The following is a 96,718-nucleotide window of genomic DNA, read 5'->3' as shown; positions in this document are numbered from 1 at the left end:
GGGGGTGTGGGGGGAATCCGTACGGGGAACGGGAAGCGCGCGTCAGCCCTTGAACGCGGCGAAGGCCTTGGTGAAGGCGTACTCGTCCTGCAGGACGGAGCTGCAAGTGGCGGAGGCGGAGTTCTGCGCGCCGCCCGGGCACTGCTTGTCGCGCGTGGCGGACCACATGGACAGCCGGCCGAGGCCCTTGGAGCGGGCGAACTTCACCAGCTGGTCCGCGTCGTCGGTCTTGAAGACCTCACCGGCCACGTCGTTGACGCCGATCATCGGGGTGACCGCGACGGCCTTCCACGCGGCCCGGTCGCTCAGCCCGAGCACGCCCTTGACCTGGGCCTGCGTCGCCGTGGCGGCGTCGATCGCGTACTGCCCCATGTCGCCGTTGAAGGACGAGCCGTAGTCCATGGCCATGACGTTGACCGTGGAGACGGACACGCCGTTCTTCTTGGCGTTCTCGACGAGGTTGACGCCGTCCTGGGTGAGGCCCGTGGGCATCACCGGGAGCGTGAAGGAGACGTCGAGGCCGGGGTGCTTCTTCTGCAGCAGCGCGACGGCCTGGGCGCGGCGCGTGTTGGCGGCCGTGTCGGGCAGTGCGCCGCCCTCGATGTCGAAGTCGACCTTGGTGAGCTTGTACGCGTCCACGACCTTGCCGTACGCGGCGGCGAGGTCGCCGGCGGAGGAGCAGGCGAGTCCGAGTTCGGACCCGGCGGCGCCGCCGAAGGAGACGCGCACGTCGCCGCCCGCCTCGCGCAGCCGGTCTATCTGCTGGGCGACGGGGTTGCTGCCGAGGTCGCTGACGCCGCCCCACTTGGGGGTGCAGCCGCCGCCGGAGGTGACGAAGGCGAGGGTGAATTCCTTGACGCCCGTCTTCCGGGCAGTGGCCAGGAGGTCGTACGAGGGGTGGAGGAGGGTGTCGACGTACGGGGCGAACGCGGGCTTCGCGCCGCCGGGTGCGGGGGTGCCCTGGGTCGGCCCGGGGCGGGAGGGGCTCGGCGCGGGGCTGGTCGGCCGCGGAGCGGGGGTCTTGTCCGCGGAGCACTTCTCGCCGTTGATCCGGCAGTTCGCCGGGGCCGCGCCGGCCGCGGCGCCGGTGGCCACGAAGCCGACGGTCACGGACGCGCCCGGGGCGATCGTCCTGTTCCAGCTCTCCGGCTCGACGGTGACGCTGCGGCCGCTGACGGTGTGCTTGCCGTTCCACAGGGACGTGATCTTCGCGCCCTCCGGGAGGTCGAACGTCAGCTTCCAGCCGGGCAGTTCCTTGCCGGTGCCGTTGGTGAGGACGTACTGGCCGGTGTAGCCGCCGGACCAGGAGCCGGTGGTGGAGAAGTCCGCGCCGACCGGCGTGGCCTGTGCCGTGCCGGTGAGGGTGAACGCGGCGCCCGTCGCGAGCGCCGCGGCGACCCCGATGCCGGCGAGCCGCGCCGTGCGGCCGACTCGCCGGCGGTGTGCGTTGGATCCCATCGCGTGCCTGCCTGTTCTCACTTCGGGGGGTGGGTACGGTCGGCACGCTAGCGAGCCCGAACCCGGCAAATCGCCCAACCTCGGCTCGGGGACACCTTCTTATGGCGGGCTTAAGGAACGCATCGGCGGGCGTTAATGCCGGGCCCGGCCGCGCCGCACCCGGCGGCGTGCGCGGCGCCGCGGCCCGTCCCCTCCGTCCAGGGCGAGCCACACCCGCACCTCCGTGCCGCCGAGCACCGACCGCCCGATCCGCACGTCGCCGCCCGTGGACTCCGCGACCCGGCGCACGATGTCCAGGCCGAGCCCGGTCGAGCCGGGGCCTCCGTCGCCGTGGCCGCGGCGCAGGGCGGCGTCGGGGTCCGCGATGCCGGGGCCCGCGTCGGAGACGAGGACGATGACGGCGTCCTCGCTGCGGTGCACGTCGACGGCGAAGGCGGTGCCTTCCGGGGTGTGCCGGAAGACGTTGCCGAGCATCGCGTCGAGCGCGGCGACGAGTTCGGGGCGGGCGACGGGGACGCGTACGGTCGTGTCGACGCCCGCGAGCCCGGCCGCGCGCCCCTCGTCCTCGGCGAGCGCGGACCAGAAGTCCATCCGGTCGCGGATCACTTCGCAGGCGTCGCAGCCGAGCGGGGGCCGCTCCTTCCGCTCGCCCTGTTCGCGGGCGGCGCGGATGAGCTGGTCGACCTCGCGTTCCAGCTGGGCGACGGCGGCGCGGGTCTGGTCGGCGGCGGGGCCCTCGCCGAGGGACGCGGCGTTGAGGCGGAGGACGGTGAGGGGGGTGCGGAGCCGGTGCGAGAGGTCGGCGGCGAGCTCGCGTTCGGCGGCGAGGAGCTGCACGATCTTGTCGGCCATGGAGTTGAACGCCACGGCCGCGGCCCGCAGTTCGGCCGGGCCACCCTCGCGGACGCGCACGCCCAGCTTCCCCTCCCCCAGCTCGGCGGCGGCCCGTGCGAGGCGTTCCGCCGGGCGTACGAGGCGCAGGCCGAGGCGGTCGGCGAGGGCGACGGAGCCGACGACGAGGCCGAGGCCCACGGCGGTGAGGATCGCCCAGGACGTGGTGACGCCGTTGCCGACCGCTCGGTGCGGGACGTAGACCTCGACGACCGCGAACTCGCCGGTGCTCAGGGCGGTCGGCTGGAGCAGGGCGTAGCCGCCGGGTACGGAGGTGACGGCGGAGCGGCCGCGGCGGGCGGTCTCCACGTCGCGCGGCTCGGCCCGGCTGCGGCCGATGTCGTAGGCCTGGCGCGCCGGCACCGGGTGCGCGTCGTGCGTGCCGGTGCCCGTTCCCCGGTGCGCGGCCTCGTCGCCGGGTACGTGGACGGCCATCCGTTCCTCGCCACCGGCCTGCGAGCTGGCGACGGCGCGTTCCAGCTGGTCGCGGTCGGTGGTGATGGCGAGGGCCGGCCGGATCTGGGCCGCCTGCCGTTCGGCGTCGGCGAAGGCGCGGTCGCGGGCCAGTTCCTTGACGACCAGTCCGAGGGGCACGGCGAAGGCCAGGACCACCATGACGGTGACGGCCAGCGACACTCTGACGAGCGCCCACCTCATGCCTGTTCCGCCGGGGGCTGTTCCAGCTTCACCCCGACTCCGCGGACGGTGTGGAGGTAGCGCGGGCTGGCGGCCGTCTCGCCGAGTTTGCGGCGCAGCCAGGACAGGTGCACGTCGATGGTCTGGTCGTCGCCGTAGGACTGCTGCCAGACCTCGGCGAGGAGCTCCTTGCGCGGGACGACGACGCCCGGGCGGCCGGCCAGGTAGGCGAGCAGGTCGAACTCACGCCGGGTCAGGTCCAGGGCGGTCCCGTCGAGTTCCGCGAGCCTGCGCAGCGGGTCGACGGCCAGGCCGCCGACGCGCAGTGCCCCGGACGGCGCCGGGTCGCCCGCCGCGGCGCCGCCCCTGCCCGTGCGGCGCAGGACGGCGGCCATGCGCGCGGTCAGGTGTGCCACGGAGAAGGGCTTGACGAGGTAGTCGTCGGCGCCGTCGGTGAGCAGCCGGATGATCTCCGCTTCGTCGTCGCGCGCGGTGGCGACGATGACCGGCACGTCGGTGATGCCGCGCAGCATCTTCAGGGCCTGCGCCCCGTCGAGGTCCGGCAGGCCGAGGTCGAGGATGACCAGGTCGAAGCCGACCTGCGCGACTTCGCGCAACGCTTCCAGGGCGGTTCCGACGCTGCGTACGGTGTGCGCGGCCTCGGTCAGCTCCCGGATGAGGGCGGAGCGCACGAACGGATCGTCCTCGACTACGAGCAGTCTTGCCATGGCCCGCACCGTACGCCATACGGGTGAGGCACTATGAGCCAGGTGAGGCGAGGAATCATGCAGGCCCTGGCGTGGGTGCTGGCGACGGCGGCGGCCATGGCGGTGTCCTGGTACGGGGTGCGGACGGTGCTGACGGGCACGGCCTACGAGCCGCCGCGCGCGCTGCCGATCTCCGGCACGACGCCGCCGCCCGGGCCGGCTGCGAGCGACCCGGCCCGCACGCCGCGCACGGCGGAACAACCGGCCTCTCCCTCACCGTCCCGCAGCAGCGCCGCGCCCGTGCCGGACGCGTCACCGCGGCCCGGCTCCCCGCCTTCGTCGCCGTCGCCGTCGCCGTCGGGCGGCAACGGAGAGGTGAAGAGCTTCCCCGTCCGGGGCGGGCGGGCGGTCTTCGACCTGGGTGAGTCCTCGGCGGCGCTCGTCTCGGCGACGCCGGACGAGGGCTGGCAGATGCGCGTGTGGAAGCAGAGCGCGTGGATCCGGGTGGACTTCATGGCCGGCACGAGGACGACGTCCCTGTTCGTCACCTGGAACGGCCACCCGCCGCAGGTCCAGACGGTGGAGAACTGACCACACCCGGGCAGAGGCATCAGACCTCGGGGAGGAACGCGGGATCGATCCCGATCGAGGCGACGCCTTCGCGTACGGCGTGGACGAACTGCCTGCTGGCCGCGACGAGGTCCTCCCACGCGACGGGCGCGGACCACACGCCGGGCGCGAAGAGGAACCCCACGCTCCAGCCGCCTTCGGAGCGCGCGATCCGCACGAGCCCCGGGTCCGCGCTCACCGAGTCGAGCGCGAAGTCCCGGGCCCCCGCGTCCGGGCTCCGGAGCCGGAGCGCCAGGGAGTGCGCGAGTTCGGCGACGGGGAACCGCTCCTCGGTCCACAGGGCATCGTCGCCGTCCCAGCAGGTCAGCTCCGCCTCGATGTCGGCGAGCAGCATGGCCGGGTGGATCTCCTGCGGTGCGAGCCCGCGGCGCGGGAGGTCCGGTGCCGCGAAGTCCCGGCACGTGAGTCGCAGCGTCACGGCTTGCCGCCGTCCTTCGCCCACAGGGAGCGCACGTGGCCGAGGTGGCGGGCCATGCACTTCTCGGCGCCCTTGGCGTCGCCCGCGAGCATCAGGTCCAGGAGTTCGAGGTGTTCCTCGGCGGAGGGGATGAGGTCGCCGCGCTCGTCGAGCGCGGTCAGCCCGTACAGGCGCGAGCGCTTGCGCAGGTCGCCGACCGTCTCGACGAGGCGTTCGTTGCCGGAGAGGGCCAGCAGCGTGAGGTGGAACTGCCGGTCGGCTTCCAGATAGCCGATGAGGTCGTGGTCGCGGGCGGCGCGCACGATCTCCTCGGCGACCGGGCGGAGCGCTTCGAGGTCCTCGCGGGCCGCGGCGCGGGTGATCCGGCCGGTCATGGGGACCTCGATGAGCGTGCGGATCTCGGTGTACTGGTCGAGGTCGCGCTCGTTGACCTCGGTGACCCGGAAGCCCTTGTTGCGGACCGGCTCGACCAGGCCCTCGCGGGCGAGGTCGAGCATGGCCTCGCGCACCGGGGTCGCGGAGATGCCGAAGTCCTCCGCGAGCTGCGGGGCGGAGTAGACCTCGCCGGGGCGGAGTTCGCCGGAGATGAGGGCGGCGCGCAGGGCGTGGGCGACCTGGTCGCGCAGCCGCTCGGTGGCGGTGATGAGGTTGCGCTGTTTGAGGTGGCCCATGATGTCCCTTTCGTGCCCCGATGGACTGGACCACCAAGCGTACAATGTCACATCTTGCTCAGGGTGCCAGGGTATAGGTGCGACTGGAGGTGTAGAAGTCCAGTACGGCGCGGCCCTGTTCGCGGGGTCCGTGGCCGGAGGCCTTGGTCCCGCCGAACGGCACGTGGAAGTCGGCGCCGGTGGACGGCCCGTTGACGCGGATCATGCCGGTGTCGAGGTCGTCGAGCCCTTGCAGCACCGCTTCCAGCCCGGCGGTGTGGACGGACGTGACCAGCCCGTACGGGACCGCGTTGCTGATCCGTACGGCGTGCTGCAGGTCGTCCGCGGGCAGCAGCGCGGCGACGGGCGCGAACACCTCCTCGGTGAGCAGCGGGTGGCCGTCGGGAACCTTCTCGGCGACCGTGGGGGCCGCGTACCAGCCGGGGCCGTCCGCGGCGCTGCCCGCGGCGAGGACGGGGGCGCCGGTCAGCGCTCGGTCGAAGCGGTCGCGGGCCCGGCCCGAGATGAGGGGGCCGCACACGGTCGCGGGGTCGGCCGGGTCGCCCACGGGCAGGGCGCGCAGCACCTCCGCGAGGGCTTCGCGGAGCGGGCCGAGGGCGGTGCCGACGGCGATGACGCGGCTGGTGGCGGTGCACTTCTGCCCCGCGTAGCCGGCGAGGGCGGCGGCGATGTGGGCGGCGGCCCGCCCGATGTCGGCGTCGGGCAGGACGATCGCCGCGTTCAGGCCTCCCGTCTCGGCCTGGACGGGGACGCCGCGCGCGGTGGCGGCCCGGGCGACGGCGTCACCGGCCGCGGTGGAGCCGGTGAAGGAGACGACGTCGGCGGCCGAGACGACGGCGCCGCCTTCCGTCGCGCCACCGGGCACGACCGTGAACACGCCGTCCGGCAGCGCCGCCTGGACGAGCTCGGCCAGGCGGAGGGCGCAGGCGGTGGCCTCGGGCGCCGGTTTGAGGACGACCGTGTTGCCCACCGCCAGGGCGGGCGCGGCCTTCCAGGACGGGATGGCGAAGGGGAAGTTCCAGGGCGTGATCAGGCCGGCGACGCCGTGCGGGCGGCGGCGGGTGAGCAGCAGCCCGGCTCCGGCGGCCGTCTCGTGGACCGTGCCGGCCGCCTCGTAGGGGGCCTGGGCGTAGTACCGCCAGATCGCGGCCGTGCGCGCGACCTCGGCCCGTGCCTCGGCGAGGGGTTTGCCCGTCTCGCGCACGGCGAGGGCGGCGAGTTCACCGGCGGCGGACTCGACGGACGAGGCGATGGCCCCGAGGGCCGAGGAGCGGGCGGCGGCGCCGGCGCGGGCCCAGCCTGGCTGGGCGGCGCGGGCCCGTTCGACGGCCTCGGCGGCGGCCGGGGCGCCGGGCGCGGCGATCTCGGTGACGACGTCGGAGGGGTCGGCCGGGTTGACGGAGACGAGGGGGGTGGCGGGGGCGGCGGTCACAGGAGGAAACCTCCGGGGAAGGGGTCGTCCGGGTCGAGGAAGTACTGGGCGGTGCCGGTGATCCAGGCGCGTCCGGTGACGGCGGGCACGACCGCCGGCACGCCGGCGACCTGCGTCTCCCCCACCAGGCGGCCGGTGAACCGGGTGCCGATGAAGGACTCGTTGACGAAGTCGCGCTCCAGCGGGAGCGCGCCGCGGGCGTGCAGCTGGGCCATCCGGGCGGAGGTGCCGGTGCCGCAGGGCGACCGGTCGAACCAGCCGGGGTGGATGGCCATGGCGTGCCGGGAGTGGTGCGCGTCCGAGCCGGGGGCGGCGAGGTAGACGTGTTTGAGGCCGCTGATCCCGGGGTGCTCGGGGTGGACGGGCCGGTCGGGCGAAGCGTTGATCGCGTCCATGAGAGCGAGCCCGGCGGCGAGCAGGTCGCCCTTGCGCTCGCGGTCGAAGGGCAGTCCCAGGGCGTCGAGTTCGGCGAAGGCGTAGAAGTTGCCGCCGAAGGCGAGGTCGTAGGTGACCGTCCCGTACCCCGGCACGTCCGCCTTGCGGTCGAGGCCGAGGCAGAAGGAGGGCACGTTGGTGAGCGTGACGGACTTGGCGGCGCCGTCCTCGACCTGCACGTCGACGGTGATCAGGCCGGCGGGGGTGTCGAGGCGCACGGTGGTGACGGGCTCGCTGACCGGCACCATGCCGGTTTCGACGAGCACGGTCGCGACTCCGATGGTGCCGTGCCCGCACATGGGCAGCACCCCGGAGACCTCGATGTAGAGGACGCCGTAGTCCGCGTCCGGCCGGGTGGGCGGCTGGAGGATCGCGCCGCTCATGGAGGCGTGCCCGCGCGGCTCGTACATCAGGAGCGTGCGGAGGTGGTCCATGTGCTCGATGAAGTGGAGCCGGCGCTCGGCCATGGTGGCGCCGGGGATCACGCCGACGCCACCGGTGATGACGCGCGTGGGCATGCCCTCGGTGTGCGAGTCGACGGCATGGAAGATGTGACGGGTTCGCACGGACGTCCTTCCGCTGTCGGTACGGGGTCAGTGGTGGCCGTCGGCGACGGCCTTCTCCGTGGCGGCGCGCACCGCGGCCTCCGCCTCGCCCGTGAGCGGCAGGCGCGGCGGGCGGGTGGGGCCGCCGTGCTGTCCGGTGAGGTCCATGGAGAGCTTGATGGCCTGCACGAACTCCGTCCTGGAGTCCCAGCGCAGCAGGGGGTGCAGCGAGCGGTAGAGCGGCAGTGCCGTCTGCAGGTCACCGGCGACGGCGGCGCGGTAGAGCGCCGCGCAGGTGGCGGGGAAGGCGTTGGGGTAGCCGGCGATCCAGCCGGCGGCGCCCGCGGTGGCGAGCTCCAGGAGGACGTCGTCGGCGCCGACCAGCAGGTCGAGGTCGGGGGCGAGTTCGGCGATCTCGTAGGCGCGCCGGACGTCGCCGGTGAACTCCTTGACGGCCACGATGCTGCCGTCGGCGTGGAGCCGGGCGAGCAGGCCGGGGGTCAGGTCGACCTTGGTGTCGATGGGGTTGTTGTAGGCGACGACGGGTATCCCGGCGCGGGCGACGTCCGCGTAGTGGGCGCGCACGGCCTCCTCGCCGGCGCGGTAGGCGTTGGGCGGGAGCAGCAGGACGGAGCCGCAGCCGGCCTCGGCGGCCTGGTCGGCCCAGCGGCGGGCCTCGGCGCTGCCGTAGGCGGCGACGCCGGGCATCACCCGGGCCGGATCGCCGGCGGCCTCGACGGCGGTGCGCACGACCCGGGCGCGCTCGATCGGAGTGAGGGTCTGGTACTCGCCGAGGGAGCCGTTGGGGACGACGCCGTCGCAGCCGTTGTCCAGGAGGTGGCGGACGTGTGCGGCGTAGGCGTCGTGGTCGACGGTGAGGTCCTCGCGCAGCGGGAGCGCGGTGGCGACCATCACGCCGCGCCAGGGGCGGTCGGTGGTCCAGGAGGCGGTGGTCATGCCGGAAACCCTTCTATGACGTGCTGTGGCGTAGGGCGGATGCGGGACGGGTGGGAGTGCGGTTTACGTGGTGCCGGGTTCCTCCGGACCGGTGGCCAGGGTTCCCAGGGGTACGGGCACGGCGAGCGGTCGGCGCTCGGCGGACGGCGGTACGGTCCCCTGCGCCGTACCGGACGCCGCCAGGCAGGCCACCGCCGCGCCGCACATGCGGCCCTGGCACCAGCCCATGCCGGCCCGGGTGAGGAGCTTGACGGTGCGGGCGTCGCGGGCGCCGAGTTCGCCGGCGGCCTCGCGGATGCCGCCGGCGGTCACCTCCTCGCAGCGGCAGACCTCGGTGTCGTCGGGGAGCCAGGAGGTCCAGCCGGGGCCGGGTGCGTGGGCGGCGGCCATGGCGTCGGCGAAGGCACGCATGCGGTCGCGGCGGCGGGCCAGGTCCCGGGCGCGCCGGCTGCGGGTGAGGGCGGGGAGTCCGCGCAGCCGGGCGGCCACCGCGATGGCCGCCAGTTCACCCTCGGTGCGGGCGAGTTGCCAGCCGCCGGTTCCGCCGGTCTCGCCCGCGGCCCACAGGCCGGGCACCGAGGTCTCCTGGAGGGCGTCGAGGGCGAGGGCGTGCGTGCCGTCGGGGGTGTGGCGGGTCGCGCAGCCCAGGCCGGTGGCCAGTTCGATCTGGGGCACGAGTCCGTGGCCGACGGCCAGCGCGTCGCAGGCGATGCGGCGGCCCGTGCCCGGCACGGGCCGCCAGGCGCGGTCGAGCCGGGAGACGGTGACGGCTTCGACGCGGTCGGTGCCGTGCACTTCGGTGACGGCGCTGCGGGTGCGCAGCGGCGTGCGGTGGCGCAGCAGTGCGGAGCCGTGGACGGCTGCTTCGAGGAGCTTGTGGGGGCTGGTGGCGAGGGCGCGCGGGCTGCGGGCGTAGCCGAGGTAGCCGGAGGCCTCGACCACGGCGGGGACGCGGGCGCCCGCGGCGGCGAGGGAGGAGGCGACGGCGAGCAGGAGCGGACCGCTGCCCGCGACGACGATCCGCCGCCCGGGCAGCACGAGCCCGGCCTTGAGCATGGCCTGGGCGCCGCCGGCGCCCACGACGCCGGGCAGGGTCCAGCCGGGGAAGGGGAGTTGCCGCTCGTACGCGCCGGTCGCGAGGAGGACGGCACGGGCCCGGACCCGGGCCGGGGTGCCGCTTGCGGCGTCGGGTCCGGTGAGGGCGTGCACGGTCCACGTGCCGTCGTCGTCCTGCCGGGTGACGGTCCAGACGTGGTGGTGGGCGAGGTGGGCGGCCTCGCTCTCCTCGAAGCGGCGGCGGAGTGCGGTGAACTCGGCCCAGTCGTGGTGCAGGGCCTGCGGGCGCGCGGCGCCCAGGCCCGGGGCCGGGTGGCGGAAGTACTGGCCGCCGGTCCGCGGGGCGGCGTCCAGGAGGGCGACGGACAGGCCGAGTGTGCGGGCGGTGACGGCTCCGGCGAGGCCGGCGGGGCCCGCGCCGATCACGGCGAGGTCGTACGGCTCGGACGGCGCGGACGCCACATGCTGTTGAGACCCCTCGTACGGTTCACAGGCCTCGTATGGTTCACAGGCCTCGCACCGTTCACGGGCCTCGTACGGTTCAGACGGCGAGCCCGGCATGGCCGTGTCCCTCCTGAGTGGTGATCGCGTCGCCGGGCCGCGCGGGGACGAGGCAGGCCCGCCGGTTGGGCTCCCCGTTGACCGTGGCGAGGCAGTCGTAGCACTGCCCGATGCCGCAGAAGGCGCCGCGCGGGCGGCCGCCGTTCCGGGTGGTGCGCCAGGCGAGGATGCCCGCGCCCCACAGGGCGGCGGCGACGGACTGGCCGGGCAGGGCGGTGACCGGGCGGCCGTCGAAGGTGATCTCGAAGGGCGGTCCGGGGTCCGCGCCGACGAGGTCGGCGGGGGTGCGGTCACGCGCCACGGCGGGACTCCTTCCGGCTGGGGTGCTGGCTCGGGGGGACTGCGGGCGCCCGGCGCCCGGGGCGCGGTGACGGCGCCGGCCGGACCGGCGGGCGCTCACGCCGGCCCGAAGCGGTCGGGCCTGAAGGGTGCCGGGGACACGGGAGGTTCCCTGCCCGCCAGGATCGCTGCGATCAGCGCCCCCGTCCCCGGGGCGAGCCCGATGCCCGCGCCTTCGTGGCCGCAGGCGTGCAGCAGTCCGGGGACGCGGGGGTCGGGGCCGATGGCGGGCAGGTGGTCGGGCAGGTACGGGCGGAAGCCGGCGTACGTGCGGATGGCCCGTACCCGGGCCAGGACCGGGAAGAGCGCGGTGGCCTGTGCGGCGAGGCGGCGGAGCGCCTCGACGGACAGCGTGCGGTCGAAGTCGACCCGTTCGCGGCTGGCGCCGATGAGGACCGGCCCCGCCGGGGTGCCCTCGACCACCGCGGAGGTCTGCAGCGCGGCGGATCCGCTGGCCACGTCGGCGACGTAGTCGGCCGCGTAGACCTTGTGCCGGACCACGCGCGGCAGGGGTTCGGTGACGAGCACGAAGCCGCGGCGGGGCAGCACGGGCAGGTGGGCGCCGGCGAGCCGGGCCACGTCGCCACCCCAGGTGCCTGCGGCATTGACGACGTGCGGGGCGTGCAGGTCGCCCGCGGCCGTGCGGACGCCCCGCACCTCGCCGTGCGCGCCGGTGAGGACGGCGGTGACCTCTTCGCCGGTGCGCACCCGGGCGCCCGAGGCGCGCAGCAGGTGGGCGGCGGCGAGGGCGGGCTGGACCTGGGCGTCCTGCGGGTAGTGGAAGCCGCCGCCGAGGCCGGGTGCCAGGTGCGGCTCCAGTTCGTGCAGCCGGCCGGCGGGTATCTCCTCGGCGGTGACGCCCGCCTCGGCCTGGGCGGCGGCGAACTTCCGCAGCGCGGCCATGCCGGCGGCGTCGGAGGCGACGACGAGGCCGCCCTTGGCCTCGTACTCGATCCGGGCGGGGAGCTCCCGGGCCAGCTCCTGCCACAACCGGGTGGAGAGCAGGGCCAGTTCGAGCTCGGGGCCGGGTTCCTTGTCGGAGACCAGGAGGTTGCCTTCGCCGGCGCCCGTGGTCCCGCCGGCGACGGGGCCGCGGTCGAGCACGGTGACGGTGAGGCCGGAGCGGGCGGCGTAGTAGGCGCAGGCGGCGCCGACCACTCCCGCTCCGACGACGATGACGTCGGAGACGTCGCTGACGTCCGGGGGGTTGCTCAGGGGCACGTCAGTAATATTTCACATTGCACTGCACCTGCCAAGAGCTGGTCCGGACCTGACCGCCCCCCATTCCCCTTCAGCCGGCGAGGAGTTCGCCCATCCACGCCTCGACCGCGTCGGGCGTGCGCGGCAGCGCGTGCGACATCAGCCGCGCCCCGTCGGCGGTGATGACCAGGTCGTCCTCGATGCGCACGCCGATGCCGCGGAGTTCGGCCGGCAGCGTCTCGTCGTCGGCCTGAAGGTAAAGCCCGGGCTCGACGGTGAGCACCTGCCCTTCCTCCAGGACGCCGTCGAGGTAGGCGTCCGCGCGCGCCTGGGCGCAGTCGTGGACGTCCAGGCCGAGCATGTGGCCGCTGCTGCACAGCGTGTACCGGCGGTGGAAGTCGCCTTCGGCGTGCTGGAGCACGCCCCATTCGGCGAGGCCCTCGGCGATGACACGCATCCCGGCCCGGTGGAAGTCGCGGAAGCTCGCGCCGGGCTTGAGGGCGGCCATGCCCGCCTCCTGGGCGGCGAGCACGAGCTCGTAGACCTGACGCTGGACGGGTGAGAAGCGGCCCGAGAGCGGCAGGGTGCGGGTGAGGTCGGCGGTGTAGAGGGAGTCGGTCTCCACGCCGGCGTCCAGAAGCAGGAGTTCGCTGCGGTCGAGACGGCCTTCGTTGCGTATCCAGTGCAGGTAGCAGGCGTGGGCGCCCGAGGCGGCGATGGTCTCGTAGCCCGTGCCGTTGCCCTCCGCCCGGGCGCGCAGGCCGAAGACGCCCTCGATCCACCGCTCGCCGCGAGGATGGGCGAGCGCGCGCGGCAGCGCCCGTACGACGTCCTCGAAGCCGGCGACGGTGTGGTCCACGGCCAGTTGCAGCTGGCCGACCTCCCAGGCGTCCTTGACCAGCCGCAGTTCGCTGAGGGCGGCGGCGAGCCCGGCGTCGCGGGAGGCGTCGCGGCCCGGGGGCAGCTGGCCGTAGGCGTCCAGGTGCGCGCAGCGGATGCCGGTCATGCGCTCGGCTTCGCCGAGGTCGGGGCGGGGGCCGACCCAGAACTCGCCGTAGCGGCGGTCGCGGTAGAGCTCCGTGCCGTTGCGGGCCGAGCGCGGCCGCGCGTACAGCACCGCCTCGTGCCCGTGCGGGCCGTCGGGCTCCAGGACCAGCACGTGGCCGGCCTGTTCCTCGCCGGTGAGCCCGGTCAGCCAGGCGTACGCGCTGTGCGGCCGGAAGCGGTAGTCGCAGTCGTTGGAGCGCACGGCGAGCTCACCGGCGGGCACGATCAGGCGCTCGCCGGGGAAGCGCGCCGAGAGCTTCGCCCTGCGTGCCGCCGCGAGGTCCGCGACGGGCAGCCGGATGTCGCCGGGCAGCGGGGCCGGCGCCCAGTTGCCGGCCATGAAGGCCCCGAACTCCCCCGAGACGGGCAGGTCGTGACTTGCTGTGCGGATCGCGCCGGCTTCTGCTTCCTTCATGTGAATTCCTCCTCGGACACGGGCGGGTAACGGATCCATCGCCGGTTGAAGGGAAGGTGACTGACATCTTGTCAGTGCAATTTCACATTACTATGTTACGGGTCACATTTCAGCCCTGGGCGGCCGCCTGCCTCGACGGCTGCCCGGCCGTTCACGGAGTGACCACTGATGAACAAGCGCACGGGTACCACCCTGGCCGCCGTCACGGCGGCCGCCATCGCCCTCGGATCGGCCGGCTGTTCCGGCGATCAGCAGCCGGCGGGCGGGAAGAATCCCGCCGCCGTCCACGAGGGCGAGGCGATCGGCGGCACTCCGCAGAAGGGCGGCACCCTCACCGTGCTGTCCAACCAGGACTTCACCCACCTCGACCCGGCCCGCAGCTGGGTGATGAACGACATGGACTTCGGCACCCGGCTGCTCTACCGCACCCTGGTGACGTACAAGGCCGCACCCGGCAAACAGGGCAGTCAGCTCACCCCCGACCTCGCCACCGACCTCGGCACGCCCTCCGCCGACGCCAGGACCTGGACGTTCCACCTCAAGCCGGGGGTGAAGTACGAGGACGGCTCGCCCGTCACCGCGCAGGACGTCAAGTACAACGTCGAGCGGTCCTTCTCCCCCGACCTGCCCGGCGGCGCCGACTACGCCGCCCGCTACCTCGCCGGCGCCGAGGGCTACCGCGGCCCGGCCGAGGGCAAGCACCTGGACTCGGTCCGGACGCCCGACGACCGCACCATCGTCTTCGCCTTGCGCAAACCGTTCGCCGAGTTCCCGTACGCCACGGTCATGCCCACCTTCGCACCCGTCCCCCAGGCGCAGGACAAGGGCCCCCAGTACGACAACCGGCCGTTCTCCTCCGGCCCCTACAAGATCGAGTCCTACGCCCGGGGCAAGAAGCTCGTCCTCGTCCGCAACGAGCACTGGAGCCCGGCGACGGACGACGTCCGCAAGGCGTACCCGGACCGGCTCGTCGTCGTGATGGGCCTGAAGGCCAACCAGATCGACGACCGGCTGACGGCGAGCCGGGGCGCGGACGCCTCCGCCGTCTCCTGGGGCGCCCTGCGCCCCGAGAGCGGCGCCAAGGTGCTGCCCGACGCGGAGGTCAGGAAGCGGCTGATCGCCGAGTCCACCAACTGCACCGACATGGTGCAGATGCACACCGGCCGCGCCCCCTTCGACGACGTCCGCGTCCGCCGGGCCGTGCAGTACGCCCTCGACCGCGACGCCGTCCTGACCGCCTCCGGCGGCCCCGCCTTCAACGACCTGTCGACCGCGTACATGCCCGCCTCCCTCTTCGGCGGCAAGCAGCCCGACACCCTCGGGATCCCCGTCACGGGCGACGCGGAGAAGGCCAAGCAGCTCCTCAGGGAAGCGGGTAAACCGGACGGGCTGGCGACCAGAATGACGGTCTCGACCGGCGACAAGGGGAGGGCCGAGGCGATACAGCAGTCCCTCGCCGAGGCCGGCATCAAGGTCACCATCGAGACGGTCGACCCGTCCGCGTTCTACGCCACCATCGGCGACACCGGCAACCGCACCGACCTGGTGTACACCGGCTGGTGCCCCGACTACCCCTCCGGCTCCACCTTCCTGCCCTTCGTCTTCGACGGCCGCTTCATCAAGGAGAAGGGCAACTCCGGCAACCACTCCCTCTTCCGCGACGACGCCACGATGAAGCGGATGGACGAGATCGCGGCCATGACCGACACCGGCGAGGCCGCCAGGGCCTGGCAGCAGCTGGACGGCGAGATCCTCGCCAAGGCGCCCGCCGTGCCGGTGCTGGTCCGGCGCTGGCCGCTGGTCCTCGGCAGCAACATCGCCGGGGCCTACGGGCACACGTCCTTCGGCGGCCAGCTCGACTACGCCACGGCAGGCCTCAAGGACCCCGCGAAGAGCCGGGACTGAGGCCGCCGTGACCACCGCCCCCGCAGCCGCCCCCGCAGAGACCCCCTCCGGCAGCGGCCCCTGGCGGCTCGCCCGCGCCGAGCTGCGCCGCCGCACCTCCGTCAAGGTCTCCCTCGCCGTCGTCGCGCTGTTCCTGCTCATGGCGGCGGGCGCCCCGCTGCTGAGCTCGCTCGGCGGCCACGCGCCCGACGCGTTCGACAAGACCGCCGTCGACCCCTACCTCGGCGGCCGGCCCCTCGGCCCGCTCGGCGGCGTCTCCCCCCGCCACTGGCTCGGCGTCGAACCCGTCACCGGCCGCGACCTCTTCGCCCGCGTCGTGCACGGCGCACAGGTCTCCCTGCTCATCGCCCTGACCGCCACCGCGATCGTCGTCGCCGTCGGCACGGCCGCCGGCATCGCCGCGGGCTACTTCGGCGGCCGCACCGACGCCGTGCTCTCCCGCCTCATGGACCTCACCATGTCCTTCCCCTCCCTCATCTTCATGATCGCCATGCTGTCGGTGGCCAGAGACGTCAACCGCATCGTGCTGATGACCGCCGTCATCGGCCTCTTCGGCTGGCCCGGCATCGCCCGCGTCGTCCGCGGCCAGACGCTCTCGCTCAAGCACCGCGAGTACGTCGACGCCGCCCGCCTCGCCGGCGCCGGGCCCTGGCGCGTCCTCACCCGCGCGGTCCTGCCCGGCGTCACCGGGCCCGTCATCGCGTACACCACCCTGCTCGTCCCCGGCATGATCGCCACCGAGGCGGCCCTGAGCTACCTGGGCGTCGGCGTCCGCCCGCCCACCCCCTCCTGGGGCCAGATGATCGCCGAGAGCGTCGCCTTCTACGACACCGACCCCATGTACTTCGTCATCCCGAGCACCTGCCTGTTCCTCACCGTGCTCGCCTTCACCCTGCTCGGCGACGCGCTGCGCGACGTCCTCGACCCGAGGAGCGCCCGCGCATGATCCCCTATCTGGGCCGCCGGCTCCTCGCCGTCGCCAGCGTCCTCGTCGCCGTCGCCGCCGTCACCTTCACCATCTTCTACGTGCTCCCCTCCGATCCCGCGGCCGCCGCCTGCGGCAAGTCGTGCAGCGTGGAACGGCTCGCGGCGATCCGCGCCCACATGGGCCTGGACCAGCCGCTGTGGCGGCAGTTCGCCGACTTCGTCACCGGCATCTTCACCGGCCGGACCATGGGCAGCGGCCGCTACGCCCTGCACTGCGCCTTCCCCTGCCTCGGCTACTCCTACGAGAACTCCGAGGCCGTCTGGGACCTGCTCATGGACCGGCTGCCGGTCTCCGCCTCGCTGGCGCTGGGCGCGGCCGTGCTGTGGCTGGTCCTCGGCCTGGGCGCGGGGGTCACCGCCGCCCTGCGCAAGGACACCCTCACCGACCGCGCCCTGATGACCGGCGCCGTCGCCGCGGCCTCGCTGCCGGTCTACTTCACGTCGATGATGCTGATCTACGGGCTCGTCCGGACTGCCGGCCTGCTGGCCTACCCGCAGTACGTGCCCCTCACCGGCGATCCCGTGCGCTGGGCGTCCAACCTGCTCCTGCCCTGGCTCGCGCTGGCCGTGCTCTACGCCGCCATGTACGCGCGCCAGAGCCGCAGTTCGATGATCGAGACAATGGCGGAGCCGTACATCCGCACCGCCCGCGCCAAGGGCCTGCCGCGCCGCACCGTCGTCGTCAAGCACGGGCTGCGGGCGGGCATGACCCCGGTCCTCACCCTCTTCGGCATGGACCTGGGCGGGCTGCTCGCGGGCGCGGTCATCACCGAGTCCATCTTCGGCCTGCCGGGCATCGGCCGCCTCTTCTACGGCGCCCTGTCCACCGGAGACCAGCCGGTCATCCTCGGCGTCACGCTGCTGGCGGCCGCCTTCATCGTCGTCGCCAACCTGGCCGTCGACCTGCTCTACGCCGTCGTCGACCCGCGAGTGAGGTACTGATGGCCGGCACCCCGGAGAAACTTCCCCTGTTGTCCGTCGAGGACCTCACCGTCACCTTCACCACCGCCCGCGGCCCCGTCCGCGCGGTGGACTCCCTGTCCTTCGCGGTGCGCCGCGGGCGGACGCTCGGCATCGTCGGCGAGTCCGGCTCCGGCAAGTCCGTCACCTCCCTGGCCGTGATGGGCCTGCACACCGGCGCCCGGGTCACCGGTTCCGTCCGGCTCGACGGGCGCGAGCTGACCGGCCTGCCCGAGCGCGAGCTGAACCGGCTCCGCGGCCGCCGCATGGCGATGATCTTCCAGGACCCGCTGTCGGCCCTCCACCCGTACTACACGGTGGGCGAGCAGATCGCCGAGCACCATCGTGTCCACTTCGGCTCCGGCCGCCGGGCGGCCCGCAAAAGAGCTGTCGGCATGCTGGGCGAGGTCGGCATCCCGGACCCCGCACGGCGCGCGGGCGAGTACCCGCACCAGTTCTCCGGCGGCATGCGCCAGCGCGTGATGATCGCCATGGCGCTCGCCTGCGAACCCGAGCTGCTCATCGCCGACGAACCGACCACCGCCCTCGACGTCACCGTCCAGGCCCAGATCCTGGAGCTGATCGCCCGCCTGCAGGAGCAGCGCGGACTCGCCGTCGTCATGATCACCCACGACCTCGGCGTCGTCGCGCGCGTGGCCCACGAGGTCCTGGTGATGTACGGCGGCAGGGCGGCCGAACAGGCCCCGGTGGACGCCCTGTTCGCCGCGCCGGCCCACCCCTACACCCGCGGCCTGCTCGACTCGCTCCCGCGCCTCGACGACGGCGACGACGCGCCCCTGCGGGCCATCCCCGGCAGCCCTCCCTCGCTGCTGGACCCGGCGCCGGGGTGCGCGTTCGCGCCGCGCTGCCCGCGCGCGGCGGCCGCGGCACCGGCCGAGCGCGCGCGCTGCGAGGGGACCAGGCCCGAACTGCGCGCCGCCGAGGAGCACCTGGTCGCCTGTCATCTGTCCCCGCACGCCGCCGCCCACACCCGGGGAGGCCCCCGATGACCGCCGCCGCTCCCCTGCTCTCCGTGCGGGACCTGAGGATGACCTTTCCCGGCCGGCGGGGGCACTCCGCCCCCGTCCGGGCCGTCGACGGCGTCTCCTTCGACCTGGCGGCGGGCGAGACCCTGGGCCTGGTGGGCGAGTCCGGCTGCGGCAAGTCCACGACCGGCCGCGCGATCGTACGGCTGCTGGAGCCCACCGCCGGGTCGGTCGTCTACGACGGGCGGGACATCAGCCGCCTGCGGCAGCGCGCGCTCAAGCCGCTGCGGCAAGAGCTGCAGATGGTCTTCCAGGACCCGCACTCCTCCCTCAACCCGCGCTGGACCGCGGCCCGGATCATCGCCGACCCGCTGCTGGCGCAGGGCCGTGCGGCGGCCGGCGCCCGGAGGCGGGCGGCGGAGCTGATGGAGCTGGTCGGGCTCCTCCCCCAGCACCTGGACCGCTATCCGCACGAGTTCTCCGGCGGGCAGGCGCAGCGCATCGGCATCGCGCGGGCCCTGGCCACCGGCCCCCGTCTGATCGTCGCGGACGAGCCGGTCTCGGCGCTCGACGTCTCCGTGCAGGCGCAGATCGTCAATCTGATGGAGCGGCTGCAGCGGGAGCTCGGTCCGGCCTTCCTCTTCATCGCCCACGACCTGTCGGTGGTGAAGCGGGTGTGTGACCGGGTGGCGGTGATGTATCTCGGGCGGATCGTCGAAGTCGGCGCCAAGGAGCGGGTGTACGCGGCGCCGGCCCATCCGTACACGCGGGCGCTGCTCTCCGCCGTGCCGCTGCCGGACCCGGCGGCCGAGCGGGTGCGAGAGCGGATCACCCTGCTCGGCGACCCTCCCAACCCGGCCGCTCCCCCGCCCGGCTGCACGTTCCATCCTCGCTGCCCCAAGGCCCGGGAGATCTGCCGGGCCGAGGCGCCGCTGCTGCGGATCGCGGCGCCGGGCGAGGCGCGGCAGGTCGCGTGCCACTTCCCGGAGTCCTCCGGCTGACACTTTGGACAACCCTTGGTGTCTGAGGGGTTGTCAGTGCCATTTCACATTACTACGTTACACATGACATGGCGCAGACAACCGGCTTCCCGTCTCCCTTCCGCCGGACGGGAGTTGAAGCCCACGCGCGCCGGCACCGTGTGCGTGCGCCGTCCCTCGCGTCCGCACGACCCGTACCTCCCACACATCTCACACCTCCCACAACAGGAGTCCATCGGTGTCTCGCTCCAGAACCCCGCGCAGATCCCTGCGCGCAGCCCTCCTCACCGCGTCCATAGCCACGGCGCTCTGCGCCACCGCCGCCGCGCAGCCCGGGTTCGCGGCCTCTCCCCCACCGGCGGCCCCGTCCGCGGCACCCGCGACCACACCCGCACCCGCCGCGCACCGGGACACCCCCACGCCGAACCCCTTCGACGAGGTCACCCGGTTCGCCGAGGCCCCGAAGCCGGCCGCGCAGTCCCCCTCCGCGCCGGGCGGGCTCACCGACGGGCGGGTGCCCGGCCCGCCGCGCACGGACCAGCCCAAGGACGGCAAGGACCAGGGCAAGGGCAAAGGCAAGGCGAGCTCCGCCGCTCCGCACGCCACCCTCGGCGGCAGCACCGTCCCGTGCACGCTCGACGGCGTCACGGGGCTCTCCCCCGAGCAGTTCGCCGACTTCCTCGCCGACCAGGCCGTCACCGCCGACGGCTGCCTGCGCTCCATCCTGTGGACCTGGGACCCGCGGCTGGTCCCGGTCATGTCGCGCGAGCACGTGCAGGCCGTCTCCCGCCGCATCGAGGGCCTCGCCGCCGCGCACGACGGCAAGAACGGCAGCCACCTGCTGGAGATGTTCACCTACCTCCACGCGGTCGCCTACCAGGACTTCTCGCACACCGAGATCGACATCACCGACGCGCCGACCGTCGAGGCCATGCGCCGCGCCGTGTACGCCTTCGGCACCGCCGACCGCACCTTCGACGTCACCCGCACCAACGCCGAGTCCCTGCGCGAGGCCCTCTACGCCGCCAGTGCCCCGGGGCTGCGCCAGCACCAACTGCCGCTGATGAAGCGCGTCCTGGCCACGATGGACGCCGCGCACCCGGCGACCGCCAAGGACACGTCATGGGCCGGTGCGGCGCTGGCCGCGCTCTCCCTCGGCTACCTCGGCGTCTACCCCGGCAACCACGACAGCGCCTTCCACGCCGCCGTGGCCGCGGACTCCGGCTACCGCGCGGCCCTCAAGGACTTCGCCGGCTACGCCCACCTCAAGGACACGGCCAACGCCTGGGTGGCGCGCGACGGCGTCGGCGAGTACGGCCGGCTCGGCCAGGTCGACGCGCTGAAGGGCGAGATCACGGCCGGCCTCGGCGACGTGCTGTCCACGGTCGTCCGCACCTTCGGCGAGGGCAGCGCGCCCTGGGGCAAGGCCGTCAGCTGGCTCAACGAGTTCGGCGCGTGCGGTCAGTACGGCGTGTGCAAGGCGGACATCGAGCGCCGCCTCTTCCCGAACGCCTACACGTACGACAAGGGCGGCATCAAGGTCCGCACCGCCCTGCCCCGGGCCACGGTCGACCGGCTCTACTACGCGAGCAAGCAGGTCAAGGCCCAGTTCCACCGCGTCCTCGGCACCGAGGAGCCGCTCGCGGGCGACACCAACACGACGCTGAACATCGTGCTGTACGCCTCGCGGTCCGACTACGAGATCTACCACCCGCTGCTGACGGGCATGGGCACCAGCAACGGCGGCATCTACATCGAGAAGGGCGCCACCTTCTACACGTACGAACGGCGCGTCCCGCAGGACTCCTCGCTGACGCTGGAGGAGCTGTTCCGCCACGAGTACACCCACTACCTCAACGGCCGCTGGGCGGTGCCCGGCCTCTTCGGCGAGGGCCCCTGGTACCAGGGCGACCGCACCACCGCGATGGACGAGGGCACGGCGGAGTTCTTCGACGGCGCCACCCGCGGCGACGGCATCAAGGTCCGCAAGTCGCTGGTGCAGGGCATCATCAACGACACCGCCGGCGGCAAGCCGCGCATGACCGTCGACCAGTTCCTGCACGCCGAGTACGACCGGGACGGCTTCCGCTTCTACTCCTACGCCGGGACCTTCTTCGAGTTCCTGTGGACCGAGCACCCCTCGCTGCTCAGGGAGATGTACGGGTACCTCCGCGCCGACGACGTGGCCGGCTTCGACGCCTGGCGCAACCGCCTCGGCCGGGACGCCGGCCTGCAGCGCGCGTACGACTCCTTCCTCGACCAGCAGATCGCCCACGTCGGCGACCTGTACGTGCCGGAGACCGCGTTCACCCCCGTGGACCGGCTCGACGCCGGGCACCCCGCCACCGTGCGCGCCTCCTTCAAGGCCACGACCGGCATCCAGCCCGACTGCCGCGCGAGCGGCTCCCCCGACCGCCCCCGGTTCGTCTGCACGGGCCGCATCACCGCCAACCTCAGCGACCCGGGCAACTCCGACCTGGTCTTCAAGGACATGTCCGGGACCGTCGACTACTTCATCCTCGACCGCGCGAAGAAGGGCATCAACAACTTCGCCGACATGAACTGCGACTTCGGGAAGGTCGACCTCTGGAGCGACCGGCCCGCGGGCACGGCGGACTACGCCTGCGAGGGACCGCTGAGGGGCTGACCGTCCACCGGCCGCGGGGTGTGCGGCCCCGCGGCCACGGGGCTCCGGCCCTGCCCCGGGGGGGGAGGGAGCAGGCCGGGGCCCCGTGCCTACTCCATCTCCTTCCCGGCCACCGGCCGGTAGGTGCACACCTGCACGCCCGCCCCGCTGGTCACCGTGGAGACCAGTTCGAGCGTGCGCTGCGCACCGTCGCCGGGGAAGATCGACTTACCGCCGCCGAGGAGCACCGGCATGATCATGAGCCGGAGCTCGTCGACCAGGCCCTCCCGCACCAGGGCCCGCACGAGCGAGGGACTGCCCATCACCAGCAGGTCCCCGCCCTCGGCCTCGCGCAGCTGCCGGATGCGGGAGACGGCCTCGCCGCCGGGGATGCGGGTGGTGTTGTCCCACGTCAGGTCCTCGTCGCTCAGCGTCCGGGACACCACGTACTTCGGCAGGGCGTTCATCCGGTCGGCGAACGGGTCCCCGGCCCGCTCGGGCCACGCCGCGGCCATCGTCTGCCACGTGCGACGCCCGAACAGCAGCGCCTCCGCCTTGGTCAGCGCGTCGGCGAAGGCACCGCCCACCACCTCCGGGTCGAAGAACGGGTGTGACCAGCCGCCGTGGGCGAAACCGCCGTCGGTGTCCTCCTCGGGCCCGCCCGGCGCCTGCACGACGCCGTCCAGACTCATGAACTCGCTCACCACGATGCGCACAGAAGGCTCCCCTTGACTTCGGCACTGCCGGACCACCAGGCGCCGGGCAGCAGGTATCGGCGTCGCAGCACGTGATCGCGCCGCGTGCAGGAAGCATCGCACCGACCACTGACAACGCCCCCGGCGACAGGCGCCACGCTTCCGGCCGGCGCAGCGGGGAAGGCATCCAACCCTCTGCACACGAGATCCCTGCAGGAGGACGGCTGTGGCAACGGACCGGCACGCCCATGCGATGACGCACACCGGCGCCGACGCGGTACGGCACTACGAGAAGGCGCTGGACGATCTCCTCTTCTTCCGCGAAGAGGTGACCACAGAGGCCCGGGCCGTCCTCGACGCCGCGCCCCGCTCCCCCATGGGAAACGTCCTCATGGCGTACCTCGGGCTGCTGGGCACGGAGGAGAAGGACGCGGCAAGGGCAGCGAAGTCGTTCCGGGAGTTCCGCCGGACCGTGCCCGACGCGGACCTGACGCCCCGGGAGCGCATGCACGCCGAGGCGGCGGCCGCGTGGCTCGGCGGCGACATCCACCGGGCCGGCGGCGTGCTCGCCGAGCTCGCCGTGACGCATCCGAAGGATGCGCTCGCCCTCGCCGTGGGACACCAGACCGACTTCCTCACCGGCAACGCCGTACTGCTGCGCGACCGCATCGGCGGCGCGCTGACCGCCTGGGACGCGGACGACCCCCAGTACGGCCTGCTGCAGGGCATGTACGCCTTCGGCCTCGAAGAAGCCGGCCACTACGGCCTCGCCGAGCGCGTGGCGCTGGAGGCCGTGGAGCGCAACGCGCGCGACGTGTGGGGCATCCACGCCGTCGCGCACGCCTACGAGATGCAGGGGCGGTACGAGGACGGCATCCGCTTCCTCGAAGCCCGCACGGACGACTGGTCCGACGGCAACTACCTCAGCGTCCACAACTCGTGGCACTACGCCCTGTACGTCCTGGAGACGGGGCGCACGGACGCGGTCCTGGCCGTCTACGACGCCGCCGTGCACAACGAGGACTCGGGCGGCGCGGCGATGGAACTGCTCGACGCGGCGTCCCTGCTCTGGCGGCTCCACCTCGCCGGGGCCGGCACCGGCGACCGCTGGCCCGCCCTCGCCGACGCCTGGGAGCGGCGGCGGGACGGCGCCTACTACGCCTTCAACGACGTCCACGCCGTCATGGCCTACGTCGGGGCGGGTCGCGTCGCCGACGCCGAACGGCTCGTCCGCGACCGGGAGGAGTGGCTCCGGACCACCGGGGCGGGCACGCCCCCGGGCCTCTCCAACGTGGGGATGACGGCCGAGATCGGCGTGCCCGTCTCCCGGGCCCTCATCGCGTACGGGCAGCAGCGGTACGACGAGGCGGTGGACCTTCTCCTGCCTCTCCGGCACCGGCTCCACACCTTCGGCGGCAGCCACGCCCAGCGGGACGCCCTCCAGAAGACCCTGGTGGAGGCCGCCCTGCACGCGGGCCGCCTCGACCTGGCCCGCACGCTGCTGAGCGAACGCGTCAGCCTGCGCCCGCAGTGCCCCTACGACCGGGAGGCCCGCGCCCGCCTCGCCGGCCGGACGGCCGCTGCCGCCGTTGCCGCTGCCGCTTCTGCTTCTGTTTCCGTCAAGCCCTAGGAGCCGCGCACGCGGTCGAGGACCTTGATGCCGAGCTCCAGGGCCCGGTCCGGCGTCGGCACGGACTGCTGCAGGTCGATGAAGCAGCTGTCGGCGCCGGAGCCCCGCACGCCCCCGAGGACCGCCGCGATGTCCTCGCAGGAGGCGTCCGGGGCCGGGTTGTGACGGATGTGCTGCTGCAGCGCGTCCGGGTCACGGCCGGCCTCCTCCGCGGCGCGCCGGGCCGTCTCCCACAGCGCGGCGTGGCTCTCCGGAGGCAGGGTGATGCCGACCCAGCCGTCGGCGCGGCGGCCGACGCGGCGCATGGCGGCCGGGGTGAAGCCGCCCAGGAGGACGGGCGGGCCGGGCCGCTGGACGGGGTGCAGGCCGACGTACGAGCGCGGAATGGTCCAGTGGGGCCCCTCGTGACCGAAGGTCTCCTCGGCCCAGATGCCGTGGAGGATGTCGAGGATCTCGTCCAGCCGGGCGCCTCTCTTGCTGAAGTCGGCGTTGACGGCGGTGTACTCGTCCCGCATCCACCCGATGCCCAGCCCGGCGTCCAGCCGGCCGCCGCTGACCTGGTCGAGCGAGGTGAGCGTCCGGGCGAGCAGCAGCGGCGGGTACCAGGGCGCGTTGAGCGTACTGGTGCCGAGCCGCACGCGGCTCGTCGCCGAGGCGGCGACGGTCAGGACGGTGAGCGGGTCCAGGAAGGTCGTGAAGCCGGGCGGGTAGGGGTTGTCGGGGGTGTGCCCCGGATAGAGGTCGCTGGGCGCGACGGGAGTCAGTGCACGGTCCCCGACCCACAACGAGTCGAACCCGGCGGCTTCGGCGTCCCGCGCGAACCCGGCGATCAGCTCGGCCCGAGCATGGCCACCGTACTGAGGAAGAGCGATCCCAATCTTCATACCCTCATCCTGACCAGCACGGTCCGTGAAACCAAGGCCCAAGACCGCCACCCAGGCCGCAGCGCGTGTCGCGAAGCCCTCGGCGTAGAAGCACACGCCATGCCGGTACCCGGCGATCACCGGAGCCGGACGGCTTGTCAGACCCCGGCAGTAGCTTGGGCACATGAGCACCCGGATCGAAGCCGAGATCGAATACGTACACGGCGACGCGACCCGGCCGCGCGGCCCCGGTCTACGACCACAACCCGGCGCAGACGTCCACGGCCAGGCGTGAACGAGGCCCGTCAGGTATCCCAGGGAAGGCGCACGGCCTCGATCATCGCGTCGTCGAGCAGCGCTTCGATCAGCTCGGCCGGGCCCGAGACCTTGGTGCCCCACAGGTCCTGGTCCGTGAACGTCACCCATGACCGGTCCTGCGGCCAGAGGTTGGACGCCGTCGACGCGAAGTCCGGGTGGTCGTAGAGGCTCCACGCATCACCGAGCCGCCCTCTCAGCACCCGGTGGTCGTCAATGTCGCACTCGCGGGTGAGCAGCGGGTTGTAGAAGGCGAAGCACACCGTGTCCATCCCTGCCGGGCTGTGCTCGACGAGCAACTCGATCAGCCGGTTCCACGTAGGCCGGTCGAGGGCTCCTTCGGTCGGCGGCTTGATGCCCACGGGCCAGCTGCCGTCCGGCAAGCGCCCGTCCGGTGAGCTGCGGTACGAGGGGAGGTATCCGTCCCGGACCACCGGCCCGCTCGTGCGCCGGGCGAGTTCCGACCAGCGGAGGCGGCGGTAGCCCGGCCCCGGGTGCTCGGCGTGCCCCACGCCACCGCCGGTCGCCACGCCGTCGATCTGGAGGAAGCTCAGGTCGTGGCCGTCGACGACGATGGGGCTCCTGCCTCCGCGGGCTTCCTCGCCGATGCGGCGGAGTTCGTCGTGGGACAGGCTGCCGGCACCGAGCTCGTGCTCGTACATGGCGTTCAGCACCCAGGCGCCGTCGGGAAGGCCCGGCGTGTGAAAGCCGGTCACCCCGTGCGCGTCGCCGGTCAGCTCGATCAGCCAGGAGGCTTCGCTCGACGGTGCGATCGGCCAGAGTGCGGATATCTCGGACATGCAAGAGATCTTGCCATCCGGTGCCACCACGGCCCGAACGGGGCGGCCGGGCCGCACTCCGTAGGAGCCGTCCCCGGCTCCGCGCAGGCCCTTACGCCGCTCCGGCCGCTGCCGTCCGGCGGGACAGCCCCGGCCTTGCGACCTGCCGTCGTCGGTCGTGGACGCCGGGCTCACGCACCCGGAGTGGCGGGTGCGCTCCCGGTTCATCGATGCCCCGCCTCCCGTCACGCCCGAGCAGTGGACGCGCCTCGTCCTCGCCGAACAGGACCCCCGGCGGCGCTGGATCCTCGCGACGTACGCGGTGGACCGCCGTGAAGAGCTCACCGGCCCCGCCTACGAGCAGCTCGCCGCGGACCCCGCCGCGCGGACCCGCGCAGAGGCCGCCCGCCTCACCGGGCTGCCCGCCCGCCTGCTGACGGCCCTGGCCGCGGACCCAGAGCCCGGCGTACGGGCCTCGGCCTGCCGGCCCGCCTGGCCGCACCTGGACGGCGCCGCCCGGCAGAAGCTGCTGGCCGACGCGGACCCCGCGGTCCGCACCGCGGCCCGGCTGCGGCATCACGAGGAACACCCCCTGTCCCGGGCCGTCTTCGAGACCGAAGGCCTTGAGGCCAAGGCGCTGGAGGGCTGCCGCCTCGAACGCGACTTCGCCGAGGGCCTGGCCCGCCGTGGCCGCGCGGACCAGCGCCGCGAGCTCGCGGGCAACCCCCGTCTGGACCCGGACCTGATCGCTCTCCTGGCCGGCGATCCTGATGCCGGCGTCCGGTACCGGGTGTCCGTCCGGCCCGACCTCACCGAGGCACAGCGGGCGGACATCCGCATCGAGCCCGATCCGGGCGCCCGCACATACGCCTTCGACTGGGTGGTGGCCCTCCACGACGACCCCGGCGCGATGCGCCGCCTGGCGGCCTCGTCCCACCCGTTCATACGCAGGAGCGTGGCCCGCGCCAGGCGGCTCCCCAAGGACGTGGTGGAGGTGCTCGCCCGGGACGAGGACCGCGTCGTGCAGCTCTTCCTCGCGGAGTCCTGCGACGACGCGCCCGCCGACATGCTGCTGCGCGTGTGGCGGTGGTGGACCGGCAGCCTCACGCACCCCGACCGGCCGCGCAGCCACCCCAACTTCCCCCGCAACGGCCTCCTCCGCCACGCCGGCGACCCGGATCCGCGGATGCGCCGGCTCGCGCTCGACGACCCCGCGTCGACCGCCGGACTCGTGGAACGGTTCAGCCGGGACGCGGACGGCGAAGCGCGGCTGCGGGCCGCGCAGGACCCGCGCCTGACCGCGGCGTCCGCGGTGCTGCTGCTCGACGACCCGGAGGCGCTGGTGCGCCGGGCGGCGGCCCTGCACCCCCGCCTGCCCGCGCGGGTCCTGGCCCGGCTCCTGCGCGACGAGGCGGCCGAGACCGCGGCCGCGCATCCGTCACTGCCGGCCGGGGTCATGCGGGACATGCTCCGGCGCCTGGCCTCGTGAGCGGCCCGGCCTGCCGGTGACCGGCCACCCGGCCACCCGGCCACCCGGCCACCCGGCCGCCCCCGGCCGGCCGCCCCCGGCCGGCCCGGTTACGAAACTCCGTTGCCCCTCCCCTGCCGACGTCCTACGGTCCTGATCATGCTGCCGCCGGTGGAGACAGACGAACAGTGGGACGCGGTCGTACCGGACGAGTCGGTGATGCGGCCCGAGGTGGAGGCTCTCTGCGGGCGCCTCGGCCTGGCCGGGGCGCCGCTGGTCCGGTTCACGGAGGGGACGCAGCCGGTCTACGCGGTGGGCGACGAGCACGTCCTCAAGCTGTTCCCCGGATCCGCCGCCCGGGACGGCATCGCCGAAGGCCGGGTGCTGTCGCACCTGCAGGGCCGGCTGCCCGTCGCGACACCGCGGGTGCGCGAGTCCGGTCCGTACGAGAACGGCTGGCGATATGTCCTGATGTCCCGGCTGCCCGGCGAGAGCCTGGCCGGCGCCTGGGGCCGCATACCGCGGGCCGGCCGTGAGCGGCTCGTCGCCCGGATCGGCGAGGCGCTCGCCGAGCTCCACTCCCTCGATCCGGGCCCCCTCGAAGACGTGCTCGGCCCCGGGGACTGGGGCGCCTTCCTGGACCGCCGGCGCGCGGCCGCCGTGGACCAGCAGCGCGCGCACGGGCTGGCGGAGGCCTGGCTGGAGCAGATCCCGGAGTTCCTGGACTCGGTGCCGCTGCCACGCGCGCCGCGGCGTTCCCTGCTGCACACCGAGGTCATGCGGCAGCACTTCCTCGTCGACCCCGACGGCCGGCGCCTGACCGGCCTCTTCGACTTCGAGCCGGCCATGATCGGTGACCGCGCCTACGACTTCGTCGGGGTCGGCCTGTTCGTCACGCGAGGCGATCCGGAGCTGCTGGCCCGGCTGGCCGGGGCGTACGGCCGCACGTTCCCACCGGCCGAACTGCTGGCGTACACCCTGCTGCACGTGTACAGCAATCTCCCCTGGTACCTGCGGGAGCTGCCCGTGCCCGCCGAGGGCACGCTGTCCTCGCTGGCCGAGGCCTGGTTCGGCACCGGCACGGCCTGACGCCCCGCCGCCGTGCTGTGCGGCGGGGCGCTCGGGCCTGCCCGCGTCAGGCTCCTCCGTGGAACGTCAGCAGCCGGAGGTCCAGGTGTGGGAGCCGCCCCTGTCGTTCGCGTTCTTGTTGTAGCCGACCTCCTGGCCGGGAGCCAGGCAGAGGGTGACGCCGCCCGTCAGCTCGCGGCCGTCGTAGATCTTGACGTGGTCCTTGACGCCCGGCCCGGAGACGCCGTGGTTCGCCCAGGACGAGTCCTGGTTGTTCATGTTGCCCTCCCACCAGTGGTCGTCGCCGCTGTGCTCGATCTTCATGCCGTCGAAGTTCGCGTGCGTCCAGACGCAGAAGTAGCCGCTGCGGCACTGCGCCGCCTGGGCGTCGGCCGAAGTGGTCAGGACGGCGCCGGTGGAGATCAGGGCGGCGGCGAGGAGGGCGGTCAGGCGCTTCATGGTCGTGGGTCTCCCGTCGGTGGTGGGGTGTCGAGCAGGGTGGTTGCTGCGGCGAGGGCGTGTGCGCGCAGCCGCCGCCAGTCGGCGATCTCCGCGCGGTGCCGGTCGCGGACCTCGGCGAGGCTGCGGTGGGTGCGGTCGGCCTCGGGTTCGAGGTTGTTGACGATCACGGACGTCCTGAACCAGCGGGGCTGGTCGCCGTAGAGACGCTGCTGGGCGGCGGCCAGGCAGCCGTCCGTGTGGGCGCGTACGACGTGGCCGGTGGGCAGGGTGACGGACAGCTCCGCCGGCCCCGTGCCGAAGAGCGCGCCGGAGACCCGCTGCTGTTCGTCGGCCGGCGGCGGGCTCTGCCCCGGGCGGGGCGGAGTGAGGCCCTGCCGGGTGAGGCAGGCGTCGGTGAGGCGCCCGGTGGCCGCCTTGATCACTTCGTCCGGGGCGGCGGCGGGGCGGGGTTGCGTGGTCGTGCAGCCGGTCAGGACGAGTCCGGCGACGAGCGAGGCGGCGGCCGGGAACCGGGCCGCCGGCGTGCGGAGGCGCATCACTGGTGCCGTCAGGACTCGTCGTCCAGGCGGTTCAGTTGTTGCGGGACTGCGGGGAGTTGGCGCATGGGGGTGGTCTCCGGGTGACGGTGATCGATCCGGGCACGGTCACCCTCTCCACCGTTTGCTCAGTCATGCACTCCATGCGCCGTATCACCCGAAAAGGCGACTATAGGGACTCGATTGGACAGCGCGGGCCGCGACCGCCGAGGACGCCTTCACGTCGCGGCCGCTTTCACGTCGCGGCCCCACCCGACCGGCGCCGCTCAGCACTCGACGAGCAGCTCCCGCAGCCCCCGGATGACGAAGCCCGGTTTCCACTCCGGCTCCGCCACGAGCCGGAGCCCGGGCACCCGGCGCAGCAACTCGCCGAAGGAGGCGAGGAGCTCCAGGCGGGCGAGCGGCGCGCCCAGGCAGTAGTGGATGCCCGCGCCGAGGCTGAGGTGGGGGTTGTCGGTACGGGTGACGTCCAGACGGTCCGGCGCGGGGAAGCGGGCGGGGTCACGGTTGGCGGAGCCGAAGAGCAGGGCCACTTCGCTGCCGCGCGGGATGACGGTGCCGGCGATCTCGATGTCGTCGAGCACCCACCGTTCGAAGAGCTGCAACAGGGTGTCGTAGCGCATGAGTTCCTCGATCGCGCCCGGCAGCAGCCCGGGGTCGGCTCGCAGGGCGGCGAGCTGGCCGGGGTGGCGGAAGAGCGCCCACCAGCCGTTGCCCGTGGTGTTGACGGTGGCCTCGTGGCCCGCGTTGAGCAACAGGACGCAGGTGGAGACCATTTCCTGCTCGGTGAGCCGCTCCCCTTCGTCGTGCGCCAGGACGAGCGCGCTGATCAGGTCGTCTCCGGGCCGGGCCCGGCGGTCGGCGATCAGCTCCCGCAGGTAGGCGGAGAAGTCGAGGGAGGCGCGCACCGCGTTTCGCGCCGACTCCTCGTCCGGGTTGAGCTCGTACATCCCGCAGATCGCGGCCGACCAGGGCCGCAGCAGTCTCCGGTCGGCCGCCGGGATGCCCAGCATCTCCGCGATGACGGCCACCGGCAGCGGCTCGGCGACCGCGCCGATCAGGTCGCCGCCGCCGGCGGCGAGCAGGTCGTCCACCAGCTCGCGCGCGAGCCGCGCCACGACGGGCGCCAGGTTCTCCACGGTGCGGGGAGTGAACGCCTTCGACACCAGGCGCCGGATGCGGGTGTGGTCCGGGGGTTCGAGGTCCAGCAGGCCGTGGCCGTTGAGGACGTAGAACGGCTCGTGGGCCGCGGGCGGTGCGGTGCGCCCGAACTCCTCGTGGGAGAAGCGGTGGAGGTACGTGCGCCCGAGCCGCCGGTCGCGCAGCAGCGTCCGCACGTCCTCGTGGTGCGGAACCAGCCACTGGCGGCTCGGCCCGTACCAGTGCACGCGCCCGGCGGCCCGCAGCCGGGCGTATCCCGGGTACGGGTCGGCGACGAACTGGGGGGACCACGGGTCGAAGCCGGCGTTCGCATCCATGTGCGGATGCTAGCGGCGAGGATGGGGCCCGGTCCGCCGTACGTCAGGGGCAGCCCGCGGAGATCTGCCGGAAGTTCGCGTAGTGGTCGCCGGTGTACCAGACGGTGTGCTCGGTCGTGTCGCGCACGAGCCGTTCCGCGTCCCGGTGCTGCCCCGCGGGGCGCGGGTTGACGTCGTACTCGCGGTATCGGCCGGCTGCCGGGAGGGCGCGGCTGAGGTTGCGGTAGGCGTTGCTGCCGCGGATGACGAGGCCCGTACCGGCGGGGTAGTCGGTGGGGCGTTCCGCCTGCGGCCAGGCGAGCCCCTTCCAGATCCCGCACGCGTTCTTGACCTGGGGCGGGAACCGCTCGACCGGCCACGGCGGATCATGGACGTCGGCCTGCCGCGGCACCGCGTGCGCGAGGGCCGTGGGGACGGGGGCCGGGGGAGCGGACGCGAGGAGGCCGAGGGCCGGCAGGATCAGGGCGCCGGCGGCCGTGCGCCACGGGTCACGGAGTGCGATCACACAGGAGTCAACGGAGCCGGAGACCCGGGGGTGCAAGGGATCACCCTGCCGGCCGCCTCCCTTGGGCCGTGTGGTGGACGACGTCTTCCCGAAGCGAACAGGTCGCGGGAGCGCACCGGAATAGACCCGGGAGCCCCGGGGTTCGGCACAGGCACGGCGACACCGCCGGCACCTCACCAGACCTCGGAGGAAGCTCCATGAAAATCGGCATCATCGGCGCCGGGAACATCGGCGGCAACCTCACCCGCCGGCTCACGGCCCTGGGACACGACGTGTCCGTGGCCAACTCTCGCGGTCCGCACACCCTCGCCGAGCTCGCCGCGGAGACGGGCGCGACCCCCGTCACCGCCGCCGAAGCGGCGCGGGGCGCGGAGGTCGTCGTGGTGACCGTCCCGCTGAAGGCGGTCCCCGACCTGCCGTCCGGCCTCTTCGCCGAGGCCGCGCCGGGCGCCGCCGTCATCGACACCGGCAACTACTACCCGAAGGAGCGCGACGGGCGGATCGCCGCCATCGAGGCCGGCCTGCCGGAGAGCCGCTGGACCGAGCAGCACCTCGGCCATCCGGTCGTCAAGGCGTTCAACGGCACCTACGCGCAGGACATCCTCGAACGGCCGCTGCCCGCCGGTCACCCGAAGCGGATCGCCGTACCGGTGGCCGGTGACGACGAGGCGGCCAAGGAGACCGTCCGCCGTCTCATCGACGAGCTCGGCTTCGACACGGTCGACGCCGGCGGCATCGACGAGTCCTGGCGCCAGCAGCCCGCCACTCCCGTCTACGGCCTCCGGGCGGGCGCCGAGGCGGTTGCCAAGGCTCTCGCCGAGGCGTCGCGGGAGCGGCCCGCGGCGTTCACGGCGTAACAGGACGGGCGGCGCTGACGGCACAGGACGGGCGGCGCTGACAGCCCGCCCGCCCCGGTCCACCCGGTCAGCCGCGCCCGTCCGGCATCAGCTCGCTCAGCAGGTGCCGGCAGGCCGCCGCTTCCTCGTGGCGGGGGAAGCGGGCGGTCACGGCGTACTGCCCGCGCTCGTAAAGGCCGGTCTCCCACATGCCGTCGTGCAGCCGGAGGAAGTGGAAGTCCGGCAGGGGCTCGGCCGGCTCGTGGACGCCTTCGATGCGGTAGAGGCGGTCGTGGACCCCGGCTGCGCGCAGGGCCTCGTACGCCGCCTGCCGGTCGCACGCCGGATCCGTCACGTCCATGCTCCGATCGCTTCGGCCGCTCAACCGCTTCGGCCGCTCGGTCACTTCGGCCGCTCGGTCACTTCGCCAGGGTGTCGGCGCGCTTGAGGTAGCCCTTGTCGACCAGCCATCCCACGCTGAGCTTGGGCTTCGGCGCGTCGGGGACCAGCGCCGGGTCGAGCAGGATCTGCTGCCCGCCGCCGGGCTGCTCGAACCACGCGGCGATGCCACCCTGCCAGACCGTGAAGGGCTTGGCGACGGTGTACACGTGGTAGTTGCACGGGTACTTGTCGTCGATGGTCTGCAGGCTGTCCGGCGGCAGGGCGCGCTGCGAGTAGCGGGCCCCGGCCGGGGCGAGGAAGCTGCCGCCCTCGTGGCCGAAGCGGTCCAGCTTCTGTCCCGCCTTGAGGGTGGTCTTGTTCTTGTCGAGCTTCCCGCCCCGTGTGGCGAAGCCGTCGTTCGGCGGGTAGTTCCAGTTGGGCTTTCCCGTCCAGTACTTGCTGAGGAACTTGTCGGGCTTGAGGCCGCCGGTCCTGTCGTAGCCGCTGAGGAGGGGGCCGACGGGCTTCTGCGCCGGTCCGGGAAGGGTGTTGGCGGCGGGGCCGAGCTGGGGGTTCTTCGGGTCCAGCGACCCGGTGCACAGTTTCGCCCGGAGGTCGGCGGCCTTCGTGGCGCCGGCGGTCTGCGGGGCCGCGGCGGGTATTCGCTCCCGGTCGTCGCCCTGCGCCTGCGGCGCGGCGTAGGCCGGGCCGGCCAGCAGTGTGCCGGCCAGCGCGGTTCCGGAGAGAGCCGCCAGAAGACGCCTTCTGTCGCTCATTCAGTTTCCCCTCCTCGTACGGGACTCGTGGCGCTCATGAGGCACACCGGTACCGGCAGCCTCACCGCTCGCTCATGCTGTCCCGGATCGCGAGGGGGGAGGGAGACCAAGATCAGCCATGTGGAACCCGGGCCGCCGCCTCGCGCCGGTGGTCACGGCGCGAGGCGGGGGCCCGGGGTTCTCGCTTACTCCTGCGACTCCACGGCCGTGGCGCTGCGACCGCCTGCCGAAGCCATGCCGAGCCAGGTGTGGGGGTTGCCCTGCCAGCACCAGCCGAGCTTGGGGGCCTTCCGGCTGATCCAGAGCGCGGGGACCCGGCGGTCGCCGGAGCGCGAACCGCCGAGGGAGAAGCACTTGTTCTTCACGAGGATCCCGGGGAAGAGGGTGATGAGCGCGATGCCCTCCTCGATGGTGAGGAGGGTGCGCCCCCGCCCCGCGACGGCGTCCATGGCCTCATGGGGCACTGCGCCGCAGAACTCCTCACCACGCTCGATGTCGAACAGCAGGTACGGGACGGCGCCGACGCCGGCTACGGAGTCAGCCGCGGTTTCGGCTTCGGCGTCCTGATCGCGCGGAAGCCCGGTTTCCCGGGTGGCGACGAAGCGTTCGAGGGCGCCGGGCTCGAAGGAGCGGTCGACGAACCCGGGGCGGTTTCCGCCGTGGAGGACGGTGCGCGGCATCGTCTCCTCGATGGGCACCAGGTTCCGGGGGACGACCAGCAGGAAGGGCACTCGGCCGCCCTCGGGGCCGCACGACTCCCGGCCACCGGCCGCTGCCGCGGCGTCGGCGTGCGCCACGGCACGGGCACGCAGAGGAGCGGTCAGGGCGGCGAACTCCTTGGGAGCCAGGCCCGCCAGGGCCGGGTAGCCGAGACCGGTGAGGGTACGGACCTGGCGGTCGAACTCGGCTCCGGCATCGAATGCCGTCTCGGTCGTGGTCGTGGTCGCCGTCATGGTCGCGTTCGTGGCCATTGCCGTTGCCTCTGTCACTGGCACCTTTGCTTTCACTGTCACCGATGATCTCCCCTCAGGGGAAAATTACGTCGGAGGTAATTTTAGCTCCGAGCGCCACAGGGGGTCAACATAAAAATACGTCCGGGGTAAGATTCCCTCATGGGCATGAGTACGGACACGGGTCCCGGGACGAGCAGAGGCTCCGCCTCCGGAACGAGGAGGCCGGACGAGCCGGCGACGGGTCTGCGCGAGACCAAGAAGCGGGAGACGCGGCAGCTGATCTCCGACCACGCGACGCGGCTCTTCCTGCAGCAGGGCTTCGAGGCCACCACCCTCGCGGAGATCGCCGACGCCGCCCGCGTCGCCAAGAAGACCGTCACCAACTACTTCCCGCGCAAGGAGGACATGGCGCTGGACCACCAGGACGAGTTCGTCGCCGGCCTGGCGCGTACGGTCTCCGGCCGGGAGCCCGGCGAGTCCCCCTTCGCAGCCCTGCGGCGCGCGTTCCTCTCCGCCGTCGCCGCCCAGGACCCCGTCGCCGGGTTCGCCGGACCGGAGTTCATCCGCATGATCGTGGAGAGCCCCACGCTCTCGGCCTGTCTGCGCGGCCTTCACGACCAGCGCGAGGAGGCCCTGGCCGCGGCCCTCGCCGAGGCCACCGGCGCGTCCGCCGGCGACATCACCCCGCGCGCGGCCGCGGCCCTGCTGGGCGGGGTGCACCGGGTCCTCTTCCAGCGCATCCAGGAGCTCACCCTGGCCGGGCGCGCCAATCCGGAGATCGCCGCGGTCCTCGAAGGGGAGGCCGTCCGGGCGTTCGACCTGCTGGCCCCGGCCCTCGCCGATTACAGCTGAGGACCGGAGCGGGACACCGGAGCCGGGCGGAGGTCGGACGGAGGTCCATGTGACTACCGGAGCAGGACAGAAGCCGAGTGGCTACCGGGGCAGGCGGATCGACAGGGCGTGGCGGAATTCGTCGCGGGGATCCCAGCGCGCCTTGATCTGCTGGAGGCGGGGGTAGTGCTGCTTGTAGTAGAGGGTGTGCCACGGCGTGCCGGAGGTGTTCAGGGCGGGGTCGGCGAGGCCGGTGTCGGGGTAGTTGACGAAGGAGCCGTCGCTGACGTCGCCCGGCACCGGTACGCCGCCGGTGTCGGCGTACATGGCGCGGTAGAGCCCTCGTACCCATGCCAGGGAAGGCCCCTCGTCGTCCGGGGTCGCCCAGCCGGTGAGGTAGACCGCCTTGAGGATGGAGTCCCGCTGTGCGACGGCCGTCGCGTCGGGCGCGACGGCGGCCACTTCCCCGCCGTAGGAGACGAGCCAGACCGAGCCGCCGACGCGGTCACCGGCGGCGCTCGCCAAGTGGCCGTGGAGCGTGCCGGTCTGCCGGTCCGTGTACCGCTTGCGCAGGTAGGCGGCCTTGGCCTTGAAGAACGCCGGAGGGGTCTCCTGCACGTTCGCGGCGGCCTGCAGCCACGGCTGGTCCTCATGGGTACGGGTGGGCCGCGCCCGCACCCCGCGGCCGACGGCGGCCACGTAGTCGTCCACCAGTTGCCGGGCGCGTGATCCGTTGGAGTCGACCACGCCGACCAGGTCGACCGTGCCGGCCTTGCGGCTGTTGAGCATGAAGACGCTGAACAGGCCCGCGTAGGCGGAACCCGGGGCGCTGTTGTGCTCGTGCCAGCTGCCGTGGTTGCGCACCAGCCGGGTGAAGGCCTCCTGGTCGAGGTCCTTCCAGGACCAGGAAGCGCTGAAGGTCAGCGCGGAGGAAGGGGCGCGGGGCAGCAGCCGCGCCGGGTCGGAGCCCTCGGCGCCGGGAGAGCGGAACCAGTAGCGGGTGACGATGCCGAAGTTGCCGCCCCCGCCGCCGGTGTGCGCCCACCACAGATCGCGGCGGGGATCGTCCGCCTCCCGCGTGGCCACCACCGCGGAGGCCTCGCCCCGCCCGTTCACGACCACGACCTCGACGGCGTACAGATGGTCCACGCCCAGCCCGTAGCGGCGCGACAGGGCCCCGTAGCCGCCTCCGAGGATGTGCCCGCCCACGCCCACCTCCGCGGTGGCACCCGCCGGAATGACGACGCCCCAGCCGACGAACAGCTTCCGGTACGTCTCGCCGAGCGACGCACCGGGCTCGACGGCGAACGCCCGGCGCCGCTCGTCGTAGTGGACGGCGGTCATGGGCGAAAGGTCGATGAGGGCGCGGACAGCGGGGTCGTCGACGAAGTTCTCGAAGCAGTGACCGCCGCTGCGGACGGCGATGCGCCTGCCCTCGCGTACGGCTTGCTGGACGGCTTCGACGACCTGCTCGGTCGATGCGGCCACGCGTACGTAGTCGGGCGTGCCGGCGAAGCGCGCGTTGCATCCGCGGTGGGTGAGCGACCGGTACCGCAAGTCGTCCGGGCCGGCCTTGGCGGGGCCCGGCCGGGCCGGGGCGGCTGCCCCGGCCTCCGTCGCCGCCGCCTCCGCCGCCACCGCGGGCACGGCGCTGCCCGGCCGCCGCCCCGCCTAACACGGCCGCGCCTGCCAGTACCCCACGCCGCGTCACGTCTCTCATGGTTCTGCTGCTCCCGCCCCGGCACCTGCTCCCGCGGTGCCTGCTGCCGTGGATGAACGTGCTCTTCCACTCCACGATCGCGGCCGCTGCACGGCCGGGCATCGTCCACGATGACCAGCGTGGTCTCCGCCGGAGGAAGGAGGGGAGAGCACTGCGGTCCATCCCGGAGGAGGAGCTGCGACCCTGACCGTGGCCGGCGGCGGACGGCCGCGGCCGTCCGCGATCCCCGGAAATATTCGAAGCGGAGGTTCCGGACCGTGTGGTAGACATGGAACGTACGTGCTGATCCGGATTGAGGACGAAGAGAGGGAGGTGGGGTTGATGACCGCGCTCAAGGCCACTGCGACGAGCAGCGCCCGGACCACCCTCACGTCCCGGGCGACGGCCTGACCCAGGCACCCCGCCTCGCGCACGGAGCGTGAGCCCGCGAGGCCGTCCCCGCACGATTCCGGCCATGAAACGGATCTTCATCCCGTCATGCGTACCCGTAACCACTGGATCACCCGCGCCGAGACCGGCGCCGACATCCCCGCCGTCCGCGAGATCAACCTCGCGGCCTTCGAGACGCCGCTGGAAGCCGACCTCGTCGACGCCCTGCGCACCGACCCGTCCTGGATCGACGGGCTGTCCGTCGTCAGCACCGGCGAGGACGGCAAGCCCGTCGGCCACGCACTGCTGACCCGCTGCCACATCGGCGACACCCCGGCCCTGTGTCTGGCCCCCGTCGCCGTACTCCCCGAGTGTCAGCACGGCGGCGCGGGCTCGGCCGCCATCCGCGCGGCACTCGCGGCGGCCGAGGACATGGGCGAGCGTTATGTCACCGTCCTCGGACACCCGGCGTACTACCCGCGGTTCGGCTTCGGCCGCGCCTCCGCGCACGGCATCGGCCTGACCATCGACGTCCCGGACGAGGCCATGATGGCCATGTCGCTGGACGGGACCCACCCGCTGCCGAGCGGCACCGTCCGCTACGCGGCCCCCTTCGGGATCTGACGTCCCGGCACCCGCCGCGCGGGCAGGAGCCGGGCTCCTGGCCGCGCGGCGGGGCAACCGCCCGGCCCCCCCACGGGCCCCCAGGGCGCTACGAGCCGGAGAGCTCGACCATCTCGGTGATCTTGTTGCCCGGGCCGAGCGTCACGTTGTAGTAGTTCTGGCCGGCGCACCATTCCTTGTGGTCGGCCTTGCTCTGGTTGTCGTACTGCTCGTGGTTCGGGTCCGCGCACTCCTTGACGTGGCCGATCCCGGAGGTGACCTTCTCGGTCGGCCGCGTCGGGCGGACCTGGGGGCCGTCCAGGGTGAGGACGGTCACCTTCGCGTGGTCGTTGTCGAAGGCGTACGTGTTCGTCGCGCCCTCGGGGCGGTAGAAGGCGCCTTCGTCCATCTTCGTGTTGCAGGACACCTTGGCGTCCTGCGCGACGATGTTGTTCATCGCGCCTTCGACGCTCATCACCTTGATGAGCTTGTGGCCCTTGGGCAGCGGCGCGCAGGGGTCCGTGTAGCCGTCCTTGCCCTTCCCGCCCTTGCCCTTATCTCCCTTGTCGCCCTTGTCGCCCTTGTCGCCCTTGCCGCCGGCGGGCTGCGCCGGCGCCGAGCTCGCCGAACCCTTGGCGTCGTCCTTGCCGCCGTCCTCGGTGGGCCCGCAGGCGGTCAGTGCGAGTGCGCCGGAGACGACCAGCGCGGCCGTGACGACGTGACGAATGGACATAGGGATCCCCCAATGTGCTGCCCGGCGTCGACCGCCGGGGTTGAACGATGAACTATGTACGAACCGGCCGGAAGTTTATGGGCATGGCCATGGCGAAAATCAGCCGTTTGCCCGTCCATGATCAAATCGCGACCGAATGACGACGGAGCCGTGTCCGACCTGTGGCCGAGTCACGGCCGACCGTGCGGCGAACCGGTGAAGGCACAGGTCTTGCCGGCTGCGCCCGTGCCGCGTGCCCAGCGCTCCGCACCCCCGTCTCCACCCATGAGTGGAGCCCGCTCCACCCCGGGCTGCACCGAAGGATCCACCCCTCGCTCCACCCGTCGGCCGATGCCGCGCAGGTCCCGGCGGCGCCAGAGTAAAAGGCATGAAAAGACCACTGCTCACCCGGACTTCCCTGGTCGGCGTGCTGGCCTGTACGGCGGTCACCACCGCGCTGGTGTCTCCGGCAGGCGCCCAGACCGCCTCCCGGTCCGCCCCGCCGCCTTCCCCTCTGTCCGCTTCCCTGTCCGCTTCTCTCTCCGCGCGGCCCGAGTTGCGCATGCCCGAGGGTCCGGTCGTACTGCCGAATCTTGATGACGACGCGCGCCGCTGCACCCTGCGCCCCGGCGATCTGGACCGGCTCGACGTGGCCGTCGACGAACGGCTCGCCGCGTGCAATGACGCCGCCGACGACGTGGTCAACGGCGCCGAGGACGCCAAGGACCTCACCCCGCTGACCGTGCCGCCCATGGCCGTGGGCAAGAGCGCCACGGCCCGGGTCTCCCTGCCGGCCGCCCAGAGCCCCTACGCGCGCGTCTTCGTCGTACGCGACGGGAAGTACGTCTCGCTGGGGTCCGACGGGCGGCTCGGCGCGGAGGAGTTGCGGCGCGGGGTGAGGCTGGCCGTGGAGGGCCGTGACATCGTGCGCGACCCGAAGCAGTGGGACGGCCGGATCGAGGTGACGCTGTCCGTGGCGGAGCACGGGGTCACACGGACCGCCCGCGCGGGCATGCACGTGGCACCGGTGCTGCTGCAGCACGACCTGCAGCGCGCGCAGCACGTCTTCGCCGCGGCGCCCGGGCCGGGCGAGGGGCAGCCCGTCGAGGTCCCGGCCGCGAGCCGGCCCCCGGGGCAGTGGCAGGAGTTCGCGGACTCCCTGCGCAAGGCGGCGAAAGAGTCCGGCCTGCCGGACAGCGGGCTGCGGTTCCAGCCCGGCACCTCGCAGTGGTGGCGTGACATCTGGCGCCAGGACATCGCCGAGCCCGGCTACGTCACCAGGCCGACGCCCCACGGCCCGCAGACCCTGCGCATCCTCCTGCGCTCCCCCAACTACTGGACGTCCGCCGACGGCCGCTCCGCGAGCCTGCGCCGGGCCGGGCGCCTCCTCTACCGCGACCTGCGCGGTCCCGGCGTGGGCGTGGTCCAGCAGTACACGCCCACCGCGCAGCGCGAGAAGAACGTCGACGAGCTGCTGAACTTCACGGGCAACTTCGAGTCCCTGCCGCCGTACGCCGGCCATCCGCAGGGCCGGATCCTCTACGGCAGCAGCGCGGAGCGCCGCCCCGACCCGTCGTTCGTGGGCATGCTGACCGCCCAGGGTCAGCAGCCTCCGGTCGTGCTGGACACGTCCTGGCTGCTGGTCGGCCATGTCGACGAGACCGTCCACGTCGTCCGGGCGAACAACGCACGGGGCTGGACGCTCGCCGTCTCCGATCCCCGCAAGGCCGTGGAGCTGCTCAAGAAGGCTCAGCAGGCCGGTGAGGGCGGGCAGCGTCTCTTCGCCGACACGGTCGCCGACGCCAAGCCGACCGTGGATCAGTTCCTGCGCTACGAGGAGCACGCCGGTGACAACGAGGACGCCGCCCGGCGGATCGACGGGCAGTTGTCGGTCCTGCTGCGGGAAACGGGGCTGAAGCCCCAGGAGATCGTCCGGCTGCCGGTGCTCTACTTCAGGACCGAAGCGGGCGAGGGCCTGCCGAAGCGCCACATAGCGCTCTCCCCCGCTCTCGCTAACGGCCTGTCCCTGACCTCGCGCGACTACGCCGCCCCCAGCCCGCACGGGCCGAAGGTCGCCGGGCGCGATCTCTTCCGCGCCGAGGCCGAACGGGCGCTGGCCACCGGTGGTGTGCGCGTCCACTGGGTGGAGAACTTCTCCTGGGCGCACCTCGGCGGCGGCGAGGTGCACTGCGCCACGAACGCCCTCCGGGAGATCAGCTGACGGCCGGGGTCAGGAGTTGCAGGTGCCCAGCATGGTGGTGAGCATCTTCTTCTCGTCGTCGGTGACGGTCAGACCGTAGGTGGACTTCACGGAGGTCCAGGCCCGGCCGTACACGCACCAGGCGGCCTTCGAAGGGGGCTGCCACTGGTCCGGGCTCTGGTCGCCCTTGCTGCGGTTCGACGCCGCCGAGACGGTCAGCACCTGGGGGTGCGTGAGGTCGTTGGCGAATTCCTTGCGCCGGTCGATGGTCCACTGGTCGGCGCCGGAGCGCCAGGCGTTGGCCAGCGGCACGATGTGGTCGATGTCGACCTGGGAGGCGGCGGTGAAGGTCTTGTCGTCGTAGAAGCTCTGCCAGGTGCCGGACACCGCTCTGCACTGGTCGTCGCGCTTGACGTCGCGGCCGTCGCGCTCCAGGGCCGTTTCGCGGGTGTCGCATTTGTTGCCCTGCTGGGCCCAGTGGGGGAACTTGTCGCGGCTGTAGCCGGTCATCGGGCGGGGCTTGGCCACCGTCAGGCCGGAGAGCTGCTTCCGTGCGTCGCCCGCCGACGGCAGACCCGGCAGGACGTCACGGCTGCCGCCTCCCTTCCCGTTTCCCGGCGAGGGGGCCGCTTGGGAAGGAGATGCGCTCCGGGCGGGCGACTTCGGGCCGTCGGCCTTGCTCCCCTTGCCGTCCCCGCCGCAGCCGGCCAGCGCCAGCCCGGCCGCACACACCAGGGCCACGCCCGCCCCGGCCCGCAATTGATGCCCCATCACTACCGCACTCCCCCGCCCATAGCCGGAACGCCCGCTGCCAGGCTTCCCGCCAGGCATTGCCGCAAACGGAACGAAAATGTCATCGATCGCTATATTCGGCAAATCCAGCACTCAGGGTGACGGTGTGCGTACCGGCCCAAGTGGGCCTGTGGTTCATTCCTCCAGGACGATCCGGCCGAGCAGCGACACGGTCAGGCCGAAGTAGTCGGCGTGGACGATCCGGCGGGCGACCGGGCGCTCGGCTCCGCCGGCCGTGACCGTGCCGGTGGCCGTGGCGCGGTCGGTGAGGTAGGTCTCGTGTTCTTCGATCAGGAGGCGGTAGTCGGTGAACAGGGCCGTGGCCGGCAGGGTGAGGTCGCCGGTCCAGGCGAAGCCGGTGCCGCGGGCGGTGCAGGTCAGTTCCAGGGCCGTCGCGGCGGCGGCCCATTCGAGGTCGCCGGCGCCGTGGGCGCGCTTCTGCACCGTGGCGACGACGCGGCGGCTCGCCGCCATCGCGGCCCGGCCCGTGCCCGCGAGCGCGCCGAGGGCGTTGGGGGCGGCGGGCCCGCTCAGTTCGAGGCGGATCTGGTTGCCGGTGGCCGCCATGGTGGCGGTGACGGTCCGGTCGGGCATCAGCTGGACGAACTCCGCGAGGACGACCTTCGACATGTGCAGGGGGTCGAGGGAGCAGGGCTGGTAGCGGGCCAGGGCCAGGCGCACGTACGGGAAGTAGGCGGGGCTGTCGGCGAGGTCGCCGAGGTCGACGTCGATGTCGCAGGCCCACAGCCCGAGCCGGCGGTCGAAGACGGGCTGGAAGAGCGCCAGCGGGACGGTCACGGGCGCTTCGCCGGCCTGCTCGGCGAGGACGCCCGTGGCGGTGCCGCGGGCGTTCGGGAAGTTGCCCGGCCGCAGGCGGGGCAGGACGGCGTCGTCGGCCCAGACGGGGTCGTTGCCGCAGCGGGTGACCAGTTCGGCCGGCAGCCGGCTGCCCGGGTCGAGGACGACGGCGAGGAGTTCGTCGTCGCCGGAGGAGAACCAGGGGCGTTTGAGGTAGACGCGGACGCCGGCGTGCCGGCGGGCCCGGGTGACGCGGTGGAGGCCGTGGTCGACGGTGCGCTGCCGGCCGAAGGTGGGCACGACGTGGCTGATCACGGGCGGTTCGGGGCGGCGGGTGCTGGGCACGGCCCAGCCGTTGTCGGAAGGTCCCGCGCTGCCGGGGCCCCGGCTGGTGATGAGCTCGGTCCGGTCGGTGATCGCCGGGTGGAAGTACTCCCGGAAGCGGGTGGCCGCGGTCGGGGTGTAGGTGACGTTGCGGTGCCGGGTGTCGCGGAACTCGTGGCGGACGGTGGGGCCCCCGAAGTCACCGATGCGGATGTCGTTCTCGAACGGTTCCACGGTGATCTCGCCGACGTGGTCGTGCCCGGTGATCTGCCGGGGCTCCGGCTCGGTGACGTCGTCGTGCCACTCCGTCCACGTGGCGTCGAGGTCGATCCGGCCGGTGCTCTTGGCGTGGGAGCGCAGGGGTCCGGAGAGCGAGGCGAAGGTCTGGCCGGGGAGGCGGGAGAAGGTCAGGTCGCCCAGCACGGGGGGTTCCAGGGGCCGTTCCACGGCGTGCACGAGGGTGATGTCGACCCACGGGGTGATCATCCAGTTCTCGCCAGCGGCGGCCGCGGCCGTCAGCTCCTCCTTCTTCGGCTGCGGCAGCCGCACGGGGTCGTTCCACAGGGCCGATCCGGTGAGGATCCGCCAGGCGCGGAAGAGGTCGAGGTCCGCGGCGTCGACCCGGCAGCTCATGCGGACGGTCGCGGTCTCGCCCTTGGGCAGGAAGACGGTGACGACGCCGCCGGCTCCCGAGGACGGCGGGCCGTTGCCCTCCTCGATCCTCAGCCGCAGGGGCCGTGCCTGCGGCCAGGGCCCGGTGAACTCGTACGTCTCGTTGGGGCGCGCGCCCGGCAGCCCGCGCAGCGAGACGCCGCGCGCCAGGACGTCGGGCAGGTAGGGCAGGAGCAGCTGGTCGGCGCTGTGGATGACGTACTCGCCCTGTTTGAGGCCGCTGCCGCGGGCGACGGGCAGCGGGGTGAGGGCCGAGGTGTCGTGCGGGTTGTGCTTGACGACGTGGATGGCGTGGGCGGCCTTCAGGTCGCGGGTGATGCGCGGGTCCTCGGCGAGGCGGACGACCGTGTCGAGGTAGGTGCCGCTCTCGCGGGAGGCGGCGGCGAAGTACGCGCTGCGCACGTCGGCGGATTTGCCGGGGCCGAAGGCGCCGTCGTACTGCCCGTGCTGCTCGGCCATGAGCAGGGCGGTCTTGGGCGGGCTGACGTGCCGTTCGTCGAAGGAGCGGTAGCGCCGGTCGGGGCCTTCGAGGGGGTCGCCCGGCCCGTGGTCGGGCACTTCGCCGTTCCTGCGCACCGACCACTCCAGCGGGGACATGGGCACGCCGTGCTCGTCGACGGTGCTGCGGATCACCAGCCGCGGCTCGGACTCGCCTTCCAGGAACGGCCACTTCGGCACGATCGCGGGCGGCGGGACGGGCTCCCAGCGCGCGTAGGTGACGGGGTCGGTCGCGGTGCCCTCGACGGCCGGGGCCCCGGGGGCGAGGCTGTTGCCGGCGAGGTCGACCAGGCGGGCGCGCAGCCGGTAGGTGCGGCGGTAGCGCAGGGCGGGCAGGGTGCCGGCGGTCGGCCGGAACGAGGCGTCCAGCGGGAACGCGGCCGACACTTCGGGGTCCGGCACGTGGGGCTCGTTGTCGGCGCCGATCGTGCGGCCGGGCGGCGGCGCGGCCAGGCTCCAGCCGTGCCAGCCGAAGAGGGCCTGGTGGACGAAGAGCTGGTTGGCGCCGGTCTTGTCCCCGGTGACGGCGGTGGCCTTGACGTGGCCCTCGTCGGGGTCCGCCGTGATGGGCACGGGGGGCTTGCCGGGCGGTCTGATGGCGTAGTCGCCGGTGCGGGCGCACAGCGGGTACCAGGTGGTGACGCGGCCCGTGGCGGCGTCGACGACGCCCACGTCGACGCGGTAGCCGCGGACGAGGTGGGCGGCGTCGAGGACGGCCGCTTCGACCGGCCGGCCGTCGGGGCCGACCCCGGCCGTGTGGTGGGCGTCGGCAGCCATCTGGTCGGCCAGGGAGGCGTCGCGGCCCTCGTACAGGACGGTGAGGCCCGCGCCGTGCAGGGCCGGCAGCGCGGTGGGGTCGCCGGAGGCGGCGGTGCCCGGATCGCCCACGCCGGTGAGCACCTGGTCGACGATGCGGGAGAACTCCACGTACTTCATCGCGGCGCCGTCGACGTCGAGATCAAGGGTGTGCACCTCGTCCACGCCCAGCTTCAGCATCCGGTGGCCGTGGAGCCCGTCGTCGGCCGCGTACGCCTCGAAGCGCTTCCCCGGGACGTGGCGCAGCAGAGTCCACGGGCGCAGTTTCTTGTCGGTGTTGAGCTGCTCCTGCGGGGCGGTGAAGGAGACACGGGCCTGCCACTGGTCGGCGAGCCCGGGCGGGGGCGTGACCAGGAGGTCGAGGGCGAGGCCGAAGCGGCGCAGGAGTTCGGGGTAGTCGGCGAGGAGGGCGCAGGCCGCGTGGAAGTCGAGGTCGGGCGCTGTGGGCGGCGGGAGCGGCGCGGCGGGGGTGTCCCCGGCTTGCCGGGCCGGTGGTACGGCGGGCTTCGCGGGTGTCGCGCGGTCGTAGAAGCGGTACGTCTCGGCGAGGCCGAGCAGGGCGCGATCGCCCTTGTACTCCGGCCTGGTGCGGTCCATGCACAGCGGCCTGTACGGGTCGGGGGCCGCGGCGGCGTGCGGGCCTCCGCCGCCGGACGTCCCCTGGAGCAGCCGGTCGAGCCGGCCGTAGAGGGTGGCGACGCCGCTGGAGAAGGACCGGACGGCCGGGGTGAGGTTGCCCGTGAGGTCGTCTGTCCGCGGGTGGTCCCAGCTTGCCGGCGCCTCGGCGATCGGGGCCCCGGCGGCCGGGACGTCAGCAGCCGGAGCGCCGGTGTCCGAAGCCCCCGTGGTCAGGCCGATCTCGCCGGTCGCGGCCGCGCCGAGGCGCGGATCGGAGCCGGTGGCGGGGAACGCCCGGCGGTGGGCCGTGGCGGTCGCCGCCGCCTCGTACAGGGCGGTGATCTGCTCGTGGACGGCCCGGCTCGGGAACGAGCGCAGCGTGGGCGGCCCGGCGGGTGCGGCGGCGAGGGCGCCGGACGGCGGGCTCACCTTCGTGTCGGGGCCGAACAGCTTCGGCCACAAGCCGCTGTCGGCCGGCGGGTAGCGGTCGGTCTGCGGCTCGGTGGACACGGTCACGGAGGTCCCGCCGGGGCTCTGGAACTCCACTTGGAGAGCGGCCGCGTAGCCGCGCAGGGTCTTCGGCCAGTCGTCCTTGAAGCCCGGGAAGGACCTGAGGGTGTCGCCTCCGGTCAGGCGCGGGCTGACGAGGACGGTCAGCCGGAGCTTTCCGTCGGCCGTGGTCCCGTCGGGCAGTACTGTCCACCGGATCGTCTCGGGCATGGCTCAGCTCACTTCCGCGAAGGCGGTGCAGTACTCGGCGACGGGGTCACGACGGACGCCGGTGACCGGGTCGGTGTAGGGCGCCATCATCTCGGCGAAGGCGACCGGGCGGCCGGCGCCGGCCGCCTCCGCGTCCGCCGCGGTCAGCGGGGTCAGGGAGTTTCCGGAGCCCACGAACCGCTTCTCGCACTCGATCGTGACCGACTGCGACCAGAAGCCGATGTGGATGCTGACGGAGATCCGGGCGCGTCCGGAGACCGTGTTCGGCGGCTCGAAGGTGAGCTCCAGGCAGATCTCGATGGAGGCGGAGACGATGCCGAGGATGTCGACCTCGCCCCGGGCCCGGAAGTAGCCCGTCAGCCGGGATTCGCCGCTGCCGAGCTCCAGGCGGTAGTAGATGCCCGCCATCACCGACAGGCTGCCGCTCGCGACGCCGAAGTTCATCGACAGCGCGGCGCCGAATTCCAGGGCGCCCTCCAGCACGGCCACCCGCTCCGGGGTCAGCACGATGCCGAAGAAGCCCCCGCCGCCGAGGAGGGAGACGGTGAGCCGGAACGGCGCCTGGCGGGTGCAGAAGAAGAAGCCGATCTCGACCGTGCGGCCGATGAACGGCAGGTCGAGGTAGGCGCCCAGGCGGATGTTCTCCAGGCTGAACACGCCGATGGCGAGGTTGGGCAGCGGCAGGGCGTAGCGGGCGGTGATGCCCGAGGGGGTGACCTGGATGCCCGGCGGGTCGCTGAAGCCGTCGACGGGGATGAGCCGGCGCAGGGTCTGTACGAAGGAGAGGGGCCCGATGAAGTCGATGCTGTCGAGGACGACGTCGATGTCGGGCTTCTTGCCGGCGCGCATGCCGAAGCGGACGTGTTTGAAGGTCAGTTTGAGGACCCGGAAGGGCGGCGGGATCAGCAGGAGGCTGAACTTCTCCAGGCTGCAGGTGATGTCCGCGCCCACGGTCAGGTCGGAGCGCAGCGATCCGCGGACGTCGACGACGATCGAGAAGCGGCCGCCGGGTTCGGGGACGAAGACGGGGTCGGTCGCCGGGTACTGCTGGATCTCGGGGTTCCACTCCAGGCGGGCGTTGACGGTCTCGGGCAGCTTGGCGCCCTGGGCCGCGCGTTGCACGGCCTCTCGGAGCGCGATCGCCTGCCCGGCGCCGGTGGTCCACGTCGCGACCTGCTGCTGCACGCGGGTCAGCAGGGCGCGGACCCCGGGGTCGGCGTCGGCGGGCAGGGCGTTCAGGAGGTCGGTCAGGGCGGCGCTGAAGGCGTTGAAGGCGTTGTCGACGTCCTGCATCGAGGTGGTGGGGGGTGCGGTGCGGCCGGGGAGCCGCTGCTCGATGAAGTCGCCGACGGTCTTGACGAACACCTGTGCGGTGTCGGCGACGCGGCGCGCGGCGGCCGGGTAGCGGTCGATCTCGTGGGTGATCAGCTCACGGACGCGCTGCAGGTCGGAGAGGAAGCCGGTGACGGCGGTGATGGTCTCGGTGAAGAAGTTCGGCACCTTCAGGGGCTTGTCCAGCGTGTCCACGAGCTTGATCACCTGGGCGAGCGGGATCAGGCCGAGCAGCCTGGGGCCGATCTTGTCGAAGAGGTCCAGCGGGCGAAAGTAGTTGTCCGGCTGGAAGGTGCCGTTCGCGATGAGGTCCAGGGGGTCGGTTTGGGGGGTGGCCGCGACGCCGGAGACGGGACCCGTCAGGCGCGACAGCCCCGCCACGGCGATGCTGGGCGCCGAGAGCCCGCCCGAGCGGTCGCTTCGCTGCTGGAAGTCCATCTTGAGCGGGCTGCTGTCGTGGGTGAGCAGGCTGAGGAAGACCTGGCCCTTGTTGGGCAGCCGGACGGGGTCGGCGGCCTGGGAGAAGCCGGAGAGGGCGTAGCGCTTGGCGTAGGCCACGGGGACGACGGTGGTGCCCCGGCCGGCGAGTGCCTGGACGGCGGGCACGGTGGCGTTGGCCCAGCGGAGCTGGGGGAGGAACTGGGCGGGCTTCGAGCGGGCCGGATCGCTCGCGGCCGGGTCGGCGAGGGCGGGCGGGGCCGCCATGCCCCACACCATCTGCGCGACGTCGAGGCTGGTGTCGTCGGCCCGCTGGGTGGGCGCGAGCGCCACGGTCTGCCCGAGCAGGTCGGCGCCGGAGAGGGTGGGGAACTCGACGGCCGCGGCGGGGGTGGCGGCCCTGGGCGGGTTCTTGTCCAGGGCGTTGTACTCGTCCACGGCGCGGGTGAGTTCGGCGCCCGACGCCTTGGTCTCGTCGAGGAACTGCAGCGGCGTACGGAATTCCACGATCCGTCCGCTGTGGTCCACCGCCGTGACCGCGAACCGGAACGGGGTCTCCGTCCGCGTCGCGGGGAAGAACTTCTTCCGGTCGTCGGGCGGGACGAGGTCGGGCGTCACCACCGTGTCGATGCGCACGCTGCGGAACGGGAACAGCATGTTCGTCAGCGGGGCGGCCGGGTCGGAGCTGCCCGGCAGGGGCACCGAGGGGTCGTACGTGCGCAGGGGCTCGCGGACCACGACGAATTCACGCTGGTTGAGGTAGGCGGCGCGGGGATCGCTGAACTTGCGCTCGGTGACCGTGACCAGGACCGCCCTGTGCCCGAACGGGCACAGGTATCCCTCCCGCATCACCCTGACGTAGTGGTCCCGCCCCATCGACGTGCGGTTGCGCCACTCCGACAGCGAGATCCCCACGGGGCGTTCGGGCCAGCTCCCGAGGCTGTCCAGCCAGCCGCCGACGGCCGAGAGCATCAGCACGGCCACGTCGACGGGCTTGGGGACGTAGGGCTGCCCGCCGGGCCCCCGGAGACCGGAGTTGGAGGTGAGGTCGACGATGTCGTGCCGGTCCTCCGGCAGGAGCGCCTGCCGGAAGGGCGGGGGTTCGACGGGGCCGGGCGCCCGGCCGCCCTCGCGGTCCCACAGGGCACGCACCTTGGTGCCCTCCAGTCTCGTGTGCCACAGCTCGACGCGCTCGCCCGGCGCCGGGTCGGGGATCGCCCCGCGGTGGATCCAGCGGCCCTTCTGGGAGGGCGAAAGGTAGAGCCGGTAGGGCAGTTCGATGCCCGTGGCGGGGTGGTCGGGGTCGGCGAGCGGGTCCTGAGGCCCGGCGGCGGCGACCGCCGGTGCCGCCTCTTCGGAGGTGCCGGCGTCAGCATCGGCGCCGGAGCCGGCCCTGTTGTCGGAGCCGGCCCCGTCATCGGGCCCGGCGCCGGACGGCTCGATCACCGCTCCCGCCGCGGCGGCGGCTTCGAGGGTGGGCCGGAGCCCGTAGCGCGCCGCGAGTTCGGCGGTGGTGCGCAGCAGGCGTACGAGGGCGAGGGTCCTGGCCGTGGAGTCCCGGCCGCCGGCGCCCTCGCCGGGAGTGCCCTCGGCGCCGGCGGGCCGGACGGTCACGGTGAGGGGCGCCCGCTCGGGTTCCCTGGCCGCGTCCACGACGCGCAGGGGCAGTCTGCCCATGGCGCCGAGCAGCCCGTCTTCGGTGTAGTCGATCGCCTCCTGCGGGCCGACTTCGAAGACCAGGACGCTGCGGCCGCTGATGCGGGAGTCGACCGGCAGGTCCCGGGATTCGCCCGGCACTTGATCGTTGAACGCGTGTTCCACCACGTGCTGCGGCCCGAAGGTGACGACCAGCAGCCCGTCCCGCTGCGGATCCGCGCGGACCAGCCGCCGCCTGCCCGCCGAGTCGTCGAGCCGCAGCCCGGGAAAGCCGAAGGAGAGGTCCATCAGGTCGGTGCCGCGCAGAATGCGGATCGATGCGGGTGTGCTCATCTCGCCCCCTGTTGCCGTACGCCGGACCGGGTGCTCGCAAGAGCGAGCATCGCGGATCCGGGGCGCCGCCGATACCCGTGGGGTACCACCAGTCACTTACCCCGGACGGCCCACCGGGCGTTACGCCGAACGAGTGTCCTTTCGGCGCGGGCGGCGCGCCGTCCGCGAGCGGCGCCTCGGCGGTGGCAAGGGGCGGTCCGCGTACGCGGTCAGGAGACGTCGATGCTGCGCGCGAAGGCGGTGACGGACAGGTCGCCGTTCGTCACGGTCTTCTCGAACGGGATCGTCAATGACTCGCGGGAGGCGGGCGGCGTGATCCTCAGGTAACCGGCCCGCACCATGAGCGGGGCGTCGGCGTGCGCCCACGCCAGTGCGGCCTCGGCGGTGCCGCCGGGGCGTACGAGGAGCGTGTCCTTGCCGGGGTCGGGGATGAAGTACGTGCTTCCCCAGGTGGTGTGCGTCGTGACCGCCCTGTGCCGGGCGTCCTCCAGCTGCAGGCCCGGGTAGCCGCGCAGGGCGCACGTGCGGGCGGACGTGTTCGTCAGCACCAGCACGGTCCCCTCGTGCGACATGCCGTTCTGGTGGCCGCCCTTGTCCGACAGCGAGGCCTGCAGGCCGGAGACGTCGCAGGTCGGCGTCCTCCCGGCGGCCGGCGGGGCGGCCGCGGCGGTGCCCGCGGCGCCGGGGGCGGCCACCGCCGCTATTGCCGCTGCCATGGCGGCTGCTGTCAGGGGCAGGGTGTTCCGTAACATCGCGTGCCTCCGGTGTTCATCGGTCGTCTATCCACCGCTTGCCACATCCGGGGCCGTCCATTCCTCCCCCGCATGCCCTCCTCGCACATGTCCTCCTCGCACGTGCGTGAGGGCGGTGGCGCCCCGGGGGTCCGGGGTGCCACCGCCCTCACGGTGGCTCATGCCGCCTGTCGCGGATCAGTACGCGGAGTTCACGTTGTCCATCGAGCCGTACTTGTCGGCCGCGTAATTACAGGCAGCGGTGATGTTGGCGACCGGGTCGTAAATGTCCCAGGACGTGCCCTCGACGTGATACGCCTTGAACGTCGGGTCGATCATCTGCAGCAGACCCTTCGACGGCACACCATTAACGGCATTGACGTCCCAGTCATTGATCGCACGCGGATTACCCGTCGACTCACGCATCACATTGCGCTTGATGCCGTCATACGAAGCCGGAATGCCCTTGGCCCGCAGAATGTCCAGGGCCTCGCTGATCCAGCCGTCCACGTTATTGGCGTAGGCCTTCTTCGCCGGAGCGGCGGGCTTGGCCTCGATGGCCTTGCGCTCGGTGGAGCGGTTGGCGGCCTGCTTCTCGGCGCGCTCCTTGTCGGCGCTCGCCTTGCCGGCGTCGGCCTTGGCGGCCGTGACGGCGGCGGCGGTGTGCTGCTCCAGAGCGTCCTGCTGCGTCTCACCGGAAGCCTTGGTGCTCCACGCGACCGGCTTGACCGCGGCGGTCGGAGCGGAGGCGGTGCCGGCGGCGAAGGCGTTCGGGGCGACGGCAACCGCGACGACCGCGGCACCGGTCGCGGCAATGCCGGCGACGGAGAGCTTGTGAATCTTCGGGAGACGGGTATAGCCGGAGATGGTGGAGCGCATGAGTGAGCTGAACCTTCCAATCGCGGATGTCGCCCGGCCCTGAAGCGGCGCAATAACGAAGCGCCGTTCCTCGGTCGACGGCGCCCAGCGACCCCGCAATTGTTAGCGGCGGAGAAAACCGCTGACAAGCACTGTGACCTACTATCCGCGTTCATAGGCTCCGGGAATTCACCGCCCTCTCCCCCTCATTCCGCGGCCGTGTCCACTACCGCATTTCGTAAGTGACGCGCGCCTCATGGGCGGCCTCACACGGAGCGGGTCCCGTTGTCACGCAGGGCGAGCGCGGTACTGCGTGGCGTCGACCAACCCGGGGACGGGTAGGGAAACGTGGAGCCCATGGACACCAGCGCGCACGCCCCCGGCACCGCAGCGGAACCGTCCCACGTGCTCGTCGTCGGTGCGACGGGCTACATCGGCGGGCGGCTCGTGCCCGTGCTGCTCGGGGCGGGGTACCGGGTGCGGTGCCTCGTCCGCGAGCCGCGGCGGCTGCGGGACCAGCCGTGGGCCGACCGGATCGAGACCGTCAAGGCGGACGTCACCGACCCCGGCACCCTCCCCCCGGCGTTCGAGGGCGTGGACGTCGTCTACTACCTCGTGCACGCCCTCGGCACCGGCACGGACTTCGAGGAGAAGGACCGGCGGGCCGCGCTCGCGGTCGCCCGGACCGCGAAGGAGGCCGGCGTACGGCGGATCGTCTACCTCGGCGGGCTCGCTCCCCGGCAGGTGCCCGAGCGGGACCTCTCGCCCCACCTGCGCTCGCGCGCCGAGGTCGGCCGCATCCTCCTCAACAGCGGCGTGCCCACGGCGCACCTGCGCGCCGCCGTCGTCATCGGCTCGGGTTCGGCGTCCTTCGAGATGCTGCGGTACCTCACCGAGCGCCTCCCCGTGATGATCACCCCACGCTGGGTGAACACGCGCATCCAGCCGATCGCCGTCCGTGACGTCCTGCGCTGCCTGCTGGCGGCGGCCCGCCTGCCGGACGAGCTCAACCGCGGATTCGACATCGGCGGCCCCGAGGTCCTCACGTACCGGCAGATGATGAACCGCTACGCGGCCGTCGAGCACCTCCCGCGGCGCCTGATCCTTCCGGTGCCGGTGCTCACGCCCGCGCTGTCGAGCCTCTGGGTCGGCCTGGTGACCCCGGTGCCCGGCAGCATCGCCCGGCCGCTGGTGGAATCGCTGCGCCACGAGGTGGTCTGCCGCGAGCACGACTTCGCGCGCTACGCCCCCGATCCGCCCGAGGGGCTGCTGGGCTTCGACGAGGCCGTCCGCCTGGCCCTCAAACGCGTGCGGGACGCGGACGTGGCCACCCGCTGGTCCTCCGCGTCGCTGCCCGGTGCTCCGAGCGACCCCCTGCCGTCGGATCCGCAGTGGTCCGGGGGCAGCCTCTACGAGGACCGCCGCGAGGTGGCCGTGGCCGCGCCGGCCGAGGAGCTGTGGCGGGTGGTCGAGGGCATCGGGGGCGACAACGGCTGGTACTCGTTCCCGCTGGCGTGGTCGGTGCGCGGGCTCCTGGACCGGCTCGCCGGCGGCGTCGGGCTGCGCCGCGGCCGGCGGGACCCGCACTCCCTGCGCATCGGCGACTCCCTCGACTTCTGGCGCGTGGAGGAGATCGAGCGGGGCCGTCTGCTGCGGCTGCGCGCGGAGATGCGCCTGCCCGGGCGCGCCTGGCTGGAGCTGACGGTCGCTCCCGACGGGCCGTCGCGGGCCGTCTACCGGCAGCGGGCCCTGTTCCGCCCGCACGGCCTGGCCGGGCACGCCTACTGGTGGAGCGTGGCGCCCTTCCACGCCGTCGTCTTCGGCGGCATGGCGCGCAACATCGCGGGGCGGGCCGTCGCGGGCGCGCCCGCACCGGGCGCGTGAAGGAGCCGGCGGGCGCTTGCGGGGTTCAGGGGGCGCGCGCCGCCTTCCGCACCACCGCTCGCCCGAGCCGTACCGCACCTTTCGGGCATCGGCCCGTGTCTGATAGGGGGCAAAGCGGGAGAAGGAGACCGATCCATGCCCAGGCGCATGCCCCTGTCCACGTACCGTTCGCGTGCCGCAGCCGTCACCGCGGGCTGCACCCTGGCCCTCGTGCTGGGCACGGCCGGCGCCGCCGGTCCTGCGCCGGTGGCCGCGGCCCGGGCGAAGTACTACACCGCGGCGCAGGTCCACAGCTTCCTCGTGAAGTTCTACGGCCAGCACGGCCCGAGCGCGTCCGACCGGATCAACAAGGTCGATGCGGAGCTCCGGCAGAAGGCCGCGGCGACCAAGGGCCAGGACGTGCTGCTCTGCGCCCGGAGCGCTCCGCGGCACATCGTCGTCGGCAAGGTCACGGCCGAGCCGTCGGGCATGGGGTGGGCCCCAGTCACCACGCGGTGGAAGGCCGGCCCGGACAAGCACCTCACGGCGTACGTGGGCCTGAAGGGCAGCCTTCCGATGAAGCTGTACGACGTGACGTGCGACTAGACGTGACGTGCGGCTAGTGGACCGGCGGCGGGATGCGAGGATCTCGCCGTGGACCCTACGCACATGCACACGCACGGCCTGCCCGGCCGGTCTCCGGGCGCCCCCGTCCGCGCCGGCATCCCCGAACACGGCCGGATCCCCAAGTACTACGCGGTGAAGGCGCAGGTCGCCGGGCTCCTCGACGAGCTGGGCGAGGGCGGGCTGCTGCCCACCGAGCGGGAGCTCGCCGCGCGCTTCGAGGTGTCGCGCGAGACCGTGCGCCAGGCCCTGCGCGAGCTGCTGCTGGAGGGGCGGCTGCGGCGCCGGGGGCGCGGCACGGTCGTGGCGGGCCCGAAGCTGGAGCAGCCGCTCGCGCTCGCCAGCTACACCGAGGGGGTGCGCCGCCAGGGCCGGCGGCCGGGGCGCAGCCTCGTCGGCCTGGACCGCCTCGCCTGCCCGGCCGCTCTCGCCCCCGACCTCGGTGTGGAACCCCTGGCCCCCGTCTGGCACCTGGAGCGGGTGCTGCTCGCCGACGACGAGCGGGTGGGGCTGGAGAGCACGTACGTGGCGGTCGAGCGGGCGCCGCGCCTGGACGCGGACTTCGAGCCGGACTCCTCCTTCTACGGCTATCTGCGCGAACGGCTCGGCATCGGTTTCGGCGACGCGGACGAGCGGCTGGAGACGGTGCTGGCCACGCCGCGCGAGGCCCTGCTGATCGGCACGCCGCCCGCGCTGCCCATGCTGCTGATCCACCGCGTGTCCCGGGACACCGGGGGCAGGCCGCTGGAGCGGGTGCGGTCGCTGTACCGGGGCGACCGCTTCTCGTTCACCACGCACTTGCGCGGCGAAGACAGCTAGAGCGGCGAGACCGAGGAGGGCAGACCACACCTCCAAGTGTCACGGGACGATAACGGGTCTAGTCCAAGTTTGGCGGCGCGTTTCCCGCCGGTTCGCCGCCCGGCCCTCCGCCCGTCACCCGCCCCGACGACCGTTCACGTCATGCGAGTCATCGTCATCGGAGCCGGCGTGCTGGGAACCATGCACGCCTGGCAGGCAGTCCAACGCGGCCACGAGGTCGTGCACATCGAACGCGAGGCGGAGGCCCGCGGGGCCTCCGTCCGCAACTTCGGCCTGATCTGGGTCAGCGGCCGTGCCGCGGGAGAGGAGCTGGCCACCGCCCTGCGGGCGCGCGAGCTGTGGGAGGAGATCGGCGCCGCCGTCCCCGGCCTCGGCTTCCGGGCCAACGGCTCGCTGACGGCCGTCACCACCGAGGCCGAACTGGCCGTCGCCCGCGCCGCCCTGGCCCGGCCCGACGCCGCCGCCCGCGGCTTCCGGCTCCTCACCCCCGGCGAGGTCCGGGCGGCCGAGCCGGCCCTGCGCGGCGAGCTCCTCGGCGCCCTGGCCTGCGACCGCGACGCCGCCGTCGAGCCGCGCACGGCCCAGCGGGCCCTCAGAGAGGCCCTCCACCGCTCCGGGCGCTACACCTTCCTCGGCGGGCGCGAGGTCCGCGACGTCACCGGCGGGAACGCCGTCCGCGACGACCACGGCGAACTGCACGGCGGCGACGCGGTCGTGCTGTGCACCGGCGCCTGGCTGGGCGGGCTCGCCCGCGAGCTCGCCCCGGACCTGCCCGTGCGCCGCGTACGGCTGCAGATGATGCAGACGGCCCCGCTGGGCGAGCGGCTCACCACCTCCGTCGCGGACGCCGACAGCTTCCGCTACTACCCCGCCTACGACGGCGCCGCCCTCGACGCGATGGCCGCCGCCCAAGCACAGCCCCCGGCCGCCGCCGAGCACAAGATGCAGCTGCTCATGGTGCAGCGCGCCGACGGCGGGCTGACGATCGGCGACACCCACGAGTACGCCGAGCCGTTCGCGTTCGACGTCGACGAGGCCCCGTACGCGCACCTCGCCTCCGTCGCCGAGGCGCTCCTCGGCCGCCCCCTGCCGCAGGTCCGCCGGCGCTGGGCGGGGGTGTACGCGCAGTGCGTGGACACCTCCCGCGTCGTGCACCGCGAGCGCGTGCGCGACGCCGTCTGGCTGGTGACCGGCCCCGGCGGGCGCGGCATGACGTGCTCGCCCGCGATAGCCGAGACCACCGCGAACGAACTGGGCTGGTGAGCCACGTGACTTCCGTAAGGACCACCCTCGTCGTCCTCGACATGGCCGGCACCACCGTCGCCGACGACGGCCTCGTCGAGCAGGCCTTCACCGCCGCCGTCCAGGAGCTCGGCGTGGCACCGGGCACCGCGCGCCACACCGAACAGCTCGCCCACGTGCGGGCCACGATGGGCGAGTCGAAGATCTCCGTCTTCCGGCACCTCTTCGCCGGCGACGAGGAATCGGCACAGCACGCCAACGCCGCCTTCGAGTCGGCCTACGGGCGCCTGGTCGCCGACGGCCGCTGCGAGCCGGTGCCGGGCGCGCGCGAGGCCGTCGAGCAACTCCGCGGCGAGGGCCGCACCGTGGTCCTCACCACCGGCTTCGCCCGCGTCACCCAGGACGCGATCCTCGCCGCCCTCGGCTGGACGGACCTCGCCGACCTCACGCTGTGCCCCGCCGACGCGGGCGGGCGCGGACGCCCCTACCCCGACATGGTGCTCACCGCCCTGCTGCGCACCCGTGCCGCGGACGACGTCCGGCAGATCGCGGTCGCCGGCGACACCTCCCACGACATGCGGTCCGGGACCCGGGCGGGGGCGGGCGTGGTGGCCGGCGTCCTGACCGGCGCCCACGACGAAGCCGCGCTGCTCGCCGCGGGCGCGACCCACGTCCTGGGCTCCGTAACGGAGCTGCCCGGGCTCCTGGCACGAGCGGAGGCCGGCAGGTGACCACGGGCATCCGCTTCGACGGCGTCACCGTCGCCTACGGCGGCACCACCGTGCTCGAATCGTTCGGCCTCACCGTCGAACCGGGCGAGGTCATGGCGCTCCTCGGCCCCTCCGGGTCCGGCAAGACGACCGCCCTGCGCGCCGTCGCCGGCTTCGTCCGGCCCACGGCCGGGCGGGTGTTCATCGGCGACCGCGACGTCACCGCGCTGCCGCCGCACCGGCGCGGCATCGGCATGGTGGTGCAGCAGTACGCGCTCTTCCCCCATATGAAGGCCGGCGCGAACGTCGCCTTCGGCCTCAAGGCGCACAAGGTGCCGCGCGGCGAGATCGCCGCGCGGGTCGCGGAGGCGCTGGAGATGACGGGCATGTCCGCGTACGCCGGGCGGTACCCGCGCGAGCTCTCCGGCGGCCAGCAGCAGCGCGTCGCCATCGCGCGGGCGCTGGCCATCCGGCCCGGCGTGCTCCTCCTCGACGAGCCGCTGTCCGCCCTGGACGCGCGGCTGCGCTCCGGGATGCTCACCGAACTGGCCCGCCTGCACCGCGAACTGCCGGACGTCAGCATGCTGTACGTCACCCACGACCAGGTCGAGGCGCTGACCCTCGCCGACCGGATCGCGGTCATGGACGGCGGGCGCCTGCAGGACTGCGGCACCCCGCAGGACCTCTACCGGCGGCCGGGCAGCGCGTTCACGGCCTCCTTCATCGGCAGCGCGAACCTCCTGCCGGTGACGGTCACCGACGGCGGCGTCCGCCTGGGCGGCACGCGGCTGGACGTGCCGGCCGGCGGCGCCGCGGCGGGGGCGTCCGCCACGCTGTGCGTCCGCCCGCACCTGGTCGGCCTCGGAGCGGGGCCGAACGCCCTGCGCGGGACGGTCACCGAGGTCCAGTGGCGCGGTGCGACGCACCGCCTGGGCGTCGACATCGCCGGTCACCGGGTGACGGCCGAGCTGCGCGAGCTCCGCGAGACGCCGCCGCTCGGCACCGAGGTCACCGTGCACTTCGCCGCGCACGACGCGGTGCTGCTGCCGGCCGGCGCGGACGGGGGCGAGGCCCGTGGCTAGCACCGAAGCGCTCTCCGGGCGGCGGCCGCCCACGGCCCTGCCCCGGCTCAGGGTGCCGGCGTGGGCGCTGGTCCTGCCCCCCGTCGCCGCCCTCGGCCTCGTCTTCCTCCACCCCCTCGCGCTCGTCCTGTGGCAGTCGGTGTCACCGGAGGGCGGCGGGCACGGCTTCTCCGCCTACGCCGACGTGTTCGCCCAGGCCGCGTTCCGCGACGCCCTGCGCAACACCGTGCTGATCGCCGCCGGATCCACCGCCGGTGCCCTCGTCCTCGGCTTCGCCCTCGCCCTGGTCATCGCCTTCGTGCCGTTCCCCGGCGGCAGGGCGGTCGGCCGGTTCGTCGACGTCTTCCTGTCCTTCCCCTCCTTCCTCATCACCCTCGCGCTGCTCTTCGTCTACGGCAGTGCCGGCATGGCCAACGGGGTGTGGACCGGGGTGACCGGGGCCGCCTCCGGCCCGTTCGACTTCCTCCACACGCCCTGGGGCGTGCTCCTCGCGGAGATCACGTACTTCACGCCGTTCGTGATGCGGCCGCTGCTCGGCGCCTTCTCCCGGATCGAGACGGCACAGATCGAGGTCGCGGCTTCGCTCGGGGCCAAGGCGCCGCGGATCGTCCGGCAGGTGATCCTGCCCGAGGCCCTGCCCGCGCTGGCGGCGGGCGGCTCGCTGGTCCTGGTGATGTGCCTCAACGAATTCGGCATCGTCCTCTTCACCGGGGCGAAGGGCGTGACGACCCTGCCCGTGCTCGTCTACGGCAAGGCGATCCTCGACGGCGACTACACGGGCGCCTGCGTGGTGGCCGTCGTCAACATCGTCCTCTCCCTGGCGCTGTACGGGCTCTACCGGATGCTCACCACCCGCATGGACGGAGTCCGCCGTGCTCGTGCATAGCCCTCGTGCCCGCCGGGCGGTCCAGGCCGCCTTCTTCGCCCTCTTCCTCCCCGTCTTCGCGCTGCCGTTCCTCGTCATCGTGACCGCGTCCCTGGCCACCGGCTGGAGCGGAGCGTTCCCTTCGGGTGCGACCCTCGACCACTACCGGGCCGTCGCCCGCGGGGACGCCCTCGACGCGCTCGTCACCAGCGTGCTGACCGCCCTCGCGGCCTCCGCCGCCGCCCTCGTCACCGGCACCTGGGCGGCCCTCGCGGCCAGGGGCACGCGCGCCCGCCGGGTCGTCGGCGTGCTGTTCGTGCTGCCGGTCGCCGTGCCGTCCGTGGTCGTCGGGCTGGCCCTCCTGGTCGCTTTCTCCGAGCCGCCGTTCCTCCTCAACGGCACCCCGGCGATCGTCGTCCTGGCGCACGCGATCCTGGTGACCGCCTTCGCGTACCAGTCCGTGGCCGCGGCGCTGGACCGCCTCGACCCCGCCTGCGAGCAGGCCGCCGCGAGCCTGGGCGCGAGCCCCCTGCGGGTGCTCGTCCAGGTGAGGCTGCCGTTGCTGCTGCCCTCCCTCTCCGCCGCCGCGGGGCTCTGCTTCGCCCTGTCCATGGGCGAGCTCAGCGCCACGATGATGCTCTACCCGCCCGACTGGCTGCCCCTGCCCGTCAAGGTGTTCGCCGCCACCGACCGCGGCGCGCTCTTCCCCGGTGCCGCGCTCGCCGTCGTGCTCATGGTCACGACGCTCCTCGCCCTGACCGCGGTCTCCCGGATCCGCACCCGGGCCGCCTACCGCTGAACCCGCCCCGCCTCGCCCCCCTTTACGCTCTCGAAGGAGCGCGATCCCCCATGCCCCGTTCCCCCCGTTCCCCCCGTCCCTGCCGTTCCTCCCGCGGCCCGCTCGCGTCCGCCGCCGCCCTCCTCCTCGCCCTCCCGCTCGCCGCGTGCGGCGGGACGGCCGGCGCCGGGGAGCAGGAGATCACCCTCTACAGCGCCGACGGCCTCAAGGCCGAGGACGGCTCCGGCTTCTACGACAAGGTGTTCAAGGGCTTCGAGAAGGAGACCGGCATCAAGGTCCGCTACGTCGAGGGCGGCTCCGGCGAGATGGTGCAGCGCCTGGCCCGGGAGAAGTCCAACACCAAGGCGGACGTCGTCGTCACGCTGCCGCCCTTCGTCCAGCAGGCCGACGGCAAGGGGCTGCTCGCCGCCTACCGCCCGCAGGGCTCGGACAAGGTCGCGGACGGCGACAAGTCCCCCTCCGGCACCTGGACCGCGATCGCCGGCAACTACCTCTGCTTCATCTACAACTCCAAGGAGCTCAAGGACGCCCCGCCCAGGACCTGGAAGGACCTCCTCGACCCGCGCTTCAAGGGCAAGCTGCAGTACTCGACGCCCGGTGTCGCCGGCGACGGCACGGCCGTCCTCGTCAAGGCCGTGCACGACTTCGGCGGCAAGGAACCGGCCATGGCGTACCTGAAGGAGCTGCAGAAGAACAACGCCGGCCCGTCGCGCTCCACCGGCCAGCTCGCCCCGAAGGTGAACAAGGGCGAGCTCCTCGTCGCCAACGGGGACGTCCAGATGAACTTCGCCAACACCAGGACCATGCCCGACCAGGGCATCTTCTTCCCGGCGGGCGACGGCGGGAAGCCCACCACGTTCGCCCTCCCGTACGCGGCCGGCCTGGTGAAGAACGCCCCGCACGGCGAGAACGCCAGGAAGTTCCTGGACTACCTCCTCAGCGAGGGCGTGCAGCGCGACGTCTCGGCCGTCGGCGGCGGCTTCGCGGCCCGTACGGACGTCAAGGCGACCGACCCCAACGCCGTCGCCCTCGCCCGCATCATGCAGGGCGTGGAGGTCTTCCGCCCCGACTGGGCCGAGGTCGGCAAGAACCTGCCCTCGTACGTGGACGCCTGGAAGTCCGCCACCGGCAGCTGAGCGGCCGCCGGTGGCGGGAGCGCACGCGTCAGCGGTCCCAGTCCTCGTTCCAGATCAGGGTGTTGCACTGCGCGATCTCGGCCTTCGCCTGAACCACCGCGCGCTGCTTCGACTCCAGGACCCGGCCCTGGTCCGTCTTCAGCCGGTAGAAGACGTCGAAGGTGCGGGCGCTGCCGTAGCCCTTGGGCACCAGCCAGCCGGGGGACTTCCCGTCGGCCACGGGGTACGTGTACTCGCTGCCGCCCCGCTCCCTCACCACGACCTGCGTCTTCGAGGGGACCTTCTCGTTCGCGGGCACCTTCCCGGCCGTCTCCCACAGGACGTCCATGTATGTCCACCACACGCTGCACGGCAGGGACGCCCGCGGCACGGGCAGGATCGGCAGCGCTCCGGCGTCGAGGCGCGGCGCCGGGGGCGGGTCGGCCGTCGCCGTGCGGAAGACGTCCACCAGCACCTCGACGAGCTGCTCGGTGAGGAGGACGGCGTCGACGACCTCGCCGACGACGGGGACGACCTGGGCGGCCGCGAGCGCGGCGAGGGCCACGGCGTTGACGGCGATCGCCTCGGGGTCGCCGTGCTGGATCCCGTCGGCGATGCCGAGCGCCTGGCCGAGGCCGGGGACGACCGCGCCGGTGACGGCGACCTTGTCGAGGGTGGTGGCGTTCTTGTCGGAGAACGTCTTCGCCATGCCGTAGACCCAGGTCCCGACGCCGGCGGCGGAGGCGGCCACGTGGGCGCCGCTGACCTCGCGGACCTTGGCGTGGGTGAGCTCCGCGGTGGAGTGCGCCTCGCCCCAGGTGGGCCCCTTTGGGCTGCGCTTGGGCAGCCGCTCCACGTGCTCGGCGTCCTGCGCGACCTTCTTCGCCGTGGCCTTGGCCTTCTCCTCGACCTTGTCCCAGTCCACGGGCAGGCAGCGGTCGGCCGACCGCTTGACGCGGCCGGTGGGGGCGAGGCAGTTGGCCGGGGCCGCCGCGTAGATCGCCGCGTCCATGGCCGAGTTCTTGCCACGGAACTCGACGGCCTTCTCGGCCTTGGCGCGCTCGGCCATCTTCCAGGGGACGATGAACTCGCTCTGTCCCGTGCCGTCGTCGGCGATCTTCAGGACGGTGTTCTTCTCCCCGAGCGCGTCCATCAGCGGCTTGCCGGCGGGAACGCCGAACTCGTCCTTGACGAACTTCAGCTGGCGGTCGAGGAAGGCGTCGTCGGTCTCGTCGGCTCTGTGGGCGAGGTGGACCGTGGCCACGTTCACCTCGTCCGGGAGGGTCACGCGCACGACTCCGCCGGCGGCCGTGCCCGCTTCGTTGGTGCTGTAGCCGGCGGCGTGCCCGGTGGTCTCGGCCAGGTAGAGCCCCTTCCAGTTGGGGTCGTGGTTCCCGGCGCTGCCGACCGGGCGCAGCCCTTCGAGGATCGAGTCGAGGTGACCGGGCTTGTAGCCGTGGAACGCCTCCAGGCCGGTCTGCGCGGCCTGAGTGATCCGGTCACCGCCGGGCGCGGGAGTGGGGGCGGCGTGGGCCAGTTCGGCGGAAGCGGCCGCCATCATTCCGGCGAAGGCCGTGGTGGCGAAAACGCGCTGCGTCGATATACGCATACTGCTCCTCATGCGTGACGAGGGGGGACAGGAGGGGTGATGCGGAAGTTGAGGATGATCCTGCCGTAGAGGATGAGACCAGGAACATTGGTCTCAAGCAGGACAGTCCGCGTCGCGACCCCCGCCGGGGGAACGAGTCACCCCCGCCAACCGGAGGGGTTCAGTCCGCTGTCGTCGCCGTACTCTCCCTCTTCCCGCACCCGGACCGGGCGCGGAGCCGTCGGGCAGGCGGGAGAGGAGAGGCAGGCGATGGAGTTCGAGGACCGTGTTCCCTTCGTGGTCCGGCTGGAGGCCGAGGACCGGCAGGCGCTCTTCGCGAGCGCGACGCCCCTCGTCTTCAGCGCCCGGCAGGTGCTCCTGCGCGAGCACGAGCCCACGGCGCACGTGCTGATCCTGCTCTCCGGCTGGACGAAAGTGACGTCCGCGGCCGCCAACGGCTACGAGGCCCTGCTCGCCCTGCGCGGGCCCGGCGACATCGTCGGGGAAGGCGCCGTGCTCAGCGGGCGGCCCCGCGGGGCGACGGTGACGGCGCTGGGGCAGGTCGAGACGCTGGCCGTCGACGCGGACCGGTTCAGCCGCCTCCTCGACGAACGGCCCGACATCTCCAGGAAGTTGCTGGCGCTGACCGCAGACCGGATGCGCGACAGCGACCGCCGGCGCCTGCAGTACGCGGCCCTCAACGTCCAGGAACGGCTGGCCCTGCTCCTGCTGGAGCTCATCCGCAGCCACGGGGAAGAAGCGGAGGACGGCGTGCAGCTGACGCCCGGACTCACCCAGAGCGAACTGGCCGGCTCGGTCGGCGCCTCCCGGGAAGCCGTCGCCCGGCTGCTGAAGGGGCTGCGGGAGCGGGGCATCGTCCGCACCGGGCGGCGCGGGCTGGTGGTCATGCGCCCGGACGTGCTGCGGAGGATGGCGCGTCAAGGGGACCGGTGACGGGGCGGCGGCCGGTGCCGTCCCGCGATCGGCCGTGTTGCGTTTGTGTGTACGTCGTCACATCGCGAGTGTGCTAGTTTCCGTCGCCTCAAACCCCGCCCCAGTGACATCTTTCCGGTGTCAAGAAGGCCTTAACGGCCCACGTCTCCAAAGGCCTTCACGGCCACGCCCCCAGCGGAAGGCGGCCATGCGCGAGCCTGTCAACCGGACCATCCTGCTCCTCGACATCGAGCGGTTCAGCCGCCGCGACGACGTGGTGCAGGCCGTGCTCCGGCGCACCCTGAACACCGTCGTCGACCGGACCCTGGTGACGGCCGGCGTCGAGGCCACTCAGCAGTACCGCGAGGACCGCGGGGACGGCCTGATCGTGCTCATCAGCGGGGACGTGGCCAAGACCGCGGTCCTGCGCGCGCTCCTCACGGTCACGCCCGAACTCCTCCACGACCACAACCGGCTCGCCTCGGGCGGCGCGCAGATGCGCCTGCGGATGGTGCTCGCCGCCGGCGAGGTCGCCCACGACCCGCAGGCCGGCACCACCGGAGGACTCGTCGGGCACGACCTCAACCAGGCCTTCCGCCTGCTCGACTCGGACGCCCTGCGCCGGGCGCTCGCCGGACGGGCGGACGAGCACTGCGTCCTGGCCGTGAGCACGCCGGTGTACGAGGGGGTGGTCCGCCACGGTCACCACGGAATCCGGCCGGAGCTGTTCCGGCGCACGGAGGTGACGGTGAAGGACGGGGTGCTGTCCGCGTGGATCCAGGGGGACGGCGGCGGGGAGGCGGAGGAAGCGGCCGGGGGTGGAGTGGCCGAGGCTGCCGGGGGCGGGAGCTCCGGGGGCGGCTCCTCTCCGTCCGCGGCAGCCCGGCCCCCGGCCCATGCGCAAGGTCCGAATCCGGCTTCCGCTCCCCCGCCGTCCGGGGGCGCCGTCTTCCACTTCCACGGCAATCCGGTGGTGCACGGCTCGCTGGTCGGCGGCGACCAGCACGGCGTGAGCGGCGGGCACGTCACCGGAAACGTGTTCCTCGGCGGCTCCGGGCCCGGCGTCGGACCCGCGCCGGCCGACCGCGGTGGGGAGCCCCGTAGCGAGGACGGAGGCCGGTCGTGAACGCACCGTACGGCGACCCGGCGACCGCGGGCGATCCGGCAGCGGCGTCGTCCGCACCGCCGGACCCCGGCCCCGAAGCAGACCTCGAACCGGACCCGGCCGGCCCGGGCTCCGGGACCGCCGCCGACCCCGGGCCCGACGACTCCGAGACGGAACACGCCTGGGACTCCCGCCGCGACCTCTACCGCCACAGCCCGGGCATCATGCTCGGCCGCTCCGCGCAGCTCGGCGGCTCGCTCGTCGGCGGCGACCAGCACGGGGTGAGCGGCGGACACGTCACCGGAGACGTCATCCTCGGCAGTAAGGTCGAATACCGTTACGGCGGGGACGACGAGGAGCGGTCCGGCGAGATCCCCACCGCGGAAGTCGAGCGCATCGCATGGAACTTCGCCTTCCCCTCAGGTGACTCAGACGACTCGGGTGGCTCGGGCGTCTCCGGTGGCTCGGGCGTCTCCGGTGGCTCAGGCGACTCCGGTGGCTTACGCGGCTCAGGCGACTCAAGCGGCGAAGGCGAGGCCGGCGCACCGGGCGACACGTGGGAGCCCGGCAGTCCCTTCGGCCTAGCGCTCGCCCGGCTCAGGGAGCACCGCGTCGCCGTCCTCTCCGGCCCCGCGACCACCGGGCGCCGCGCCGCCGCCCTCATGCTGCTGCGCGCCGTCGGCTCGACGGCCTACCGGGCCCTGGACCCCGGGCTCTCCCCGGGGCGCCTCGCCGGAGAGGTGCGCGACGGGTGCGGGCACCTCATCGACGACTACCCCACCAGCGCGGAACAGCCCCTGCGCGAGCACCACTTACGCGCCCTGAGCGAGAAGCTCTGCGCGGCCGGGAGCCACCTCGTGGTCGTGGTCGGGCCGCACCCCGTCGTCCACGGCGACGCCGGCCCCGTCCCGTGGCGGCCGCCGGAGCCCGCGGCCCTGCTCCGCAGCCATCTGCGCCACGAGGACCTGGCCGGCCACAGCGTCGAAGAGCTCCTGGCCCTCCCCGAGGTCCGAGCGGTCCTGGGACACCGGCGTCCTGTCGCCGACCTGGCCGCCTTCGCCGGCCGCGTCGCCGCGCACGCCCGCGGGACCCTTCCCCTCTCCGGCCTCGCCTCCTACGGCCGCCACGCCGCCGAGCAGCAAGTGCGGGCCTGGTTCGACGGCACCGGGCAGACCCTGCACGACAAGGCGTTCCTGATCGCGCTCGCCACCTTCAACGAGGCCCCGTACCCGCTCACCGCCGAGCTCAGCGACGTCCTCTTCGGCCTGCTGCAGCGCATCGAGAACCCCGGGGAGCCGGCCCGCATCCCCGTCTTCGGCACCTCCAGCGCCCAGCGCGTCGAACACGCCCAGGCCGACCGTTACCTGGAGACCGAGGAGACCGAATGGGGGCCGGTGCTGCAGACGAAGGTGCAGTTCCGGGACCCGCTCACGGCCATCACCCTGCTCCGTGAGGTCTGGACCGGCCACCCGTCCGCCCGCCCCGCCCTCGTGACCTGGCTGCGCCGCCTGGCCGACGACCCCCGGCCGGTCGTCCGCACCCGGGCCGCCTCCACCGCGGCGGTCCTGGCGCACGCCGACCTGCCGTCGACCATGTCCCTCCTGATCCGCCCCTGGGTCTTCGGGGCACGGCTGCGCGCGCGGCTGGCCGCTGCCAACGCGCTCGCCCTCGCCCACCACCTGGGCACGCCCCACGTGCCGCGCATCCTGCGGGAGTGGTGCACGACCAACGACCACCGGCTGCGCCGGGCGGCCGTGCGGACGTACGCGCTCGTGGGGGACGCCTTCGCCGGGGACGCCGTCGAGGCGCTCCTGGCGGCGGTGGGTGCGATGGAGGCGCGGGGCGGACCAGCCCCCTCGTGGCGGGCCGAGCTCGACGAACTCGCCCAGTCCGCCGCCGCCGTGCTGCTCGCGGCCGGCCAGAACGCGGGGGCGTGGGAGGCCGGCGGCGCCGCGGCCGAGCTGTGGCCCGCCCTCGTGCCGCTGACCCGCGGCGGCCTCACCCGGGACTTCGTCCTGCGCACGGTCGTCCACGCCTGCGGTCCCGTGGACGGCGCCGGCGGCCGCCCGCTCCTCCTCGACCTGTTCGGCCGCGCCGAGGCCGTCCCCGGCACTCCCGGCGCGCTGCTCCGGCAGTCGCTCGCCTCCCTGTGGCGCATGGTCCTCAACGACCCCCTGTACTCCGCCTACGGCCTGGACAACCTCCGCGGGTGGGTCCGGGCGGCGGGCGACGACCGGGACGCCGAACGCGCCCTCGCCGAGCTGCTGCCGCTGCTGGCCGTGTCCGTCGAGGACACGAAACGGCTCGTCTACCTGCTGGAGAACCTGCGCGGCGGGGCGGACCCGTCGCCCCCCGCCGTCGCCCTCCGGCTGCGCGGGGCGCTGTCCCCGCCGCCCGCGCCGTGACCACCCGGCAGCCCCGCTCCACTCGTTCCCGCGTGCAACCGTCCCGAGGAGAAGCAGCACCATGATGAGCCCGCAACACCAGTGGCAGCAGGACGCGAACCGCCACTCGCAGCTCGTCGACCCCGTCGTCACCATCCAGGAACTGTCGCGCTTCAAGCCGCTCCGCACCACGCGCATCGACTACGCCCTGGTCTTCACCACGGCCCAGGGCGGTCTGGACGCCTTCCTGCCGCCGAGCCGCCCGAGCCGCGCCGAGGTCGCCACCCGCCGGTGGACCACCGTGTACGAGGTGGACATGGGCCTGCACGACGCCGACGTGGTCCTCTCGCTGCCCAGCAGCAACGACGCGTTCCTCTTCGAGGTGGCCCTGACCTGCAGCTGGCAGGTGCACGACCCCGCGGCATTCGTCGCCAGCGGGGAGCGCAACGTGCCCGCCCTCGTGCAGCGGCACGTCGACGACGCCGTACGGCCCGTCCTGCGCGCGTACGCCATGGAGGACAGCGCGGCGGCGGACAAGGAGGCACAGCAGGCGCTCGCCGCCGCCGGGCCGCCGGGCGCGGGCGCCGGGCTGCAGGTGCGGTGCGGCATCCGGATCCGCCGGGACGAGGCCGCCCTCACGCACGCGCGGGAACTGCGCGACATCGAGTTCGCGCGGCAGAAGCTCGACCCCCAGCACGCCCTGCTGATGCGGGAGGACGAACTGGCGGCCGAGCGGGCGCTCGCCCAGGAGCAGCACCAGCACCGGATCGAGCTGCAGCACCAGAACCTCGGCCACGAACGGCAGCTGATCCGCGGGCAGCAGGAGCTGGAGCTGCAGGAGATCGAGGCCAAGAAGATCCAGTACTACGCGTACTACCTGGAGCGCGGCGGGCCCGCCGCCCTGGCCTTCCACCTCGCCCGGCACCCCGAGGACGCGCGCATGGTGCTGGAGAACCTCCGGGCGGACCAGACCCACGCCATGCAGAACCAGCTGCAGGTCGCACTGCAGGCGTTCGGCGGCGGACCGGGCCGGCTCGAGGAGCATCAGCTGGACGAGCTGCGCAGGCAGACGATGAACGCGGCGAGGGGGTTCATGCCCGACAGTGCGCCCGCGGTCGAGGGGCCCGCGCGCGACGACGGGTCCGAGGGGCACGGGGCCTCGGGGGACGGCGAGGCCGTACCGCCGGCCGCGCCGCCGCAGGAGCCCCGGGACGCCACGCCCCCGCCGGACGCGGGCCCCGTCTTCGGGTACCGGCCCCCGACACCGCCTCCCGGCCGATGACGACGACCGGCGAGCCCGCGCCGGCCGCCGCCGCGCCGCGCACCGCCGAGCGGCTGCTGTCCGAACTGCGCCAGGAGGCCGCCCGGGCCGACACCAAGGGCTCCGTCCTGGTGGCGGCGCAGGGCATGGCCGCCTCCGTGCTCGTCGGCGTGCTCGCCGTCCGGGGCTGGCAGCCGGCGTCCCTCTCGCTCTTCGGGGAGGTGCTGTGGTGGGCGGGCGCGGTGTGCTTCCTCGGCTCGCTCCTCTCCCTGCTGCTGTCGGTGATTCCGCGCTACCGCACGCGCGGTTGGCGCCCCGGCCTACCGATCACCCACTTCGCCGACATCCGCGGCGCCGCCCGCCGAGGCCCCACGGCGCTGGAGGAGGCGCTGCGGGAGACCGAGCGCGCTCCCACGGCCGCGGTCATCGCGGCGCTCACGGAGAACAGCCGGATCGTCGCCGGCAAGTACGGGTGGCTGCGCGCGGGCACGGCGGGCTTCACGGCCGCGATGGTGCTGCTGCCGGGCGCGCTCCTCGTCGGCTGACCCGCCGACCCGACCTTTCCCTCACGACCAGTCAGGAGGCGCACAGCCATGCCCGAACAGAACCGGCCCGCCACGCCCGAGGGACCGCCGGCACCGGCCGGGTCACCGCAGGGGCCGCCGGCACCGCCGGCGTATCCCGGGGCGCCGGAACCGCCGCCATACCCGGAGGCGCGTGGGGCGGCGCCTCCGCCGCGGTATCCGGGGGAGGAGGCGGCTCCGGGATATCCGGGGGAGGAGGCTCCGGGATATCCGGGCCAGGAAAACCCGCCGCCGTACCCGTACCCGGGCGAGGAAACGCCACCCCCGTACCCGCAGGAAGCGGCTCCTCCTCCCCCGGCAGGGGATCCCGTACCGCCGCCCCGGCCCCTGTTCCCCCCTCCCTGCGCCGCCGACGCGGTCAACGCACCCGCCCATGACGACCTGAGGCTGCAGTCAGGGCGCAAACACCTCAAGGCGCACCAGCGCGGGGTGGACGGCGCAGCGCTCTCCCAGCTGGTGGTGACGGTTCCCACGGCGTTGATCAGTCTCGCCGTGGTCTCGTTCGCCTCCGCCCTGTTCAACCCCGTGCTGGGCCTGCTGCTGCCCGCGGTGTGGCTGCTGTCCGGGCCCCTGGTCTTCCACCGGTCGGCCGAGGCGGCCATCGCCCGGTACCTGCTGCGCATGCGGCGGCCCACCCCCGCGGAAGCGGAACGGCTGGGCGCGGTGTGGGAGGAGGTGACGCGCCGTGCCGGGGTGAACCAGTGCACCTACGAGCTGTGGGTCCAGGAGCGGGCCGAGCTCAACGCGACCGCCGCGGCCGGCCACATCGTCGGCGTCACCCGGCACGCGCTGGAGCGGCTGCCGAACTCGCAGCTGGCGGCCGTGCTGGCCCACGAGCTGGGCCACCACGTGGGCGGGCACACATGGGCGGGCATGCTCGCCGACTGGTACGCGCTGCCGGCCCGTACGGTGTGGCGGTTGATCACCACGGGCCTGCTCCTGCTCCTGGGGTCGAGGAACGTGGCGGGCATCGCCTGCGGCGGGTGCCTGTCCGTGACGTTCGTGTGGTTCGTGTACGTGCTGACGTTCACCGAGTCGATGTGGTGGCTCACCCTGCCGGTGGCGGCCGGCCCGTTGCTCGTCGCCTGGCTGCACCGCCGGGCCGAGTGCCGCGCGGACGACTACGCGGCGGGGCTCGGGTTCGGTGACGAACTGATGGCGGTGCTCGCCGAGGAGCACCGGACGCAGACGACGCCGCCGGTGCCTCCGGCGGTACCCGCACCGTACGAGGCTTACGGGCCGCCCTTCCCGCCGGACGCTCCGCCGGCACCCCCGCAGCCGGCCGGGGCCGGGCCCGCCGCCCACCCGGCGGTACGCGGCGCCCACTCCCGCTTCGAGGCCCGCCTGCAACACTTGCAACGCAACGCGGCCACTCGCCATCACCCCACAAGGCAGCCGTAGGGCCCGGGGACCTCGCCGCGTACCTGCGCGGGCACTTCACCGCGCTGCGGGGCTTCTACGCCGACGCGTCGGCCCGTCGCCTCGCCGTGGTGGCCTGGGTCGACTGACGGCCCGGAGGGCGGGCCCGGCGGGCCGGGGCGGGGCGGGCATACTGGGCCGCGGATGAAGCGACCTGATCATGCAGAGAGCAAGGAGCACGACGTGTCCGTCCACGAAGTGGAGATCGGCGCCCTCCAGGGCGGCCCCGCGAACCTCGCGCAGTACCGAGGCAAGGCCGTCCTGATCGTCAACGTCGCCTCGAAGTGCGGCCTGACCCCGCAGTACGCGGCGCTGGAGAAGCTGCACGAGAACTACGCGGCGCGCGGCTTCACCGTGCTGGGCGTGCCGTGCAACCAGTTCATGGGTCAGGAGCCCGGCACCGCCGAGGAGATCGCCTCCTTCTGCTCGGCCACGTACGGGGTGACGTTCCCCATGACCGAGAAGACCGACGTCAACGGCGCGGACCGGCACCCCCTGTACGCCGCGCTCGTCGGCACGCCGGACGCCGAGGGGCACACCGGTGACATCCGCTGGAACTTCGAGAAGTTCCTCGTCGGCGGTGACGGGAGCGTCGTCGCGCGTTTCAGCCCGCAGACGGAGCCGGACGCCCCCGAGGTGCTGGCGGCCGTCGAGGCCGCCCTGCCCGCCTGACGGCCTCGAACGGCCCCCCGACGGCCCTGACGGATCCGTCCTGCCCGCCGCCCGGCCGGCGGGCAGGACGCCTCAGGCCGCGCCGTCCGCGCGCCGCAGCGGGTGCGGGTTGAGGCGCGCGAAGCCTTCCTGGCGCTCGTAGGGGAAGTAGGGGTACGGAGCTTCCTTCGCGCTCGCGGCGTCGAGCCGTGCCACCTGATCGGCGGTCAGGTTCCAGCCGAGCGCGCCGAGGTTCTGCCGCAGTTGCTCCTCGTTGCGGGCGCCGATGATGACGGAGGAGACGGTCGGGCGCTGCAGCAGCCAGTTGAGGGCGATCTGCGGGACGGTCCTGCCGGTTTCACCGGCGATCTCGTCGAGCGCGTCGACCACGCGGTAGAGGAGCTCGTCGTCGACGGGCGGCCCGTAGTCCGCGGTGGCGTGCAGGCGGCTGCCGGCCGGGAGGGGCCGGCCGCGGCGGATCTTCCCGGTGAGCCGTCCCCAGCCCAGGGGGCTCCAGACGACGGCGCCGACGCCCTGGTCGAGCCCGAGGGGCATGAGTTCCCACTCGTAGTCGCGGCCGATGAGGGAGTAGTAGACCTGGTGGGCGACGTAGCGCGCGCGGCCGTGCCGGTCGGCGGCGTCGAGCGACTTCATCAGCTGCCAGCCGGCGAAGTTGGAGACGCCGGTGTAGCGGAGCTTCCCGGCCCGTACGAGGTCGTCGAGGGTGGAGAGGACCTCCTCGACGGGGGTGCCCGCGTCGAAGGCGTGGAGCTGGAAGAGGTCGATGTAGTCGGTGCCGAGGCGGCGCAGGGCGTCGTCGACGGTCTTGATCAGGCGGGCGCGGGAGGTGCCGGCGTCCGCCGGGCCGTCGCCCATGGGCAGCCCGGCCTTGGTGGAGAGGATCACCTGGTCGCGGCGGCCCTTGACGGCCGCGCCGAGCACCTCTTCGGAAGCGCCGGCGGAGTAGACGTCGGCGGTGTCGAACATGTTGAGCCCCGCGTCGAGGCAGATGTCGATGAGGCGGCGCGCCTCGGCGGCGTCGGTGTCGCCCCAGGCGCCGAAGAGGTCGCCGCGTCCCCCGAAGGTGCCCGCGCCGAAGCTCAGTGCCGGGACCATCAGTCCTGAATCGCCCAGTCGTCGGTATTCCACAGCCGTTCCCTTCCCCTCACTATCGGGACACACATCCCGTTAAGATGGGTTCACCGTAACAGAGCCCAGCTACTAATGGAATAGGAGTCCCGTTATGACATCGAGGAGTGCGGACCCCGGCACCCTGCGCCCGGGCGGGCGCACCGCGCGCGTGCGGGCCGCCGTCCTGCAGGCCGCCGGAGACGCGCTGGCCGAGGGCGGGCTCGCCGGGCTCGACCTCGCCGACGTGGCCCGCCGCGCGGAAGTCGGCCGGACGACCGTCTACCGCCGCTGGGGCACGCCCGCGAACCTCGTCGCCGACCTGCTCGCGGACATGGCCGAGCAGTCACTCCCGCGCACCGAGACGGGCACGCTGCTGGGCGACCTGCGCGCCAACGCCCGCCTCGTGCAGCGCACGCTGGCCGACCCCCGGCAGGGGGCGCTGTTCAAGGCGGTGATCGCAGCGGCGACCTGCGACGACCAGGCGGCCGCGGCCCTGCACCGCTTCTACGACACCCGGGTCACGGAATGGGAGCCCTGCGCGCGGCAGGCCGTCGAGCGGGGCGAGCTGCCCGCGGGAACCGACACCCGGGAGGTCGTCCGCGCCGTCTCCGCCCCCCTCTACTACCGCCTGCTGACCACCGGCGAACCGCTCGACGAGGCGGCGGCGGAGCGGGCGGCGGCGGCCGCGGCGGCGGCGGCGAGGGCGGGGGCCTTCGTCAGCGAAACCAGCGAAACCCCCTCAGGAGAAGCCTCCTCAGGAGAAGCCCCCTCGGGAGAAGCCCCCTGAGGCGAGGCTCCCTGCCCGGCTGGTCGTGGTGCCCGTGCGGAGAGAGGCTGGAGGGGAGCGGAAGAGGAGGGTGACCCGCCATGACCTCCGACGCAGTGCGCATCCCCGCCGACGGCGCGACGCTCGCCGGCGACCTCGTCGTTCCCGCCTCCGCCGGCGCGGTGGTGCTGTTCGCCCATGGCAGCGGCAGTTCGCGGCTGAGCCCGCGCAACCGGGCGGTCGCCACCGCGCTCCAGCGCTCCGGACTGGCCACCCTGCTGATGGACCTCCTGACCGAGCAGGAGGAGGAAGTGGATGCCCTCACGGCCGGGCACCGCTTCGACATCGCCCTGCTGAGCGGCCGTCTGACGGCGGCGATCGACTGGCTCGGCGGCCACCCGGGCACGGCGGACCTGCCGGTGCACTTGTTCGGGGCGAGCACGGGTGCGGCGGCGGCGCTGACGGCGGCGGCGGAAAAGCCGGACCAGGTGCGGTCGGTGGTGTCGCGCGGCGGCCGCCCCGACCTCGCCGGCGACGCGCTCGGCCGCGTCCGGGCGCCCGTCCTGCTGATCGTGGGAGGCGAGGACCGCGAGGTGCTGCGGCTCAACCGCGCGGCCGCGGACCGGCTGCAGGCGCCCCACGAGGTCCATGTCGTTCCTGGCGCCACCCATCTGTTCGAGGAACCGGGTGCGCTGGACGAGGTCGCCGAGGTGGCATGCCGATGGTTCCTCCGGGCCGTCGCCGCCTCCAGCTCCGGCCCCGGCTCCAGCTCCGGCCCCAGCTCCGGCCCCAACTCCGGGCCGAGTGTGAACGGAGCGTGAGCGAACCGGGGGCCGAGAGAACGGTGCGTGTCCGTCAGGCCCGCCGGTCGTTCTCGTGAGAGGAGCCCGCCCGCGCCCCCGGAGGAGACCTGATGCGCCGAGCCATTGCCACCGCCGCGCTGGCCGCGGCCGCCCTGACACTGGGGTCGGCCACCGCCTCGCACGCCGCCGACCGGCCGAAGCCTCCGGACCTCGGGGAGCTGGCCGCCGTCGACGCCGGCAGCCTGGGCGACAGCCTCGACGGGGTCGCGCGGAAGGCGACCACCCTCGCGGGGGCGTCGGGAGCCGAGCTGATGAAGCAGGCCGTTCCCGCGGTGGGCAAGGCGGCCGGCGCGGCGGTGAAGAAGACGACGGATCCGGTTCAGCGGACCGTCGGCACCGCCGCGGGGGCGGCGGGGCAGGGCATCGGCAGCACGATGTCGCCTTCGCAGGGCAGGTCGGCGCCCGCCCCGCTCCCGGCGGGCCCCCTCCCGCTCCCGCTTCCCGGCCTGCCGACGGGCTGACGCCCCCCGTAGGGCCGCCCGCGCCGGAGTGCTCTGCGCGCGGGCCTCACTCCCGGTCCTCACCCCCGGCCGCGCACACCACGAACGCCCGCATCGACTCGCTGCCGGTGCTGGTGTTCGTGCCGCGCGTGACCCATTGCGGGCCCTGCGCAAAGGAGTCGGTGAGGTAGATGCGGTGCGCGGAGGTCTCGCCGCCGCCACCGACGGGCACGTGCCCGACCGGACACACCGCCACGGCGGGGGCGTTCGCCCCCGGCCCGACTTCGACGGGATCTCCGAAGACCTGAAGGAATCCCGCCGCCTCCGCCCCGGGCTCCGCCGCTTGCTGCGGGGCCGCGTGCGGCGTGGAGGCGAAGCCCTGCGCCTTCTCATGCTCGCTGTACGCCCCCTGCTCGCCGTGCGCGTCGGCGCTCGCCACACCGCAGGCAAGGGCGGCGGCAGCCGCACACGCAAGGCTGGCGATACGTTTCATCGTGACCCCCTCTGGCGTCCGGAAGCACCGATTCCACAATGCTACGTAGAGTGTTGCGGCGGTGACAAGACGTAGTGGCGGTAACTCCCTTCCCCGAGTGCTGGAAGGGTGGACCCCATGAGCACCACGAACCACGCGCAGCGCACGGCCGCGGCCGCCGCCCGGGAACGGATCGCCGGGTACCGGCACCGCTTCGACGCCCGCTTCGAGGCGTACTTCGACTCCCTCGCCGGGCATCTGGACACCCCGCCGCTCAGCCGCTTCACGCCCCGCTGCCTGCACCTCCTGCGGGACCTCTCCCTGCGCGGCGGCAAGCGCCTGCGCGTCGCCCTGCTGTACGAGGCGGCCCGGCTGGTGACCGACGAGGAACCGCCCGGCCTGGAGGAAGCCGCGCTGAGCATCGAACTGCTGCAGACGCACGGGCTGGTCCACGACGACATCATCGACGACTCCCCCGTGCGCCGCGGCGGCCCGTCCACGTACTACGCCTACCGCCGCGAATTCCCCGGGGAGCCCCGGACCGCGCTGGGGCTCGCCGTGCTCGCGGGCGACCTCGCCGCCTTCCTGTCCATGCAGGTCCTGCTGGAGGCCGGCGCGCCCGCCGCGCTCAAGCAGGCCATGCTGGAGGTGCAGTTGCGTGCGGGCGCGGAGACCGTCGCCGGCCAGATCACCGACCTGGAACGCGACTTCGAGCCGCTCCCCTCCGAGGACCTGCTGCACACCGTCTGCGAGTACAAGACCACCCGGTACTCCATCCTCGCCCCCCTCCGCCTGGGACTGCTGGCCGCGGGAGAGGACCTGGCCGCCCACGACGAACGGCTGCGCCGCTACGCGACCCTCGCCGGCATCAGCGGGCAGATGCGCGACGACTACCTCGACCTCTTCGGCGACGAACACACCACCGGCAAGTCCCCCGGCTCCGACATCCGCTCCGGTCGCCGCAGCTACGCCGTCCGCGCCGTCCTGGCCGCCGCGACCTCGCCGGAACGCGCGGTGCTGGAGTCCGCACTGGGCGACCCGGGCTGCACGGACGCCACGATCGACCGCATACGCGGCATCGCCCGGGACCACGGCGTCGACGACGAACTCCGCACCGCCGTACGCCGCTACGCCGAGGACGCGGCCGCCGAGGCCTCCTCCTGGCGTCCGCACTGGCAACCGGAAGCCGTCTCCTTCTTCGAAGGCCTCCCTTTGTGGAACGCCCAGCGCACGAAGTGACGCCGGGCCCCGACGGCCTCCCTGCCCTGGCCGGGACGCTTTGGCAAGGAGGAGCGGTCGGCCGGCCGCCGTGTACACGCGCGCGCCGCGCGGCACCCCCCAAGCCGACCGGCGGCACACCCACAACCCCGGCCACCAGCACAAACGACCGGCGACCCGCTGCCCCCGGAGCCTCCGGCCAGGCAAGCTCTCTCAAATGGGGGTCAACCACACCACACCAGACGCCGCATGCCCCGAATGCGGCCACGCCCAGGAACTACGACCGCTCGTCACCGGCGGATGGATCCGTCTCGACACCCAGACGGTCCCCGCCACCGAAGTGACCGACACGCGCCTCCGCTGGTACCTCACCGCCGACGGATTCGCCGTCGCCGGCCGGGGATCCGGTGACGACTGCTACCTCGAGCACCGGCAGGTCTGCAGCCGCCGGCGCCACCCCGCACACCTCGACCCGATCTTCACGTACGTCTGGGGCCGTAACCGGGGCATCGACGGACGGCACGTCGAAGACTGAACCGGCGCACAACGGCTGGACGGCACCCGGCCGCCCAGCCCCGGCCGCCCCGGCGAAACCGGCGCCGCGAGCCGGGCGGCCTCGAATTCGCCGGCAGGCACCGGCCCGTCCTGCGCAGGATCAGCTCATGGACATCCACCTCACCACCCCCCGCCTGGCCCTCCGGCCCTTCGCCGACACCGAAGCCGACCTCGACCTCGTCGTCGAGCTCGACAGTGACCCCGAGGTGATGCGGTACATCACCGGCGGCCGGCCGATGACGCGGGCCGAGATCCGTGCCGAGTCGTTCGAGCGGATGCTCCGGGGCGGGTTCTGGGCGACGCATCTGCGGGCGACCGGCGAGTTCGCCGGCTGGCACTGCCTGCGCCGCCTGCCGGGCGCCCCGGCGGGCTCGGCCGACCTCGGATACCGGCTGCGCAAGACCGCCTGGGGCAAGGGGTATGCGACGGAGGGCGCCCTCGCCCTCATCGAGAAGGGGTTCCGCGAGCAGGCCTGCGAGCGGATCACGGCGAACACGATGCACGTGAACGCCGGCTCGCGCCGCGTCATGGAGAAGTGCGGGCTCTCCTACTCCCGCACCTACTTCGAGGACTGGCCCCATCCGGTCGAGGGCGACGAACACGGCGACGTGGAGTACGTGCTCACCCGCCGGGAGTGGCTGCGCCATACGGGCGCCTCATGACTGGCAGCCCTCATCCGGCCCGACGATGCTGGAGCGTGTCGTACGGCGCGGAAGAGCGGGAGCGGGCACGTGAGGGCACCGGGCACGAAGCGTACCGGCATCGGGCGCTGGTGCCTGCGTCACCTGCAGTGGATGCCCGCCTTCCTGCTCGTCGGAGGCGCCGCCCTCGACTACAACACTCCTCCGCACTTCAGCGCCGAGGCCTTCTACACGGCCGCGCCGATGTCGGCCGCCGCGCTGCTGTCGCTGCGGGCGACGATCCTGGCGGCCGCCGGCGCGTGCGCGGCCGACACCGCGCTGCTGATCCACTTCGGCTTCCTCGGGGACTCCGGCGGCCGGAGCGAGCTGGCCACCGTCGCGACGGTCTCGGCCTTCGCCGTCGTCGTCAACCGCCTCATGTACTACAGCGACGTGCGCCTGCAGTCCGCACGCAAGATCGCCCTCGCCGTGCAGCGCGCCGTGCTGCCGCAGCCGCCGGCCTCGATCGGGTCCCTGCGGATCGCCGTGCGCTACCAGTCGGCCGTGAAGGAGGCGCAGATCGGCGGTGACCTGTACGGGGTGCAGGACACCCCCTACGGCGTACGCTGCCTGGTCGGAGACGTGCGCGGCAAGGGCATGGACGCGGTCAAGGCCGTGGACGTCGCCCTGGGGGTGTTCCGTGAGGCCGCCGACGACGAACCCGCGATCACCGCGGTCACGGCCAGGCTGGAGCGGGCGCTGCGCCGGGAGGCGGAGCGGCGGGAGGGGGTCGAGCGGACCGAGGGGTTCGTCACGAGCGTGCTGGCCGGCATCCCGCACTCCGGCGACGAGCTGCAGCTGCTCAACCGCGGCCACCCCGCACCCCTCCTGCTGCACGGCGGGCGGGCGCGCTACGCGGAGCCGTCCGAACCGGCCCTCCCCCTGGGCCTGGCCGACCTGGGCGCCGGCGAGGAACGGACCGACACGGTGCCCTTCCCGCCGGGGACGACGCTCCTCCTCTACACCGACGGCCTCACCGAGGCACGGGACCGCGCCGGGGTCTTCTACGACCCCGGCGCCCGGCTGACCGGGCGGGAGTTCTCCGGGCCTGACGCCCTGCTCGACGCCCTCCTCGACGACGTCGCCCGCCACACCGGCGGCCGCATCACCGACGACCTGGTCCTGCTCGCGATCACCCGCGGCGAGGGCCCTGGGGCCGCCTAGCCGCACACACGTGCGTGGAGGCGAGCGTCACTCGTTAGGGTGCCCGCATGGCGCCCTTGATCCTTTTCTGCAGCGACCCGCTGAACCCCCGCCGGGCGGACCCGCACTTCGCGGACGACGTGCGGGCCGCCCGTGAGGCGGGGCTGCGGACCGCCCTCCTCGACCACGACGCACTGCTCGCCGGGGACGCCGAAGGCGCGGTCCGCGGCGTCCCGAGCGGCGCGGGGGCCGCCTGGTACCGGGGCTGGATGGTGCCGTCCGGGCGGTACGCGGAACTGGCGGGCGCGCTCGCCGCCCGCGGCGTCACGCTGCTGACCCCGCCGGAGTCCTACCGCCGCGCGCACGAACTCCCCGGCTGGTACGCGGTCTTCGCCTCCGTCACGCCCGCCAGCGCGTGGCTCCCCGCCGAGCCGGGCCGCGCCCCGGGCGCCCCGGAGCTCGCCGCGCTCGCGGCACCGCTCGGCGCCGGGCCCGGCATCGTCAAGGACTTCGTCAAGTCCCGCAAGCACGAGTGGCACGAGGCCTGTTACGTGCCCGACCTCGCCGACACGGACCGGCTGGCCTCGGTGGTGGCCCGCTTCGTCGAGCTCCAGGACTCCTTCCTGGCGGGCGGCGTGGTGCTCCGCGCCTTCGAGCGCTTCACGGATGCCGGCGAGGCCCGCGTGTGGTGGGTGGACGGCCGGCCCGTCCTCGTCACGGCCCACCCCGACCGCCCCGGTCTGCGGCCCGCACCGGCGCTGGACGCCGTGGCCCCCCTCGTCGCGGCCCTGGGCTGCCGCTTCGTGACCACCGACCTCGCCGAGCGCGAGGACGGGGTGTGGCGGGTGGTGGAAGCCGGGGACGGACAGGTCAGCGACCTGCCCCGGGACGCCGGCGCGGGGCCGCTGTTCCACGCACTGGCCCTGGCGGGCGCCGCGCCGCGGCCCTCCCCCGCAACGCGTACGCGGGCACGTTCCTCGGCGTCGAGCCGCTCGGCGAGCAACGGCTGATCGGCTCGGTGCGGCTGCGCGACGCCGCGCCCGGGACCGGCGCGGCCGAACTCGACCTCCGCATCGGCGACAAGGACTACTGGGGGCGCGGCTACGCGACCGACACCGTCCGCGTCATCTGCGCTGACCGCGCCTGCCGCTCCGGCCCCTCCCGTACCCGGAATTCCCAGCGGGAAGGGAAGGGCACGGGTGAGGATGGACGGATGAACGTCCATTTGCGCGCCCAGTCGTTCAACGCGGCCGCCGCCCAGTACGCCGCGAACCGTCCCTCCTATCCGCCCGCCCTGCTGGACGCCGTCGAGGAGCTCTCGGGCCGGCCCCTCGCCGGTGCCCGTGTCGCCGATGTCGGCGCGGGCACCGGGATCGCCACGGCCCTGCTGCGCGGCCGCGGCGCGGAGGTCGTAGCGGTCGAGCCGGGCGGCGGCATGGCGGCCCGGTTCCGTCGCGAGCTTCCCGGCGTGCCGGTCGTCCGGGGCGACGGCAACGCCCTGCCGCTCGCCGACGCGTCCGTCGACCTCGTCACGTACGCGCAGGCCTGGCACTGGACCGACACCGCCCGGTCCGTCCCCGAAGCGCTGCGGGTGCTGCGCCCGGGCGGCGCGATCGCCGTCTGGTGGAACACGACCGCGCTCGACGTGCCGTGGATCGCCGCCCAGCACGAGCGGATCGCGCGCCACACCGGAACGGAACCGCCGACCAGGGAGCCGGACGACGGCCGTGCCGTGCGGCTCGCCGGCTTCGAAGGGCTGCACTGCGTGCGCCGCCAGGTGCGCTGGAGCCGGGTCGTCCCCCTCGGCGTCCACCTCGCCAACATCGGCAGCCACTCGGCGTTCCTCGTGCTCGGCGAGGCCGGTACCCGGGAGTTCCTCACCGCCGAGCGCGACCGTCTGCGTGCGCTCTTCCCCGGCGAGGAGGTCGAGGAGGCCTACGTGGCCGACCTGCTCGTGGCCGCGGAGCGGTCCCCCGCCGCTCCCGCTACCTCGCCGTGAACGTCAGGCAGTCCGCCGAGGCGCCCAGGGCGGCCACCGTGATGCCGGGGGCCTGGCACTCCAGCCCGACGTTGTGCAGGCACCCGGCCATCTTGCAGGCGCCGACCCGGCCGACGGACGAGGCGTCGCCGCCCTTCGAGGGGAAGACGAAATAGGTGTCGCAGTGGGCGTGGGCGGAGTCGCCCACGGTGATCGCGAGTGCGTGGCAGGCGCTGTCCTGGTTGTAGGCGCACTCGTCCACCTGACAGACGCTCACCTGGGGCATTTCCACGGCGCTTCTCCTCGGCATGACGTCCCGGCCGGCCACGGTCCGTTCCCCGGACGCCTTCCTCGGGCGCCGGAGGGCGACACCGGTGTCCCCGGGGGTTCACCCGGAAGCCCCATCGCGGATCGCATGGTACGTTTCCCGTACCACTTCAGCCTCCGGGTGCGGCTCCACTCCGCACGGAGGCTTTTTTCATGCCTGCATACCGATCAGCCGCGCCCGCTCCCGAGCCCGTGTCCGTACGCCCGGCGACCCCCGCCGACCGCCCCGCGCTGGAGCGCCTGTGGCTGATGTTCCGCCACGACATGTCCGCGTTCGACGGCTCACTGCCCGCTCACGACGGGACGTTCCGCAGCGACCGGCTCGAAGCGGCCCTCGCCGGCGCCGGCTGGGCGGCGTACCTGCTGCAGTGCGGCCCGTACCCCGCCGGCCTGGCCTTCGTCCGCGGCGTCGGCGGTCCGGCACACGTGATGAACAGCTTCTTCGTGGCCCGCGGGGTGCGCGGGACGGGGGCGGGGCTGCGCGCCGCCCGGGAGGTCGTGGCCCGTCACCCGGGCCGGTGGGAGATCCCGTTCCAGGACGCGAACGCGGTCGCGGTGCGCTTCTGGCGGCGCGTGGCCGCCGAGGTCGCCGGCGACGCGTGGGCGGAGGAGCGCAGGCCCGTGCCGGGGCGGCCGGACCTGCCGCCCGACGTGTGGATCTCGTTCACCGGCGACGGGACGGGCGCAGGGATCAGGCGCCCTGCTCCGCCTGCTTCGCCTGCTTCTCCTTGATGCGCACGGCTTCCTTCCGGACCTCGGCCTGGGTGGCGCGCTCGCGCTGCAGCCACTCGGGCATGTCCTTCTTCAGCTCGTCGATCTGCTCGGTGGTGAGGGGGTCCGTGATGCCGCCGCGGGCGAGGCCCGCGATGGAGACGCCCAGCTTCGCCGCGACCACCGGCCGGGGGTGGGGGCCGTTGCGCCGCAGCTCCTGCAGCCACGCGGGCGGCTCGGCCTGCAGCGCGTTGAGCTCGCTGCGCGTGACGACCCCCTCCTGGAACTCGGTGGGGGTGGCCTGGAGGTACACACCCAGCTTCTTCGCCGCGGTCGCGGGCTTCATCGTCTGGGTGGTCTTGTGCGACGTCATGGTGTCAAGGGTATTCGAGCATGTGCGCTACCTCGACCACGACCGGTAGCCTGGCGGGGTGACAGGCTCGGAAGTTTCCCCTTCGTTCCGGCTCGCCTATGTCCCGGGAGTGACGCCCGCCAAGTGGGTGCGAATCTGGAACGAGCGGCTGCCCGACATCCCTCTGCACCTCGTGGCGGTCCCCGCCGCCGAAGCGTGCGACGTGCTGCTGGGCGGCGACGCCGACGCGGGTTTCGTCCGGCTGCCGCTGCCGGCCGAGCGTACGGACTTCAGTGCGATCCCCCTGTACACCGAGACCACGGTCGTCGTGATCCCGAAGGACCACGTCGTGGCGGCGGTCGAGGAGGTCACGACGGAGGACCTGGCCGACGAGATCGTCCTGCACCCCCTCGACGACGTGCTCGGCTGGGAGCGGCTGCCCGGGCGGCCCGCGATCGAGCGCCCGGCCACGACGGCGGATGCCGTCGAGCTGGTGGCCGCGGGCATCGGCGTCCTCGCCGTCCCCCAGTCGCTGGCGCGCCTGCACCACCGCAAGGACCTCACGTACCGGCCGCTCACGGACGCCCCCCAGTCGCGGGTGGCCCTGTCGTGGCCCGAGGACGCGACCACCGACATGGTGGAGGACTTCATCGGGATCGTCCGCGGGCGGACGGTCAACAGCTCGCGCGGTCGCACCCAGCCCCAGGCCGAGGCCCGGTCCCCCAAGGCTCCGGCCAAGTCGCCCGCCAAGGGTCAGGGCAAGGCGCAGCCCAAGGGGAAGCGTCCCGGCGCGGGCGGCGGCGCCCAGCGCAAGGCCGCGGCCGGCAAGAGCCCGCGGGGCGGTGCCGGCGGCGCCAAGCGCGGCAAGCCCCGCCGCCGCTCGTAGCGGCGGGCCGCCGCGTGGCGGAGCTCACGCTCCGGGCGCGGGGTCTTTGAAGGGCACCGTCCGCCACGGGCTGTCCGGGTCGGTGGTCAGTGCCCGGTGCGCGTCGAGGACCGTCGTGTACCAGGGGCCGAACTCCTCCTCGTCGAAGTGCAGGCACCGGCCGAGCACGTAGCCGGCGGAGAACTCCTCCCACGAGTCGTACGCGGCCCGCGCGGCGGCGGCCGCGCGCTCGATCGCCGCGTGCATCTCGGCCTCCGTCGCGTAGCGCGCGCCCCGGCCCCAGCGGGCCATCTTCGAGCCGCGGCCGATGTCCCAGGCCGCGACCGTGCGCACGAGGCCGTCGGGCGGCAGGAGGCCGTCGGCGCGGAACCGGGCCTCGTAGCGCAGCACCTGGCCCACGAGGTCGCGCAGGTGCGCCACGAACCCGGCGAAGTCGGGGTCGCCGGCGGGGGTGCCGTTCTCCTGGGCGCGGGCGCGGACCGTGGCCTCGACGGTGTCGCGCCACTGTCCCGGGTCGACGCGGCCGCCGCCCCGGGACCGGAGCAGTGCGGTCCGCGCGCCCAGGACGAAGTCCCAGTACCAGGGGCTCACGTCCTGGCCGAGGAGGCGCTCCTCCGTCTCCAGCCAGTCCTCGCGGCTGTGCACGCCCCAGTCGTCGGCTATCCGCTCGGCCTCGCCGCTGTAGCCCATGCCGTGCCAGTGGAGGGTGTTCCAGGCGTCGCCGTTGCGGAAGCACAGGTGCGCGCCGCACGCCAGGCCGTGCAGCAGCGGGCCGGGGGCGGGGGCGCCGGTGCGGCGGGTCACGACGCGGTCCATCAGGTCGTCCGGCGAGAACAGCTCGTGGTGCAGGTCCAGCCACACCTCCCGCTCCTCGTCGCTGACCAGGAAGTACTGCTCGCAGGGCGTGGCCGCGTTGACGGCGAGGACGTCCACCCCGTCCGGGGCGGTCTGCGCGAGGGCGCCGAGGGTCGTGTACTCGTAGACGAGGTACGGGTGCGGGCGCGGCAGCACGCCGGCGGTGTAGACCTGCAGGACGGTGCGGCCGTCCGGGGTGTCGATGGTCAGCATGGGACGGGTGCCGGCGGGGGTGCCGCCGGCGGCCTGCCCCTCGTCGAGGCGGACCGGGTAGTAGACGCCTTCGATCGCGAGGGTGCGCAGGTAGGCGTAGGAGTCGTCCGACCTCGTCACCTTGTACAGGTACTGCTCCACGTCGGTGGGGGCCTGCCAGCGGGCGCCGTCCTCCGGGGCCGGGACGCAGGGGAAGATCTCGTCGTGGTCCTCGTCCTGGGCTGCGGCGTGCATGGGGCTCCTGTTCGCTCCGGTCCTGCCGGCCGGTTCCGGCTCAAGATCGCCCGAGTACGGTAGCGGTGGCGATCCGGGGAGCGGTTCCGGGGGCGCGGAGAGGGTGCGGAGGCCGGAGGGGGCGGAGGCCAGAAGGGGCGAAGGCTGTCCTTCCCGTCGTGACGTGCCCTCACGAGGCTTGGTGCCGGCGCGTGCTGACGAGCATCCGCAGCATTCCGGCGCCCGCTGCGACGGCGGCGACGTGGAGCAGCGCGGCCGCGGCCGGGTTCTCCGGCAGGGCGACGCCGGCCGGGTGGGCCAGGGCGGCGAACAGCGTGACGGGGAGCTTCCAGCCGCTCCAGGCGAACAGCGAGCCCGAGCCGAGCCAGCCGAGCGCCAGCGGGAGCGAGCGGGGCAGGTGGGCCGGGCGGGCCCGGGCCAGGGCGAGGGCGGCTGCGGAGCCGGCGAGGGCCCACAGGGCGCCCAGGCCGGTCAGCAGGCTGCCGCCGGTGGTCCGCTCGGCGGGGTGGTCGACGGCGAGCGTGCCGCCGGCCGCCCAGTACAGCCAGGCCAGGCCGACGACCGCCGCGAGGACGGCCGTCCAGGGCACGGACGCGCGGCTGCCATGCCCGGGGCAGCCGTTCCCCGGGCAGCCGTCCCCGAGACGGCCGGCGAAGCGCTCAGGCCAGCGACGCCGCAGGTAGGCGGGGAGCGCGACGGCCAGGCCCAGGCCCATCCCCACGAAGCCGGCCTGGACCAGGGCGGCCTCCCAGCCCGGCATGGACGGATCGTCGTCACCGCCCCCGCCGGGTCCGGAACCCGGATCCAGCAGCGTGCTCAGGACGGAGTAGGGCAGGACCGCCACGAGGAAGCCCGACCCGACCCAGGCGACGAACGCCACCGGGCGGCCCGGCAGCCGCATGCCCCACGGCCGGGCCAGGGCCAGCGCGAGGGCGATCCCGGTCGCCGCCATGCCGATGGTCACCGTGTTGAGCAGCACCCACCCGGACGGGGTGAAGCCCGCTCCGACCGGCAGCAGCCCCAGCAGCGAGCCGATCACCCACGACGTCTTGATCAGCAAATACGGTGTCAGGGCCAGCGCGGCCCCGTAGGCCGCGCACCGCCCGGCCCGGTCCCAGCGTTCCACCTGGGGTGTCCTTTCTCCGGCAGGAACCCCAGCCTCGGCCGCGGGGCGGGCCGGCGGCGTCCGCCGCCGGGCGTATTCGCCTCCGCCGCGCGGCGGAACGGGAATCCGCCGGACATCCCCCGCGAGCCGTCACCGGCCCGGCGTCACGCCCCCCGCACGCTGACCGCGGCGCGCCGGTGGCGGGGCGCCTCGATCTCGTTTGGGTGGCGGAGCACTGGGACGAACTGCTCGGCGCCCGCGAGGCGTACGACGCCTCCGCCCGCCTCGGCGGCGTCAGCCGGTGAAGCGCCGCACGTAACGCTTCTGCCAGGGGGTTTCCACCGCGCGGGGGTCGTAGTGGTGGCGGACGTAGGCCACGGCGCGGTCCGCGGGGACGCCGTCGAGGACGGCCAGGCAGGCCAGGGCCGTGCCCGTGCGGCCGCGGCCGCCGGCGCACGCGATCTCGACGCGTTCGGCCGCGGCCCGCGCCCACGCCGCGCCGAGGACCGCGCGGGCCTCGGCGGGGCTGCCGGGAAGCCGGAAGTCCGGCCAGCGCAGCCACGCGGCTTCCCACGGGACTTCGGGAGGCCGCCGGCCGAGCAGGTACACCGCGAAGGCGGGCGCCGGCCCCGCGGGGAGGGGACGGCGCAGGCCGCGGCCCCGGACGAGGCGGCCGGAGGGCAGTTGCAGGATCCCGGCGTCGCCGGCCTTCCACGTCTCGGTCACGCCGCCGAGGTTACGCCCAGGCGTCCAGGACCTCGGCCGCCGAGTGCGCTCCGGGTGCCGGGGCCGGGGCGGGGACGGCGGCGGGGGTGCGGCTGAAGCGGGGGGCCGGGGCGGGCTGGTGCGCTCCGGCCACCTCCACGAACGTGTCCCGCTCGCGCAGCGCCGGGTGCGCGGCGGCCTCGGCCTGGTCCAGGACGGGGACGACGCACGCCTCGTGCTCGTCGAAGACCTTGGTCCAGTGGTGGCGGGGGTGTTCCGCGAAGGCGGCGGCGAGGAGGTCGCGCAGGGCGGGCCAGTTCGCCTCGTCGGCGCGGTCGGGCAGGGCGGCCGGGTCGAGGGCGAGGCACTCCAGCAGCGTGGCGTAGAAGCGCGGTTCGATGGCGCCGACCGCGACGTGGAGGCCGTCCTGGCACGCGTAGGTGGTGTAGAAGGGGGCGTCGGTGACGGTGGACATGCCAGGAAGGCCGCGCCACTGACGGATCATCACGTCCAGCATGGCGGCGCCGTCGACCATCGCCGCGTCGACGACCTGGCCGCGGCCGGAGCGGTCGCGCTCGTGGAGGGCGGCGAGGATGCCGAGGGCCTGGAGCATGCCGCCGCCGGCGAAGGTGGACAGATACGTAGAAGGAGGGGCAGGAGGGGCAGGAGGGGTCGGGGGCATCGGAGCGCCCCCGGCGGGGCGGTCGCCGTCGAGGAGTCCGGCCATGGCCAGGAAGCTGATGTCGTGGCCGGGCCGCGCGGCCCAGGGGCCGGTGCGGCCCCAGCCGGAGAGGCGGGCGTAGACCAGGCGCGGGTTGCTCTTCGTGAGGGCGTCGGGCCCCAGGCCGAGCCGTTCGCACATGCCGGGTCGCAGGCCCTCCAGGAACACGTCGGCGCGGTCGGTCAGGGAGCGGACGGTGTTCAGGTCGTTCTCGTCCTTGAGGTCGGCCGCGACCGAGCGGCGCCCGCGGCCGAGGGGGTCGGCGGCCTGGTGGCGGCCGCCGGGGCGGTCGATCCGTACGACGTCCGCGCCGAGGTCGGCGAGCAGGCCGGCGGCGTAGGCGGTGGGGGCGCCGGCGGCGAGTTCCACGACGCGGAGGTTCTCCAGGGGGCCCATTTCGGGTTCCTCACTTCTCTTTTGAGCAATGCGTCTGTGCTGAGCGGTTCGGTTCGGGGTTCCGTATGGCCTGGCGGCCGTCTCTCTTCCTAAGTTCCGGGTGTTTTCCCCTTCTGTTTCTCCGGTCGTGAATGGAGTGTTTTTCCATGGCAGTTGTGTACACAGCCGACGTCGTGTCGGCGGGGGACGGCCGCAACGGCAGCGTGCGTTCGTCGGACGGTGTCCTGGAGCTGGGGCTGGCCGCGCCCAAGGAGGTCGGCGGCCCGGGTGGCGCCACCAACCCGGAGCAGTTGTTCGCGGCGGGTTACGCGGCGTGCTTCCACAGCGCGCTGCGGCTGTCGGCCCGCGAGGCCAAGGTGGCCCTGGCGGACGACACGGTGTCGGCGCGGGTCCACCTGGAGCGGGACGAGAGCGGGTACTCGATCAGCGCCGACCTCGTCGTGGAGCTGCCGGGGGTGCCGGAGGACGTCGCGCGGTCCCTGGTGGATCAGGCACACGGCCGCTGCCCGTATTCCAAGGCGGTGCGGGACACGATCCGGGTCGGCATCTCGCTGGCGCCCTGACGGCTCCTGAGGCCCCCGCTGCCGGGTCCGGTGATCGCACCGGGCCCGGCAGCGCTGTCGTGTGCGCCCCGGCGCCTCAAGCGGGCTGTGCCGCCGCGGCTGCCTTGGCGGCGGCCGGCAGGGCGGACAGCACCCGGTCCACGGCGCGGTCGTCGTGGGACGCCGAGACGAACCACGCCTCGAACGGCGACGGGGGCAGGTACACGCCCTGGCGCAGCATCGCGTGGAAGAAGGCGCGGTAGCGGTACGCCTCGGTGGCCTTGACCGCGTCGTAGTCGGTGACGGGCGCGGAGGCGAAGAAGACGGAGAACATGGTGCCGGAGTACTGCAGCTGATGGGCGACGCCCTCGGCGTCCAGGGCCTTCGCCACATGGCTGCCGATGGTGGCGGAGACCGTCTCCAGGCGCTCGTAGACCTCACCGGTGCAGTGGCGCAGCGTGGCCAGGCCGGCGGCGGTGGCGACCGGGTTCCCGGCGAGCGTGCCGGCCTGGTAGACGGGGCCGGCGGGGGCGAGGTGCTCCATGACGTCGGCGCGGCCGCCGAAGGCCGCGGCCGGGAAGCCGCCGCCCATGACCTTGCCGTACGTGAAGAGGTCCGCGGCCACGCCGTCGCGCCCGTACCAGCCGTCCCGGGCGGCGCGGAAGCCCGTCATGACCTCGTCGGAGATGTAGAGGGCGCCGTGGCGCCGGCAGAGGTCCGCGAGGCCCTGGTTGAAGCCGGGCAGCGGCGGGACGGCGCCCATGTTGCCGGGGGCGGCCTCGGTGATGACGCAGGCGATGTCGTCGCCCTGCTCGGCGAAGGCCTTCTCGACGGCGGCGAGGTCGTTGTAGGGCAGGACGATGGTGTCGCCCGCCTGGGCGCCGGTCACGCCGGGGGTGTCGGGCAGGGCGAAGGTGGCGAGCCCGGAGCCGGCGGCAGCGAGGAGGGCGTCGACGTGGCCGTGGTAGCAGCCGGCGAACTTCACGATCTTCGTGCGGCCGGTGAAGCCGCGGGCCAGGCGGATGGCGGACATCGTCGCCTCGGTGCCGGACGTGACCAGGCGCACCCGCTCGACGGGGGCGACGCGGCCGGTGATCTCCTCGGCGAGGGCGATCTCGCCCTCGGTCGCGGTGCCGAAGGACGTGCCCTTGGCCAAGGCCCCACGGACGGCGTCCATCACGGCGGGGTGGCGGTGGCCGAGGATCATCGGCCCCCAGGAGCAGATCAGGTCGACGTACTGGTTGCCGTCGGTGTCGGTGAGGTAGGGCCCCTGGGCGGAGGCCATGAACACGGGGGTGCCGCCGACCGAACCGAAGGCTCGTACGGGAGAGTTGACGCCGCCGGGGATGACGGTGCCCGCGCGGGCGAACAGCGTCTCGGACATGGGGGTGGTCATGACGGGGGCCTTTCGCAAAGGGATTTCACGAGGAAAAGACAGAGGGAGGAAGACCGGGGAAGGAACACCCGGGGAGGAAGGCGGAGCCGGCGGCGGGCGGTGCCGCCGGCTCCCGCATCCGTCAGGCGGAAGCGCCGGTCACCGTGTACGCGGCGTCGAGCACCACCGCGCCCGCGCCCTTCTTCAGGACGCGCACGGGGTTGAGGTCGAGCTCGAAGCCCTCGGGCCAGTCCTGGACGGCGGCGGCGACGTCCTCCAGGAGGCGGGCGAGGGCGGCGGTGTCGGCGGCGCCCGTGCCGCGGGCGCCGTTCAGGAGGGCCGCGCCGCGCAGTTCGGCGATCATCGCTTCGGCGTCGCCGGGGGCCAGCGGCAGCAGGCGGTGGCTGACGTCGTCGAGGATCTCGGTGAAGATGCCGCCGAGGCCGACGGTCAGGACGGTGCCGAGGGCGCTCGTGCGGGCGCCGACGATCATCTCGACGCCGGCGGGGGCGAGTTCCTCGACGAGGACGCCGCCGCCGAGCGCGGCGAGCTTGTCGTGGGCCCCGGGCGCCTCCTGCTCGGTGATGCCGACGAGGACTCCTCCGGCCTCGGACTTGTGCAGCAGCCCGGGGACGACCGCCTTGGCGACGGCGCGGCCGCCGAGCTCGGCCACCAGGCGTGCCGCGTCCTCGCCGCCGGTGACGAGGCGGCCCTTGGGGACGGTGGCGCCGGCGGCCGCCAGGAGCGATTTGAGCTGCGGCTCGGTGACGTCCGGCGCGGGGGCTGCGGCGCCGGGGCCGGTGGTGCCGTCCGGGGCGGTGCGCGGGCGGCTGACCTGCCAGAGGGCGGACGCGGCGCGCAGGGCGCGGGCGGGCGTGGGGTAGTCGGGCAGGCCGGCCTCGCGGAGCTGGGCGGGGGCGTCGGGGGCGAGGAAGTCGGCGCCGGTGCGGGCGACGAGGATGGGCTTGCCGCCCTTGCGGGCCGCCTTGGACAGGGCGGTGACGGCCTTCTCGACGTCGGGGCCGGCCATGACGCAGAAGCAGGCGATGATGATGTCGACGGCGGGGTCGGCGATCAGGACGTCGAGGGACTTGTCGAAGAGCGAGGGGTCGCTCAGGACGGTGGCGGTGATGTCGACGGGGTTGTCGACGGCGCCGAAGGGCGGGACGATCTCGGCGAGCGCGGCGGTGCTCTCCGGGCTGAGGGCGCTCAGTTCGAGGCCGGCGTCCTCGACGGCGTCGGCGGCGAGGATGCCCGAGCCGCCGGAGGTGGTGACGACGGCGACCTTGGGCCCCTTGGGGCGCAGGGGGAACTCGAAGGCCTGGGCGACGTCGAGGAGTTCATCGATGTCGTCGACGCGGACGATGCCGAGCTGGCGCAGGGCGGCGTCCAGGACGCGGTCGTCGGTGGCGAGGGCTCCGGTGTGGGAGGCGGCGGCCCGGCCGCCGGCCTCGGTGCGGCCGGACTTCAGCAGGGCGACGGGCTTGCCGGAGGCGGCGAGCGTGCGCAGCGTACCGATGTCCGGGGTGTCCTCCAGGTAGCCGAGGAGGCCGGTGCACTCGGGCTCGGCGGACAGCTCGCGGAGGACTTCGAGGGCGGTGACGTCGGCGTCGTTGCCCGTGCTGACGACCCAGCCGGGGCGCAGGCCGCGCTGCAGGGCGAGGCTGGCGGCGCCGAAGCCGAGGGCGCCGCTCTGGCTGACGAAGGCGAGGGTGCCGGGCTCGAAGGGGACGCTCTCGGCGCCGAAGAGCGGGCTGAAGGTGGCAAGGACGCGGTTGTTGAAGCTGACGGCGCCGATGCAGTTGGGACCGATGAGGCGCAGGCCGCCGGCGCGGGCGCGGGCCACGAGGTCGTCCTGGAGGGCGGCGCCCTCCTCGCCGGTCTCGGCGAAGCCGGAGGAGGCGATGATGGCCAGGGGCACGCCGGCGGCGATGCAGTCGTCGACGGCGCCGGGGACGCGGTCGGCCGCGACCATGATCAGGGCGAGGTCGACGGGCCCCTGGACATCGGTGAGGCTCGGGTAGGCGGGGACACCGAGGACCTCTCCGCCGCGGGGGTTGATGGGCAGGATGCGGCCCTTGTAGCCGTGGCGCAGCAGGAAGTCCATGGGCTTCCGGCCGAGGGCGCCGGGGCGTTCGGTCGCTCCGATGACGGCGATGGAGTCGGCGTTCCACAGGGCGGATATTGCACTCATGCCATGATCTCCTGGGCGGCGGCGGTGTTTGCGGTGGGCGAGGCGGCCGCGGCGGCGGTGGCGCGGGGGCCGGTCTCGGGGGCGAAGAGGGCGCGCAGGGCGTCGACGTAGACGTCGCCGTCGGGGGCGCCGGCGAGCCGGCGGGCGCGGACGGTGGGCTGGTGGAGCATCTTGTCGACGATGCGCCGGACGCTGTGGGCGACCTCCTCCTGGGCGGCGCTGTCCATGGCGTCCAGGCGGCGGCTGAGCCGGTCGAGTTCGGTGGCGGTGGCCTCGGCGGCGCTGGTGCGCAGGGCGGCGAGGATGGGGGTGGCGCGGGCGGCGCGGCGGTCCGCCTTGAAGGCGGCGACCTCGGTGTCGACGATGCGGTGGGCGGACTCGACGCTGGCGACGGAGAGTTCGTCGTCGCCGCCCTCGGCGGCGATGCGCTGGAGGTCGACCAGGACGGTGCCCGCAACGTCGGCGACGCCGGCCTCGATGTTGCGGGGCAGCGACAGGTCGAGCAGGTACAGATCGCGGCCCCCGCGGGCGGCCATGGCCGCGGCGACGTCCTCGCGGGTGACGAGCGGGACGGTGGAGGCGGTGCAGCTGACGACCACGTCGACCTCCGCCAGGAGGCGCGGGATGTCCTCCAGGGGGTATCCGGTGCCGCCCGCGGTCTCGGCCAGGCGCTGGGCCTTGTCGGGCGTGCGGTTGGCCATGTGGACGGTCTGCAGGCCGGAGCGGCGCAGCGCGGCGAGGACGACGCCGCCGAAGGAGCCGGCGCCGATGACGAGGGCCGTCCTGCCGTCGAGCGAGCCGACGAGGCGCTCGAAGAAGGCGAGCCCGGCGGTGGCCAGGGAGCGGCCGGCCTCGTTGAGGCCGGTCTCGTTGCGGGCGCGCTTGCCGGCGCGCAGGGCGGCCTGGACGGCCTGGTTGAGGGTCTTGCTGGCGGTGCCGGTGCGCTGGGAGCGGTCGAGGGCCTCCTTGACCTGGCCGAGGATCTGGTCCTCGCCCAGGACGACGGAGTCGAGGCCGGCGGCGACCTGGAAGAGGTGGCGCAGCGCGTCGTCGGCGGCGCGGACGTAGGCGTACGGGGCGATCTCGTCGGCGTGGACGCCGGTGTGCTCGGCGATCAGGCGGGCGACGGCGGGCGCGGGGTCGGCGCCGGGCTCGGCCTCCAGGTAGACCTCCATCCTGTTGCAGGTCGACAGGACGAGGGAGGAGCCGAGGCCCGGGGCGCCGGCCATGTCGCCGGCCAGGTCCTCCAGCGGGCGCGGGGTCTCGTAGAGGCGCTCGAGGAGGTCGAGCGGGGCGGTGGCGTGGCTGATGCCCACGGCCATCAGCCGGTTGTCATCGGGTGTGTGTCGTTCCACGGTCTGTGCACCTTGGTGTGAGGCGGGCGGGAAGCGGGGCGCCTGCCGGCCGGGCGGAGGGGGGCCGTCCCGGCCGGCAGGAGACGGTGGTTCGTCGCGCGGGCGCGGTACGGCGGTCAGCGGCCCACACGCGGGGCGAACTCGGTGGCCCAGTACGTGATGATCTGGGAGGCGCCGGCGCGGTGGATGGCGGTGAGGCTCTCCAGGACGGTGCCGTCGCGGTCGATCCAGCCGCGCTCGGCGGCCGCCTCGATCATGGAGTACTCGCCGGAGACCTGGTAGGCGGAGACGGGCACGTCGACGCGGTCGGCGATGAGGCGGACGATGTCGAGGTAGGCCAGGGCGGGCTTGACCATCACCATGTCGGCGCCCTCGGCGAGGTCGAGGTCGACCTCGCGCAGGGACTCCCGGATGTTGCCCGGGTACTGCTGGTAGGTGCGCCGGTTGCCCTGCAGGGAGGACTCGACCGCGTCGCGGAAGGGCCCGTAGAAGTGGGACGCGTACTTGGCGGAGTAGCCGAGGATCGCGACGTTGTGGTGGCCGGCCTCGTCGAGGGCGGCGCGGATGTGGCGGACCTGGCCGTCCATCATGCCGCTGGGGGCGACGATGTGGGCGCCGGCGTCGGCCTGGACGACGGCGGCCCGGGCGTAGAGCAGGACGCTGGCGTCGTTGTCGACGTCGCCGTCGGCGCCGAGGACGCCGGTGTGGCCGTGGGTGGTGTACTCGTCGAGGTTGATGTCGCCGATGACGACGGTCGCGTCGCCCACCTCGGCGGTCACGTCGCGCAGGGCCGTCTGCAGGATGCCGTCGGGGTCGACGGCTCCGCTGCCCCGCTCGTCCTTGTCCTTGGGGATGCCGAAGAGCATGACGCCGCCGACGCCCGCGGCGACCGCCTCGGCCGCGGCCTTGCGCAGGCTGTCGCGGGTGTGCTGGTAGACGCCGGGCATGGAGGGGATCTCGCGGGGCTCGGTGATGCCCTCGCGCAGGAACAGCGGCTGGATGAGGTTGTTGGCGTTGACCTGGGTCTCGGCGGTCAGGCGGCGCAGCTGGGGGGTGCGGCGCAGCCGGCGGGGCCGGTGCAGCGGGGCCGCGGCGGGAGTGCTGGCGGGGGCGGGGCCGAGGGTGGAGTGGCTGTTCATGGGGTTGTTCACGCTCCCTGGAGGGTCGAGCCGAGGAATACCTTTTCGAGGTGGTGCGCGATGTCGGAGGGCGGCCGGTGGAACCAGTAGCCGGCGGTCGAGCGGGCGAAGACGCCCAGGCGCCCGAGCTCTCCGGTGAGTTCGGCGAGCTTGACGGCGAGGCCCGCGGGGTCGACGACGGGCATGCCGGCGAGTTCGCGGACGCCGAGGTGCCAGAGGATCTCGTTGGGGATCCCCTCGGCGGGGACGATCACCTCGGCGCCGGCGGCGCGGGCGCGTTCGGCGGCCTCGGTGTAGACGGTGAGGAAGGGGTCGCAGTCGCCGTCGAGGGCCCGGTGGACGCCGTCCCAGCCGCCGGGGACGACCTCGTACGCGGCGAGGTGCGCGTCCAGGCCGTAGCGGGTGATGTTGTGGCGGATGGGCTCTTCGAGGGGCGGCATGAAGCCGAGGAGCCCGAAGCGCTGGCCGGTCATGGCGGAGAGGAAGAAGGCGCTCTCGCCGTAGCCGAGGGTGGGGATGCCGGCGAGGTGGCGGGCGTCGCGCAGGCCGGGGTCCTGGCCGGCGGCGGTGATCCAGGCGTCGTAGCCGGAGCGTTCGGCGCGCACCGCGGCGTGGGCGAAGTGCTGGGAGAACAGCACCTGGGCGGCGTGGTGGCCGACCAGCCCGAAGGGGGTGTTGTCGGGGTAGGTGTCGGCGGGCAGGGTGTGGATGTCGATGACGGTGCCGGGGGCGGCGATGGCGTCGAGGTGGTCGCGGTACCACTGGTCGAGGAGGGGGATGCGGCCCTCCACGGTGTGTTTGTGAAACCAGATGCGCATGGGGTTCCTTTGGGCGGATGACGTTCCATCAGATGCGAGGGAGGAGCGGCCCGGGGCGGGCCGGGGTATCAGGCCGCCACGCGCGCGGGGCGGGGAGCGCAGTCCAGCAGCGACGCCTTGACGAGGTAGTCGGTGCGGGCGTCCGCGTCGGCGGTCATGCGGCCGATGTCGTCGAGGGCGCCGCGCAGGGCCGTGGCGTCGTCGATGCCGGCGGTGCGGGCCTCGCTGCGCGGGATGACGGCGTCCTGGACGACGGCGCGGCGGGCCTCGGCCACGGTGGTCAGGGAGCGGTCCCCGGCCTCGCCGCGGTAGAGGCGGATCAGGGCGCGGCCGTAGGCGACGGCGTCGTGCAGGCCGCAGTTCATGTTCATGCCGCCGGCGGTGGAGGTGAGGTGGGCGGCGTCGCCGGCGAACAGCACGCGTCCGGCCCGGAACTGCGGCAGGACGAAGGCGGCCAGGCGGTAGGTGTGGGCGTCGCGGATGCGGATGCGGGAGTCGAGGCCGGGCAGGCTGCGCGCGACCAGGGCGTGCACGGCCGCGGGGGCGGTGACGTGCTCGCGGGGGGTGGTGGCGGGGATGCGGTGGATCAGGCGCCAGTGGTCGGGCATGCCCAGCACGCTGAAGGAGGTGCGCGCGTCGCGGACGTACGTCAGCGGGGACAGGTCCGGCACCAGGGCGTCGAGCGGGGTGTCGGTGACGATGCGCAGGGCGTAGGAGGGGTAGGGGCGGGCCCGGGAGTCGAGGTGCAGCAGGTCGCGGACGGTGCTGCGGGCGCCGTCGGCGGCGATGACGTGGCGGGCGGCGAGCGGGGCGCGGGCGCCGTCGGGGCCGCGGGTCCACACGCGCAGGCCGTCGGGCTCCTGGCGGAGGTCGAAGACGGTGTGCCCGAAGGCGACGTCGGCGTGGGGGTGGCGGCCGAGGGCGGCCAGCAGCAGCGGAGTCAGGCGGGCCTGTTCGGCGTGGACCCGGTAGGGGTGGGCGGTGCGGCCTTCGAGGGGCGCGTAGGGCAGGCGGTGCAGGAGGTTCCGGTCGAGGTCGCGCCACTGGATCTCGGTGACGTCGCGGCCGGCCGCGCGCAGGGGCGCGGCGATGCCGAGCTCGTCGAGGAGGTCGAGGGTGGCGGGGTGGAACGTCGACGCCCGGGAGGCGGTCGACAGCTCGTCGGCCGCTTCGAGGACGGTGACCGGCACGCCGCCGTGGGCCAGGACGAGGGCGGCGGTGAGCCCGACGGGGCCGGCGCCCACGACGACGACCCGGTGCCGGCGTGGGTTCATGCCCGGCTGCCGGCGCGGTCGGCGAGGCGCTGCAGCGGCCCGGGCAGGGTGCCGCCGGGGCCGGCGGGCGTGGCGTCGGTGTGCTTGAGGGCCCACCGGGCGGAGCAGATGTTGGAGGTCAGCAGGGTGCGGTCGTTGCCGTCGCCGATGCGCTCCAGGGCCTCGAAGGTGAACATGCCGGTGCCGGTGAACAGCAGGGTGGCGTCGGAAGGGATCCCGGCGGCACCGACCTGGCGCACGAGGTCGTCGGTGGTGACGTCGTACGGGGAGAAGCGCTCGCCCGCCCGGACGGGGACGACCCGGGTGATGTTCAGGCCGGCCTTCTGCCAGTACTGGGCGGAGAGTTCGGTGAGCCACGGCTCGTACGGGGAGACCAGCACGATGTCGGTCAGGCCGAGGTCGGTGCAGGTGTCGAGGGTGGCCAGGGTGGAGGAGGCGACGGGGTGGCCGGCGGTCTGCGCGATCCGGTCGCACAGCTCGCGGTCCCCGCCGGGGTCGAGGAGGTAGTGCGAGCCGCTGCAGGCGACCACGACGGCGTCGAGGGCCAGTCCGCCGAACCCGGCGATGACGTCGGGCAGTTGCTCGTTGTAGACGTCGAGGCGCTCGCGCAGGGTGCGGCCCGGCAGGACGGGGAAGCGGGAGGTGTGCAGGTGCATGGCCGGGGCCGTGAGCCGGGCGATCTCCGGCTCGGCGGCGGCGTTCCCGGACGGGACGACGACGCCGAGGCGCGCGGTGCTGTGCATGGTCATGGAAGGAAGCCCCCTGGTCTGCGGAATGGGCGGCGGCAACGGCCGCGGGAAGTCCTCGGTCGCCGCGGGGCCGGCGCGTGTCCGGCGTGCCCTGCGGCGTAACTGGACGGTATGACGGGGGCGTTGGGCGGGGCACTACGGGATCACGCAGTCAGCCGTTCCTGCGCGCGGGCCGGGGTGAGGGTCTCGGGGAGGGTGGCGCCGAGGGCGGGGGCGAGCTGGGCGCGGCGCCGGATGGAGAGCTTGCGGTAGACGCGGGTGAGGTGCTGTTCGACGGCGCGGCAGGAGACGCCCAGGCGCGCGGCGATGTCGTTGTTGGTGTGCCCGGCCAGGACGAGGTGGGTGATGCGCCGCTCGTGCGGGGTGAGGGCGGCCGCCGCGGGCGGGGCGGTCCGGCCGGCGGCGCCGGTGAAGCCGGGGCGGCCGTAGGCGATGTTCCAGTTGCGGATCCTGGACTGGGCGACGAGGGACTCGCGGACCAGGGGGTCGGGGCGCAGGGCGCGGTGGAGGGCGATCTCGTCGGGGGCGTCGACGAGGAGGATCTCGCCGCCTTCGCCGTCCCAGGGGCCGCCGCCGATGAGGGTGCCGCGGGCGGAGAGGGTGTGCAGGAAGGTCTCGTGCGCGCCCCAGAGGCCGCTGAAGCGGTGGTCCAGGGTCCTGAAGGTGCGTTCGACGACGTACGTCATGGTGGGTTCCTCGGGGTTCCGTCGCGTCCGTCCCGTGGCGGGCGGGTCCGGCCCGCGAAGGGGCGGGATGGCGAAGGGGGCGGGATGGCGGGGCACGCGGTGCCCGCCTGGGCGGTGCGTGCTTCCCGAGTCCCGCCCCCTGGGGGCGAGGCCGCCGGGGAGGGGGCGGCCGTCGTGGGTGCC

At 73.7% G+C, this 96,718-nt stretch carries 88 protein-coding genes; 42 read left to right on the top strand and 46 right to left on the bottom strand.

The features are described 5' to 3' along the window. Positions 1–42: 42 nt before the first annotated feature. The 3 genes from B7P34_RS09655 to B7P34_RS09645 form a co-directional block, all read right to left on the bottom strand. Complete coding sequence (locus B7P34_RS09655) at positions 43–1,458, bottom strand: glycoside hydrolase family 18 protein (RefSeq protein ID WP_106675408.1); 1,416 nt, start codon at positions 1,456–1,458, stop codon at positions 43–45. A gap of 132 nt (positions 1,459–1,590) precedes the next feature. Further along, positions 1,591–3,006, bottom strand: coding sequence for a sensor histidine kinase (locus B7P34_RS09650; protein ID WP_106675407.1), 1,416 nt, complete (start codon positions 3,004–3,006; stop codon positions 1,591–1,593). After that, positions 3,003–3,713, bottom strand: coding sequence for a response regulator transcription factor (locus B7P34_RS09645; protein ID WP_189382624.1), 711 nt, complete (start codon positions 3,711–3,713; stop codon positions 3,003–3,005). Before B7P34_RS09645 ends, B7P34_RS09650 begins: the two co-directional genes overlap by 4 nt. 42 nt (positions 3,714–3,755) lie before the next feature. Between B7P34_RS09645 and B7P34_RS09640 the strand changes: the two genes are divergently transcribed. Then, entirely contained in the window at positions 3,756–4,283 is a 528-nt protein-coding gene (locus B7P34_RS09640; protein WP_106675419.1) for a hypothetical protein, read from the top strand. 19 nt (positions 4,284–4,302) lie between these two features. Here the strand turns inward: B7P34_RS09640 and B7P34_RS09635 are convergent, their stop codons facing one another. The 9 genes from B7P34_RS09635 to B7P34_RS09595 all read right to left on the bottom strand — a co-directional run bounded on the left by B7P34_RS09635 (position 4,303) and on the right by B7P34_RS09595 (position 13,398). Beyond that, complete coding sequence (locus tag B7P34_RS09635) at positions 4,303–4,740, bottom strand: hypothetical protein (RefSeq protein ID WP_223267681.1); 438 nt, start codon at positions 4,738–4,740, stop codon at positions 4,303–4,305. After that, positions 4,737–5,411, bottom strand: coding sequence for a GntR family transcriptional regulator (locus B7P34_RS09630; RefSeq protein WP_106675405.1), 675 nt, complete (start codon positions 5,409–5,411; stop codon positions 4,737–4,739). Before B7P34_RS09630 ends, B7P34_RS09635 begins: the two co-directional genes overlap by 4 nt. A gap of 58 nt (positions 5,412–5,469) precedes the next feature. Then, complete coding sequence (locus tag B7P34_RS09625) at positions 5,470–6,843, bottom strand: aldehyde dehydrogenase family protein (protein ID WP_106675404.1); 1,374 nt, start codon at positions 6,841–6,843, stop codon at positions 5,470–5,472. Further along, positions 6,840–7,844: a proline racemase family protein gene (locus B7P34_RS09620; RefSeq protein WP_106675403.1), complete on the bottom strand. Its 1,005-nt coding sequence runs from the start codon at positions 7,842–7,844 to the stop codon at positions 6,840–6,842. Before B7P34_RS09620 ends, B7P34_RS09625 begins: the two co-directional genes overlap by 4 nt. A gap of 27 nt (positions 7,845–7,871) precedes the next feature. After that, complete coding sequence (locus B7P34_RS09615) at positions 7,872–8,780, bottom strand: dihydrodipicolinate synthase family protein (RefSeq protein WP_106675402.1); 909 nt, start codon at positions 8,778–8,780, stop codon at positions 7,872–7,874. Between the two features lie 63 nt (positions 8,781–8,843). Beyond that, positions 8,844–10,298, bottom strand: a complete 1,455-nt coding sequence (locus B7P34_RS09610; protein WP_106675401.1) for an NAD(P)/FAD-dependent oxidoreductase — start codon at positions 10,296–10,298, stop codon at positions 8,844–8,846. A gap of 79 nt (positions 10,299–10,377) precedes the next feature. After that, positions 10,378–10,698 (bottom strand): (2Fe-2S)-binding protein, encoded by a 321-nt coding sequence (locus tag B7P34_RS09605; protein WP_106675400.1) that lies wholly within the window; start codon positions 10,696–10,698, stop codon positions 10,378–10,380. Between the two features lie 95 nt (positions 10,699–10,793). Further along, positions 10,794–11,957 carry an NAD(P)/FAD-dependent oxidoreductase gene (locus B7P34_RS09600; RefSeq protein WP_286157463.1) on the bottom strand — a complete coding sequence of 388 codons (1,164 nt, stop codon included), beginning with the start codon at positions 11,955–11,957 and terminating at the stop codon, positions 10,794–10,796. 70 nt (positions 11,958–12,027) lie between these two features. Then, positions 12,028–13,398 carry an aminopeptidase P family protein gene (locus B7P34_RS09595; protein ID WP_106675399.1) on the bottom strand — a complete coding sequence of 457 codons (1,371 nt, stop codon included), beginning with the start codon at positions 13,396–13,398 and terminating at the stop codon, positions 12,028–12,030. A gap of 168 nt (positions 13,399–13,566) precedes the next feature. Between B7P34_RS09595 and B7P34_RS09590 the strand changes: the two genes are divergently transcribed. The 6 genes from B7P34_RS09590 (at position 13,567) to B7P34_RS09565 (ending at position 21,863) form a co-directional block, all read left to right on the top strand. Beyond that, positions 13,567–15,303, top strand: coding sequence for an ABC transporter substrate-binding protein (locus tag B7P34_RS09590; protein WP_106675398.1), 1,737 nt, complete (start codon positions 13,567–13,569; stop codon positions 15,301–15,303). Between the two features lie 7 nt (positions 15,304–15,310). Continuing rightward, positions 15,311–16,249 (top strand): ABC transporter permease, encoded by a 939-nt coding sequence (locus B7P34_RS09585; protein WP_106675397.1) that lies wholly within the window; start codon positions 15,311–15,313, stop codon positions 16,247–16,249. Next, on the top strand, positions 16,246–17,232 hold the full coding sequence (locus tag B7P34_RS09580; RefSeq protein ID WP_106675396.1) for an ABC transporter permease: 987 nt from the start codon (positions 16,246–16,248) through the stop codon (positions 17,230–17,232). Before B7P34_RS09585 ends, B7P34_RS09580 begins: the two co-directional genes overlap by 4 nt. After that, entirely contained in the window at positions 17,232–18,260 is a 1,029-nt protein-coding gene (locus tag B7P34_RS09575) for an ABC transporter ATP-binding protein (RefSeq protein WP_106675395.1), read from the top strand. The genes B7P34_RS09580 and B7P34_RS09575 overlap by 1 nt, the downstream gene beginning before the upstream one ends. Continuing rightward, positions 18,257–19,237, top strand: coding sequence for an ABC transporter ATP-binding protein (locus B7P34_RS09570; protein WP_106675394.1), 981 nt, complete (start codon positions 18,257–18,259; stop codon positions 19,235–19,237). The genes B7P34_RS09575 and B7P34_RS09570 overlap by 4 nt, the downstream gene beginning before the upstream one ends. A 217-nt stretch (positions 19,238–19,454) precedes the next feature. Beyond that, complete coding sequence (locus B7P34_RS09565) at positions 19,455–21,863, top strand: collagenase (protein ID WP_106675393.1); 2,409 nt, start codon at positions 19,455–19,457, stop codon at positions 21,861–21,863. A gap of 89 nt (positions 21,864–21,952) precedes the next feature. Here the strand turns inward: B7P34_RS09565 and B7P34_RS09560 are convergent, their stop codons facing one another. Next, on the bottom strand, positions 21,953–22,558 hold the full coding sequence (locus tag B7P34_RS09560) for a dihydrofolate reductase family protein (RefSeq protein WP_106675392.1): 606 nt from the start codon (positions 22,556–22,558) through the stop codon (positions 21,953–21,955). Positions 22,559–22,763: 205 nt separating this feature from the next. Between B7P34_RS09560 and B7P34_RS09555 the strand changes: the two genes are divergently transcribed. Continuing rightward, positions 22,764–24,167, top strand: a complete 1,404-nt coding sequence (locus B7P34_RS09555) for a tetratricopeptide repeat protein (protein ID WP_106675391.1) — start codon at positions 22,764–22,766, stop codon at positions 24,165–24,167. Here B7P34_RS09555 and B7P34_RS09550 read toward each other — a convergent pair. Beyond that, a complete protein-coding gene (locus B7P34_RS09550) occupies positions 24,164–25,051 on the bottom strand; it encodes a TIGR03619 family F420-dependent LLM class oxidoreductase (RefSeq protein ID WP_106675390.1) in 888 nt (295 codons plus the stop codon). The two genes, B7P34_RS09555 and B7P34_RS09550, sit on opposite strands and share 4 nt — an antisense overlap. Before the next feature lie 284 nt (positions 25,052–25,335). Beyond that, positions 25,336–26,145 carry a hypothetical protein gene (locus B7P34_RS09545; protein WP_106675389.1) on the bottom strand — a complete coding sequence of 270 codons (810 nt, stop codon included), beginning with the start codon at positions 26,143–26,145 and terminating at the stop codon, positions 25,336–25,338. A gap of 157 nt (positions 26,146–26,302) precedes the next feature. Between B7P34_RS09545 and B7P34_RS09540 the strand changes: the two genes are divergently transcribed. Together B7P34_RS09540 and B7P34_RS09535 are read left to right on the top strand one after the other, a co-directional pair. Next, the gene (locus B7P34_RS09540) at positions 26,303–27,613 is read left to right on the top strand and encodes a PE-PGRS family protein (RefSeq protein ID WP_106675388.1); all 1,311 of its coding nucleotides are present in this window, start codon (positions 26,303–26,305) and stop codon (positions 27,611–27,613) included. A gap of 150 nt (positions 27,614–27,763) precedes the next feature. Further along, on the top strand, positions 27,764–28,681 hold the full coding sequence (locus tag B7P34_RS09535; protein ID WP_223267680.1) for an aminoglycoside phosphotransferase family protein: 918 nt from the start codon (positions 27,764–27,766) through the stop codon (positions 28,679–28,681). A 66-nt stretch (positions 28,682–28,747) separates the two neighbouring features. On the opposite strand, the gene B7P34_RS09530 is transcribed toward B7P34_RS09535, so the two are convergent. The 4 genes from B7P34_RS09530 to B7P34_RS09515 all read right to left on the bottom strand — a co-directional run bounded on the left by B7P34_RS09530 (position 28,748) and on the right by B7P34_RS09515 (position 31,641). Continuing rightward, a complete protein-coding gene (locus tag B7P34_RS09530; RefSeq protein WP_106675386.1) occupies positions 28,748–29,119 on the bottom strand; it encodes a peptidase inhibitor family I36 protein in 372 nt (123 codons plus the stop codon). Next, positions 29,116–29,658, bottom strand: a complete 543-nt coding sequence (locus B7P34_RS09525; protein WP_106675385.1) for a hypothetical protein — start codon at positions 29,656–29,658, stop codon at positions 29,116–29,118. The genes B7P34_RS09530 and B7P34_RS09525 overlap by 4 nt, the downstream gene beginning before the upstream one ends. Before the next feature lie 266 nt (positions 29,659–29,924). Continuing rightward, complete coding sequence (locus tag B7P34_RS09520; RefSeq protein ID WP_106675384.1) at positions 29,925–31,136, bottom strand: cytochrome P450; 1,212 nt, start codon at positions 31,134–31,136, stop codon at positions 29,925–29,927. A 43-nt stretch (positions 31,137–31,179) separates the two neighbouring features. Further along, on the bottom strand, positions 31,180–31,641 hold the full coding sequence (locus B7P34_RS09515; protein WP_223267679.1) for a ribonuclease domain-containing protein: 462 nt from the start codon (positions 31,639–31,641) through the stop codon (positions 31,180–31,182). On the opposite strand from B7P34_RS09515, the gene B7P34_RS09510 reads away from it, so the two are divergent. Next, positions 31,632–32,498: an NADPH-dependent F420 reductase gene (locus B7P34_RS09510; RefSeq protein WP_353620238.1), complete on the top strand. Its 867-nt coding sequence runs from the start codon at positions 31,632–31,634 to the stop codon at positions 32,496–32,498. The genes B7P34_RS09515 and B7P34_RS09510 overlap by 10 nt on opposite strands. 67 nt (positions 32,499–32,565) lie before the next feature. On the opposite strand, the gene B7P34_RS09505 is transcribed toward B7P34_RS09510, so the two are convergent. The 3 genes from B7P34_RS09505 to B7P34_RS09495 form a co-directional block, all read right to left on the bottom strand. Beyond that, the gene (locus B7P34_RS09505; protein ID WP_106675382.1) at positions 32,566–32,838 is read right to left on the bottom strand and encodes a hypothetical protein; all 273 of its coding nucleotides are present in this window, start codon (positions 32,836–32,838) and stop codon (positions 32,566–32,568) included. A gap of 58 nt (positions 32,839–32,896) precedes the next feature. Beyond that, positions 32,897–33,634: a TNT domain-containing protein gene (locus B7P34_RS09500; protein ID WP_106675381.1), complete on the bottom strand. Its 738-nt coding sequence runs from the start codon at positions 33,632–33,634 to the stop codon at positions 32,897–32,899. 185 nt (positions 33,635–33,819) lie between these two features. Continuing rightward, positions 33,820–34,605, bottom strand: coding sequence for a DUF5701 family protein (locus tag B7P34_RS09495; RefSeq protein ID WP_223267677.1), 786 nt, complete (start codon positions 34,603–34,605; stop codon positions 33,820–33,822). Positions 34,606–34,746: 141 nt separating this feature from the next. On the opposite strand from B7P34_RS09495, the gene B7P34_RS09490 reads away from it, so the two are divergent. Further along, positions 34,747–35,439, top strand: a complete 693-nt coding sequence (locus B7P34_RS09490) for a TetR/AcrR family transcriptional regulator (protein WP_286157462.1) — start codon at positions 34,747–34,749, stop codon at positions 35,437–35,439. A gap of 81 nt (positions 35,440–35,520) precedes the next feature. Here B7P34_RS09490 and B7P34_RS09485 read toward each other — a convergent pair whose 3' ends face one another. Then, the gene (locus B7P34_RS09485) at positions 35,521–37,065 is read right to left on the bottom strand and encodes an FAD-binding oxidoreductase (protein WP_223267676.1); all 1,545 of its coding nucleotides are present in this window, start codon (positions 37,063–37,065) and stop codon (positions 35,521–35,523) included. A gap of 550 nt (positions 37,066–37,615) precedes the next feature. On the opposite strand from B7P34_RS09485, the gene B7P34_RS09475 reads away from it, so the two are divergent. Continuing rightward, the gene (locus tag B7P34_RS09475) at positions 37,616–38,131 is read left to right on the top strand and encodes a GNAT family N-acetyltransferase (RefSeq protein WP_106675379.1); all 516 of its coding nucleotides are present in this window, start codon (positions 37,616–37,618) and stop codon (positions 38,129–38,131) included. 88 nt (positions 38,132–38,219) lie between these two features. On the opposite strand, the gene B7P34_RS09470 is transcribed toward B7P34_RS09475, so the two are convergent. Beyond that, on the bottom strand, positions 38,220–38,843 hold the full coding sequence (locus tag B7P34_RS09470; protein ID WP_106675378.1) for a hypothetical protein: 624 nt from the start codon (positions 38,841–38,843) through the stop codon (positions 38,220–38,222). Between the two features lie 367 nt (positions 38,844–39,210). Here B7P34_RS09470 and B7P34_RS09465 point away from each other — a divergent pair, with 367 nt between their 5' ends. Further along, on the top strand, positions 39,211–41,043 hold the full coding sequence (locus B7P34_RS09465; RefSeq protein WP_146166781.1) for a protein-arginine deiminase family protein: 1,833 nt from the start codon (positions 39,211–39,213) through the stop codon (positions 41,041–41,043). 9 nt (positions 41,044–41,052) lie between these two features. On the opposite strand, the gene B7P34_RS09460 is transcribed toward B7P34_RS09465, so the two are convergent. The 5 genes from B7P34_RS09460 to B7P34_RS09440 form a co-directional block, all read right to left on the bottom strand. Continuing rightward, positions 41,053–41,793 (bottom strand): HNH endonuclease family protein, encoded by a 741-nt coding sequence (locus tag B7P34_RS09460; protein WP_106675376.1) that lies wholly within the window; start codon positions 41,791–41,793, stop codon positions 41,053–41,055. A gap of 156 nt (positions 41,794–41,949) precedes the next feature. Next, a complete protein-coding gene (locus B7P34_RS09455; protein ID WP_106675375.1) occupies positions 41,950–46,260 on the bottom strand; it encodes a hypothetical protein in 4,311 nt (1,436 codons plus the stop codon). Positions 46,261–46,263: 3 nt separating this feature from the next. After that, positions 46,264–50,019 (bottom strand): hypothetical protein, encoded by a 3,756-nt coding sequence (locus B7P34_RS09450; RefSeq protein WP_106675374.1) that lies wholly within the window; start codon positions 50,017–50,019, stop codon positions 46,264–46,266. Positions 50,020–50,228: 209 nt separating this feature from the next. Next, on the bottom strand, positions 50,229–50,735 hold the full coding sequence (locus B7P34_RS09445; RefSeq protein ID WP_223267675.1) for a DUF4232 domain-containing protein: 507 nt from the start codon (positions 50,733–50,735) through the stop codon (positions 50,229–50,231). Between the two features lie 213 nt (positions 50,736–50,948). After that, on the bottom strand, positions 50,949–51,629 hold the full coding sequence (locus B7P34_RS09440; protein WP_106675372.1) for a transglycosylase SLT domain-containing protein: 681 nt from the start codon (positions 51,627–51,629) through the stop codon (positions 50,949–50,951). A 336-nt stretch (positions 51,630–51,965) separates the two neighbouring features. On the opposite strand from B7P34_RS09440, the gene B7P34_RS09435 reads away from it, so the two are divergent. The 9 genes from B7P34_RS09435 (at position 51,966) to B7P34_RS09395 (ending at position 60,748) form a co-directional block, all read left to right on the top strand. Further along, positions 51,966–53,492: an SDR family oxidoreductase gene (locus tag B7P34_RS09435; RefSeq protein WP_106675371.1), complete on the top strand. Its 1,527-nt coding sequence runs from the start codon at positions 51,966–51,968 to the stop codon at positions 53,490–53,492. Between the two features lie 135 nt (positions 53,493–53,627). Beyond that, a complete protein-coding gene (locus B7P34_RS09430; protein ID WP_223267674.1) occupies positions 53,628–54,077 on the top strand; it encodes a hypothetical protein in 450 nt (149 codons plus the stop codon). A 63-nt stretch (positions 54,078–54,140) separates the two neighbouring features. Continuing rightward, positions 54,141–54,914 (top strand): GntR family transcriptional regulator, encoded by a 774-nt coding sequence (locus B7P34_RS09425; protein ID WP_106675370.1) that lies wholly within the window; start codon positions 54,141–54,143, stop codon positions 54,912–54,914. A 141-nt stretch (positions 54,915–55,055) separates the two neighbouring features. Then, positions 55,056–56,177 carry a TIGR03364 family FAD-dependent oxidoreductase gene (locus tag B7P34_RS09420; RefSeq protein WP_106675369.1) on the top strand — a complete coding sequence of 374 codons (1,122 nt, stop codon included), beginning with the start codon at positions 55,056–55,058 and terminating at the stop codon, positions 56,175–56,177. Positions 56,178–56,182: 5 nt separating this feature from the next. Next, positions 56,183–56,887, top strand: coding sequence for a phosphonatase-like hydrolase (locus B7P34_RS09415; RefSeq protein ID WP_223267673.1), 705 nt, complete (start codon positions 56,183–56,185; stop codon positions 56,885–56,887). Continuing rightward, complete coding sequence (locus B7P34_RS09410) at positions 56,884–57,948, top strand: ABC transporter ATP-binding protein (RefSeq protein ID WP_106675368.1); 1,065 nt, start codon at positions 56,884–56,886, stop codon at positions 57,946–57,948. The genes B7P34_RS09415 and B7P34_RS09410 overlap by 4 nt, the downstream gene beginning before the upstream one ends. After that, positions 57,941–58,834: a 2-aminoethylphosphonate ABC transporter permease subunit gene (locus B7P34_RS09405; RefSeq protein ID WP_106675367.1), complete on the top strand. Its 894-nt coding sequence runs from the start codon at positions 57,941–57,943 to the stop codon at positions 58,832–58,834. Before B7P34_RS09410 ends, B7P34_RS09405 begins: the two co-directional genes overlap by 8 nt. Further along, positions 58,821–59,612 carry an ABC transporter permease gene (locus B7P34_RS09400; RefSeq protein WP_106675366.1) on the top strand — a complete coding sequence of 264 codons (792 nt, stop codon included), beginning with the start codon at positions 58,821–58,823 and terminating at the stop codon, positions 59,610–59,612. The genes B7P34_RS09405 and B7P34_RS09400 overlap by 14 nt, the downstream gene beginning before the upstream one ends. Before the next feature lie 50 nt (positions 59,613–59,662). Continuing rightward, positions 59,663–60,748, top strand: coding sequence for a 2-aminoethylphosphonate ABC transporter substrate-binding protein (locus B7P34_RS09395; protein WP_106675365.1), 1,086 nt, complete (start codon positions 59,663–59,665; stop codon positions 60,746–60,748). A gap of 28 nt (positions 60,749–60,776) precedes the next feature. On the opposite strand, the gene B7P34_RS09390 is transcribed toward B7P34_RS09395, so the two are convergent. After that, positions 60,777–62,336 carry an ADP-ribosylating toxin gene (locus B7P34_RS09390; RefSeq protein ID WP_106675364.1) on the bottom strand — a complete coding sequence of 520 codons (1,560 nt, stop codon included), beginning with the start codon at positions 62,334–62,336 and terminating at the stop codon, positions 60,777–60,779. Positions 62,337–62,585: 249 nt separating this feature from the next. Between B7P34_RS09390 and B7P34_RS09385 the strand changes: the two genes are divergently transcribed. The 7 genes from B7P34_RS09385 to B7P34_RS09355 all read left to right on the top strand — a co-directional run bounded on the left by B7P34_RS09385 (position 62,586) and on the right by B7P34_RS09355 (position 70,673). Then, complete coding sequence (locus B7P34_RS09385; protein WP_106675363.1) at positions 62,586–63,269, top strand: Crp/Fnr family transcriptional regulator; 684 nt, start codon at positions 62,586–62,588, stop codon at positions 63,267–63,269. 187 nt (positions 63,270–63,456) lie between these two features. Beyond that, positions 63,457–64,374: a hypothetical protein gene (locus B7P34_RS09380; protein WP_223267672.1), complete on the top strand. Its 918-nt coding sequence runs from the start codon at positions 63,457–63,459 to the stop codon at positions 64,372–64,374. Beyond that, entirely contained in the window at positions 64,371–66,758 is a 2,388-nt protein-coding gene (locus B7P34_RS09375; RefSeq protein WP_106675362.1) for a hypothetical protein, read from the top strand. The genes B7P34_RS09380 and B7P34_RS09375 overlap by 4 nt, the downstream gene beginning before the upstream one ends. A 61-nt stretch (positions 66,759–66,819) precedes the next feature. Beyond that, positions 66,820–68,019, top strand: coding sequence for an SPFH domain-containing protein (locus B7P34_RS09370; RefSeq protein ID WP_106675361.1), 1,200 nt, complete (start codon positions 66,820–66,822; stop codon positions 68,017–68,019). After that, on the top strand, positions 68,016–68,543 hold the full coding sequence (locus tag B7P34_RS09365) for a Pycsar system effector family protein (RefSeq protein WP_106675360.1): 528 nt from the start codon (positions 68,016–68,018) through the stop codon (positions 68,541–68,543). The genes B7P34_RS09370 and B7P34_RS09365 overlap by 4 nt, the downstream gene beginning before the upstream one ends. Positions 68,544–69,011: 468 nt before the next feature. Continuing rightward, on the top strand, positions 69,012–69,983 hold the full coding sequence (locus B7P34_RS09360; protein ID WP_146166780.1) for a M48 family metalloprotease: 972 nt from the start codon (positions 69,012–69,014) through the stop codon (positions 69,981–69,983). 201 nt (positions 69,984–70,184) lie between these two features. Next, positions 70,185–70,673 carry a glutathione peroxidase gene (locus B7P34_RS09355; protein ID WP_223267671.1) on the top strand — a complete coding sequence of 163 codons (489 nt, stop codon included), beginning with the start codon at positions 70,185–70,187 and terminating at the stop codon, positions 70,671–70,673. 72 nt (positions 70,674–70,745) lie between these two features. Here the strand turns inward: B7P34_RS09355 and B7P34_RS09350 are convergent, their stop codons facing one another. Beyond that, entirely contained in the window at positions 70,746–71,768 is a 1,023-nt protein-coding gene (locus B7P34_RS09350; protein WP_223267670.1) for an aldo/keto reductase, read from the bottom strand. Positions 71,769–71,895: 127 nt separating this feature from the next. Between B7P34_RS09350 and B7P34_RS09345 the strand changes: the two genes are divergently transcribed. The 3 genes from B7P34_RS09345 (at position 71,896) to B7P34_RS09335 (ending at position 73,873) form a co-directional block, all read left to right on the top strand. Then, on the top strand, positions 71,896–72,570 hold the full coding sequence (locus B7P34_RS09345) for a TetR/AcrR family transcriptional regulator (protein ID WP_106675357.1): 675 nt from the start codon (positions 71,896–71,898) through the stop codon (positions 72,568–72,570). Between the two features lie 80 nt (positions 72,571–72,650). Next, positions 72,651–73,370, top strand: coding sequence for a dienelactone hydrolase family protein (locus B7P34_RS09340; RefSeq protein ID WP_106675356.1), 720 nt, complete (start codon positions 72,651–72,653; stop codon positions 73,368–73,370). Between the two features lie 92 nt (positions 73,371–73,462). Beyond that, on the top strand, positions 73,463–73,873 hold the full coding sequence (locus tag B7P34_RS09335) for an ATP-binding protein (protein ID WP_106675355.1): 411 nt from the start codon (positions 73,463–73,465) through the stop codon (positions 73,871–73,873). A gap of 46 nt (positions 73,874–73,919) precedes the next feature. On the opposite strand, the gene B7P34_RS09330 is transcribed toward B7P34_RS09335, so the two are convergent. After that, entirely contained in the window at positions 73,920–74,345 is a 426-nt protein-coding gene (locus B7P34_RS09330; protein ID WP_106675354.1) for a hypothetical protein, read from the bottom strand. 117 nt (positions 74,346–74,462) lie between these two features. Here B7P34_RS09330 and B7P34_RS09325 point away from each other — a divergent pair, with 117 nt between their 5' ends. From B7P34_RS09325 to B7P34_RS09300, 6 genes are all read left to right on the top strand, one after another. Next, complete coding sequence (locus B7P34_RS09325) at positions 74,463–75,563, top strand: polyprenyl synthetase family protein (RefSeq protein ID WP_106675353.1); 1,101 nt, start codon at positions 74,463–74,465, stop codon at positions 75,561–75,563. Positions 75,564–75,759: 196 nt separating this feature from the next. Next, complete coding sequence (locus B7P34_RS09320) at positions 75,760–76,077, top strand: DUF6083 domain-containing protein (protein WP_106675352.1); 318 nt, start codon at positions 75,760–75,762, stop codon at positions 76,075–76,077. 127 nt (positions 76,078–76,204) lie between these two features. After that, positions 76,205–76,759, top strand: a complete 555-nt coding sequence (locus B7P34_RS09315; RefSeq protein ID WP_106675351.1) for a GNAT family N-acetyltransferase — start codon at positions 76,205–76,207, stop codon at positions 76,757–76,759. 69 nt (positions 76,760–76,828) lie between these two features. Then, a complete protein-coding gene (locus B7P34_RS09310) occupies positions 76,829–77,941 on the top strand; it encodes a PP2C family protein-serine/threonine phosphatase (RefSeq protein WP_223267669.1) in 1,113 nt (370 codons plus the stop codon). Positions 77,942–77,988: 47 nt separating this feature from the next. Continuing rightward, positions 77,989–78,930, top strand: coding sequence for an ATP-grasp domain-containing protein (locus B7P34_RS09305; RefSeq protein ID WP_189382622.1), 942 nt, complete (start codon positions 77,989–77,991; stop codon positions 78,928–78,930). Between the two features lie 8 nt (positions 78,931–78,938). After that, positions 78,939–79,919, top strand: coding sequence for a class I SAM-dependent methyltransferase (locus tag B7P34_RS09300; protein ID WP_189382620.1), 981 nt, complete (start codon positions 78,939–78,941; stop codon positions 79,917–79,919). On the opposite strand, the gene B7P34_RS09295 is transcribed toward B7P34_RS09300, so the two are convergent. After that, positions 79,906–80,184: a DUF1540 domain-containing protein gene (locus B7P34_RS09295; protein ID WP_223267682.1), complete on the bottom strand. Its 279-nt coding sequence runs from the start codon at positions 80,182–80,184 to the stop codon at positions 79,906–79,908. The two genes, B7P34_RS09300 and B7P34_RS09295, sit on opposite strands and share 14 nt — an antisense overlap. Positions 80,185–80,378: 194 nt before the next feature. On the opposite strand from B7P34_RS09295, the gene B7P34_RS09290 reads away from it, so the two are divergent. Next, on the top strand, positions 80,379–80,957 hold the full coding sequence (locus tag B7P34_RS09290; protein WP_106675350.1) for a GNAT family N-acetyltransferase: 579 nt from the start codon (positions 80,379–80,381) through the stop codon (positions 80,955–80,957). Here the strand turns inward: B7P34_RS09290 and B7P34_RS09285 are convergent. Then, the gene (locus tag B7P34_RS09285) at positions 80,917–81,309 is read right to left on the bottom strand and encodes a DUF5997 family protein (protein ID WP_106675349.1); all 393 of its coding nucleotides are present in this window, start codon (positions 81,307–81,309) and stop codon (positions 80,917–80,919) included. The genes B7P34_RS09290 and B7P34_RS09285 overlap by 41 nt on opposite strands. Positions 81,310–81,367: 58 nt before the next feature. Here B7P34_RS09285 and B7P34_RS09280 point away from each other — a divergent pair, with 58 nt between their 5' ends. Then, positions 81,368–82,174, top strand: a complete 807-nt coding sequence (locus tag B7P34_RS09280) for a LysR family substrate-binding domain-containing protein (protein WP_106675348.1) — start codon at positions 81,368–81,370, stop codon at positions 82,172–82,174. 24 nt (positions 82,175–82,198) lie between these two features. Here the strand turns inward: B7P34_RS09280 and B7P34_RS09275 are convergent, their stop codons facing one another. The 4 genes from B7P34_RS09275 to B7P34_RS09260 form a co-directional block, all read right to left on the bottom strand. Beyond that, positions 82,199–83,476 (bottom strand): DUF1266 domain-containing protein, encoded by a 1,278-nt coding sequence (locus tag B7P34_RS09275; protein ID WP_106675347.1) that lies wholly within the window; start codon positions 83,474–83,476, stop codon positions 82,199–82,201. Between the two features lie 169 nt (positions 83,477–83,645). Continuing rightward, positions 83,646–84,602 carry a hypothetical protein gene (locus tag B7P34_RS09270; protein WP_106675346.1) on the bottom strand — a complete coding sequence of 319 codons (957 nt, stop codon included), beginning with the start codon at positions 84,600–84,602 and terminating at the stop codon, positions 83,646–83,648. Between the two features lie 273 nt (positions 84,603–84,875). Continuing rightward, the gene (locus tag B7P34_RS09265; protein WP_106675345.1) at positions 84,876–85,307 is read right to left on the bottom strand and encodes a protein-tyrosine phosphatase family protein; all 432 of its coding nucleotides are present in this window, start codon (positions 85,305–85,307) and stop codon (positions 84,876–84,878) included. Between the two features lie 10 nt (positions 85,308–85,317). Continuing rightward, positions 85,318–86,403: a CaiB/BaiF CoA transferase family protein gene (locus B7P34_RS09260; protein ID WP_106675344.1), complete on the bottom strand. Its 1,086-nt coding sequence runs from the start codon at positions 86,401–86,403 to the stop codon at positions 85,318–85,320. 146 nt (positions 86,404–86,549) lie between these two features. Here B7P34_RS09260 and B7P34_RS09255 point away from each other — a divergent pair, with 146 nt between their 5' ends. Further along, positions 86,550–86,966, top strand: coding sequence for an organic hydroperoxide resistance protein (locus tag B7P34_RS09255; RefSeq protein WP_106675343.1), 417 nt, complete (start codon positions 86,550–86,552; stop codon positions 86,964–86,966). A gap of 76 nt (positions 86,967–87,042) precedes the next feature. Here the strand turns inward: B7P34_RS09255 and hemL are convergent, their stop codons facing one another. The 8 genes from hemL to B7P34_RS09215 all read right to left on the bottom strand — a co-directional run bounded on the left by hemL (position 87,043) and on the right by B7P34_RS09215 (position 96,535). Then, the gene (gene hemL / locus B7P34_RS09250; RefSeq protein WP_106675342.1) at positions 87,043–88,341 is read right to left on the bottom strand and encodes a glutamate-1-semialdehyde 2,1-aminomutase; all 1,299 of its coding nucleotides are present in this window, start codon (positions 88,339–88,341) and stop codon (positions 87,043–87,045) included. 121 nt (positions 88,342–88,462) lie between these two features. Further along, positions 88,463–90,514 (bottom strand): acetate--CoA ligase family protein, encoded by a 2,052-nt coding sequence (locus B7P34_RS09245; RefSeq protein ID WP_106675341.1) that lies wholly within the window; start codon positions 90,512–90,514, stop codon positions 88,463–88,465. Beyond that, positions 90,511–91,869, bottom strand: a complete 1,359-nt coding sequence (gene hemA / locus B7P34_RS09240) for a glutamyl-tRNA reductase (protein WP_223267668.1) — start codon at positions 91,867–91,869, stop codon at positions 90,511–90,513. The genes B7P34_RS09245 and hemA overlap by 4 nt, the downstream gene beginning before the upstream one ends. A 116-nt stretch (positions 91,870–91,985) precedes the next feature. Then, positions 91,986–93,008, bottom strand: a complete 1,023-nt coding sequence (hemB, locus tag B7P34_RS09235; protein ID WP_106675339.1) for a porphobilinogen synthase — start codon at positions 93,006–93,008, stop codon at positions 91,986–91,988. An 8-nt stretch (positions 93,009–93,016) separates the two neighbouring features. Next, on the bottom strand, positions 93,017–93,826 hold the full coding sequence (locus tag B7P34_RS09230; protein WP_106675338.1) for an aspartate/glutamate racemase family protein: 810 nt from the start codon (positions 93,824–93,826) through the stop codon (positions 93,017–93,019). Positions 93,827–93,894: 68 nt separating this feature from the next. Beyond that, complete coding sequence (locus B7P34_RS09225; protein ID WP_106675337.1) at positions 93,895–95,100, bottom strand: FAD-dependent oxidoreductase; 1,206 nt, start codon at positions 95,098–95,100, stop codon at positions 93,895–93,897. Further along, the gene (locus B7P34_RS09220; RefSeq protein ID WP_106675336.1) at positions 95,097–95,849 is read right to left on the bottom strand and encodes a maleate cis-trans isomerase family protein; all 753 of its coding nucleotides are present in this window, start codon (positions 95,847–95,849) and stop codon (positions 95,097–95,099) included. The genes B7P34_RS09225 and B7P34_RS09220 overlap by 4 nt, the downstream gene beginning before the upstream one ends. Positions 95,850–95,992: 143 nt before the next feature. Next, positions 95,993–96,535, bottom strand: coding sequence for a helix-turn-helix transcriptional regulator (locus B7P34_RS09215; protein WP_106675335.1), 543 nt, complete (start codon positions 96,533–96,535; stop codon positions 95,993–95,995). Positions 96,536–96,718: the final 183 nt, after the last annotated feature.

The sequence above is a fragment of the Streptosporangium nondiastaticum genome, from assembly GCF_003011965.1.
GTDB classification, from domain to species: Bacteria; Actinomycetota; Actinomycetes; order Streptomycetales; family Streptomycetaceae; genus Streptomyces; species Streptomyces nondiastaticus.
Note: the sequence above shows the minus strand (reverse complement) of the source record. Positions and strands in the feature narration are given on the sequence as shown.

Excerpts from the sequence above, each read along its gene's own strand:
- B7P34_RS09655 (WP_106675408.1), bottom strand. The coding sequence starts at position 1,458 with ATGGGATCCAACGCACACCGCCGGCGAGTCGGCCGCACGGCGCGGCTC.
- B7P34_RS09650 (WP_106675407.1), bottom strand. The coding sequence starts at position 3,006 with ATGAGGTGGGCGCTCGTCAGAGTGTCGCTGGCCGTCACCGTCATGGTG.
- B7P34_RS09645 (WP_189382624.1), bottom strand. The coding sequence starts at position 3,713 with ATGGCAAGACTGCTCGTAGTCGAGGACGATCCGTTCGTGCGCTCCGCC.
- B7P34_RS09630 (WP_106675405.1), bottom strand. The coding sequence starts at position 5,411 with ATGGGCCACCTCAAACAGCGCAACCTCATCACCGCCACCGAGCGGCTG.
- B7P34_RS09615 (WP_106675402.1), bottom strand. The coding sequence starts at position 8,780 with ATGACCACCGCCTCCTGGACCACCGACCGCCCCTGGCGCGGCGTGATG.
- B7P34_RS09595 (WP_106675399.1), bottom strand. The coding sequence starts at position 13,398 with ATGAAGGAAGCAGAAGCCGGCGCGATCCGCACAGCAAGTCACGACCTG.
- B7P34_RS09590 (WP_106675398.1), top strand. The coding sequence starts at position 13,567 with ATGAACAAGCGCACGGGTACCACCCTGGCCGCCGTCACGGCGGCCGCC.
- B7P34_RS09580 (WP_106675396.1), top strand. The coding sequence starts at position 16,246 with ATGATCCCCTATCTGGGCCGCCGGCTCCTCGCCGTCGCCAGCGTCCTC.
- B7P34_RS09575 (WP_106675395.1), top strand. The coding sequence starts at position 17,232 with ATGGCCGGCACCCCGGAGAAACTTCCCCTGTTGTCCGTCGAGGACCTC.
- B7P34_RS09570 (WP_106675394.1), top strand. The coding sequence starts at position 18,257 with ATGACCGCCGCCGCTCCCCTGCTCTCCGTGCGGGACCTGAGGATGACC.
- B7P34_RS09550 (WP_106675390.1), bottom strand. The coding sequence starts at position 25,051 with ATGAAGATTGGGATCGCTCTTCCTCAGTACGGTGGCCATGCTCGGGCC.
- B7P34_RS09545 (WP_106675389.1), bottom strand. The coding sequence starts at position 26,145 with ATGTCCGAGATATCCGCACTCTGGCCGATCGCACCGTCGAGCGAAGCC.
- B7P34_RS09530 (WP_106675386.1), bottom strand. The coding sequence starts at position 29,119 with ATGAAGCGCCTGACCGCCCTCCTCGCCGCCGCCCTGATCTCCACCGGC.
- B7P34_RS09525 (WP_106675385.1), bottom strand. The coding sequence starts at position 29,658 with ATGCGCCTCCGCACGCCGGCGGCCCGGTTCCCGGCCGCCGCCTCGCTC.
- B7P34_RS09520 (WP_106675384.1), bottom strand. The coding sequence starts at position 31,136 with ATGGATGCGAACGCCGGCTTCGACCCGTGGTCCCCCCAGTTCGTCGCC.
- B7P34_RS09505 (WP_106675382.1), bottom strand. The coding sequence starts at position 32,838 with ATGGACGTGACGGATCCGGCGTGCGACCGGCAGGCGGCGTACGAGGCC.
- B7P34_RS09500 (WP_106675381.1), bottom strand. The coding sequence starts at position 33,634 with ATGAGCGACAGAAGGCGTCTTCTGGCGGCTCTCTCCGGAACCGCGCTG.
- B7P34_RS09495 (WP_223267677.1), bottom strand. The coding sequence starts at position 34,605 with ATGGCCACGAACGCGACCATGACGGCGACCACGACCACGACCGAGACG.
- B7P34_RS09490 (WP_286157462.1), top strand. The coding sequence starts at position 34,747 with ATGGGCATGAGTACGGACACGGGTCCCGGGACGAGCAGAGGCTCCGCC.
- B7P34_RS09475 (WP_106675379.1), top strand. The coding sequence starts at position 37,616 with ATGCGTACCCGTAACCACTGGATCACCCGCGCCGAGACCGGCGCCGAC.
- B7P34_RS09470 (WP_106675378.1), bottom strand. The coding sequence starts at position 38,843 with ATGTCCATTCGTCACGTCGTCACGGCCGCGCTGGTCGTCTCCGGCGCA.
- B7P34_RS09465 (WP_146166781.1), top strand. The coding sequence starts at position 39,211 with ATGAAAAGACCACTGCTCACCCGGACTTCCCTGGTCGGCGTGCTGGCC.
- B7P34_RS09460 (WP_106675376.1), bottom strand. The coding sequence starts at position 41,793 with ATGGGGCATCAATTGCGGGCCGGGGCGGGCGTGGCCCTGGTGTGTGCG.
- B7P34_RS09455 (WP_106675375.1), bottom strand. The coding sequence starts at position 46,260 with ATGCCCGAGACGATCCGGTGGACAGTACTGCCCGACGGGACCACGGCC.
- B7P34_RS09450 (WP_106675374.1), bottom strand. The coding sequence starts at position 50,019 with ATGAGCACACCCGCATCGATCCGCATTCTGCGCGGCACCGACCTGATG.
- B7P34_RS09445 (WP_223267675.1), bottom strand. The coding sequence starts at position 50,735 with ATGGCAGCGGCAATAGCGGCGGTGGCCGCCCCCGGCGCCGCGGGCACC.
- B7P34_RS09440 (WP_106675372.1), bottom strand. The coding sequence starts at position 51,629 with ATGCGCTCCACCATCTCCGGCTATACCCGTCTCCCGAAGATTCACAAG.
- B7P34_RS09435 (WP_106675371.1), top strand. The coding sequence starts at position 51,966 with ATGGACACCAGCGCGCACGCCCCCGGCACCGCAGCGGAACCGTCCCAC.
- B7P34_RS09430 (WP_223267674.1), top strand. The coding sequence starts at position 53,628 with ATGCCCAGGCGCATGCCCCTGTCCACGTACCGTTCGCGTGCCGCAGCC.
- B7P34_RS09425 (WP_106675370.1), top strand. The coding sequence starts at position 54,141 with ATGCACACGCACGGCCTGCCCGGCCGGTCTCCGGGCGCCCCCGTCCGC.
- B7P34_RS09420 (WP_106675369.1), top strand. The coding sequence starts at position 55,056 with ATGCGAGTCATCGTCATCGGAGCCGGCGTGCTGGGAACCATGCACGCC.
- B7P34_RS09395 (WP_106675365.1), top strand. The coding sequence starts at position 59,663 with ATGCCCCGTTCCCCCCGTTCCCCCCGTCCCTGCCGTTCCTCCCGCGGC.
- B7P34_RS09390 (WP_106675364.1), bottom strand. The coding sequence starts at position 62,336 with ATGCGTATATCGACGCAGCGCGTTTTCGCCACCACGGCCTTCGCCGGA.
- B7P34_RS09385 (WP_106675363.1), top strand. The coding sequence starts at position 62,586 with ATGGAGTTCGAGGACCGTGTTCCCTTCGTGGTCCGGCTGGAGGCCGAG.
- B7P34_RS09380 (WP_223267672.1), top strand. The coding sequence starts at position 63,457 with ATGCGCGAGCCTGTCAACCGGACCATCCTGCTCCTCGACATCGAGCGG.
- B7P34_RS09370 (WP_106675361.1), top strand. The coding sequence starts at position 66,820 with ATGATGAGCCCGCAACACCAGTGGCAGCAGGACGCGAACCGCCACTCG.
- B7P34_RS09365 (WP_106675360.1), top strand. The coding sequence starts at position 68,016 with ATGACGACGACCGGCGAGCCCGCGCCGGCCGCCGCCGCGCCGCGCACC.
- B7P34_RS09350 (WP_223267670.1), bottom strand. The coding sequence starts at position 71,768 with ATGGTCCCGGCACTGAGCTTCGGCGCGGGCACCTTCGGGGGACGCGGC.
- B7P34_RS09345 (WP_106675357.1), top strand. The coding sequence starts at position 71,896 with ATGACATCGAGGAGTGCGGACCCCGGCACCCTGCGCCCGGGCGGGCGC.
- B7P34_RS09340 (WP_106675356.1), top strand. The coding sequence starts at position 72,651 with ATGACCTCCGACGCAGTGCGCATCCCCGCCGACGGCGCGACGCTCGCC.
- B7P34_RS09335 (WP_106675355.1), top strand. The coding sequence starts at position 73,463 with ATGCGCCGAGCCATTGCCACCGCCGCGCTGGCCGCGGCCGCCCTGACA.
- B7P34_RS09330 (WP_106675354.1), bottom strand. The coding sequence starts at position 74,345 with ATGAAACGTATCGCCAGCCTTGCGTGTGCGGCTGCCGCCGCCCTTGCC.
- B7P34_RS09325 (WP_106675353.1), top strand. The coding sequence starts at position 74,463 with ATGAGCACCACGAACCACGCGCAGCGCACGGCCGCGGCCGCCGCCCGG.
- B7P34_RS09320 (WP_106675352.1), top strand. The coding sequence starts at position 75,760 with ATGGGGGTCAACCACACCACACCAGACGCCGCATGCCCCGAATGCGGC.
- B7P34_RS09315 (WP_106675351.1), top strand. The coding sequence starts at position 76,205 with ATGGACATCCACCTCACCACCCCCCGCCTGGCCCTCCGGCCCTTCGCC.
- B7P34_RS09305 (WP_189382622.1), top strand. The coding sequence starts at position 77,989 with ATGGCGCCCTTGATCCTTTTCTGCAGCGACCCGCTGAACCCCCGCCGG.
- B7P34_RS09295 (WP_223267682.1), bottom strand. The coding sequence starts at position 80,184 with ATGCCCCAGGTGAGCGTCTGTCAGGTGGACGAGTGCGCCTACAACCAG.
- B7P34_RS09290 (WP_106675350.1), top strand. The coding sequence starts at position 80,379 with ATGCCTGCATACCGATCAGCCGCGCCCGCTCCCGAGCCCGTGTCCGTA.
- B7P34_RS09285 (WP_106675349.1), bottom strand. The coding sequence starts at position 81,309 with ATGACGTCGCACAAGACCACCCAGACGATGAAGCCCGCGACCGCGGCG.
- B7P34_RS09275 (WP_106675347.1), bottom strand. The coding sequence starts at position 83,476 with ATGCACGCCGCAGCCCAGGACGAGGACCACGACGAGATCTTCCCCTGC.
- B7P34_RS09260 (WP_106675344.1), bottom strand. The coding sequence starts at position 86,403 with ATGGGCCCCCTGGAGAACCTCCGCGTCGTGGAACTCGCCGCCGGCGCC.
- B7P34_RS09255 (WP_106675343.1), top strand. The coding sequence starts at position 86,550 with ATGGCAGTTGTGTACACAGCCGACGTCGTGTCGGCGGGGGACGGCCGC.
- hemL (WP_106675342.1), bottom strand. The coding sequence starts at position 88,341 with ATGACCACCCCCATGTCCGAGACGCTGTTCGCCCGCGCGGGCACCGTC.
- B7P34_RS09245 (WP_106675341.1), bottom strand. The coding sequence starts at position 90,514 with ATGAGTGCAATATCCGCCCTGTGGAACGCCGACTCCATCGCCGTCATC.
- hemB (WP_106675339.1), bottom strand. The coding sequence starts at position 93,008 with ATGAACAGCCACTCCACCCTCGGCCCCGCCCCCGCCAGCACTCCCGCC.
- B7P34_RS09230 (WP_106675338.1), bottom strand. The coding sequence starts at position 93,826 with ATGCGCATCTGGTTTCACAAACACACCGTGGAGGGCCGCATCCCCCTC.
- B7P34_RS09225 (WP_106675337.1), bottom strand. The coding sequence starts at position 95,100 with ATGAACCCACGCCGGCACCGGGTCGTCGTCGTGGGCGCCGGCCCCGTC.
- B7P34_RS09220 (WP_106675336.1), bottom strand. The coding sequence starts at position 95,849 with ATGACCATGCACAGCACCGCGCGCCTCGGCGTCGTCGTCCCGTCCGGG.
- B7P34_RS09215 (WP_106675335.1), bottom strand. The coding sequence starts at position 96,535 with ATGACGTACGTCGTCGAACGCACCTTCAGGACCCTGGACCACCGCTTC.